This window comes from Capnocytophaga canis (assembly GCF_043187445.1).
GTDB classification, from domain to species: Bacteria; Bacteroidota; Bacteroidia; order Flavobacteriales; family Flavobacteriaceae; genus Capnocytophaga; species Capnocytophaga canis.
The window spans coordinates 2,047,569-2,160,000 of record NZ_CP171121.1; the positions used below are offsets into that span (position 1 = coordinate 2,047,569).

Here is a 112,432-nt window from a genome sequence, read left to right on the forward strand (position 1 = left end):
CTTTTCGTATTAATGTCCTACAAAATCATAAAAAATAGAGATTTATAAAAAACGAAAGAATTATCCCAAAACTTGTTTTTTGTTAATTGATATATGCTTCTTTATGGCATTGAGTACAAATAAAAATCACATTTAGAGGTTAATTTTCTAAAAAATATTTGGGTGAAATATTTTTAATTATTTTACGAATAATTTATACCTTTGCATTCTTGATTTGTAAAATACCGAAAACATATGGTAAGAGTTCGATTTGCACCCAGTCCAACGGGAGCTTTACACATAGGAGGCGTACGTACCGCATTGTTCAATTACTTATTTGCTAAAAAACATGAAGGAGATTTTCTTCTTCGTATTGAGGACACAGACCAAACTCGTTACGTAGAAGGAGCTGAGCAGTACATCATTGAGGCATTAAACTGGTGTGGCATTCCGTTTGACGAAGGCGTTGGTAAAGAAGGTAAACATGCTCCCTATCGCCAAAGTGAACGAAAAGAAATTTATAAAAAGTATGCTGATGAGCTTATTCAGAAAGGAAAAGCCTATTATGCGTTTGACTCGGCTGAAGATCTTGACAATCAGCGTAAAGAATACGAATCTGCAGGAAAAACGTTCATTTATAACTGGCAAACTCGTCTTCAACTAAAGAATTCATTATCCCTTACAGAAGAAGAAGTTAAACAACGCCTTGACCGTGGTGATGAATTTGTGATTCGTTTTAAAATGCCTGAAGAAGTGCTGAAAATGAATGATTTAATACGTGGAGAGGTAATCATCGACACCAAAACCTTGGATGATAAGGTATTATTCAAAAGTGATGGAATGCCGACATATCATTTGGCAAATATTGTAGACGACCATTTGATGGAAATTTCACACGTTATCCGTGGGGAAGAGTGGTTGCCATCCTTGCCTTTACACATGCTATTATATCGTGCTTTTGGATGGGAGGCTCCGCAGTTTGCTCATTTGCCCCTAATCTTGAAGCCCGTAGGTAACGGAAAACTCAGCAAACGTGACGGAATCAAGTTGGGATTCCCCGTTTTTCCACTAGATTGGACAGAGGGAGATGCTCCACTCAAAGGGTTCAAGGGGGAAGGCTACTTTCCTGAGGCATTAGTAAATTTCTTAGCACTTTTAGGCTGGAATCCAGGTACGGATCAGGAAATATTTTCTTTGAATGAATTGATAGAACTATTTGATTTGGAGCGAGTTCATAAGGCAGGGGCTCGTTTTGACCCTGAAAAAATCAAATGGTTTAACCACCAATATCTACAGAAGAAGTCTGACAGAGAATTGGCAGACGATTTCTCGAAAATCCTTATAGAAAAAGGGATTTCTATTGCTACGGATAAGGTCGAAAAAATCGTTCATTTGATAAAAGAACGAGCTACGTTTGTGTCCGATTTTTGGGAATTAGGAAGTTATTTTTTCCAAAAACCATCCGTTTACGAGGATAAAGCGATGAAAAAGCAATGGAAAGAAAATACAGCTCAAATTTTGACCGAAGTAGCTCAAATTATCAAAGAAACTTCCAATTTTTCATCTGTTCCGTTAGAAGAAGCTGTAAAAAATCATATTACAGAAAAAGGATATAGTTTCGGACAAGTTATGCCTCCATTACGTTTGGCGTTAGTTGGTGAAATGAAAGGTGTTCACATTTTCGACATTATGGAAGTAATCGGAAAAGAGGAGACTCTACAACGAATAGAAGCTATTAAATCAATAAATGGATAAAAAAGATGACAGCGTTAAATTTTATATGGAACTCTGATGAGATTTTCTTTTCTATCGGAGGAATTGCCATTCGTTATTACAGCCTGATGTTTTTAGTTGCATTCAGTCTCGGGTGGTACGTAATGAAAAAGATATATCTCAATGAGGGAAAAACATTACAGCAGTTAGATACCTTATTGATTTATACTGCTGTGGCTACCTTAGTAGGGGCTCGTCTCGGGGATTGTTTTTTCTATAATTGGGATTATTTTCAACATAATATTTTAGAAATTTTCCTACCGATTCGTAAAAATCCGAACGAAAGTCTTTTTGGGATTATCAAAGGATGGGAGTTTACAGGATTTGCAGGTCTGGCAAGTCATGGAGCAGCCATAGGAATTATTGTTGCAATGGTTTTTTATATACGTAAGTATAAAGATATTACCCTTTCATGGGTGCTGGATCGTATCGTAATTCCGATTACCATAGGGGGAATGTTTGTTCGTTTGGGGAATTTCTTCAATTCGGAAATTAATGGAAAAGTGGTAGATTCAAGTTATCCGTTAGGGGTAAAATTTGTACAAGGAGGCGAAATTTCATCCCGACAAGCCATGGAGCTTACAGGGCAAAGCTCTCCTAAAGAAGCCTTTCATCTCATCGCTAACGATCCGCGTTTTTCTGAGGTGTTGGCAGCTATTCCATATCAACACCCCGCACAACTTTATGAAGCGGTAGGCTACTTCCTTTTGTTCTGGGTTTTGTGGTTCACCTACTGGAAAACGGACAAAAGAAAACAACCTTTCTTCATTTTCGGGTTATTTTTGGTGTTACTCTGGGGTATTCGTTTTGCAGTGGAATTTGTCAAAGAAAGTCAAGGCGGATTTGAAAGCACCTTAGGGCTTTTGTCAACAGGACAATGGTTGAGTTTGCCTTTTATTGTAGTAGGATTTTATTTATTATTTAGAAAAAAGGTGTAGAAATGGAGTTTTTTAGAAAATATTTTGTTCCTTTAGCATTAGGAATACTTGTAATTGCAGCTTTAGCATATGTTTTACCCGCTTTTTTTTCAGGAAAGGAGCAAGAAACAATGGCTTTTTCTGAAATCAAAGAGGTTGAAATAGAATTTACTAAAGAAGCGGAAGTGTCGATTTTCAAACAAGGGGAATTGGTACGTAAAATAGATATAGAATTGGCTGATACACCTAATGAAAGAGCCTTAGGGTTGATGTATCGTAAAGGAATGGACGAAAACCAAGGAATGTTTTTTATTTTTAAAGAGGAGGAGCCTCGTTCCTTCTATATGAAAAATACAGAATTTTCGTTGGATATTATCTATTTAAATAAAGATTTGCAGATAGTTAGCATTGTAAAAAGAGCTAAACCCTATGATGAGTCGTCAATGCCTTCAGAAGCACCAGCAATGTATGTTCTGGAAATCAATGGCGGGTTGTCCGATAAATGGGGTATTGATGTAGGGGATAACATTACGTATCAACTTATAAAATAGGTAACGTTTTTTTCGAAAACTTCATTTTTTTGTAGAATTCTATTTTATTTAAATTACTGAAAATCAAAAATAAAAAGCATATCTTAAACTTACATGAGTGTAAGAAACCGATCAAATAATTAGAGGATTAACCTAATATTTTGGGAAACGACTCTTTTACGTAAGAATAAAACATAACCCCATGAAAACTATGGAAGAGCGAGTGATATTAGTTGATGAAAACGACAATCCAATCGGGTTGATGGAAAAAATAGAGGCACATCAAAAAGCTTTGCTTCACAGGGCTTTCTCGGTGTTTGTGATGAACGCAAAAGGCGAGATGATGTTGCAGCAACGTGCATTACATAAGTATCATTCACCAGGGTTGTGGACAAACACTTGTTGTAGTCATCAGCGTGAAAATGAGAGTAATATCGAAGCAGGTAAGCGACGACTACAAGAAGAAATGGGCTTTACCACCGAATTGGAAGATGTTATATCGTTTATATATAAGGCGCCTTTTGATAACGGACTTACAGAGCATGAATTTGACCACGTATTGCTTGGTTTTTACGACCACGCACCTCAAATCAATTCTCAAGAAGTTGCCGATTGGAAATGGGAAACCCCTGAAAAGGTGAAAATTGATATTGATGCAAATCCTCAAAAATACACCGAGTGGTTTAAAATCATCTTTGATAGGTTTTATGATTACTTAATTGTTAATAAGTAATTTAAGATTCTGCGGGTTCTAAGACATAAATATATAAATCTTAGATTCTTGCAATGTAGGTTTTAATTGAAAATACGAATCTTTATTTTTAAAATAGATTATAAAAAATAAAATTGATATACTTATGAAAGCATATATTTTTCCAGGACAAGGAGCTCAATTTGTTGGTATGGGACTTGATTTATATGAGAAGTCAACCGTAGCCAAGGAACTTTTTAAACAAGCCGATGACATTTTAGGTTTTTCAATCACAGAAGTAATGTTTAACGGGACAGAGGAGGATTTGAAACAGACGAAAGTGACACAACCTGCCATTTTTCTACATTCCGTAGTGTTGAGTAAGGTTTTAGGGGAATCATTCCGTCCTCAAATGGTTGCAGGGCATTCATTAGGAGAATTTTCGGCACTGGTAGCTAACAAAACTCTGTCATTTGAAGACGGACTGCAACTCGTTTCCAAACGAGCTTTGGCGATGCAAAAAGCATGTGAATTACAACCAGGAACAATGGCTGCCGTATTAGGTTTGGATGATGCCGTAGTAGAAAAGGTTTGTGAATCCATCGAAGGTATTGTAACTCCTGCAAATTACAACTGTCCTGGGCAATTGGTGATCTCGGGTGAATTGAGTGCTATAGAAAAAGCCTGTGAAGCCATGAAAACCGCAGGAGCTAAACGAGCATTAGTGCTACCTGTAGGAGGGGCTTTCCATTCAGTATTGATGAAACCCGCCGAGGAAGAATTAGCAAAGGCTATTGAGAATACGCACTTTAGTAAACCTATATGTCCTGTGTATCAAAATGTAACAACAACAGCCGTCAGTGATGAAAACCAGATTAAAAAGAATCTTATCCAGCAACTAACTGCCCCTGTGAAATGGACACAGAGCATACAGCAAATGATTCAAGATGGGGCTTCTGAATTTATTGAAGTGGGGCCGGGCAAAGTGTTGCAAGGGTTGGTTAAAAAAATTAATAAAGACGCTGTAGTAAGTTCAGCTGAGTAGTTTTACAAAAATGTATTTATTACCGTAATAAAAACAAATGGGATTTAGCAGAAATTCATAAATCCCATTTTTTTGATAAAAACAATTGTTTAACGAATAGTAGAAATCTTAAAAATTAGATTTCAATTACTTATTTTCCTATTTTTCAATATAATTCCATATATTTGTTCCTTGTTTGATTTCATGTATTTTTGCATATCCAAATAGGAACGCATCTGTAAAAAAAATATACAAAAGTGTCGATTGCTTATATCTTTAAAACCGCTTGGGAAGTTTTCCGCACCTCTATCTTAGTAAACGCTTTAGGGATGTTGGTTTTGTTTCTGGTCATAACTGGATTATATATTGTTATTTTCCCGATGCTGTTAGGCATTCCTTTGGAAGAGATTTCTCGTTTTACTATACAAACACCTGAACAACTTCAAAGTATTCTTATTTCACCTGACTTTCAAATTAAATTCACAGTATTTATGTTGCTCATCAACTGCATAATAGCTCCTATGACTGCTGGGTTTTATAGCATTTTTGGGTCTGTGCAAAAAAATGAGCTTCCAACGATGAAACAATTATTTTCATTTTACAACTCTCCTTATACGGCTCGAATTTTAGGTTCTGTTTTGGTGATCACAGCCATAAAAACGATTATTTCCATACTTTTGAACTTTCTGGGTTTAGAAGTAGCAAACGTTTCTATTTCCATATTAATTTCATTGTTGGTAACACTAACAATCCCTATAATAATATTTGAAAATCTATCACTGGTTGATGCTATGAGACAAAGCTCAGCACGTATTGCACCATTCATGTTCACGGTTTTGTTAGCATTAGCTTTTGGAATCATTATGGGGTTTTCTGGAATCTTAGTTTTTGTTGTTGGAATATGTTTTACTCTACCATTCTTCTATGCCATAAATTACGCTTTGTATGCAATAACTAAAAGATAGAAATCAGCTTTATGGTTTAGCAAAGTGTTTATAAAATAATAGAATAATATAAAATTGAATAGTATGAAAAAAATCGCTTTACCTCTGCTCTTTGTAGCATCGTTTACATTGAATAGTTGTGCTGAATTGCAGCAAGTTATCAATTCAACATCTTCAACCACAGGTTTTAATATTACTGATGGATTGAAACAGGCTTTAGAAATTGGTGTTTCTAACGGGGTAGACTTACTTAGTAAAGATGGAGGCTATTTCCAAGATCAAGCCGTAAAAATTTTACTTCCTGCCGAGTTGCAAAAAGTGGATGCTACACTCCGAAAAATCGGTTTAGGAGCCTTAGCTGATGAAGGACTAAAGGTATTAAATAAAGCTGCTGAAAATGCCGTAACTGAGGCTAAACCCATTTTTGTTTCCGCCATCAAAAATATGACCATTAACGATGCTATGGGTATTTTGAAAGGAGATAATAATGCAGCAACTACTTACTTGAAAAACAATACATTTAGCTCTTTAGAAGCTGCTTTTGCACCTAAAATACAGAATTCTTTAAGCCAAGTGGGAGCTGACAAAATTTGGAGTAACTTGATAAATCGTTACAATCAATTGCCTTTAACAACTCCTGTTGAAGCCGATTTAACAACTTATGTTACCAAACAAGCTATCAACGGACTTTTTACAAAAGTAGCCGACAAAGAGAAAGAAATCCGAACCAACGTGGCAGCACGTACCACTCCATTATTGAAATCAGTTTTTGCCTTGCAAGACTAATAAAACTATTATGTTCATGAAAAAAAAGATAATAACTTTATGCACTATCGCTTCATTCGGTAGTTTACAAGCTCAACAATCTATGAGAGAACCCATCTTTACAACATCGTACGAATCGGCACCTTTTAGCGCGTTTAAGGCAGAAGATTTTAAACCTGCTATCGAAAAAGCCATCGCCGAAAGTCTAAAACAAATTGATGCGATTGCCAATTCAAAAGAAAAACCAACATTCCAAAACACTATCGAAGCGTTGGCTTACAATGGTGAAAAATTGGAGAGAATCACAGCTATTTTCTTCAATTTAAACAGTGCCGAAACTAATAAAGATTTACAAAAAGTTGCTCAAAATATTTCTCCCCTGTTGAGTGATTATTCCAATGATATTCGATTAAATGCAAATTTATTTCAGCGAGTTAAAAAGGTTTATGACGGACGTAAAAAATTAAAACTATCGCCCGAAGAAACCACTTTATTAGAAAAAACATACAAAGGCTTTACTCGCAATGGAGCCAATCTATCAGAAAAAGACAAAGAGCGTTTGCGTGAACTTGATAAAGAAACGTCGCGTTTACGTCTGCTCTTCGGGGAGAATGTATTAGCTGAAACACAGGCTTTTGAATTGCACATTACCGATAAAAATGACCTTAAAGGATTGCCTAACTTTGCTGTTGAAGCTGCAGCTCAAATTGCTACTGACCGCAAAAAACAAGGCTGGGTATTTACGTTAGATTTTCCAAGCTACAGTGCTTTTATAAAATATGCCGAAAACAGAGAGCTTCGCAAAAAAATGTTTATCGCTTTTGGAAGTCGTGGTTTCCAAAATAACAATAACGACAACCAAAAAATAGCTTTAGAAATTGCTAAACTACGTCATGAACGTGCCAATTTATTAGGTTACAAAACTCATGCTGATTTCGTTTTGGAAGAAACCATGGCTGAAAATCCAACTATAGTAAATGATTTTTTGAACAATTTGTTAGAAAAAGCGAAACCTGCAGCTCAACGTGAATTGGAAGAACTTAAAACTTTTGCTTTGGAAAGAGATGGTATTCGAGATTTCCAAAAATGGGATTTTACGTTTTACAGCGAAAAGTTAAAGCAGAAACGTTTCAATGTTGATGATGAAAAGCTAAAACCTTACCTCAGCCTTGACAATGCTGTTAGTGGAATGTTCCAAGTAGCTAACAAACTTTACGGGCTGAATTTCGAGAAAATAAATACTATTGAGAAATATCACGAAGAAGTTGAAACCTACAAAGTTACCGATGAAAAAGGGAACTATGTAGCACTGTTCTACACGGACTTCTTCCCAAGACCAGGAAAAAGAGCCGGTGCTTGGATGTCCTCTTTCAAAAATCAGTATATTAAAGATGGAGTAAATTCTCGCCCCCACGTGATTATCGTTTGTAACTTTACACGTCCCACTCAAACCCAACCTTCATTGCTTAGTTTCTACGAATTGCGTACGCTTTTCCACGAATTTGGACATGCTTTGCACGGAATTCTTGCCAATACCAAATATCCTAATCTGAGTGGAACCAGCGTTTCGCGTGATTTCGTTGAGCTCCCAAGCCAAGTATTGGAGAACTGGTGTTCGGAGGAAGAAACCTTAGCATTGTTCGCAAGACACTATGAAACTAATGAGCTGATTCCCATGGAACTTGTTCATAAGATTAAAGAATCATCTGCTTTTATGGAAGGATTACAAACCATGCGTCAGTTAGGTTTTGGCGTTTTGGATATGGCGTGGCACAATTCAAATCCGAATACAATTAAAAACATTAAATCATTCGAGGATAAGGCTGTTGCACCAACGGAATTATACCCAAAAATTGATGACACTTGCATTTCGACCGCCTTTTCACATATTTTCCAAGGAGGATACGCCGCTGGATATTACAGCTACAAATGGTCAGAAGTATTGGATGCAGATGCTTTTCAAGTGTTCAAAGAAAAAGGAATTTTCAATCGAGAAGTAGGAAATAGTTTTAAAGAACATATCCTCAGCAAAGGAGGCAGTGAAAAATCAATGGAACTTTACAAACGCTTCCGCGGAAAAGAGCCTTCTCCCGACGCTCTGATGAAACGTGCCGGACTTGTAAAATAAAACATAATACATTCATAATCAAAATCCAACTTTGTCGAAATCTAAAAACTTCGACAAAGTTTTTTTAAATTATTTACACTCTAAAAATATATTATCGGTTAATTTATTAAAAAAATGAAACAATTTTTATCTTTAATCATATGTTTTTGTATATCAACAGTTTGCGGACAAAACAAAATCTTGAAAGGACAAATCGTAGGAGAAAAAGGAGAGTCGGTTGAATATGCGAATATTGGTGTTGTTGGAACATATAAAGGAGTAATTTCCGATGAAAAAGGATATTTTAGCATTGATATTTCAACTCAAAAACCGATAGATAGTATCTATTTTTCCCATTTGAGTTATCATAGAAAAGCAATAGCAATTAAAGACATCCCTTCAGATTCCAAAATAATCTTGAAAGAAAATCACATCGAATTGACCCCCGTGGTGGTTTTTGATAAAGAGCCTAAATTGCGAACCATCAAAGGTAGAGGCACTCGTTTCCCTGGTGCAACAATAAGTTTTGGGAAATATTCGGAAAATGACAAAGAAAATAGCTCCTCCCACGAGAAAAGTAATACTACTTATAAAGCAACACAAATTAGTGTCGGTGATTTTGTAACCCTAAGCCAAGAGTATGTTGCACGAGAATTTCATATTACATGCTTGAAAAATATCTCTGGTAAAACGCTGTTTCGTTTGAACTTCTACAAGGTTGAAGCTGATGAATCACTCGTCCCTCTGACCGAAAAACCCATATATATTGATTTTCCACAAGTCACAGAAAAGACTGATTTTGCAGAAAAGATCTATGTGAATTTACCCAAAGGAAAAATTTGGATAGAATTATCATTAGTTGATATTCAAGGGGATAATTACAATATTCTCTTCCCGATAGCATTCTCAGGAGGATGGGTTAGATATGACGGCAAGTTCCAAAAAATTCCTTTAGGACTCGGAGTGTCTTTTGCAATCAAAGGTCATAAAACAAAGATTTAAGTAAAAAGCATGATTCATGGTAGATTTGGTTAAAAAAGTAATGAATACACTCAAAAGTCTACCCAGACTCGCAAAGCTATAAAAAACATTTTTAAAAGTCAATATTAATTTTAGAAATGTTTTTTATAATTTTGGGGAAAATCAAAAAACATTTTTTATTGAACAGAAAACGCAATTAAAAGGACTTATATTCTATTGAATTTCAATAAAATAATAACTAAGCTACGAGTTATATCCTTGTACGAAGCCAGTGCAAAAAAATAAAATTTTATAACTAAATTGATTGATTATGAACAAATTTCTTTTCGGTATAGGCGTTATATTAACTTCAATAATTTCCTATTTTACTTTTCTTTGGTTTCATATTTTTAATCATTCCAATAGCAGAGAGGAAGCTATCGAATCTTTCGATAAAAATATTCCAGATCTTATAAACAACACTATCGGTATTACCGCTTTTTGTATCCTATTAGGATTTATTTCAATTTTTTGTTTTTACTTGTCTGCAACAAAAAGTAATGGTATTTTTAAGAAAATTAACTTTCTTTTCTTATCCTTAAGCCTTTTTATATCTCTTTGGTATATTTGGACCTTATTGTAAATTTAACTTTTTGTGATTGTTCGTTTTAGAATTATATACTATAAAACCTCTCTAAAAATAACACACAGATAAAATGCTGAAAATAAACCACATAGGCACATAGTTTTTCTATGCTTCTATGTGGTTTTCCTTTAGCCTTTCCCTCAATTGCAAAATAGTAATTAACATATGTTCCTCTTTCGTCTAATCAAATTACAAAAAAGAGACCGCCCTTTTGGGGACAGCCTCTTTTAATTAATAATTGAAATATCTCGATTTTTTAGAAACTCCTATCTTAGGTTTGTGAAAATCACAAAAAACTTGCTCAAGCTCCTTAAAATGTAAAGAAAGCAGTGTGGTAGATAAAGCAATAACAGAGATTCGCGAGACATTTTTTTATATCCTTAGAAATCAATATAACTTCACAAAGGATTAGTCAACGAAAGCGTGTCTGTATTTTTTAACTTTGTTCCAAGCTCCACGCGTAAAATCAGGGATTTCAACTGGTGCACTTCCGTTCTCTAATGACAATTTAGAAAGAGGCACCAAGCAAGACCATTCTGCTAAATCATACACATCCATATCCAAAGGAAGTCCATTTCTTAGACAGTACACCAAACGATAGTCCATGATGAAATCCATACCTCCGTGTCCACCCACCTTTTTAGCTTGTTCTTCCAATTCAATATGGATTCTGTGTTTGTATTTTTGCATCAATGCTTTTTTCACATCTTCAGGGACAAATCCATGAGAATTCAAATTTTCGTGATTAGGCACATCATCTTTTGAAATATTCTCAGGTTCAATAGTATATCCTTGTGTAGGATATTTGTTAGCAAATCCTTGTGTTCCAGTTAGTTGATACATACGTGAATACGGACGAGGAGTCATTACATTGTGCTGAATTTGCATTGTTTTTCCTTTTTCCGTTTTAATCATTGTCATAGTATGATCTCCGTTTTGGAAATTATCTCCATTTTTACCTGTCAATTGCTCATATAATTTCTTCCCTTTGAAAGGTTTGGTGTCAAAAGAAACCAAATAATTCATTTTATCACCTCGGTGAATGTCAAGAGCTTGACAAGCAGGTCCCATTCCATGTGTAGGATATACATCGCCACGGTGTTTTGCATTGTAATCTAAACGCCAATTATTCCAATAAGCTTTCCAGAAATCATCCAAACTATGGATGTAAGACCCCTCAGCATGGATTACTTCACCGAATAGCCCTTGCTGAGCCATATTAAGTGAAGTCAATTCGAAATAGTCGTACACGCAATTTTCAAGCATCATGCAATGCAGACGTTTTTTTTCAGCCATATTAATCAAGGCCCAAATATCCTCCATAGTCATTGCTCCTGGTACTTCAATGGCTACATGTTTTCCTTGCTCCATAGCATATAAAGCCATAGGGACATGCGTTTCCCAGTCAGTTACAATGTAAACAAGATCTACATCCTCTCTTTCGCAAAGAGCCTTCCAAGCGTCCTGTGAACCGCTATAACCTGGAACCCTTGCTAAACCAGCTTTTTCTAAGATTTGCTGAGATTTTTCTACTCGTTCAGGACGTATGTCAGCAAGAGCTGCTATTTTTGCTCCAGGAATGTGTGTAAAACGTTGCACCGCACTAGGTCCTCGCATTCCCAATCCTATAAAACCTACGCGAACAGTTTCCAGCTTCGGAGTTACCAAATTTACCACGTCCGTTTGACCTGCAGGACGTTTTGGAGTTTCAACCTTGATAGGCTGATACACTATTTTGTCCATTGAGGTGGCTCCCACTTGTTTAGTTTTACAAGCCACAAGGCTTAGGCAGAGCATACCGCCTAAAAGCATTCGATTGATTTTTTTGAACATCTTATTATATCTAAAAGGTTAATAACAAATTTTAGCAAAGGTACTGATTTTAAAGAAAAATACAAAATTTTTAAAACACTTCATAACAACCTTATTCAGGTAATTAACAAGTGTTCTTATTCTTCCGCTAAATATATTGAATGTCAAGATAAAAGGAAAATATATTATTTTGTTCAGATACAATTTATGCTTGTAACGGCACCAAATTTCTTAGTTACATGAATTTGTTGTTAAAAAAAACATGCTTCGTTAGGGAATTATATTCTTATGTTTTATGTGGAAAAAAAGCATAAATTTATCTTTCGTAATGCAGATAAATATATAAAGTATTTTTTGTCGTTATAAAAAAAAGGAAGTATCTTTGCGTTTATAAAATCGACGACCTATGTTAGACACAAACAAACTATCCATTGGAATTCTTTTGCCGATTGAGTCCTATGAGGGGGCTATCCCAAAAATGGAAAATCAAATCCGACTTATTCAACAAGCCGAGGCTTATGGTTTCGAGTCTATCTGGGTACGAGATATTCCGCTTAATAATCCTGAATTTAAAGAAGTTGGACAAATCTACGACCCTTGGATTTATCTATCACATGTGGCTACATTAACTCGATCAATCAAATTCGGAATCGCTAGTGTGATTTTACCTTTGCGACATCCGTTGCATGTTGCTAAAGCTAGTGCAAGTTTAGATGTGTTATTTCCGAATCGCTTTCATATGGGAGTTGCTTCGGGTGATCGCCCCGTGGAATATCCTGCATTCAACAAGCCCTTTGAATTAAGGAGCGCTCAGGTTTCTGAACACATGCGGTTACTCAAGGACCTATGGTCAAGGGATTTCCCTGTTTACAATAACGACTATGGAACACTGATGGAAAATGTAGGAGATGTTGTACCTAAGCCCATCAAAAAAAGTATTCCTATGTATGTCACTGGACATGTGGGAGGTGTGAATTTGGAATGGATTGCGAAGAACTCAGATGGATGGATTTACTATCCCCGAGAGTTTACTTTTACAGGAAAAATCGTAAAGGATTGGCAGGATACGTTGGATAAAGAAGGTCAACCCCGAAAACCTTATATCCAACCCGTATACATCGACCTGATGGAAGACCCCGATTTTGAACCTCAAAAAATGGACTTAGGATTCCGCTTGGGTCGAAATTATTTAGTGGATATGTTCCTTACGTTGCAGAAAATAGGTGTAAATCACGCTATGTTGGTGCTAAAATATAGTTCTCGCCCAGTAGATGTTATTTTGGACGAAATTGGACGAGAAATTTTGACGCAATTACGTTAATTTAAAGTGTATTTTGTAGTTTTTTATTTGAATACAAATATTTCCACACTAAGTATAAATAAATACTAAGAAGAAATTTATTAAAGTAAATCCTAAATCTATGACAATCACTCAATTTCAATATGTGTTAGCTGTTGCTAAACATCAGAATTTTTCGACTGCTGCTGAAAATAGTTTCGTTACACAACCTACATTGAGTATGCAAATTCAAAAGTTGGAAGAGGAATTGGGGGTTATCATTTTCGATAGAACAAAAAAACCTCTGCAACCCACAGATATAGGTAAACAAATTATCAAACAGGCTCAAATCATTGTGAATGAATCAGAACGAATGAGCGACATTGTTGCACAGCAAAAGGGAGTTATCGGCGGTGAATTCAATGTGGGAATCATACCAACTGTATCGCCTACTTTGTTACCTATGTTCTTAACAAATTTCATCAATAAGTATCCTAAAGTGTCTCTAAAAATTGAAGAACACAGTACCAAAACCTTGATAAACTACGTAGAAGATGGAACCTTAGACGCAGCCATATTGGCAACTCCTCTGCATCGACCTAACATTGTTGAAAAACCCTTGTTTTATGAACCTTTTATGGCATATATTCCTAACAATCATAAACTTCAGAACTCAAAAACTATTACCTCTGACGATTTAGATATCAACGACATATTAATGTTAGAGGATGGTCATTGCTTCAAAGATACTGTATTGAATATCTGCAATCAGGACATCGTCGATTCTAAAAAACGATTTGAACTCAAAAGTGGTAGCTTCGAAACTCTAATACGATTGGCAAATGAAGGCTTAGGAATGACTCTTTTACCATACTTACATACACTTGAGCTGAAAGAAGAAGAGAAAAAAAATATCCACCACTTTGCGACTCCATATCCTGCAAGAGAAATCAGTTTAGTACATCACAAGAATGAGTTGAAAGCCCAAAATATCAAAGCCTTGCATGAAGTGATATCGGGTGTGGTTCGAGGTGCTATCGCTTTTCACGATGTCAAAATAATTAGTCCTACACGAAAATCACTCGCTTAAAAAGAGATAAAACAAAAGATTTTACTATCAATAAAAACAACTCTAAAATACAAGATGTTAATTTTTTTATAATTAACACTTTTCATTCCCTTTGAAACATAAACATTGTTATTAACTATTTTTAACTAATATATCTCTGTACTAAGGTTAATCGGAACAAATTAATGGATAATTTCATTTTAAACATTAACAATTCAACTTTGTTAAAATTAAAACAATTCTTGAATAGAAGAGGCTTCATAGACTTTATATATTGTCTAAAATAAAAAAAAGAAATAAATTTGCACCTAGTAAAGAGATGATATATTATGCCGTTATTTGAAACTATTAATGTAAATGAGAAAACTCAGCTCTATATCTGGAAAGTTTCCGAAACATTAGAAGACCTAACTGAGGGAGTTGTTCTCAATGGAGAACATCAATCTAAGTTTGACTCATTGAAAGTTGAATCCGCAAAAAAGAATTTTATTGCCGTTCGCCGAATTCTAAAAGATTTAGGGTATTCTTCTGATGATTTGTTTTATAACCATGAAGGGAAACCATACCTAAGAGATGGGAAAACAATTTCCATAAGTCATTCGTTTGACATGGTGTGCTTGATTGTTGGAGAAAAGCCCGTGGGTGTGGACATCGAAAAAAAGCGACGAAAAATCATTGATATTTCCGAAAAATTCACACAATGGGATTATCGAAGTACTTCTTTCTCGCAGAAAAATGTTTTACAAAAACTCACGATGATTTGGTCTGCAAAAGAGGCAGGATATAAAGCCCACGGGAAGTCTGGAATTACAGCAGAACATATTTTGGTGAAAGATTTTTTCCCGAATGATTCTGAAACCAAAATCAAAATTGAAAAAACGTTCTATGATGTTTCTTTCATAAATGTTGAAGATTATGTTCTGGCATACTGCCTGTAAACAATCAATTAGAAATAAAAATCACGAATTGTAAATTGTTAACAATTCGTGATTTTTCTATTTATCAGGCAGAAATAATGTCTTTTTTCATAGCACTTTTAAATTCCCCAATCGGCTTTATATTTTTGATAATTTTCGGGATTTATTGAGCGTATACCATTGTCCAACAAACGCACTTTGTAACCCAATGAAAGTGCATCATTCACGCTATATGCCACACAAAAATCACCTGCCAACCCACAGAACGTTAGCTCCGTAATGTTTTTATCTTTCAAAAAACCGTGAAGCCCTGTATTATTACGTTTATTGTTATCAAAGAAAGCACTGTAACTATCCACCTCAGGATTCATTCCCTTACGGAAAATAGCGGCTATGCGATGTGTGTCCAAATCCTGATGTAAACTGGCTCCAAAAGTATCCTGTACGCAATGGTCTGTCCAAAGTACTTGATCAATTCCATGTAAGTTAATCACTTCAAAAGGTTTTCTACCTTCATGATTGGAAGCAAAACTTTGATGGTTTTGCGGATGCCAATCTTGAGTGGCTACCACTAAATCATAATCTTTATACATTTCTTGATTTATGAACGGAACGATTTGATCTCCCTCTGCAACAGGCAACGTTCCTGAGGGCATAAAATCATTTTGTACATCAATGATAATAAGAGCTTTCATCTGTATAAAAAATTATCAATTAGAAAAACGAAAAATTTAATCAATGCTTATTTCGTCAACAAACAAAAATGCTAATTTACCTTTTGCTTGTTGGTGCCATTCAGGAATACTTCGTTCCGAAGTGATTTTTACTTTCACATAGCGTGTTTTTAAAGGTTCAAAACCTAAACTGTGCGTACGTATTTCTTGAATGTGTTTCGATTCTTGTGAATATTGTTCTGATGCAATTTCTTTAAAATTAACACCATCATCAGAGACTGCTACCGAACAGCTACGTGCATCATATATCCAATCGCCTGTAATGACATTCGTATTGAACGATACTTTGGAAATTTCCTTAGCTTCACCCAAATCAATTACTGCCTCTAAATCATCACCTGAAAAACCTATCCAGCGTCCTGTTCGGAAGTTATTTGTTCCTACGTTACCATCGACCAATACGGAAGCTCCTTTGTATTTGTAGGATGGATAGATGTTTGTCAACATTTTGATGGGACGTGCCGTTGCTTTATTGAATTTGAAATCCTCGGAGAAAACACGGGTTTTTCCATTTTTACGAATTCCTACCGCGCGTACTTTAGCATCTTGATTGATTTTAATAGGTTCAGTGTACTTTGTTGATTTCTCAGAAGGTTCGGAACCGTCCAAAGTATAGTAAACCGTCGCATTATCTAAAGTTGTAAAAGCTACTTGTATCGTTCCTTCACTTTCTAAAGTTGTTATATCTACCTTCAAATCAAAAATATGTGTCGCATAGTTATAGCCTTGTGCATCATAAATTTTGATAATAGAAGGTATGCGTTGTAGAAAATCGTCATAATTTTTCTTTTCAGGTTGTGTCCATTGTACTTCTGCAAGTGCTGCAAAACGTGGCAAGGTCATGTACTGAACGTGTTTAAACGTTTTTATATACTCTGTCCAGGTATTAGCCTGTACTCCAAGTATTCTCTTTTGTTGCTCAGGAGTAAGTCCCTCTGGAATTGGCTCAAAACTATATACTCTTTCCACTGGCACATAACCTCCTATAGCAAGTGGTTCTTGATCAATATCTTGTGATTGATAGTAATCAAAATACATAAACGACATTGGACTCATAATTGCATCATGTCCTGTTTTCGCTGCAAATGTACCACCTTCGATACCTCTCCATGACATTACCGTAGCGTTCGGAGCAATTCCTCCTTCCAAAATCTCATCCCAACCGATAATTTTTCTACCCTTACTGGCTAAAACTCTTTCAGCAAAGGAAATTACATGACTTTGCAGATATTCCTCAGCTGTATGCTTATCATCGCCTTTTATTCCTAATTCTTTGATTTTTAACTGACAATCTTTATTCGTTTTCCACTGTACTTTTGGACATTCATCACCACCAATGTGGATATACTCCGAAGGAAAAATCTCTGTAACTTCCTCTAAAATAGTTTGGATAAATTCATATGTTTCTGGCTTCCCTACATTCAAAACATCGTCTGAAACTCCCCATTGCCCCCATACACTGTAAGGGCCTTCGTGGCAACCCAATTCTGGATATGAAGCTATCGCAGCCAACATGTGTCCTGGTAAATCAATTTCAGGAATAATAGTAATATGACGATCTTGGGCATATGCTACCAATTCTTTCAATTCATCTTGAGTATAAAATCCTCCGTGTGGAATACCATCATATTTACCTGAATTTCTACCAATTACAGTTTGTGAACGTGTAGAACCTACAACCGTAAGATTTGGATATTTTTTTGATTCTACACGCCATCCTTGGTCATCGGTTAAATGCCAATGGAACGTATTGATATTGTGCAATGCAAGCATATCAATAAAAATTCGAATAGAATCGGTTGTAAAAAAATGACGTGCCGAATCCAAGTGAGCTCCACGATACGCAAATCGAGGTGCATCGCTGATTTCGACTGCATTAAAAACCACTTTTTGTGTTTTCTCTAATGGAATTGACTTACGAAGTGTTTGCACCCCGTAGAAAATACCCGCTGAAGAAGCTCCTTGAATGGTAATTGATTTCTGATTTACGGTGAGTTGATATGCCTCTTTATTATCAGAAGCTAAGCCTTTTGACAGTTTTATTACGTTGTCAATTTCTGCAGTTTCTTCTACTACAGAGAGAGACATTCCTGTCTGTTCCTTAACATACTCTGCTAAAAAATCGGCATTTCTCTTTAAGGCTTCATCTCCCTTAGGATAGGTGATTTTTGTTGAAGAATTGAGCAAAAAAGGTTGCTCATTAGTAGTCTTTTGAATCGAATTTGGCAGAGGAACCACATGATAGTCCGCTGAAACGCTTGATTCTTTCCCCGTATCACAGGATGCAAACATCACCGTGAACGCTAAACTTGCAAGTATACTTTTTAATTTCATTTTGGTTATAACTTTTTATATTGTTATTCCGTTAAAATATTTATTGGTTTCACAAAAATTTGAGTCAAGACAGCAACATAAATTCTTGATTCCAGGGAAACCTGTTTTTATAACATAAATCCAAAACTTTGTCAAAGTCTTTTTGATTTTGACAAAGTTTGATATGTTGATCTATTTCACGCCGTGCATCCAACGGGTAATGAATGGACCCATTAGGAAGAGCACTATACCACAACCAATGGCAATAAAGCCTAACATTGTGAATACAGAAAGTCCTTTATTAAGTGACTCGCTTTTAATAACGTTAGTTACTGAAATACTCGCCGACTTTTCAAATAGTTTTTCATAATCAGCCAAAGTTGCTACCTCTGTATTTACTTCGCTTCCTTTGAAGGATAAAAACTCTTGTGAGGCAGATTTAATCATTTTCTGTCTTTTCATTCCACTGTAGTTTTCAGCATCTTGCAATACTTCTTTTACAACTACGATCGATTTTGCATATTGTTTCTGCGGATTAACCTCATTCATCCGTGCAATGAAATCATTTGAAACTAATAGTTTTTCAATAGGAATAGCGTGTGTTTTCTTTTCCTCATTGTCAGCTAATCTATCTTTGAATTCATTCTCAGACAAAACAGCCTTAATATCCTTATCAATATCAGAATTTTGGAAAGCACTACTTTCAACTATTGTTTTTTCGTTTACTGTAGTAAGTTTAGAGATGTGTTTTCCTCCTTGATGTGCAATGGATGAAGACAAAAACCAAATTCCCATCATAAAAGCCACCATATGCTTAGGTGAAAGTTTCGTTACTAATGACAAACCTACTGGTGAAAGTGTTAGTTCCCCAAGTGTATGTAATAAGTATAAGAAAACCATAAATATAGCAGGTACCATTCCTAATTTAGCGTAGCTACCACCGAATTTAAGCACTAAGAAACCAAGCCCAAGCAATAGCAATCCTGTTCCAAATTTGTATGGAGCTGCTGGCTCTTTATTCAAATTAGATAGTTTTATCCATATCCAAGAGAAAACGGGAGCAAAAAGCATTATAAACAATGGATTGAATGATTGGAAGAAAGTTGTTTTAATTTCTATACCCAAAATTTCTTTATGTACGTTACGTGCTGTAAATAAGTTAAGTGCTGAACCCGCCAACTCGAAGAATGTCCAAAATATAGTTGTAAACAAAAGTAATAACACCACAACCCAAATACGTTGTTTGGCAACCACTTCCATTTTACTTGCTTGATATAACAAATACCCGATGATAATAGCAGCTAAACTCGCTAATAAAACATCTACAACATCGTTATATTGAATTAAAATCCACGAAATTATAATTAGAACTACAATAGTAGCATAAGGAAGCACACTATTGGGGACGAAACTTACAACATTTTTAGTTGGTTTTTCATCAGGAGCTAATCCTACTTGCTGGAAAACACTCGTTCTACTGGCGAAGAAGAATATAATGTATCCCAATAACATTCCGATACCGGCTGTTAAGAATCCATATTGCCAACCTTCATTCTCCCCAATAGCACCACAAGTTAAAGGAGCTAAGAATGCACCCATATTGATTCCCATATAAAATAAAGTGAAGGCTCCGTCACGTCTTTTATCTCCGTCAGCATAAAAACGACCAATCATTGAAGAGATATTCGGTTTGAAGAAACCATTTCCTACCACAAGTAAAGCTAACCCGATGAAGAAAGTAGTTTGATTATTCATAAACAAAGTAAATTGTCCCGCTGCCATTAACAAAGCTCCGATAACAATTGCTTTGCGAAAACCAATAAGTTTATCAGCGAAGTATCCACCAAGTATTGGCGTGAGGTAAACTAATGCCCCATAAGCTCCGTAAATTCCGAAAGCTTTTGCATCATCAAACTGGAACCCGCCATCAATTAAGTTCGCAGTCATATAAAGGATAAGGAGTGCCCGCATACCATAGTAGCTGAAGCGTTCCCATAGTTCCACCATAAAAAGGGTAAAAAGGGCTTTAGGGTGAATTTTCCGGTTGGAGAAAATAACAAACCCTACCCATAGCGCGACTCCAAGCCACGCTATTAACATCAATTGATAATCTGGATTTAACATAGTATATTTATTATTTATTATATTAATTTATTCTACCATCAAGTTCTTCTTTTGTTGCAATATTTTTTTTATTTCGGAGGTTTTGAGCACTACTATTTTGTCATCTCGCATTACTACAAGTTCTCCTTTATTTTTTATTTTCTCTTTTAACAAGCGTACATAAGAGCGTTTCAATCCCTCTTGAATTTTAATTTTCATATCCTGAAAATATGTTTCCTGTTTATTCATCGCTATACAGTTTTAAGTTGTTAAATTTAGGATAGTCTATTATTTTTAACTGTTTTTCATTACTCTCTGCAATAAGGTGAGGCTCATCATCTGAATTATCAAAAATTAATGCACTGTTTACTATAGGTAAGTAAATCTTAAAGAGATTTTGTATTCCTTTTGTGTATCTTCTTTCAATTACATGACTATCAATATAATGTCCTCCTTCCTTTACACGAGATAGTACCCTTTTCTTTGCCATAGTTACATCTTTTAACCAAAAGAAGAGCAAAGTCACGTGATAATTTTTCTTTTGAGCTGATAAAACGGTATTTCTATATGAACGAGTCGCTAATGTAGTCTCGAAAGCAAAGTTGATACCTTCATTTAGTAATTCCTTGATACGATTTAGCATTAATCTACCCGCTTGAACAGCTACTTTTTCGGGCTGAAAGGGAGAAAGACCTTTAGCTATTTCATCAGCATTTACAAACTCTTTACAATTTAGTATCTCGGGCAAAATAGTAAATGAAGCTGTTGTTTTCCCAGCTCCATTACATCCTGCTATGATATAAATTTGTTTAAGCATCAGTTATTTATCAACTTTTGTACAGTTCAAAACAAAAAAATCCATATTTTTCAATTATCAGATACCCTTGTAAAACACAGTCCTCTTTGCTTTTACAGCGTGACTGAACTTGATTCTACAAAGATTCCTTCTAATTAACTCCTTTTTCTTTCAAAACTCGATTGAGAGACTTCAATATAGAAAGACCTATCAGTGTAGCTATTAATAATAAACCGAAGTTTACCCAAAAGAATGTAGATTTGTGTTCGTATCCGTACCACATTCCGGCAAGTACGCCCGAAAGTTTATTTCCAATGGCTGTCGACAAGAAAAATCCTCCCATCATAAGAGCAGTAATACGAGGTGGAGAAAGTTTTGACACTAATGAAAGCCCCATAGGTGAGAGGCAAAGTTCTCCCAAAGTAATAACACCATAGGCAACAACTAACCATAATGCTGAAGCTTTCACCATTCCGTTGTCAGAGGCATATACGGCAGCTACCATCACAAGGCAACTCAATGCAGAAATGAACATTCCTAATACAATTTTTGCAGGAGTAGTTGGTTCGCTTCCTCTTTTACGTAAAAACATAAATAAACCTACTACCAAAGGTGTGAAAACAATTACCCAAAATGGATTAATTGATTGAAACAACTCCGGATTATATAAAAACACTTTCTGATTAGGGTTCTCAGTTAGTTTAGCTTTTTGTTCCTCTGGAATATTTCGGAAATAGATGTCTTTTCCTATTTCTTTCTTAGGCTTATCGTTTTTATCTTTCACAATTCTATATTCCGAATCGTACATAGTTATTTCCTTGTCTTGAAAATCTTTCACTTCAACAAGATAAATACTTTCCATAGGCTTCTCTATAGAGGTTGGCACACTTCGGTCAGTATAATATTTCGCCCACGTGGTAAGTACAGTTCCATTTTGTTTGAAAACCGCCCAAAACATCAAACTTACTGCAAAGATTGCTAATAATGCACCAATAGGTTTTTTATCGCTCTGACTGGCACGTGCATATAATGAGAAATAAAAGAAAATTACTGGAATACAAGCAAAAATGAAAGCATCTGTACTATCGCTTCCTAAAATGTTTCCTGGAATTACCCAACCAATCACACCCGTTATAATAGCTGGTAAAAATACCTTTACAAGAACTGAAGTAATGGTTGTATCGCCTTCCTGTACTGGTTTTAAAACGTTTGCGTGAATGATGTGTTTTCTTCCTAAGGTAAAGATAATCAATCCTAAGAACATTCCAACACCTGCAGTTATGAATGCTTCACTCCACCCAAATTTGTTACGCATAAAGGCAGCAATGATATTACAAATAAATGCACCAATATTAATTCCCATATAAAATATATTGTATCCTGCATCTTTGTTTTCTCGGTATGGCTCTTCGGAATAAAGATTTCCTAAGAGTGTAGAAATACTTGGTTTGAAGAATCCATTACCTACGATGATTAATCCCATCGAGGTATAAAACATTGCAAGGTCTTGGAAGAGTCCTAAACCTATGTATCCCAATCCCATCAAACTTCCTCCAATGTAAATAGCTTTTACATATCCTAAAATTCTATCAGCTAAAAATCCTCCTAGAAAGGGAGTAAGATACGTAAGTGCAATGAATGTTCCAAAAATATCATAGGCATTTTTATCATCTATGGCAAGACCTCCTGTATTTTTAGGGTCAATCATATATAAAACAAAAATTCCGAGCATTAAATAATACCCAAAACGTTCCCACATTTCTGTGAAAAATAAATAAAATAGTCCCTTAGGGTGTTTTCTGTTATTCGTCATAATTCGATTTATATGTTATAATTTCTCTAAGATATAATCTGTCATTTTTTTGTAAAGTTGCAAACGGGTGTATCCGCCATAAATGCCGTGGTCTTTATCAGGATAGATCAACCAATCAAAATCTTTATTAAGATGAACTAATTGGTTAATCAGTACCATTGCATTCTGCACGTGTACGTTATCATCGGCTGTTCCATGGATGAGCAAATAGTTTCCTTTTAGTTTTTGAGCGTGTGTAATAGGGGAATTTTGGTCGTACCCTGAGGGATTTTCCTGTGGCGTTTGCATGAAACGTTCGGTATAAATGGTGTCGTAAAAACGCCATGAAGTTACAGGAGCTACTGCAATGGCTGTTTTAAAAACATCAGCTCCTTGAAAAAGGCAATTACTCGACATAAATCCCCCAAAACTCCACCCCCAAATCCCGATACGAGTTTTATCGATATAAGGTTGTTCAGCAAAAAAACGAGCTACAAAAATTTGATCTTCGACTTCGTATTTTCCAAGTTCTTTATACGTACATTTCTTAAAATCAGCACCTTTGTAACCAGTCCCACGACCATCTACGCAGACAATAATATAACCCTTTTGTGCTAATAAATAATGCCAATAATCATTAGACGAATGCCAAACGTTATTTACCTGTTGGGAACCTGGCCCTGAATACTGATACATCAAAAGCGGATATTTTTTATTAGGGTCGAAATCAGCAGGTTTTATTATCCATGCATTGAGTTTATCGCCTTTTTCGTTCGTTATTTCAGTAAACTCTTTATCAGAGAAACCAAATTGCTTGATATTGTTTTTCAGAGATTTATTGTTTAGAATTTCTTTTACTTGCTTCCCTTTTTGGCTATCGTTTAGCGTGTAAATGGGTGGCTCAGTGGCACTGGAAAATTGATTGATATACAACGAAAAATCAGGGCTAAACGTAGCCTTATTCATACCTCTTTCGGCAGAAAGCGCTTTTTTGTTTTTTCCACCTAAATCAATGCTATACACGCCTCTGTTTATCGAACCGTTTTCCGTAGATTGGTAAAAAATACGTCTACTTCGTGGGTCATAACCATAGTATTCTGTAACTTCCCAATTGCCTTTGGTAATTTGTTTTTTAAGATTACCGTTTTTATCATAATGATAAATATGGTTGAAACCGTCTTTTTCCGAAGTCCAAACAAAACTATTATCATACAAAAACGTCAAATTATCAGTAATGTCGATATAAGCCTTATCTTTTTCCTCCAGAATAGTTTTTATCAATTGATTCGAAGCGTTTATAAATTGTAATTTCAGATGATTTTGATGTCTATTCATCGTCTGAACACTCAAAATATCATTCTCTTGCGTCCATTGAATGCGTGGGATGTAATAAGCGTCCAGCGGAATTTCGACTGTATTTTTTGTTTTTACGTGGTAGATGTGTAGAGAAACTTTTGAATTATTTTCTCCTGCTTTGGGATACTTAAATACCTGTTGCTGAGGATATAATTCATTTCCATAAACATCCATTGAAAATTCAGGTACTTCCCTTTCATCAAAACGAATATACGCCAAATAATCCCCATTTTTACTCACATCGAAAGCTCGTACAAAAGAAAACTCTTCCTCATAAACCCAATCGGTAATTCCATTGATGATTTTATTTTTTGCTCCATCCAAAGTTATAGCTGTTTCACTTTTGGACTGTAAATCAAAATGATATATGTTATTTTCAGCTACAAAGAACACCGATTTTCCATCTGGAGAAAAAACAGGTTCTTGGATTTTTTTATCACTTACTCTCTGAAGAGTTTGATTTTTAATATCATACACATAAAAGTCAGCTATGAACGAGTGTCGGTAAATGCTTTGAGTATTGGTTGCTATGAGTATTTTTGATTCATTCTTATCAAACGAATAATCGCTGATAGACTTTATCTCCAGCTGAAAATTTTTCGTATCGAAAATCGTTTTTACTTTTTTAAGAGTCGCAAAATCATACAAATCAATCTGTTGGGAGTTTGATTGACGGTCGTAATTAAGTACCGTGTATTGATTCGTATTCTTCATCGCCGAAAGGTGAGCCATTCGCTGTGGATAAAGTACACCTTTTGCCCAAATGTCCTCCAAAGTAATGGAAGTTTGAGCGAACAGCCCAGCAAAAGATATTCCTAAAATAAATGAGGTAAGAAGAGTTTTGAGTTTCATTTACTTACGTTTTACTAAATTTGAATGGTCAATAATACTACTTTTTTTTCGTCTATTATAATTTTTTTAGTGATATTTGTAACATATAATCATTTATATTGATACAAAACATTGATTTTAAAGAATATATCTTTGTTAATAAAAAGTAAATCTTTTCACGTTTTTCGTCTATCATTAGTTTTGTTTGGAAAATATTCTCTGTTTTTCTCATAGGATTAACCTATGAAGTAGATACTCCACATCGGAAAATAATTATAAAATGGGCATACAGCTATCATATCATAGAGAACTATGCTTTCTATCAAACACCAAAGATCCAAGATTTCTACAACCTAACTTTGACCACCACAGGAAAATGATCAGATGGATACAACCCCTCCAAACGAGTTTCTAATATCTTAAAGTCAATGAGTTTCACCTTTTGTAAAAACACATAATCAATATTTTGCACTACAGGTGTTGATAAATTAAAATCATTGTAAGTCCCCAGCATAGGTGTCATATTTTTTTCAGAAGTTTGGGTATTGTATAGTTTTTGTGAGATTTTAGCAATGGCTGGATTGTCAGGGGTCATATTGAAATCTCCCATCAATATCACTTTATTTTTTCCTGCTATCTCGCTGATTTTATGCAGTATGAGTTTGGCACTTTCTTGCTGAGCAACTTTTCCTTCATGATCAAAATGAGTGTTGAATACAAAGAATATTTTATTTTTATACTGCAATTTTACCCATGTACAAATTCTATTACAACAAGTAGCATCCCAACCTTTTGAGGGTATCATAGGCGTTTGAGAGAGCCAAAAATGACCTGTATCCAAAAGCTTGTACAGATCTTTCCTAAAAAATATAGCTGCATACTCTCCCGCTCTGTCGCCATCATCACGCCCTACACCTACTCGATGATAATCCGTGAAATGCGATTCGATAAATTCTAATTGATGATGCAATACTTCTTGCAATCCAAAAACATCAGGTTGTTGTTCTTGAATCATTTTTAATACCTTTTCCTTCCTATTTCCGTCTGTCCATGAATTAATACCATCGTGGGAATTATCATAACGAATGTTGTAGGTCATGACTTTGATTTCTTGTGCTGATGCCAACAGGGTAAAACCATAAAGCAATACTAAAAATATCTTTTTCATTGCAAAAAAACTTAAAATTTTCCCAACAAAAGTACGAGTTTTTATTCTTATATGCAAAGAAGAAATGAAGTTTTCTTGATCGGCAAATTCAATCCCAAAGTGCAACTTTTTATGCCACGAATTTATAAAATATATGAGGAACACAATAATTTTTATTGAATTTCTTTAATCTTTTCTTTGCTAATTTTCTCAAAATAAGTATCTTAGGAATATATTGTCGTATAAGTTAGTTGGTGCTTTCACTCAATCCTCGCTCCCAATAACAATACAGATTGGCAAAATAAAAATCACAACTTAAATCCTTACTAATATACTGATTTTCAGAAAATTATTCGCTGTTTTTTTTAAGTGTTCACGAATACTTCGTATTTCAAATTCATTATCACTCGTAATGGTTTTCACATAATCTTTATAAGGGAGCAAAGCGTATATCATTGCTTTGGCTAAACTTTTTGTATTCTTAGTACTTAACGTCTTCATTATTAGAAATTTTGTTTTTCTTTCTATAGTAGTTAAAATTGCTCATTTATGTTCTGCTCCCAAAATTAAATCTACCTCAAAATGTTCAAAGACCTAAAAAATAAGTAATTATTTTGTCAATTAAGAACTAATATTTATATTTGTAACTTATAACTAAAAAATAGAAATAATGGCAAAAGTAAAATACACCCGATTGCAAACAAGTCTACATCCCGAAGTGATTGAGATGCTCAACAAACAAGTGAGTATGGAAGCTGAAGCGAGTTCAATTTATTTGGCGATGGCATCTTGGTGTGAGGTAAACGGATTTCCTCGAAGTGCTGAGTTTTTCTATGGACATGCCGTGGAAGAAAGAGATCATATGATGAAAATTTTCCGTTTCTTGAACGAAAATGGAGCAAGAGCATATGCTCCCGAAGTTGGAAAAGTAAAGCAAGATTTCGCTTCATTGCAGGAAGTTTACGAGAAAACGTTGGAACATGAAATTGAAGTTACGAAAGCGATTTTTGCAATTTTCAAAAAAGCACGTCAAGAAAGTGACTATGCCAGTGAAAATTTCTTGCAATGGTTCGTAGAAGAACAATTGGAAGAAGAACGCTTGGTTCACAGTATTTTGGATTTGTTTGAGTTTACAAACGAAAAAGACAGTCCATTGGCTCTTAAACTAATTGACGAACGCATTCCTTTAGGAGAGTAATGATTTTAGTAACGGGAGGAACGGGGCTCATCGGTAGCCGATTGTTATTTCATTTAACTAAAAATGAAAAATATAAAGTACGTTCTATCTATCGTTCTGAGGACTCTCTTAAAAAAATTAAAGCGATTTTTAAAAATCTGTCCGATGAAGGGGAAAAGCAATTTTCTCGTATTGAATGGGTTAAAGCAGATATAAACAACATCCCTGAATTAGAAAAGGCTTTTCAGGGTGTTGTTTTCGTATTCCACGTTGCTGGATTTATTTCATTCAAGCCTACAGATTTCGAAAAACTTATCAAAATCAATGTAGAAGGTACCGCTAATATAGTAAATCTATGTATTGATTTTAAAATTAAGAAACTATGCCATGTGAGTTCCATTGCAACGATTACTTCGGTGGAGGGAAAAATACTTGATGAGAACAGCGAATGGAATCCAGAGGCGAGTAATAATGATTATGCCATCAGCAAACATGGTGGCGAAATGGAAGTTTGGAGAGGTTCACAAGAAGGTCTTAAAGTGTTGATTGTCAACCCTTCCGTAGTATTGGGAGCTTATTTTTGGGATTCAGGTTCTGGAACGTTATTTAAGCGTGTAGCTAATCGTTTCCCTTTTTTCCCCACTGGGGGTACGGGTTTCGTAGATGTAGATGATGTTGTTCGAGCGATGATAGCACTTCAGTTTTCAGAAGTTGAAAATCAACGTTTTATATTAAACGGAAGTAACCAAACCTACCAACATGTAATGAAAACGATTGCAACACACTTAGGAGTTCTCCCACCACATAAGAAAGTAAGTCACAACGTACTTCGATTACTTGCTAGAATTGACGGATTACTCAGTTTCCTACAACTTAAGAAAAGAACACTCACTCTTCGAAATGCCGATTCTGTGAGTTTAGTTTCTTCTTATGATGGAAGTAAAGTTTCGCAATTCATAGACTTTCATTACACTGATTTTGAAGAATCTATAAAAAACATTTGTAAACAATATCCATTAATTCATAGATAATTTCTTAAAACCCTCTGTTTCAAAGGTTTTTATCTCATTATTTTCGTTGTTATAAACCAATAAAACATGCAAATTTGTGTGTTTTTCTAAGAATTTTTTGCTTTCTTCCAAACCTAATACCATAAGCATTGTAGCATAACCATCGGCGTACATTGATGAGTCAGTTATCACTGTAGCACTCAACAAATTACTTTGTTTGGCAAGTCCTGTTTTCGGATTGATTGAATGCACAAATTTTTCCCCAGTAAGCGCATCTGTCCGAATTTTTCGATAGTTCCCTGAGGTTGCCAAACCTTGATTCGAAAATTGCACTGTAGCAATCAATTGATTTTCATCCACTAAGGTAGGATTCTCAATTCCTATCGTCCATTTTTTATTTTCTACAGTGTTTTGTCCACTTAAAAACAGTTCACCGCCCACCTCAACTATGAAATTTTCAATTCCCTTTGATTTTAAAAAATCAGCAATGACATCTACCGTATAACCTTGTGCTATGGCATTAAAATCAAAAAAAATGGCAGAATGTTGCTTTTCGATGTATTTCCCATCCGTCAAACGTATTTTTTCAAATCCTACGAATTGTTTTAGACTATCTATTTGATTTTCAGTAAGATTTCTCGAATGTTTTTCTTTACCAAACCCCCAAGCATTTACCAACACACCCACCGTTGGATCGAAAGCTCCTTCACTTTGTTGCCAAATGATTTGTGAAGCTAAGAATACTTTTTCAAAATGTGGGTCAATAGTAATTCTCTCTCCTCTATTTATTTTTGATATGAGAGATTCAGGTCGGTATGTAGACATCGACAGATCAATGACCTCTAAGATAGAATCAATAGCAGGTTTTAGTGCTTCATCGCTGTGCGAAACATATTTAATAGCGTACGTACTGCCTTGTGCCTCACCTCGCATCAAATGTATTTTATCCTTTGGAGTACAGGAAAATAAAAGAAATACACAAATAGAAATAATACTGATAAAAGGTTTCATTTTGAAATAATTTTGTAAAGTGGATTCATGTAAAGCTTTTGAATGAATTTTGCACGAGTTGGTACCGAGTCGTTACACAATTTCCAGCAACCCCTTGAAATTGACTTGATAAGGCTGATTTTTATAAATAGGAAGTGTTGTATTTTCAACATTGATTAGTCCCACTCCTGCAAAATAGGTTTTTGCGTTATGTTTTTCGGCATGTTGTCGGACAATTTCCATAAAAACAGCATCATAGGCATCAGGGTTTTCACCGTAAAGGACTGCACGTACAATGATAAAATAACGTTGCTTGTTTTTATCAATACAAACAAACTGAGGGTCTTTTTTCAACTTGCTATTAACCAGCAAAAATTCCCATTTTAATTCATCGCGTAGAGCTGCTCCCACGATATTCATCGCTAAATTATGTAATTCTTGCTCTGTTAGCGGAGTGAACTGCATACTTAAACGTTTTTGGCTATTTGGTTCAATCCGAAATGAATCAATTTTTCAACTGCTTTTTGAGTATCTTCAACAAATGTTTGTGTAGCTCGGTTAGCAATAATAACATTCAGTGAAACGGCTTGATGCCCTAACAACTTTGACAGTCCGTAGATGGCTGATGTTTCCATTTCTAAATTAGTCATTCGATGCCCGTTGTGGTTAAAACTGTGCAATTTATCATTCAATTGAGCATCTTGTACTTGCAATCGCAACACGCGTCCTTGTGGACCATAAAACCCAGGAGCCGTTCCTGTGATACCTTCAAAAATTTCGGAAGTTAATAATTTGTTTTTCAGCTCCTGACCACAACCTACGATATATGGACGACCTTTATTTTCACTCCATTGTGTATGCTTGATAAAAGCGTTTTCCATCTCACTTTCAGCCACTTTGTCTAAATCTCGATAGCTGTGCATCATATTATCCATTCCCAACCCGTAGGAGGATAGCACAATACTTTCCACTGGGATGTCAGCCTGTAAAGAGCCCGAAGTACCAAAACGAATGAAGTTTAATTGTGTATGCTTCTCCTTGATTTGGCGTGTCTGCAAATCAATATTGAAAAGAGCGTCCAATTCATTGATCACAATGTCGATGTTGTCAGGCCCTATTCCTGTGGAAATCACGGACAAACGTTTTCCTTTATAAGTTCCTGTATGTGTACAAAATTCTCTTTTCTGTACCTTATGTTCAATGGTATCGAAATGAGCCGAAATACGTGCCACTCGGTTTTGATCACCAACCAAAATAATGGTGGTAGCAACCTGTTCAGGGGTCAAATCAATGTGATAAATACTCCCCTTCGGAGTTAAAATAAGTTCAGATTCTTTTATCATTTTTATTCCGTTTTTTTATAGGGTTTTACTTTATTGAAAGGTTTCCCAAAAAAATTAAAACTCTCCTTTTTGTTCATCAGACGAAGATACGATATTTTTTTTAGAGTATAAAATTAACTCTCAAAAAAAATTATGCGTATTGCCCAAGTTTAGGAGATGTAATAGCGAAAAAAATCTCACACCGATTTGATTTATATTCTTTAAAATCAGTGTGAGATAATTAAAAAATGTCCGAAAAACTAATATTGAGCAAAAACTTGATCTAAAATTTGTGTTATTTAGCAGATTAACAGCTATGTAACATCACTAAATATGGTTTTTCGGACAATTTTATATGTTGTTAGAATGGTAAATCGTCGTCTATAGCCTCTTGTTGATTCACATTGGTTTGTGCAGGTGGCACTTGCTGAGGTGCTTGTGCGTATGGTTGCCCTCCATAAGGCTGTTGGTAAGGCTCTTGCTGGTAAGGTTGTGCTTGTGGCGGATACTGCTGTGCCATTTCCATATTTTCAATACGCCAACCTTGCAATGAATTGAAATATTTTGCTTCTCCTTGTGGATTTATCCACTCCCGTCCACGTACATTGAAACTGATTCGCACCAACTGTCCCGGTTGAAATGCATCTAATAAGCTACATTTGTCTTGGGTAAATTCAAAAACTACATGCTGAGGGTATTGTTCTTCGGTGGTGATAACGATCTCCCTCTTTTGGAATCCATTTGTTCCAAATTGTTGTATTGGTGATATTAATTTTATACGTCCTTGCAAATCCATAGTATGATATTTTTACGTTCTTAATTTTACAAAAGTAGGGAATTTATATTACAAAAATACAAAGATGCTGAGTGTTTTTTTCTAAATCTGTATGTTTTATAGATTTAAAGGTTCAGCATATAGGTCATAATCAGCTGAATCTATGATTTTTACATCGATAAATTCACCTAATTTCACATAGAATTTTTTAGCGTCAATCAGCACTTCGTTATCCACATCGGGGGAATCGTGTTCGGTACGACCTACAAAGTAATTCCCTTCCTTCCGGTCGATAAGACAACGGAATGTTTTTCCGATTTTTTCTTGATTAAGTTCCCACGAAATTTGTGATTGTAGCTCCATTATATCGTTGGCACGTTGCAATTTAACTTCCTCAGGAACATCATCTTCCAAACTATAAGCATGAGTATTTTCTTCGTGGCTATAGGTGAAACATCCTAAACGATCGAAACGCATTTCTTTTACAAATTCTTTAAGGGTTTCGAAATCCTCTTGCGTTTCTCCAGGGTATCCTACAATCAACGTTGTGCGGATAGCCATTTCTGGAAGTTTTTGTTTAAACTCTTTTAGTAACTTGGTCGTTTTTTCTTTGGTGGTGCCTCTTCGCATACTTTTGAGGATGCTATCTGAAATGTGTTGTAGCGGAATATCCAAATAATTACAAATCTTCGGTTCTTCTTTCATCACATCAATGACATCCATCGGGAAACCTGTCGGAAAGGCATAATGCAAACGAATCCACTCAATACCCTCTACTTTAACTAAGGCACGAAGTAAATCGGCTAATTTTCGTTTCTTGTAAAGGTCTAATCCGTAATAAGTTAGGTCTTGTGCAATCAGAATCAGCTCCTTCACACCTTTGGTTGCGAGTTTTTCGGCTTCCTGAACCAAATCTTCAATGGGAGTGCTACGATGGCTTCCTCGCATTAGCGGAATAGCACAAAAACTACATGGGCGGTCGCAGCCTTCGGCTATTTTAAGGTAGGCATAATTCTTTGGTGTTGTAGTAAGTCGCTCACCGATAAGCTCGTGTTTGTAGTCTGCCCCCAGTACTTTCAACAAAGCAGGTAAGTCGCTAGTACCAAAATACTGATCAACATCAGGGATTTCTTTTTCCAAATCAGGTTTGTAACGTTCGCTTAAACATCCCATCACATAAACCTTGTCCACTAAACCTTCCTCTTTACGTTGCACATAATCTAAAATAGTGTTTACGCTCTCTTCTTTGGCATTATTGATGAATCCGCATGTATTGATAACCACAATATTACCTTCTTTTTCGTGTACAACTTCCTTTCCACCCGCTTTGAGTTGTCCCATCAAAACCTCACTGTCATAAACGTTTTTGGAACATCCTAATGTAACTACGTTTATGACATTTTTTTTTATTGATTTGGTTCTCATTTTTTTGATTTCCCTGTTTTATTTCGGGTGCAAAGGTATTTATTTTTTGTATTTCAATGAAAGGTTTTAATTTAGAAGGAATATAAATTATAAAAAGAAAAGATAATATTATAACTCCTTTAGAGAAAATATTATCAATTGATAAACCAGATATGGAATGAGGAATTCATTTTTTTCTGTGAATCTTATTTTTTAAGACTTCCCACAACCAAATATTTTTTCTACTTTTGTAATTCACTAAATCACAATAAAGGTAAAAGATGAAGATCGGAATCATAGGAGCTATGGAGCTTGAAGTGAGCACATTACGAGCTAAATTAAACAATGTAAAAACAACTAAAATTGGGCGTTTCGAATTTTATGAAGGTGAACTTTACGGACTTTCGGTAGTTGTGTTGCTTTCGGGTATTGGTAAGGTAAGTGCTGCAGTGGGAACAACTTTACTCATAGAACACTTTGAACCTCAATTGATTATAAACACAGGAACAGCAGGAGGATTGGGCGACACTGTTGTTTATGACATTATCTTAGCTGCCGAAGTTCGCCATCACGATGTAGATGTAACGGCTTTTGGTTATGAAATAGGACAACAAGCACAAATGCCTCCAGCTTTTTTACCTGACAAAAAATGGTTTGATTTGGCTAAACAGGTGGCCGAAAAACACAGCAATCAACTGCATGTGGGAATGGTCGTTAGTGGTGATTCATTCATTTCTGAACCTCAGCGACTAAAAATAATTGAAACGAATTTCCCGAAGGCAAAAGCTGTTGAAATGGAAGCTGCGGCTATTGCTCAAACCTGTTATATGATGAACATACCTTTCATTATGCTTAGAGCTATTTCGGACAAAGCGGGAGAAGGAAATGCGGTTTCCTACGAAACTTTTGTTCACGAGGCGGGAAAACTCTCGGCTGAAATCAATATTGACCTATTAAAATACTTTTCAGAGCTGCAAAATTAAATGGAAACCGTAAAAACATATACCGTTGAGGAAGCTAAGCGAAGAATGGAGGTTTTTTGTGCCTATCAGGAGCGTTATCAAGCAGAGGTAGTCGAGAAACTACGTCAGATGCGGATGATTCCATTGGCAATTGACGAAATTATGGTGTACTTGATTCAAAATAATTTTCTCAATGAAGAACGTTTTGCTAAAAGTTTTGTTCGTGGAAAATTACGTTATAAAAAATGGGGAAAGATTCGTATCAAGCGGGAATTGAAATTCAGAGGATTATCAACTTACATCATCAATTCAGCAATGGAAGAAATTGACGATGAGGAATATGAAGAAATTTTTGATTCTTTAGCCGAGAAAAAACAAGCCGAAATTAAAGAAAAAAGCGTGTACAAAGCCAAAAGAAAATTAGCTGATTATTTGCTTTATCGAGGATGGGAATCGGAATTGGTTTACAACAAGGTTCATGAACTTTATGAAGATTAAAAAGTACTTAAAAATAGGATAAACAATGGAAAGATTAGTATTTTATCGCAAAGAATCCGTGGCATTTTTTGAATCGTACGGGCTTGAAAATCATTGGGCTGTGTTTGTCCAATCCATTGCAATTTTGGTATTAATTTTCACCTTAGCTTATTTGGTTGATAGGGTTTTAACTTTTGTAATGCGTAGGGTGATTCCGAAAATTGTAGGATACACGGCTAATCAATGGGATGACATTTTTATGGAAAATCGCGTATTCTCCAATTTTGCTCATTTCTTCCCAGGTATTTTAATGCAAAATTTACAAGACTTAATATCTTCATCATCAGTTCGTTGGTTTGTATCAACTTTTATTGGTGTCTATTTCATTGTGGTTACTGTTTTGTTTTTAAATGCATTGCTCAATGCCATTCAACAGCTTTTCATTCATTTAAAAGGAGTGAGTGCAATTGTCAAAATATATATCCAATTAGGAAAAGTAGTGTTATATTCTTTAGCGGGGGTTGCCATCATATCCATTTTTGCGAATAAAAATTTTATGGATATTTTAGCAGGATTGGGAGCTATGATTACCATTCTTTTAATCGTTTATAAAGATATGATTATGGGTTTTGTTGCTGGTATTCAGCTTTCGGCAAACAAGATGGTGTACGTAGGTGATTGGGTAGAACTTCCTAAAGATGGTGCAGATGGTATCGTGATAGATATAGGCTTAACTACTGTTAAAGTACAAAATTGGGATAGAACTATCACTACCATACCAACATATAAACTAACATCTGAATCCTTCACTAACTGGCGAGGAATGCAGGAATCGGATGGACGACGCATCAAACGTCATGTCAATATAGACATGGAATCTATCCATTTTCTGTCGGAAGAAGAGATAAATACTTTCCGAAAGATACGTCTTATATCTGAGTATATTGAGGATAAAATTAAAATCATCAATCAAGTAAACGCTAATGAACCAGAGCAATTTAACCAACGGCGATTGACAAATATTGGTACGTTCCGAAAGTACGTAGAGAATTATTTGCGTGAATCAGGGTATGTGAATTTAGACATGATGTTCTTAGTCAGACAGTTACAAGCTACAGAAAAGGGAGTCCCTATCGAGATTTATATGTTCTCAAAAATTAAAGAATTTATCATTTACGAAGGAATACAATCGGACATTTTTGATCATATTATAGCCATCGTGCCAACGTTTAATCTGCGATTATTTCAAGAACCAACAGGGCATAACTTCTCTGCAATAAGAGAGATTAAAAATCAAACAGCCGAATAAAATACTGCCAAATCCAAAAAAAACTTTATTTTTCTTGCATTGTGTTTAGAAAATTTTGTACCTTTATGGGGTATTTTTAACATAGGTTCTATGCTAAGTAGAATCTGAACTTAATATAAAAAAATATTCAAAATGAGTTACAACACAAATAATATTCGGAATGCGGTTCTTTTAGGACACGCCGGAAGTGGAAAAACATCATTGGTAGAAACAATGTTATTTGAATCGGGAGCTACCACCCGAATTGGAAATGTCGAGGAAGGAAATACGGTTTCGGATTTCCATGATATGGAAAAAGATAAAAAACACAGTATTTTCAGTTCACTGATGCATGTGCAATGGGGCGACGTAAAAATAAACTTGATTGACACCCCAGGGTTTGATGATTTTATTGGTGAAGCCATTTCAGGATTAAAAGTTGCTGACACTGCCGTAGTAGTCATCAATGCTAAAGAAGGAATTGAAGTACAAAACGAACTTCATAAAGACTATATTGATGAATTCGGAACGCCTACTCTATTTGTTATCAATCAATTAGATCATGAAAAGGCGAATTTCGACAAATCGCTTCAAGATATCAAAACTACTTTTGGTGATAAAGTCATTGAGATTCAGTTTCCTTACAATATAGATAAAGGCTTTCATAAAATAGTCGATGCCCTACGAATGGTAATGTACACTTTCGATGCCAACGGAGGAAAACCTAAAAAAGAGTCCATCCCTGCTGACGTACTCGACCGAGCAAAAGAACTTCATAATAAATTGGTTGAAGTTGCTGCCGAAGAAGAAGAAGGTCTGATGGAAAAATATTTTGATCAAGGAACTCTCAGCGAAGAAGATCTTACCAAAGGATTACAATTAGCTATGGGTAAACAAAACTTCTTCCCCGTCTTTTGTGTTTCATCTAAAGAAAATAAGGGAACAGGACGCGTGATGGGGTTCATTCGAGATATTTGTCCGTCACCTCTGCAACGTCCAGCCAGAATACTACAAAATGGCGATACTCTTGCCCCAAAAGCTGATTTACCGACTTCTATTTTCATCTACAAAACACTGAACGAAGCCCAAATCGGAGAATTGAGCTACTTTAAAGTGTACAGTGGAACACTTAAAACAGGTGACACACTCACAAACCAAATGAATGGCGAAGATGAGCGTATCAATAAAATTTTCGTCGTAAATGGAAAAAACCGCGAAGCTGTCGAGGAATTGGTTGCGGGAGATTTGGGAGTTACCATAAAACTAAAAAATTCACATACTAATAATACACTCAATTCCCAAGGACATGAAGGAGTACAAATCCGAAAAATTAAATTCCCTCAGATGAAAATACGTATGGCTGTGGTACCGCCATCAAAATCTGATTTTGAAAAACTGACCAATGCGTTACATGTTATTCAGGAGGAAGACCCTACCTTTACATTGCAATATTCACCTGAATTGAAACAAACCATCATTCACGGACAAGGGCAAATGCATTTTGATGTGGTGAAACAACGTATAAAATCATTGTACAATATTGACATGGAGCTAATTAGACCAAAAATTCCATATCGTGAAACTATTTCAAAAACAGCAGAAGCTCAATATCGACACAAAAAACAATCAGGAGGAGCTGGACAATTCGCTGAAGTCCATTTACGTATAGAACCTTACGAAGCAGACCGACCGCTCCCTACCGATTTGAATATCAGAAAAGAAGAACTTATCGAATTGCCATGGGGCGGACACCTGCATTTTCTATGGTGCATCGTTGGAGGAAGTATAGACACTCGCTTCATTGGTGCCATCAAAAAAGGAATCATGGCAAAAATGGAAGAAGGGCCTCTCACAGGCTCATATTGCCAAAACATTCGGGTAAGCATTTTCGATGGAAAAATGCACCCAGTGGATTCCAATGACATCGCATTCCAATTGGCAGCATCAGCAGGATTTGCTGAAGCGTTCAAAAATGCTTCACCAAAAATTATGGAGCCTATTTACGAACTCGAAGTACTTTGTGACACCGTAGCTATGGGCGATGTGATGACCGATTTACAAAGTCGCAGAGCTGTAATCACAGGGATTGATAGCGTACGGCAGTATCAGCAAATCAAAGCCTTAGTACCCATTGCCGAAATGTATGGCTACTCCACTTCGCTACGTTCCATCACTCAAGGAAAATCGAAATTCAACCGACATCTATGGGGGTATCAAGTGATGAGCCACGAAGTGCAGGAGAAATTGCTGTTATCAGGAATTAAGGAATAATTATAAAGGATTGATAAAGTAAAGTGTTTTTCGCAGGAAATAAGAGAATTACATTTACTTTTTATCTAAACTTTGTCGTACATTTGTATTCATTGAAAAAGAATATGAACATACGACAAAGTTTTTAACTTTTATGTTTTACATTGTTATTCATTTTTTATAACAAAATATTTTGTAATAATCTGAATTGAATATGAAAAAAATAATTTTAGAAATGTTGTTATTTCCTCTATGGGGAATCGCACAAGAGGTTGTTTTCACCACCCAAATAGCCGAGAAGTTAGCAAGTTTGCCTCTACATTGCATTGAAGAAGAATATCCAAACAAAACCGGACATGGCATCAATGCGGAAAAAGACGCTCGACTAACTCCCCGCGAGTTACATCCTGTTTTTTACGGTTGCTACGATTGGCATAGCTCTGTCCATGGCCATTGGATGTTGGTTAGAATTTTAGAGACAATGCCCGAAATAGCTAATCGAGAAATCATCGAAACGGTATTGGATAAATCATTTAATAAGAAAAAAATGGAAGCCGAAGCTGCTTATTTCACTACATACAAAGGAGCTACTACATTTGAACGTACCTATGGCTGGGCATGGATTCTAAAATTGGACGAGGAGTTAGCCAAAGCAAAACACCCTAAGGCAAAACAATGGCATGATAATTTGAGTCCCTTAACTCAAAAAATAAAACAACTTTGGTTAGATTTTCTTCCCAAACAAACTTATCCTAATCGTACGGGTGTACATCCTAATTCAGCATTTGCGATGGGATTTGCCATTGATTGGGCAAGAACGGTTGGCGATAAAAATTTTGAAAATCAACTTATTGAAAAGTCGAAAGCTTTTTACTTAAAAGATAAAAATATCCCTGCCTATTTAGAACCTAATGGCAGTGATTTCTTTTCACCAAGTTTGGAAACTGCCAATTTGATGCGACGTATACTACCTAAAAAAGAGTTTACAAAATGGTTAAATCAGTTTTATGACAAGCGTAGCTTAAACAACATCAAAGAATTACCAATTATCAGTGATTTGAACGATTATCAAATTGTGCATTTGGTGGGATTGTCCTTTTCGAGAGCATGGTGTATGAAAGCTATTGCTAAAGAGCTACCTCGGAATCATCGCTTGAAAAAGGAATTTGATTTATCTTCTAAAAAACTATTAAACAATGCTTTACCATTAGTTTTCCAAGGTAATTACGGAGGAAGTCATTGGTTAGCGAGTTTTGCAGTGTACGCATTGAGCGAGTTCTAAGTATAAAAAAACAGTCCCAAAAAAATTAGTAAAAACTCTTGGGACTGCTAACTCCCTTGAAAAATTACTTTTTACCTAAAAAAAGGCGTTCCAATTCATCCAACTGCTGGTCGTTCATTCCTTGTGGTTCAAAACCTGCAGCCCACGCCATCAACAGCATTTTAGCTCCTTTATTTGCAACATCCAAGTAGTCAAAGGCTCGTACCACATCTTCACCGGTAGCTAACACACCGTGTTTTTCCCAGAGAATAACATCATGGGTTTTGAGTCCTTCGATAGTAATATCGGCTAAACTCTCTGTACCAGAAAGTGCATACGGACAGCAATGTACTCCATTTGGAACGAACACCCTAATTTCAGGGCATAATTTCCACAATGAATGATTTAACTTGGCTTCATTGTAAAATAAGTCATGGTGGCTCAGTACAATAAGTTCGATAGCATGGGTATGTAACACTGTTTTATGTGTAGGTTTGTACTTTTGATTGAAACAGTGAATTTTAACATGTGAAATCAGTTCACTCGTAGGTGCAAAAGCTTCACCCTTTCCTCCCCAAATTATTGCATACGAATCAGCAGTTTCGTTAATATGCAAAATACAACCCGTTTTGTTAATATCGTGGATTAATGATCGTAGATAACGTCCTGTTCCCGTTACAAAAATGACTTTTCCCGCCGATTCTTTGGGAAGTTGCACACATGGCACATACTTTTTCGGCGTGGAATTAATCAACTCTTCGGTGAAGTGATCTGTCAAATCTATCGAAATGTTTCCTGCATTGCGCTCTGCCCACTCACGTTGCCATAGATAACTCGCTACTTCGCTTACTTTTTTAATTTCTTTTCTAACTGACTTTGGTAACTCCTTAGTTTTCATGTATTTTATGTGATTTTTAAAATATTGTTACATATAAACTTAACCCCACAAAGTTACAAAATATCTTTTGAATTAAAAATGATCAAGATCATAATTTTAAGCGTTGATATTTTAGAGTAAGAAGCAGTGTTCACTAATTTGTAATATCTCAACCGTTTCACGAATTAAGAGGAAACCATAAAATCATCGCTCTAAGACATTCTTTTTTACGTTTAATTTCTAACTATATACATGATAAAAGGTTAGTTATGTGGTTACAAGGGAGCAGCCCTATCAAAGCATTAGCAAACCAAACATTTTATCCATATACAGATATGCTTTTGCACGATATGGGTGAAGATTTAGCAGATGGTCGTCCGGACTTTTTAGCCGATGGCAATGAATGGAAAACACGTCCGCTTTGGGGTATTGGATTACAATTTCTAGTAAATGGACATACTGAATTTCTTCACGATGGACGTGCTAAAAACGTAACCGAAGCCATTTTATGGCACGGAGGAGAAGCTAAAGATACCAAAGAAAAATTCAAACAACTCTCAAAAAAAGACCGAGAAGATTTATTGGAGTTTATAAATTCAATATAAAAACTGTTTAAAGACACCTCCTACTTTATTCTCAAATACAGTATTACCTGTTAAGTTGTGTTTACTGTTTTTGGGAATGTTTATTATAAATTTTTCTCTATATATTCCTTAAATAGTGTTCACTAACTGATTTTTCGAGATGAGTATGAAATCACAAACAAGTGCAGAGTATTAAAACACTGCACTTGTTATTTTTTGTCTGAAGCTGATTGAGACCTTTGTAAGAACCATTTTCTGGGCCAATTTAATCAAAATTATTTCTGTTTTTTTTTGCTTTTTCAATTTTGAGGTTTTGTTCTAAATAGAATAAAGTTTTTTAAGATATATTTTGTGTGTAAAAAAGTCTTTTCGAGAGCATCTTTGTATGTACTAAAAAGACAAGAGCAGTAATAGGTAGGGTTGAGAATCGCGTTTCAGAACAAAATACAGAATAATTAATAATCAATCATTTATTATCTTTATTTCTTATTTTTTATCTTGTAAAGGGAGCTCATTTAGGTAATTTGTCCCCAATACTTAGTATTCCTTTTTGAATGAGTTGTAATTGTTCCTTCTGAACCAGTTTAATTGAATTGCACATAATCAAATGTTTTTATATTTTGTAAATTATATTTTGTTGTTTGATTTTTTAAATAAGTCAAGAAAGCATCTGTTCTTGATGTTTTAACATTACTTTTTTGAGTAAAACTAAGGTAGTTTAGAACAGATTTTCTTAATTCTTTTTGAATACTCTCTTTTTCATAATTCTTTTCATAAAGATGTAAAAGAAAATATATAGCCTTTTGCAGTATCTCTTCGGCTCTGTTCAAGTCCTTAACTTCTTGATAACAATTTGCCAAATTGTAACACGAAATAGTATACACTTGTACGAAAGGCACTTTCATACGAATACAGTCTTGCAAATTATTGCTGAGTACTTCGGCTCTGTACAAGGCATTGAGATAGCTATCCAAAGCCAGTTCGTACTTTTCTTGATTGAAAAAATTATTAGCCTCTTCGGTTAGTAACTTCCAATAATTTTCTATGTGATTTATACAAATATCGCTCATATTATTTCAGATTTTGGTTAGCAAAATTCCAGTTCACTAATTCCCAGAAACCTTCCACGAATTTAGGTCTTGCATTTCGGTAATCAATATAGTAAGCGTGTTCCCATACATCAATGGTGAGAATAGGCGTTTTGTTTTCCGTAAGCGGAGTATAGGCATCTTTCATTGGCAGAATTTCTAGTTTTCCTTCTTGATTTTGAGCCAGCCAAGCCCAACCTGCACCGAATAATTTTACAGCAATGGTAGAGAATTGTTCTTTAAAATTTTCAAAACTTCCGAAATCGCGGTGGATGAGTTCGGCTATTTTTCCCGTAGGATTTTTTCCGCCATCGGGCGACAGGCAATTCCAAAAAAAGGAGTGATTCCAATGTTGAGCTGCATTGTTAAAGATGGCTACATTGTTTTCGGCGTGGCTTTTTCGGATGATGTCCACGATGTCTTTTTCCTCCCATTCGGTATCTTTTACCAATCCTGCAAGGTTGTTTACATAGGCAGCGTGATGCTTCCCGTAGTGATAGTCAAAAGTTTCTTCGGTAATAATCGGGTTTAGAGCGTTTTTATCATACGGAAGCTCTGGAAGTGTGTGATTAATTTTCATTTTACTTACAATTAAATTAGTTAGTTTATTGGTTTTTAGTTTTTTAATATTATCAGTCTCTTATTTTTTTAGATTAGCAAAAATAATAATTTAGACTTATCTAAAAAATAAAAATAGTAATTTTTTTATTTATTTTCATAATATAGTTTTTAATAAATTGTAAACCAAATATATAGAATAATTTTTAGTGAATAAAACAGCTTTACTTATTAATTTGTATTAAGTTTTTTTGTTTTATTTTTAATGGCATTTCCATGCATTCGTTATTTTCTAAATCACATTCTCAATATTCCTTTTATGTTACAGCATACCCTTCATATGGTCAAAAAATATTCCTTTGAAAAACAAATATTTACTACGGAAATAACTACTTTGTGGAAAAAAAACAGAGGAATTAATCGTTTTTTTTGGGAAAAAATTAGTACTTTTACCGAAACTAATTGTTCATAAACAATATTATGTATAGTACTTATGGAAAAATATCTATTTGACCGTTTAACCTCTCCGATTTATAAATTCACAAAACAGGCAAAATCGGGAGGTATTGTTTTGGGAATCAACGTAATTCTCGCTTTATTTTTAGCAAACTCTCCATGGTCTGATTCCTATTTTCATTTTTTTGAACATCATTTCGGATTTGTTTTTGATGGTGAACCCTACTTAAATTTTACGGTTCATCATTGGATAAACGACGGATTGATGTCTTTGTTTTTCTTTGTTGTTGGTTTGGAACTGAAACGAGAAATTGTAGCAGGTGAGTTGTCAAATCCTCGTGAAGCGATGCTACCGATTGCGGCAGCTCTGGGAGGAATGATTGTACCCGCTATCATTTATTTAGCTTTAAATCCTTCAGGAGAAGCCCATAGTGGATGGGGAATCCCGATGGCAACGGATATAGCTTTCTCATTAGCAGTGCTTTATCTTTTGGGAGATAAAATTCCATTATCATTGAAGGTGTTTTTGACAGCCTTGGCTATAGTTGATGATTTGGGAGCCGTATTGGTAATTGCATTTTTCTATACATCTGAAATATCATTCGCTAACTTAGGTTTAGGTTTTGCATTGTTATTCTTACTTTATTTAGGAAAACGCATAGGCATACGTCATGTGTTGTTCTACGCTTTGATCGGAATTGTCGTTTGGATTGCTTTCTTGCTTTCAGGTGTACACGCTACCATATCGGCTGTTTTAGTTGCTTTTATGATTCCAACCGATGTGCAGATGAAGGAAAGCGAATTTGTTCATAACATTCAAAGTTATTTAAAAAGATTCAAGCGTTTAGACCCTAATAACACGCGTCCAACATTGACAGAAAAGCAACTACATCTTTTAGAAAAAGTGAGTATTGACACCCGCAGATCAATACCTCCACTACAACGACTTGAACACGCTATGCACCCATTCGTAACCTTTGTCGTGATTCCGATTTTCGCTTTGGCAAATGCAGGAGTTTCTTTGGATATTGAGTTAAGCACACTTTTTGAAACTAATGTGGCTCTTGGTGTTGCTTTGGGCTTATTTTTCGGAAAAGTGATTGGTGTTGTAAGTTTTACCTTATTGATGGTAAAATTAGGGCTGGGAACTTTCCCTCGAGGAATGAATTTACGTAATTTGTTTGGTTTGGGACTTTTAGCTGCTATTGGGTTTACTATGTCGTTATTTGTTACCACTTTGGCATTTAAGAATCCTATGCTCATTGATCAAGCTAAAATCGGAATTTTTGCAGCATCACTGTTTGGTGGTATATGTGGATACTTAGTGTTAAATAAGAAAGAAAAAGATAAGATAGAAGTTGAAGAAGTGTAGAATAAGTCCATAATTTTTCGTTTTTATCATAAAGAAAAGGCCATCTTATAATTTAGATAGCCTTTCTTGTTTTTTACTAATTTAAAAAGGATAAACTCTCGTCTACATCTATATAGACGATAAAAAAAGTCAAATGTTACAAAAAAAATGATTTTTTTTTGAATATTTTTTATGCTCTCATTCATTGATAAGGAGAGTAAAGAATTACGGAGTTCAAATTATGTAAACTTTTTACCAAAAAGTTTAAAACTCCACAAATGGAAATCGTTTTTTCAGTAGAGTTATTTTTTTATGCAGTTGTTCTTGAAAAGAGATGAAAGACTTACTGTTGCTGTTAAATGGACGGTGTTGTAATCCTTTTTGGATAGCGTCAACTTCTTTCAATATAGATAGACAATCTGGAGAGAAGTAGCTTTCAGTAAAACGTTTCCAAATGTAGTCAATAGCTACATCAGATGGGTGTAACATATCATCGGCATAAAAACGATAATCCCGAAGTTCATCCATCATAATTTCGTAGGCCGGGAAATAGGAAGTATGACTACTTTTTTTGATAACAGAATGTAGAGAGCTTATTAATAGAGATTTACTAATATTATTCTCAGTGAATCCGTCTTTTAAGTGTCGCACGGGTGAAATGGTACAGATACAATGAATTTTTGGATTTATAATATTAACTAATTGAAATATAGATTGTAAGCTATTCTCTATTTCTGAGAAAGAAAGCAATCGTTTTGAAAAATGTTGTTGTGGAACCTTGTGGCAATTAGCAACTACTTTTCCCGTTTCATGCGTGTAAACCCAAGCAGTTCCGAGCGTAATAAAAATAAAATCAGATGATTGTAAAGCCTTTTGTGAGATTATTAACTGCTGGTTGGCTCGTTCCACAGCAGAATCTAATGTTGGTTGGCTCAATTCGGAATGTAGGTCAAAGCAGAGCCATTTATCATCATGAAAAAAGAAATCTTTTTCTGTAAATAATTCATTTTTAACAGATTTACGAATAACCTTTTCAATGGCCAACGGATGAAATAAAATCCCAAACGGATTAGAAACTGTTCGCATTTTGTGATAGCCTAATTTCTTAGCCATATTTAATGAAAAGCAAGAACCAAAACTGACAATTTTAGATTCAAATTGGATTTGAGCTTTATTAGGGTGGATGGGAACGATGGTTCTGAACATTCTTTTTTTGGGCAAAGATACGTTTTTTTCAAAAATAGATGATAACGAGATAAATAAACAAAAAAAAGTACGTACTTTTGCCAACCGTTTTCAGAAAAAAATAAATATATAAGAGATGGATTTAATAGATCAATTGATGTCAGCCGTATTGATGCTGGTAACCTTTGCGATTGGTAGTTCCTTAAAATTCAAGGATTTTGAAAACATATTTACTCATGCAAAGGCTTTTACAGTAGGGTTGACTGCACAGATGGTTTTTCTACCTCTGTTAGCATTTGCAATAGCCTACTTTTCTGATTTACCTCCAGCACTAAAAGTAGGATTAATCATTGTAGCCATATGCCCTGGAGGAACTACCTCTAATTTTGTTTCCTATTTAGTTAATGCTGATACAGCTTTGGCGGTAGCTTTAACTTCAATCAACAGTTTGTTGATGTTTTTCACCATACCAACTCTTACCAACCTTGGTATTTCGATTTTTATGCACAGTTCATCTGAGTTTTCTCTATCAATGACCGAAACCTTTTGGGAAGTAAGCAAAGTCATCATCATACCCGCATTTTTAGGACTGTTGTTCAATCGCTATTATCCGAATTTAGCTCTAAAAATAAAAATCCCCTTAAAGATTATCAATACGATTTTGTTAGGATTGGTATTTATTATTAAATTTTTCGCTGATCAGGAATCAGGAGGAACAGGTATTGTGTTTGAGGAAATTCTAAGCATATTGCCCTATGCCTTAGCAATACATTTGCTTTCCATGGTGCTCAGCTACATCATATCAAAAAAGACTTTTGGTATATCGAACGTACAAGCAACTACCATAGGTATTGAGGTAGGATTACAAAACACTGTACTTGCCATATATATCGCTGGATTGGTACAAAGCGTAGAAATGGCAAAACCAGCGTTAGTTTATGCCATGTTCTCGTTTTTCACAACATTAGCCTTCGCTTTCATAGTGATGGGACGAAGATATAATCAATGATAAACAACCAGATGTGTAAGGTTGTATATTTTACGTTACTTTTTAAAGATTTATTTAACCACAGTCAATCAAAAGGAGAAAGAATAATCGTTTAAAGGTTATTTTCGTACCTCAAAGATTAACTGTAATAAACAAGAAGCAGAAAAACTGACTAAAAATTGAAAAAAGTTACAAAAACAACTTTTTTTATTTTTTTAACAAAACAACTTTTTTTAATATGCTGTTTATTAAGTTCTTATGCTTTTTTGTTTATAAACAAGTTCTGTTTTTTTATTACAGAAATAAGATGAAAGAGGGTAGGGGGTTAGATGTTGTACATAAATTAAAGTATTGATTTCTTGGTGTTTTAAAAATAAAACAATACTTTTGCACCCTCAATTAACGGGAGAATTAATTAAATTATTTTATAAATTAAATTATGCCAACAATTTCACAGTTAGTACGAAAAGGAAGAACCAGAATTACCAAGAAGAGTAAATCGGTTGCTTTGGATTCGTGTCCTCAACGTAGAGGAGTGTGTACGCGTGTTTACACCACAACACCTAAAAAACCAAACTCAGCGATGCGTAAAGTTGCTCGTGTACGTTTGACAAATGGTAATGAGGTGAACGCTTACATTCCAGGAGAAGGACATAACCTCCAAGAGCACTCGATAGTATTGGTACGAGGCGGAAGGGTTAAAGATTTGCCTGGTGTTCGATACCACATCGTTCGTGGTGCGTTAGACACAGCGGGAGTAGCAGGAAGAACGCAACGTCGTTCTAAATATGGGGCTAAACGTCCAAAACCAGGACAAGCAGCAGCAGCTCCAGCAAAAGGTAAGAAAAAGTAATTAAAAATCTTTTAACTAAGAAAAAATGAGAAAAAGACAGGCTAAGAAAAGACCTCTTTTACCAGATCCGAAATTTAATGACCAATTAGTTACGCGTTTTGTAAACAATCTAATGTGGGATGGTAAAAAGTCAGTGGCTTTTAAAGTGTTCTATGATGCTCTTGATATCGTAGATCAGAAGAAAAACAACGAAGAAAAAACAGCTTTGGAAGTGTGGAAAGACGCTCTAACGAACGTAATGCCTCACGTTGAGGTACGTTCTCGCCGTGTAGGAGGGGCAACATTCCAAATTCCTATGCAAATCAGACCTGATAGAAAAGTGTCAATGGCTATGAAATGGTTGATTGGTTATGCTCGTAAAAGAAATGAGAAATCAATGGCACAAAAATTAGCTGGAGAAATTTTGTCAGCAGCAAAAGAAGAAGGTGCGGCTGTTAAGAAAAGAATGGATACGCACAAAATGGCAGAAGCAAACAAAGCATTCTCACACTTTAGATTTTAGTATATAATATGGCAAGAGATTTACAATATACAAGAAACATTGGAATTGCGGCTCACATTGACGCAGGAAAAACTACGACAACGGAGCGTATCCTATTCTATACAGGAAAGACACATAAATTAGGAGAAGTTCACGATGGAGCTTCAACAATGGACTGGATGGAGCAAGAGGCTGAGCGTGGAATCACTATCCAATCAGCTGCAACCACTTGTACGTGGAACTTCCCAACAGAAAACGGAAAACCAACAGCAGATGCCAAAGAATATCACTTCAATATCATTGATACCCCAGGTCACGTGGATTTTACCGTTGAGGTAAACCGCTCATTGCGTGTGTTGGATGGTTTGGTGTTTTTGTTTAGTGCTGTTGATGGTGTTGAACCTCAATCAGAAACTAACTGGCGTTTGGCAGATAACTATAAAGTGCCACGTATTGGTTTCGTAAACAAAATGGACAGACAAGGAGCTAACTTCTTGAACGTTTGTAACCAAGTGAAAGAAATGTTAAAATCAAACGCTGTGCCTATTGTATTGCCTATAGGAGATGAGGTTGATTTTAAAGGAGTAGTTGACTTGGTAAAAAATCGTGCTATTGTTTGGCATGAGGACACACAGGGAGCTACATTTGATGTAGTAGAAATCCCTGAGGAGATGAAAGACGAAGTGCATCAATATCGCTCTCAATTGATTGAAGAGGTTGCTGCTTATGATGAAGGTCTTCTAGAAAAATATATGGAAGATGAAAATTCTATCACAGAAGAAGAAGTACATAAAGCGTTAAGAGCTGCTGTGATGGATATGGCAATCATCCCGATGGTGTGTGGTTCTTCTTTCAAAAATAAAGGTGTTCAGTTTATGTTGGATACGGTATGTCGTTACTTACCTTCTCCTTTAGACAAAGAAGCTATTGAGGGAACGCACCCTGATACAGGAGTTGTAGCTTTAAGAAAACCATCAGTAGAAGCACCTTTTGCGGCATTAGCATTTAAGATTGCTACAGACCCTTATGTTGGTCGTTTGGCGTTCTTCCGTGCTTATTCTGGACATTTGGATGCAGGTACCTACGTATTGAACGCTCGTTCAGGAAATAAAGAACGTATTTCTCGTATCTACCAAATGCACGCTAACAAACAAAATCCAATTGAATTTATTGAAGCTGGAGATATCGGGGCAGCGGTAGGTTTTAAAGATATCAAAACAGGAGATACTCTTTGTGATGAAAAACACCCAATCGTATTAGAGTCTATGGTATTCCCAGATCCAGTGATTGGTATTGCTATTGAGCCTAAAACAAAAGCAGATGTTGATAAAATGGGTATGGCATTAGCTAAATTAGCTGAGGAGGATCCAACATTCCAAGTAAAAACTGATCAGGCTTCTGGGCAAACTATCATCTCAGGTATGGGAGAGCTTCACTTAGATATTATCGTTGACCGTTTGAAACGTGAGTTTAAAGTTGAAGTTAACCAAGGACAACCACAAGTAGAGTACAAAGAAGCTCTTACAGCGGTAGCTAACCATCGTGAGGTTTACAAAAAACAATCAGGTGGACGTGGTAAGTTTGCAGATATTGTCTTCCGCATGGAACCAGCAGATGAAGGTAAAGTAGGCTTAGAGTTTATCAACGAAATTAAAGGAGGAAATATTCCAAAAGAGTATATCCCATCTGTTGAGAAAGGATTCAAAGAGGCTATGAAAAATGGACCTTTGGCTGGATTTGAAATGGATGCAATGAAAATTACTTTGGTGGATGGTTCGTTCCACGCAGTCGATTCAGATTCATTGTCATTCGAGTTGGCAGCTAAATTAGGTTACAAAGAAGCTGCTCGAGCTGCAAAAGCGGTGTTGATGGAGCCTATTATGAAACTAGAAGTTATCACTCCAGAAGAAAATATGGGTGATATCGTAGGAGACTTGAACCGTCGTCGTGGACAAGTAAACAACATGGATGATAGAAATGGAGCAAAAGTTATCAAAGCAAGCGTTCCATTATCAGAAATGTTTGGTTACGTAACTTCATTGCGTACATTATCATCAGGTCGTGCAACATCAACAATGGAGTTTTCTCACTACGCTGAAACTCCGTCGAATATTGCAGAAGAAGTTATTAAAAAAGCAAAAGGTAACTAATTTTTAAGGAAATGAGCAGTCAAAAAATCAGAATAAAATTGAAATCTTACGATCATAGCTTAGTTGACAAATCAGCTGAGAAGATTGTAAAAACAGTAAAAGCAACAGGAGCGGTAGTAACAGGGCCAATTCCATTACCAACGCACAAAAAAATATTTACTGTATTGCGTTCTCCCCACGTGAATAAGAAATCACGTGAGCAGTTTCAGTTGAGCTCTCACAAACGTCTTTTAGACATCTATAGCTCTTCATCAAAAACTATTGACGCTTTGATGAAATTGGAATTGCCAAGTGGAGTAGAAGTTGAAATCAAAGTTTGATAACTTCTAACAAGAGCGTAATTCGAAGTGAAATAACTTCATAACTTGTCCTGAAACAGTTTGTTAGGGAAAAACGGAAAAAATGATTCAGGGTTGAAAAGCCAAGGCATTTTTTGACCCTGAATTTTATGAATAATAGTAATTAATATTTTAAATTAAATTTATGTCTGGGTTAATTGGAAAAAAAGTAGGTATGACCAGTCTATTTGATGAGAACGGGAAAAATGTTCCTTGTACAATCATTGAGGCAGGGCCATGCGTAGTTACCCAAGTCAGAACCGTAGAGGTTGACGGGTATGAGGCTCTTCAACTTGGTTTCGATGACAAAGCAGAACATCGTGCTAACAAAGCAGAGTTAGGACATTTCAAAAAAGCAGGAGCTTCTGTTAAGAAGAAAGTTATCGAATTTCAAGGATTTGAAGGAGTGTACAAATTAGGTGACACTATCACTGTGGATCTTTTTGAAGAAGGAGAATTTGTTGACGTGACAGGTATTTCCAAAGGAAAAGGGTTCCAAGGGGTTGTTAGAAGACACGGTTTTGGAGGTGTTGGTCAATCAACACACGGTCAGCACAACCGTTTAAGAGCACCGGGTTCTATCGGAGCATCATCCTACCCGTCACGCGTTTTCAAAGGAATGCGTATGGCAGGAAGAATGGGGGCAGAAAAAGTAACAGTACAAAACTTGAAAGTGTTGAAAGTGGTTGCTGAGAAAAATCTTTTAGTTGTTAAGGGATGTATTCCAGGTCACAAAAATGCTTACGTAACTATTCACAAATAATGGAAGTAGCAGTATTAAATAGTCAAGGAAAAGAAACAGGCAGAAAAGCGGTGCTTTCTGATTCTGTATTCGGAATAGAGCCTAATAATCATGTGATTTACTTGGATGTTAAACGCTATTTGGCAAATCAACGTCAAGGTACTCATAAGGCAAAAGAAAGAAATGAAGTAGCAGGGAGTACTCGTAAAATTAAAAAACAAAAAGGTACAGGTACGGCTCGTGCAGGAAGTGTAAAATCTCCAGTGTTTGTAGGTGGAGGACGTATTTTTGGTCCAAGACCTAAAGATTACACACAAAAATTAACCAAAAATGTAAAGCGTTTGGCTCGTCGTTCAGCTCTAAGTGCAAAGGCACAAGCTCAAGCTGTTTTGGTTCTTGAAGATTTGAATTTTGATACTCCAAAAACGAAAGAATTTACTAATATTCTGAAATCTTTGGGGTTAGAGAATAAAAAATCACTTTTTGTGTTGCCAGATACAAATAATAACGTATATTTGTCATCTCGAAATTTAAAAACATCGAGCGTTGTAACAGCTTCTGAATTAAATACTTACGATGTGGTTAATGCTACAAACGTGGTGTTATTAGAAAGTTCTGTTGAAGTTTTAGAATCAATTTTAACAAAATAAGAAGAAATGAGCGTATTAATTAAGCCAGTAATTTCGGAAAAAGCAACAGCAAACAGCGAGTTAAAAAACTGTTACACTTTTGAAGTTTCCAAAGATGCGAATAAAATTCAAATTAAAGAAGCTATTGAGTCTGCTTATGGAGTTGAGGTTGCATCGGTTCGAACATTGAATTACGGTCCTAAGCGTAAAGTTCGCTACACAAAAACAGGTTTGCAAGTAGGAAAAACAAACACTGTTAAAAAAGCGGTAGTGCAAGTGGCAGAAGGAGGGACTATAGATTTTTATAGTAATATATAATAGTGTTTAATAAATAGACAAAAAATGTCAGTTAGAAAATTAAAACCGATTACCCCTGGGCAGCGTTTTAGAGTAGTAAACGAATTTGACACCATTACTACTGATAAGCCGGAGAAAAGCCTTTTGGTTCCGTTGAAAAAGTCCGGAGGTAGAAACAATCAAGGGAAAATGACCATGCGTTACATTGGTGGTGGTCACAAGAAAAAGTATCGTTTAGTCGATTTCAAACGTAACAAGTTTGATGTAGAAGCTAAAGTAGTTTCAATCGAATACGATCCAAACAGAACAGCGTTCATTGCTTTGGTTCAATACACCGATGGTGAAAAACGTTACATCATTGCACCAGCAGGTTTAAAAGTAGACCAAACCATTGTTGCAGGTATGAGTAATGTTGCTCCAGAAATTGGAAATGCAATGCCGTTATCTCAAATTCCGTTAGGAACTGTAATCTCTTGTATAGAGTTACGTCCAGGACAAGGAGCAAACATCGCACGTTCTGCGGGAACTTTTGCTCAGTTGATGGCAAAAGATGGAAGATATGCAACTGTTAAATTGCCTTCAGGTGAAACTCGTATGATTTTGTTGACTTGTTTAGCAACAATCGGAGCTGTTTCTAACTCAGATCACCAGTTGATTGTTTCTGGTAAGGCAGGTCGCTCACGTTGGTTAGGAAGAAGACCAAGAACGAGACCAGTTGTAATGAACCCAGTTGATCACCCAATGGGTGGTGGTGAAGGTAGAGCTACCGGAGGACACCCAAGATCAAGAAAAGGTATCCCAGCTAAAGGTTACAGAACTCGTTCTAAAACCAAAGCAAGTAATAAGTATATTGTAGAACGTAGAAAAAAATAAAACACTAAGAAATGGCACGTTCATTAAAGAAAGGACCTTATGTTCACTATAGTTTGGAGAAAAAAATCCAACAGAACATTGAGTCAGGAAAAAAGACTGTTATTAAAACTTGGTCAAGAGCGTCTATGATAACTCCTGATTTTGTTGGTCAAACAATAGCAGTTCACAATGGTCGTCAGTTTGTTCCAGTTTATGTAACTGAGAATATGGTAGGACATAAGTTAGGCGAATTTTCACCAACTCGTTCGTTTAGAGGACATGCTGGTGCAAAAAATAAAGGTAAAAAATAATAGAAGGCTATGGGAGTTCGTAAAAGAGAAAAAGCAATACAAATTAAAGAAGCTAAAAAGAGCTTGGCTTTTGCAAAGTTGAATAACTGCCCTACTTCCCCACGAAAAATGCGTTTAGTAGCGGATATTATTCGTGGTCAACAAGTAGATAAAGCCCTTGCTATTTTGAAATTTAACCAAAAAGAGGCTGCCTCTCGTTTAGAGAAATTGCTTTTGTCAGCGATAGCTAACTGGCAAGCTAAAAACGAGGATGCTGATTTGGAAGATGCAGGATTATTCGTTCAAGAAGTTCGTGTGGATGGTGGTACAATGCTCAAAAGATTGAGAACAGCTCCACAGGGAAGAGCAAACAGAATTAGAAAGCGCTCAAATCACGTGACTATCGTGTTAGGAGCTAAAAATTATAACACAGAAAGCTAAGATAAACTATGGGACAAAAGACAAATCCAATCGGAAATCGCCTTGGAATTATCAGAGGATGGGAGTCTAACTGGTACGGAGGTAATGACTACGGAGACAAACTTGCTGAAGATGACAAAATCAGAAAGTATGTACAGACTCGTTTATCGAAGGCTAGTGTTTCGCGTGTAATTATTGAGAGAACCTTGAAACTTGTAACCGTTACTATCACTACGGCTCGTCCAGGAATTATCATTGGAAAGGGCGGTCAAGAGGTAGACAAGTTGAAAGAAGAATTGAAAAAAATTACGGGTGGTAAAGACATTCAGATTAACATTTTTGAAATCAAAAGACCAGAATTAGACGCTAATTTGGTTGCTGCAGGTATCGCTCGTCAAATTGAAGGGCGTGTTTCATATCGTAGAGCTATTAAAATGGCGATTGCGGCTGCAATGCGTATGAATGCCGAAGGAATTAAAGTGATGATTTCAGGTCGTTTGAATGGTGCAGAGATGGCACGTTCTGAAAGTTATAAAGAAGGAAGAATTCCGTTATCGACCTTCAGAGCTGACATAGATTACGCTCTTGATGAGGCTCACACAACCTATGGACGTATGGGAATTAAAGTGTGGATCATGAAAGGTGAAGTTTATGGAAAAAGAGAGCTTTCTCCTTTAGTGGGAATGACTAAGAAAACTACAGGAGGAACTGGAAAATCTACGACAGAAAAGCCTTCAGGGGCTCCAAAAAAAGCTCGTCGTAAAAAGTAATTTTTTAAAGAAGTAAAGAAATGTTACAGCCAAAAAGAACGAAATATCGTAGAGTACAAAAAGGCAGAATGAAAGGAGTTTCACATCGTGGAACTTTACTTTCAAACGGTACGTTTGGGATTAAATCATTAGACTCAGCTTTCATCACTTCACGCCAAATTGAGTCGGCTCGTATTGCAGCAACTCGTTTTATGAAACGTGAAGGTCAGTTATGGATTAAAATTTTCCCAGATAAACCAATCACTAAGAAGCCTTTAGAGGTACGTATGGGTAAAGGTAAAGGTGCCGTAGAATACTGGGCAGCTGTTGTGAAACCGGGAAGAATTATGTTTGAAGTAGGTGGTGTGCCTTTGTCAGTAGCCAAGGAAGCCTTGCGTCTGGCTGCACAAAAATTGCCTGTAAGAACAAAATTTGTTGTAGCAAGAGATTATCAAGATTAATTAAAGAGCAATGAAACAGTCTGAAATTAAAAAATTGACAATAGCTGAGCTACAAGAGAAGCTTGGTGAATATAAAAAATCGTATGCAGATTTGAAAATGGCTCACGCCATTCAACCAATTGAGAAACCAATTCAATTACGTCAAGTAAGAAGAACCGTTGCTCGTTTAGCGTGTGAGCTTACAAAAAGAGAATTACAATAATTCTATGCTGCCTTATGGAGAAAAGAAATTTAAGAAAAGAAAGAATAGGGGTTGTTAGTAGCAACAAAATGGAGAAAACCATCGTAGTTTCCGAAGTGAAGCGAGTGAAGCACCCTATGTATGGTAAGTTCGTGTTGCGTACAAAAAAATATGTAGCACACGATGAGAAAAATGAGTGCAACATTGGTGATACAGTGAAGATCATGGAAACACGTCCACTAAGTAAAACTAAATGTTGGAGATTAGTAGAAATCATTGAAAGAGCGAAGTAATTATGGTACAGCAAGAATCGAGATTAAAAGTAGCCGACAATACAGGAGCGAAAGAAGTGTTGACTATCCGTGTTTTAGGAGGAACGAAACGTCGCTATGCTTCAGTAGGTGATAAGATTGTGGTTACCGTTAAAGAGGCAACTCCAAACGGAAACGTAAAAAAAGGGCAAGTTTCAACTGCAGTTGTGGTAAGAACTAAAAAGGAAGTACGTCGTGCTGATGGCTCTTACATACGTTTTGACGAAAATGCTTGTGTTCTTTTGAACGCAGCGGGTGAGATGAGAGGGACGCGTGTTTTCGGTCCTGTTGCGAGAGAGCTTCGTGATAAACAATTCATGAAAATTGTGTCATTAGCACCTGAAGTGCTTTAATTTTTAATAAAATAAGTGATGAAACTAAAAATTAAAACAGGAGACACAGTACGAGTAATGGCTGGTGACCATAAAGGGTCAGAAGGCAAAGTGCTACGTGTTGATCGCGAGAAAAATAAAGCGATTGTTGAGGGAGTAAATTTAGTGTCTAAACACACAAAACCGAATGCTCAAAATCCTCAAGGAGGAATCGTTAAAAAAGAGGCTTTTATTCACATTTCAAACTTGGCTCTAATTGATGCTAAAACGAAACAACCAACACGTGTTGGATTTGAGGTTAGAGACGGTAAAAAAGTGCGAATTTCTAAAAAATCTAATGAAGTAATATAGTTATGGCGTACGTACCTAGACTAAAACAAGAATATAAAGAGCGCATTATCGCGGCTCTTAAAGAAGAATTTGGCTATAAGAATGTAATGCAGGTTCCTAAACTTGAAAAAATAGTTGTGAGCCGTGGAGTTGGTTCAGCTGTTGCCGATAAAAAACAAATCGATTATGCAGTAGACGAATTGACAAAAATTACAGGTCAAAAGGCAGTTGCAACCTATTCTAAAAAGGACGTAGCTTCTTTCAAACTTCGTAAAGGAATGGCAATCGGTGCTAGAGTAACTTTAAGAGGTGAGAGAATGTATGAGTTTTTGGATAGATTAATCACAGCGGCTTTGCCACGAGTGAGAGATTTCCAAGGAATCAGTGCGACTGGATTTGATGGTAGAGGAAATTACAACTTGGGTGTTACTGAGCAAATTATTTTCCCTGAAATTGATATCGATAAGATTAATAAAATTGCAGGTATGGATATCACCTTCGTAACTTCTGCTAACACCGATAAGGAAGCAAAATCATTATTAAGCGAATTAGGATTACCTTTTAAAAAGAACTAGTATATGGCTAAAGAATCAATGAAAGCCCGTGAGGTTAAGAGACAAAAATTGGTAGCTAAATATGCAGCAAAACGTCAGGCTTTGAAAGAAGCAGGTGATTACGATGCGTTACAAAAGCTACCTAAAAACGCTTCTCCTGTACGTTTGCACAATCGTTGTAAATTAACAGGAAGACCGAAAGGTTATATGCGTACGTTTGGTATTTCGCGTGTATTGTTCCGTGAGATGGCTAATAAAGGATTAATTCCGGGCGTTAAAAAAGCAAGTTGGTAATAATTAAAAGGACAAAGAATATGTATACAGATCCTATTGCAGATTATTTAACAAGAATTAGAAATGCGAATAATGCAAGGCATAGAGTCGTTGAAATCCCTGCTTCTAATTTGAAAAAAGAGATTACCAAAATCTTATTTGATCAGGGGTATATTTTAAGTTATAAGTTTGAAGATGATACTGTTCAAGGTACTATCAAAATAGCTTTAAAATATGACAAAGTAACGAAAGAGCCTGTCATTAAGCACATTGAAAGAGCAAGTAGACCAGGATTGAGAAAATATGCTGGAGCTGATAATCTTCCTCGCGTGTTGAACGGTTTGGGAATTGCTGTTATCTCAACCTCACAAGGGGTGATGACAGGTAAAAAAGCCAAAGAACTGAACATCGGCGGAGAAGTAATTTGTTATGTTTACTAATAAATAAAAGACAAAAAAATGTCAAGAATAGGTAAAGCACCCATCAAAATTCCTGCGGGAGTTACAGTAACTATCAACGGAGCTGTTGTTACCGTAAAAGGAAAGTTAGGCGAATTGACCCAAGAGGTTAAAGACATTGCTGTTAAGCAAGAAGATGGACAATTAGTGTTAGAAAAAACAGCTGAAACTAAAGACCAAAATGCAAAACATGGTTTGTACAGAGCTTTGTTAAACAATATGGTTGTTGGTGTTTCAGAAGGGTTCACTAAAGAATTAGAATTAGTAGGGGTTGGATACCGTGCTTCAAACCAAGGTCAAAAATTGGATTTAGCATTAGGTTTTTCTCATAACATTATTTTAGAGTTACCGCAAGAGGTAAAACTTGAGACTGTGAATGAGAAAGGTAAAAATCCAATCATTAAATTAACTTCTCATGACAAACAATTGGTGGGACAAGTAGCGGCTAAAATCCGCAGTTTCCGTAAACCTGAACCTTACAAAGGAAAAGGTGTTAAGTTTGTTGGTGAAGTGTTGAGAAGAAAAGCAGGTAAATCAGCTTAATAGTTAGAACAATGGCATTATCAAAATTAGAAAGAAGACAACGTATTAAAAGCAGAATCAGAAAAGTTGTTAGTGGTACTGCAGAGCAACCTCGTTTGGCTGTTTTCAGAAGTAACAATGAAATTTATGCTCAAATAGTGGACGATACCAAAGGGACTACTTTAGTGGCTGCATCTTCAAGAGATAAAGAAATTAGTGCTGCAAAAGCAACTAAAACTGAAAAAGCAGCATTGGTTGGAAAGGCTATTGCGGAAAAAGCTTTGAAACAAGGTATTGAGAAAATCGCTTTCGACAGAGGAGGTTATCTTTACCACGGGCGAGTGAAATCATTAGCTGAAGGAGCAAGAGAAGGCGGACTTAAATTCTAAAAACTATGTATCAGAAATATAAAAATGTAGAATATGTAAAACCAAGTGGTCTTGAATTAAAAGACCATTTGGTAGGAGTTCAACGTGTTACTAAAGTAACAAAAGGAGGACGTGCATTCGGTTTCTCTGCTATCGTTGTAGTAGGTGATGAAAATGGAGTTGTTGGTCACGGATTAGGAAAATCAAAAGAAGTTGCTGAAGCAATTGCTAAAGCAGTTGAAGATGCAAAAAAGAATTTGGTTCGTATTCCTTTGAACGGAACAACATTGCCTCATGAGCAAAAAGGTAAGTACGGAGGAGCTCGTGTTTATTTGCAACCTGCAACTGAAGGTACTGGAGTAATTGCTGGGGGAGCTGTACGTGCCGTTTTGGAGGCAGTTGGAGTTCACAACGTACTTTCAAAATCACAAGGTTCATCGAACCCTCACAACGTGGTGAAGGCTACTTTTGACGCACTATTGCAGTTGCGTTCAGCAAAAACAATTGCTGCTCAACGTGGAATTTCTTTAGAAAAATTGTTTAAAGGTTAATATTGGAACAATGGCAAAAGTTATAGTAACACAAGTAAAAAGTAGTATCAAGCGTCCAAAAGACCAAAAATTAACTTTGGAGGCTCTTGGTTTAGGTAAGATAGGAAAAGCGGTTGAGCATGAAGCTACACCAAGTATCCTTGGTATGATTAATAAAGTAAAACACTTAATTTCTGTTGAAGAAGTTAAATAATATTTTTATACAAAGTTATGAACTTGAGTAATTTACAACCTGCAGAAGGTTCAATTCACAGAGAAGGGAAGCGCGTTGGTCGTGGGCAAGGTTCCGGTAAAGGAGGTACTGCTACACGTGGACACAAAGGAGCGAAATCTCGTTCAGGCTATTCTAAAAAGATTGGTTTCGAAGGAGGGCAAATGCCTTTGCAAAGACGCGTACCAAAATTCGGTTTCAAAAATATTAACCGTAAAGAGTATGTAGGAATTAACTTAGGACAATTGCAAGACTTGGTTGATTCAGGAAAAATTACTGATACAGTTAATATGGAAACCTTAGTTCAACTCCACATAGTTAAGAAATCGGATTTAGTTAAAATCTTGGGTGGAGGAGAATTAAAAGCAAAATTAAAAATATCTGTTCATAAGTTTACAGCAAGTGCCAAATCAGCAGTTGAGGCTGTTGGAGGTGAGGCTGTGACCTTGTAATGTATCGAATTATTATGAAGTTTATCGAGAACCTAACCAATATTTGGAAAATAGAAGAGTTAAAAAATCGAATTATCTTAACTCTTGGAATTTTGTTAGTTTATCGTTTCGGAGCACATATCGTTCTTCCGGGGGTTGATTCCGCTCAATTACATGAGTTGGCAACGCGTACCTCGGGAGGCGGCTTGCTTGATATCTTAAATGCGTTTACTGGGGGAGCTTTTGCTAACGCCTCAGTTTTTGCGTTAGGTATTATGCCATATATCTCGGCTTCGATTGTTGTTCAATTGATGGGGATCGCAATTCCATACCTTCAAAAACTGCAAAAGGAGGGGGAAAGTGGTAGAAGAAAGATAAACCAAATCACTCGATGGCTTACCATTGCAATATGTGTTGTTCAAGCTCCTGTTTATCTTTATGGTATTGGACAATTGGGCGTTCCTGACAGTGCTTTTATTCTAGGAAAAGGTCTTGATTTTATGATTCCAGCGGTGCTAATATTAGTAACAGGAACTGTTTTTGCGATGTGGTTAGGGGAGAAAATCACTGACAAGGGAATTGGCAACGGTATTTCGTTGCTCATCATGGTCGGGATTATTGCACGTCTTCCACAGGCATTTGCTGCTGAGTTTGATGCTCGTGTGGCCCAATCAAATGGAGGCTTGATGATGATTTTGATTGAAATCATTATTTGGTTTGTCATTATCTTGCTTTGTATTTATTTGATTAAAGCAACTCGTCAAATTCCAGTTCAATACGCAAGAAGAACTGCTGATGGAGGAACTGTAGCTGAGAAAAACATATTTGGTGCACGTCAGTATATTCCTTTGAAGTTGAATGCTTCAGGGGTAATGCCAATCATCTTTGCTCAAGCGTTGATGTTTATTCCAGCTGCTGTTGCAGGTTTGTCTAAATCAGAAACTGCATTAAGCGTTCAACAGGCATTCAGTAATATGTTTGGCTTCTGGTATAATTTGTTGTTTGCAACAATGATTATATTGTTCACCTATTTTTATACTGCCATTACGGTGCCAACCAATAAAATGGCTGATGATTTGAAACGTAGTGGAGGCTTTATTCCTGGTATTCGTCCCGGAAAAGAGACAGGAGATTATCTTGACAAAATCATGTCATTGATTACATTGCCTGGTTCCATTTTCTTAGCCTTAATAGCGATTTTCCCAGCTTTATTGAAGGTTATTGGAATGCAAGATTCTTGGGCGTTGTTTTACGGAGGTACATCGTTACTGATTTTGGTAGGGGTTGCCATTGATACGGTACAACAAGTAAATTCATATTTGTTGAATCGTCACTACGATGGTTTGATGAAAACAGGTAAAAATAGAAAGGCTTAATTTTGATATATGGCTAAACAGGCAGCAATTGAACAAGATGGAACTATTGTTGAGGCGTTGTCCAATGCAATGTTCCGAGTAGAATTAGACAACGGACACGTAGTGATTGCTCATATCTCGGGAAAGATGCGTATGCATTACATCAAATTGCTTCCAGGGGATAAGGTGAAACTTGAAATGAGTCCGTATGACCTAACAAAAGCTCGAATCACATATCGCTATTAAGAGGGATTATCTGGTAATAAATTCCATATTTTATAGAAAAATAAAAAACTTTGACAAAGTTTCAAGGCTTTGTCAAAGTTTTGTAAAGAAGTAAGGTGTTGAAAATCAAATATTAATTGGTTTTTAAGCTCTGTCTGTTTTGATTTTATAAAAATAAAAGTGGTATTTATATAAAAAAACACATATAAATTCAAAATATTTTGTAGTTTTGCAAACTCTATGATATAAACAAAAGGAAATGAAAGTTAGAGCATCAATTAAAAAAAGAAGTCCCGAGTGCATCATTGTGCGTCGTAAAGGGAGATTGTACGTAATTAACAAAAAGAATCCTAAATTTAAACAAAGACAAGGATAATTATGGCAAGAATTGCAGGTATTGATTTACCAAAAAACAAACGTGGGGTTATTGGACTAACCTATATTTTTGGTATCGGAAAAAGTAGAGCTAAAGAAATTTTAGAAAAGGCTCAAGTAAATGAAGACAAAAAAGTAAACGAATGGAATGATGATGAAATCAGTAACATTCGTGAGGTCGTAGCTTCTTATAAAATTGAAGGAGAGTTACGTTCAGAGATTCAGTTGAACATCAAACGTTTGATGGACATTGGATGCTATCGTGGAATCCGTCACAGAATAGGGTTGCCTTTGCGTGGTCAAAAAACGAAGAACAACTCTCGTACAAGAAAAGGTAAAAGAAAAACTGTTGCGAATAAGAAAAAAGCAACTAAATAATAAGTAGTTAGTATGGCAAAATCAAATGCAAAAAACGCAAAAGTTTCTAAGAAGAGAAAGGTTGTTGTAGAATCGGTTGGTGAAGCACACGTTTCCGCAACTTTCAACAATGTGATAATTTCTCTTACGAATAAAAAAGGAGACGTAATTGCTTGGTCATCAGCAGGTAAGATGGGCTTTAGAGGGTCTAAAAAGAATACACCTTACGCAGCGCAAGTGGCAGCAGAGGATGCTTCGAAAGTGGCTTTTGATGCAGGTTTGAAGAAAGTAAAGGTATATGTAAAAGGACCAGGAAACGGTAGAGAATCCGCTATCAGAACTATCCACAATGCTGGAATTGAAGTAACTGAAATTATTGATGTTACTCCATTACCTCACAATGGTTGTCGTCCACCAAAGAGACGTAGAGTTTAATTAATTTATTATTAAATAACGAAGGGTTTTTTGATTATCGAAGGAATGCCTTAATTCATAATCCCCTTTTATTAGAAATAAGAAAAAATGGCAAGATATACAGGACCAAAAACAAAAATAGCTCGTAAATTTGGTGAAGCCATCTTTGGCGATGATAAATCTTTTGAGAAAAAGAACTATCCACCAGGGCAACACGGGATTGCTCGTCGTAGAGCAAAACGCTCTGAATATGCTATTCAGTTGCAAGAAAAACAAAAAGCTAAATATACTTACGGTATTTTAGAGAAACAATTTCGTAATTTGTATGAAAAAGCAAAAAGAAGTAAGCACGTCACAGGTGAGGTGCTGTTGCAGTTGTGTGAATCACGTTTGGATAACGTAGTTTATCGTATGGGAATTGCCCCTACACGCAGTGCTGCACGTCAGTTGGTTTCGCATCGTCATATCACGGTAAACGGAGATATTGTTAATATTCCGTCTTATTCTTTAAAACCAGGTGATGTGGTTGGTGTTCGTGAGAAATCAAAATCTTTGAGCGTTATTGAAAACTCATTATCAGCAAGTAGTGCTGTTTATGAGTGGATAACTTGGAACACTGAAAAATTAGAGGGTACATTTGTTGCCGTGCCTCAACGTATTCAGATTCCTGAAAATATTAAAGAACAGTTAATCGTAGAGTTGTACTCTAAATAATAAATAAGACAGCAGTCAAATTATGGCATTATTCAACTTTCAAAAACCCGATAAAGTTATAATGATTGAATCATCTGATTTCGAAGGACGATTTGAATTTCGTCCTTTGGAACCAGGATATGGTTTAACAATAGGTAACGCATTGCGGAGAGTTATGTATTCTTCATTAGAAGGTTTCGCAATTACTTCTGTAAAATTTGATAAAGTAGGACATGAATTTTCTACGATTTCAGGTGTAGTGGAAGATGTAACCGAAATCATCTTAAATTTGAAACAGGTACGTTTCAAGAGACAAATTGAAGATATAGAAAACGAAACGGTAACTATTGCCGTTTCAGGTAAGAAACAGTTGACTGCGGGTGATTTTCAAAAATATCTTTCTGGATTTCAAGTACTAAACACGGATTTAGTAATTTGTAATATGGAGTCTTCTGTAACTTTCAATATGGAAATTACTATTGAAAAGGGTAGAGGATACGTTCCAGCTGAGGAGCATCTAAATCAGAACACAGCTGTTGGAGTTATCATGACCGATGCTATTTTTACTCCAATCAAAAATGTGAAATATTCGGTTGAAAACTATCGTGTAGAGCAAAAAACTGACTACGAAAAGTTGGTTTTCGAAATCAAAACAGATGGGTCGATTCATCCTAAACAAGCCTTGACGGAAGCTGCTAAAACGTTGATTCACCACTTCATGTTATTCTCTGATGAGAGAATTACTTTGGAGTCAGATGAAATAGCTCAAACAGAATCATACGATGAGGAGTCATTGCATATGCGTCAGTTATTGAAAACCAAATTGGTTGATATGGACTTGTCGGTACGTGCGTTGAATTGTTTGAAAGCGGCAGAAGTTGAAACTTTGGGTGATTTGGTTTCATTCAACAAAGTTGATTTGATGAAATTTAGAAACTTTGGTAAAAAATCACTTACAGAACTTGATGAATTAGTTGCCAATAAGAATTTAACTTTCGGTATGGATTTGTCAAAATATAAATTAGATAAAGATTAACCCGCTTTTGCGTATTTAATTAAGGAAAAATGAGACACGGAAATAAAATTAATCATTTAGGAAGAAAAACTGCTCATAGAGAGGCTATGTTGGCAAATATGGCTTGTTCGTTGATTGAGCATAAGAGAATAAACACTACTTTGGCAAAGGCAAAAGCTTTGAAATTATTTGTTGAGCCATTAGTTACAAAATCAAAAGAAGATACAACGCATAATCGTCGTATTGCTTTTAGTAGATTGAGAAATAAATATGCTGTTACTGAGTTATTTAAAGAGGTTTCAGTAAAGGTGGGCGATAGACCAGGAGGATATACTCGTATTATCAAGTTGGGAAATCGTTTGGGAGATAATGCTGAAATGGCATTGATTGAGTTCGTTGATTATAACACTACGTACAACGTAGAAAAATCAGCAGCTAAAAAGAAATCTACGCGTCGTAGTAGAAAAAAAGCTGAGACAACTTCAGCTTCTGAGACTGAAACTACTGCAACTGAAGAGTAGTTAAAAGTGTAAAGAAAAAACAAGCCATCTAATTTTTTAGATGGCTTGTTTCGTATTTGAATGTTTTAAGCGTTTTGGATTATGATAAGATACAGGGCTTAAATTCGTTCTTTTACTTTGTAGCGTTTTTCTTTGCGTTTGTTACGTAGGATAATTTCGCCTAAAAATCCTGCAACAAAGAATTGGGTTCCAATAATCATTGTTGTTAATGCCATGTAAAATTCAGGTCTGTTAGCAATGAGTCGGTTGCTAGGGTTTATGAACAGTTTGTCTACTCCTAGGTAGAAAGCAAATAAAAAACCAATAAAGAACATTAAAACTCCTAAAGCGCCAAAAAAGTGCATTGGTCTCTTACCAAAGTGGGAAATAAAACTGATAGTAATTAAATCCAGAAATCCGTTGATGAATCGGTTCATTCCGAATTTTGTTTGCCCGTATTTTCTTGCTTGATGGATAACAACTTTTTCAGTTATTTTTTTGAATCCAGCATTTTTTGCTAGCACAGGAATATAGCGGTGCATTTCGCCGTTTACATCAATATTCTTAACTACTTCATTTCGGTAGGCTTTCAGTCCGCAATTGAAATCGTGGAGCTTTAGCCCTGATGTTTTTCGTGCTGCCCAATTGAATAATTTAGAAGGTAGATTTTTAGTTAATTTTGAGTCATATCGTTTTTTCTTCCAACCTGAAACTAAATCAAATCCATCGACTTTAATCATTTGATATAATTCGGGAATTTCATCGGGGCTGTCTTGTAAGTCAGCATCCATTGTTATGACTACATCGCCTTTTGCTTTTTTGAATCCGATGTTCAAAGCCTGTGATTTTCCGTAATTTTTGAGGAAACGAATACCAACAACACAAGGGTCTTGAGATTTTATTTCTTTGATGATCTGCCACGAGTGGTCGGTACTCCCATCATCTATAAAAAGAATTTCGTAAGAAAATTCGTAAGAAATCATTGTCCGACGAATCCATTGATGTAATTCAGGCAATGATTCTTGTTCATTTAAGAGGGGAATAACAATTGATATGTTTGGAGTTTGATTCATACAGACACAGATTACTTAAACACGAATTCCTACGGAAAGCATTCCTTGATATTCTTTGTTTTTTCTGAAAAAGGAAACCGCTTTTGAGCAAGTTGGAACTACTTTTAATCGGCGTTCGGCTATGTTTTCGAGTACTTTTTTCATGAAGTCATCAAAAAAAGTGGCTTCAGCATTTTCAGGAATATATATTCTTGTTAAAAAAATCTTGATGTCTTGCACCGAGTATTCAATGAAGGCGGTTTCATTGTTAACTTTTGTTTGAAACTGGCGAGAAAATTCGCTGTCAATAATTTCAATCATATTTATTTTAATTCGTATGATTAGTGATTAATGAAGTGTCAATGTTGTTTTTGATTTTGGTAAAAAAAATAGTATTTTTACGTCCTGAAAAAAAACAAAAAGCCAACTTCGGCACAAAGTTACAAAATAAAATTTAATTTAGAATGGAAAAAAACAAAAAGCATATTTATCTAATGCCAGGAATGGCAGCAAGTCCTAAAATTTTTGAATTTCTTGAATTTCCATCGAATTATGAAACTCATTTATTGGACTGGATTTTACCGATTGAGGAGGAATCTCTTTCGGAATATGCTTTTCGTTTGGCTCAGCAAATTACACATCCGAAACCTACTTTATTGGGGGTTTCGTTCGGAGGAATTATTGTACAGGAAATCGCTAAAATTATTGATTATGAAAAAATTATCGTAGTTTCAAGTGTAAAAACTAAATATGAACTGCCTAAAAAAATGCTATTGGCACGTTATACAAATTTGCATAAATTGTTGCCCGTTGGTTTAGTTAATTCATTGGAATATTGGAAGCAATTTTCTTTTATTGATTCCATTACAAAGCGTATAGAACTTTATGAAAAGTACATTGGGATGCGATCAATCTCTTATTTGGACTGGAGCATTGATAAAATTGTAAATTGGGAGCAAACAGAGCCTTTACCGAACACAATTCATATCCACGGAGATAAAGATGCAGTTTTTCCAATGAAATATATTTCTGATGCTATTGTAGTAAAAAATGGCACACATATTATGGTTATTAATCGTTACAAATGGTTTAATGAGAATTTTTCGAATCTGTTGTAATAATTTCCGTATACCATTTCTACTTCAATTTTGCTGAGATAAAAGGAATAGTAAACGCTTTGTTTTAGGATGTTTATTATTATGGAAGAATGTTTTTTGTAGGGAAGTTTTGTATATTTTGTTTCATAGTATCAACGGTATTTTACAGTTGTTTTGTGTTTAGAAATATTCTATTATTCTGCTGTAGTTTTAAAAATATGTGAAAATAACCCTTTTTTTCTTGCAAATCTTCAAAAAAAATAGTAAACTTGCACAATGTTTCGAGATTAGAAAAACTCGAATTTAATTCATTAATCAAAAAACTTCTTATATTTTGAATGAACTTGTTTTAGAACTAACCGATATTCATCCACAGCAGTTCTTCGGCGAAGATGAGGTAAATATTAAAAAGATAAAATCTTGTTTTCCGAAATTGAAGATTGTAGCCAGAGGTAATAAAATTTTAGCTTTTGGAGAGGAAAACTTGTTAAAAGATTTTGCCAAAAAAATAGAATTATTGCAGGCGTATTTCAGTAAATACAACCGATTGGATGAACGTAGCATTGATAGTATTTGCAATGCTGATGATACTGAGCCTATAGAAACAATAAATCAGAAGGAAACCGATGTGATTGTCCATGGAGTGGGGGGGAAGGTTATTCGTCCGCAGACCAAAAATCAATTCAAGTTGGTAGAGTTGATGAAAAAGAATGATATGGTTTTCGCTGTAGGCCCCGCAGGAACAGGAAAGACCTATGTAGGTGTAGCACTTGCAGTTAAAGCACTGAAAGAAAAGCAAGTAAAACGAATTATTCTTACCCGACCTGCAGTGGAAGCAGGGGAAAATTTAGGGTTTCTTCCAGGGGATTTGAAAGAGAAGCTAGATCCGTATATGCAACCTCTTTATGATGCTTTGCGTGATATGATTCCTTATGAAAAACTTAGTGGTTTTATTGAATCAGGGGTAATAGAAATTGCTCCCTTGGCGTTTATGCGTGGGCGTACGCTTGATAACGCTTTTGTGATTTTGGATGAGGCTCAGAATACTACCCATGCTCAAATGAAAATGTTCCTCACACGTATGGGGCGTAATGCTAAGTTTATGATTACGGGTGACCCGGGTCAAATTGATCTACCTCGAAAGGTATCTTCAGGGCTGAAAGAGGCTTTGTTGATTCTGAAAAATGTCAAGGGGATTGGTATGTTACATTTGGATGATAAAGACGTGGTTCGACATCCGTTAGTACGAAATATTATTGAGGCGTACAAAAGTATTGAGAATATAGAATAAACGTAAGTGCGATTCAGTAAATGACATCAGAACATTTAGATATTAAAATTCAGAATGTTATTTCACAACGTGTAACATAAATTTTTCTGCACCTTAAGAGCTAAATAATTGAAAAATAATATAAAACATAAATATATTACATAAAAATATGAATACAACATTAGTAATTTTAGCGGCAGGTTTGGGGAGTCGCTTTGGTTCCGACAAACAATTAGAGGAAATTCATAACGGAAATGCTTTGTTTGATTATGGGATTTATGATGCGATTGAAGCGGGGTTTTCGGACGTAGTTTTGATTATTAGAACCCAGATTGAAGAGCTTACTAAAAAACATTTAGAAAATCGTTTCAAAGGGTTGCCTGTTTCCTTCGTATATCAAGATTTACAAAATCCAGAAGGCATTGTGCGTCAAAAACCTTGGGGTACAGGACATGCAATGCTCTGCGTAAAAGACGTGGTTAAGAATCCGTTTTTGATTATGAATGCTGATGATTATTACGGAAAAGATGCGTTTTCATACATGGTAAAAGCCTTAAAATCAGGTAAAGAAAAAACTTTTTATTCAGCAGGTTATTTATTGAAAAACACATTGAGCGAAAATGGGACAGTTTCAAGAGGAGTTTGTAATGTGAATGAAAATAATCATCTGCAATCGATAGTTGAGGCTACAAAACTCAGAAAAATTGACGAAAATATGGCTATTGATGAAGAAACAGGCGAAAAATATCCTTTAGGAACGTTCGTTTCAATGAATTTTTGGGGATTCACACCAGAAATTTTTCCAATGGCACAGAAATTATTTGCTGAATTTGTAGAAGCTAATAAAGAAAATCCAAAAGCAGAGTTTTTCATTCCGTTAGTGGTACAACATGCTATTGAAAAAGAAGGGTATACTTTGGAAGTGTTACCTAATAACGATGCTTGGTTTGGAATGACCTACCGCGAAGATTTATTGAAAGTACGAGAAGAAATTAAAAATTTGACTGTAGCAGGAGGATATCCGGAGAATTTCTAATTAAGGAATCAAATTTCTTACTTGCTCAACTGTGAAGGTTTCACGAGATTTTGACTTATTGAGATAAGGAGTTTATTCCATTTTGCTAAAATTAGAGATTTTTTTTAACTCTCAACTAGTGTTACAATCTCTGAATGTCGAATTTACATAGATTTTGTTATACGCAAAAATCTTCATATACATTTGATTTACCAATTAAAAATATAAAATAAAATGAAAAATACAGCTGAAAGAATTGCTCCTTTGTTTGATTTTAAAGGAGATATCGTTTCCGTTGAGCCTTTTGGAAATGGGCACATCAATTATACTTTTTTAGTGAAAACTACTGAACAAGAGTATGTGCTTCAGGGAATTAATACCAATGTGTTCAAAAAACCACATGCAATCATTAAAAATATTGAATTGCTTTGGGAAACTGTTGCTGATAACACTATTATTCTGAATATGTTACCAGTCAAAACGGGAGGTTTTTCGGTAGAAGCAGACAATGCTTTGTGGCGTGCGGTTCCGTTTGCGAAGAATTATGTGGCATACGAATTTGTTAAAGAAGCATGGCAGGCTGAGAAAGCTGCATCGGCTTATGCAACGTTTATCAAAACATTTGAAAAGATAGATACTTCAAGATTGGAGGATACTATTCCTGATTTTCATAACGGGATGAAGCGTTTTCAACAATTAGAAGATGCTTTTGCACAGGCGAAGTCCGAACGCATCGAAAAGGCACAACATCTCTATGATTTTGCAAAGTCGCACAAGGTAATATTTGATGAAGTACAGAAAGCTGTGGATGAAAAACGCATCCCTATTCGTGTTACTCATAACGATACAAAAATAAATAATGTATTGATTCACAAGGATAATCCGAACGATTTCAAAGTTATTGACTTGGATACAGTGATGCAAGGAATTTTATTGTATGACTTTGGAGATATGGTGCGTACCTCTGTGAGTCCTACTAATGAAAATGAACCTGATGATTCAAAAATTGTGTTCAATGAAACTTTCTTTGAAGCCATTTGTAAAGGATTTTCAGTGATGAAAGACGTAATGACAGAGACCGAAAAACGGATGGTTTTGGATGGTGCTAAATATATGATTTTTATTATCGGAGTACGTTTCCTTACGGATTATTTTAATAATGACATTTATTTCAAAACTTCATTCCCCGAAGAAAATTTTGTTAGAGCAAGAAACCAATTTGTTCTATTACAACGTTTAGAAGATAAAGAACCTGCATTGAGAGCAGTTGTTGATAAATGGTTTAAATAAAATAAACAATAAAAGGTAAAAACTGTCTGAAAAAAAGTGTACATTTGCAACTTGGTTCAGACAGTTTTTTTTATGATAAGAAATATTTTTGTACTCCTATTAACCATTCTTCCCATTTATATTTATTCCCAAACTCAAGTTTCAGGTAAAGTTATTGATGATCAAGGAAAACCACTTCCCTTTGCGAATATCATTTTTGTGAATTCTACGAAAGGAGTAGTGTCGGATGCTTCAGGAAAATTCTCCTTATACTCAGAGAAAAACCATAATTATATTGAAGTTTCTTCCTTAGGGTTCACATCTAAAAAAATACGATTACAACATAAAATCACAAAAAATCTTATTGTAGAACTTACTGAAGGAGAAGAGCTTGAAGAGGTTGTTGTAGTAGGAAAACCAACCAAGTCACTTTCGAAAAAAGAAAACCCAGCCTACACAGTTCTACAAGGTATTTGGAAAAATAAGAGTAAAAAAGGACTTAAAAATTCACAGGCATATGAGTATAAGAAACATAGTGTCTCAGAGTTGGGTATCAATCAATTAGATACGATTTTCCTAAAAAAGGTTTTAGGAAATGATTATGCTGAGTTTGAACAAACTCTTATGGAACGAAAAAACAGGGGCTTTTTTTCAATGCCGATTTATATTAAAGAAAACGTACAAAAGGTCTACGGTAACAACCAAATCAATAAACAACGAGTTGATACAGAGGCAGAACGCTCACAAGGAGTAGCTCAAAATGGTTATGGTTTAGAGCGAATCACCAAGGCATTTGATGAATTTGATATCTACGAAAATTCATATTTGATTTTAAATCGCCCATTTGTAAGCCCTCTCTCGGAATATGGCTACGGGACGTATCACTATGTTTTAAAAGATACTTTAGTAGAAGAGAATCGAAATTTCTATCGCATTTATTTTTTTCCAAAAATAGATGCTGATTTGGCTTTGGAAGGAAATTTTATTGTGGATACTAAAACTTTTATTATCAAAAGTATAGAGATGAAAACTACTCCCAAAACCAATTTGAATATGGTGCGGGGATTGTTTTTCGAAAAGCATTTTACCATTGAAAATGATAGTATTTATTATCTTCAAAAAGAAATTCAAGAAGCTGATTTTACGATTCTTTCTAAGGACATAGAAGAGAAAGGCTTGTACATTCGTAATACCATAGGATACTCTGATGTGGTCCTGAATCAACCAAAAGCGACTCTTTTTTATGAACAAAAAATAGTTCAAAAATATAGGGATCAATTTGTTAAAGGGGATACATATTGGCAACAAGCAACCGTGAAGTCGGCAAATATTTCTAAAACAACTCGGTTGATTAAGGAAGTGGCTGATAATCCGAAAGTTAAATTAATTACTACACTTGCAGATATTATAGGTACAGGGTATGTATCGTTAAATTCAATCCCTTTGGGTAAAGGACTGCAATTCGGTACATATTGGCAGGTGTACGAATCAAACGATGTTGAAAAGCATCGATTTAGATTAGGTTTCAGAACATTTAATTCAATTGAAGATCGTTTTCGCTCTTATTTTTACGGAGCTTATGGCATTGGAGATAAGCGGTTTAAGTATGGATTAAGTGCTAAATATTTACTTTCGGAGGAACCTCGAGTGACGTTTGGAGGTGCTTATCAGGATGACTATTTGCAATTAGGAAACTATTTGATTCACGATGATGGTAATTTCACATTCCGAAGAGGAAGTAACGCCATTATTAATCGAGGAGAAAACTATTTTTTGACCAGAAATCAAAAGACATCAGCGGCTATAACGTATGTGCCGTTAAAAAACATTGAAGTTAGTGTTTTTGGAGTATATCAGCACTCACAATCTGCCGATCCTGAACATTTTTTCATAGCCTTTCGCGATTTGAAGAATAATCAAACATATACCAATTATACCGATTTCAACACAGGATTGAATATCAAATTTACCCCAGGAAGAAACGTCTTTGGCTATGGGGTGGAGCAACGTTATGGAGAGAAAATACATGATACTTACGTGTTTAAATATACTAAAGGAGCATCAGGAGCTTTAGGAAGCCAATTTGACTATGATAAAGTACAGGTTTTAATCAAAAAACCTATTACTGTTTGGAATTTAGGAATGCTGAACACAACTTTTGAGGCAGGGAAAATTTTTGGTACCGTACCGTTGACTATTTTGACACCAACGCCTGCCAATCAAGCCTATTCGATTATACCTCAGTCGTTTGCGTTGTTAGATTATTATGATTTTATAAATGATACCTATCTTAATGGTTATTTTGAGCATCATTTTAACGGGTTTATTTTGAATAAAATTCCACTTGTCGACAAAACAAAATTACGAAGTTTATTATTTGCTCGTTTTGCTTATGGTACTATAAGTCAGCAAAATAGAGATGCTCACCAAACGAATCTAATATACAATACGCCTGAAAAATTGTATTGGGAATACGGTTTTGGTATTGAAAATATAGGTTTTGGAAATATTCGCCCGTTTCGTTTAGATTTTATATGGCGTGGTGATTTTAATGATGTTAACGGTACTCGGAATCCCAAGTTTGGCATTCGTTTTAGTGTCATGCCTAATTTTTAATGTCAGCAGTACAAAAATTATTTTTCGACTAAAATACTCACAGCATTTCCTCCAAAACCAACAGCGTTAATGAGTATTTTTTCTATTTTTTCAGGTTTCTTTTGTTTTTCAACATAAGGAACGCTATAAACTTCCTGTTTTTGGAGCATACATATTGCCATTTCAAGACTCAAAGCACCACTTGCACCAAATGTATGTCCTATTTTCCATTTATTATTAGTCATAAAAGGAACAGATTCTTTGAAAACTTCTCGGATAGCTGTGATTTCTGCTAAATCTCCTTTAATAGTACCTGGAGTGTGGGTGATAATAACGTCTATATCACAAACGTCTGTATTTCGTAAAGCCATCATCATAGATTTTTGTAAGCATTCGCCATTGGCCGAAAGAGATACATTGTGAGTTAATTTCTCAGAAGCAAATCCGAATCCTGTTATTCCTGCTAATCGATTGTCTTTCAATCCATTTTCTAAGCAAAAAACAGAAGCTCCCTCGCCTAAAACCATTGTATTTTGTTTTTTGTGTACGTCCATTGCTCGACAAGGGAAATGATCCGTGAGACTGCTGTAAATTTTTAAAGCTTTGGCTTGAGCTATAGTAAAGGGAGTTAACGGAGCTTCGCTTCCACCGACTAAAAATCGCTGTTCCATACCACTTTGAAGCCATGCAATACCATTAACGACAGCGTGTAAAGATGTTGAACAGGTGATGGAATGAGACATTTCAAAACCTATACTCCCTAAATCTTGACCAACCCACGAAGCAATATTTCCTAACGTAGTAGTTGGAGAAGCTAAAGTTTCACATGCTTTATTTTCAATGAAATAGGAGTGATGTTTTTCAAAAAGAGTTGTCGCTCCGCGAGAAGAACCGATGTTTACACCAAAATTACCATCACACCAATTAGCCTGTTTGACTGCTTGTCGGGCTGATATAATTGCAAATAAAACTGTATCGTCCAAGTTGGTATATGCCGGTGATGATAGTCGTAAGTTGTTTACAGCAGTCAGACCGCTTTCAGAGAGTTTTCCCATAGGAACCTCACCATAAGGCTTTAATAAAGATATTGGATTTTGATATGACAGGCAGACTTCTGTAAAAGAATTTCCTAAAGCAGAAATCGATCCCATTCCTACGATTGATATGTTCACAGTTTAAAAGTTTTATATGCAAAAGTAAGGAATTTTTATTATTTAGGATTTGAAAAGTGTTTTTTTAAAAAAAATATGTTTTTATCTTGCTGATAATCATTGGATTATTATTGTTGTTTATTTTTTATAAGATTTAAACAAAAGAATAATAGTATCTTAATTTTGTAGTCTTGTTTTCTTTTGTTATCTTTGTGCCATTAATCCTCATAAGTAGAGTAAAGTTGATACTATTTTCTTTTGTTTGTTGTAAATTTGCTTTCTTATTCATTTAATTGCTTAAATAAACAATTTGATTTTGTAAAAACACTCTACTACGAGGATTGGTAAAAAAAATAGACCTTTTGATGCCCCACATCAAAAGGTCTTATGAAACTAATTATTAATCATAAAATGTAGATTTATGAATGAGAAAAAACAATTAGTTTGTTTTCGTAAGTTTAAACACTGGCGAAGCAAAAAGATAGTTTATCTATCTAAGCCGTTCTGCTTTTTGTGTAAAAAGCACAAAAAGTAAATTCTGATAACCAAGATTACTTACCTTATAATTAGGTAACTAGTCTTGGTTTTTTCTTTAAAAAAGCCCCGCAGATAGGCGAGGCGCTAGATGTTTTCACAACGGAATAATCCTTATTGTAAATTGCTTTCTGCCACAAAGGTAGAAAAAATAATTGAATATCAAAAATATTTAACTTTTTATTTGTATTTTTATACCCATTAATTTTTAAACTATTAATTATGAAACATATACTCGGTCTTGATTTGGGGACAAATTCCATTGGTTGGGCAGTTGTAAAAGAAGCTGAAAATAATTCAGAAAAATCGGAAATTGTGGATGTTGGTGTTCGGGTTAATCCGCTAACAACCGATGAAAAAACAAATTTCGAGAAGGGGAAGCCCATTTCTACCAATGCCGACAGAACCTTGAAACGAAGTGCCAGACGCAACCTGCAACGCTATAAGCTCCGTAGAAAGGAACTCATCGAACTTTTGAAAGAACATCAATTGATTTCTGATGATACAATTTTGACAGAAAACGGTAAAGGAACCACCTTCCAAACATTAGAATTACGAGCAAAATCGGCTAAAGAAAAAATATCTTTGGAAGAATTGGCTCGTATTTTTTTAACAATTAATAAAAAAAGAGGTTATAAAAGCAGTCGCAAGGCAAAAAACGAAGACGAAGGGCAACTGATTGACGGAATGGAAATTGCCAAAAGACTTTATGAAGAAAACCTTACTACGGGACAATTATCTCTACAACTTTTAAAAGAAGGTAAAAAATCATTGCCTGACTATTATCGTTCTGATTTACAGTTTGAATTGGATAAAGTTTGGAACTTTCAAAAGCAGTTTCATTCGGATATTTTGACCGATGAATTTTACGCTCAACTTAAAGGTAAAGGACAAAGGGCAACCAGTGCTTTGTTTTTGGCAAAATACCAAATCTATACCGCTGAAAATAAAGGAAGTAGAGAAGATAAAAAATTACAAGCCTATCAATGGCGAGTAGATGCTCTCTCAAAGGAATTGACAAGGGAAGAATTGGCTTTTGTCATTACCGAAATCAATAATAATTTAAATAATTCCAGTGGTTATTTGGGGGCAATTTCAGACCGAAGCAAGGAACTTTACTTCAATAATGAAACCGTAGGCGAGTATCTTTGGAAACAAATTGCAGCAAATCCGCATACTTCGTTGAAAAATCAGGTGTTTTATCGCCAAGATTATTTAGATGAATTTGAACAAATTTGGAATACCCAAGCTCAATTTTATCCACAGATTTTGACCGACGAACTAAAAAAAGAACTTCGAGATGTAGTAATTTTCTACCAAAGAAAACTGAAATCGCAAAAATCATTGGTGAGTTTCTGTGAATTTGAAAATAAGGAAATAGAGATTAAAAAAGAAGATGGAACGAGTACCAAAAAAGTAATCGGTCTTAAAGTAGCTCCAAAATCATCGCCTCTGTTTCAAGAGTTTAAAATTTGGCAGAATTTAAACAATGTCTTGATTCGTAAAAAAGAAAGTAAAACGAAAAAAGTAGCTAAAAATCAACAAGCAGTTCTTTTTGAAGAAGAGAAAACAATTTCCGAATTGGATTTGGAGGCAAAACAAGTATTATTTAATGAGTTAAATCTCAAAGGAAATCTCAAAGCGGATTATTGTTTGGAAATTTTAGGGTATTCTCCCAAAGAATGGGAGATGAATTATCCTGAATTAGAGGGTAGTAGAACAAATAAAGCATTATACGAAGCATATTTGAAAATTACTGATTTAGAGGGATATGATGCAAAAAATCACCTCAAAGTAAAATTGAATAAAGATGAGGTGGAGCTTGATGATTTGAAAGTTCCTGCATCGGAAATCAAGGATATGGTTCAAGCGATTTTTAAAGAGGCAGGTATCAACACGGATATTCTGCATTTCAATGCTGAATTAGACGGTAAAGATTTTGAAAATCAAGCAAGTTATCAGCTTTGGCATTTGCTGTATTCTTATGAAGGCGATGATTCTAAAAGTGGTAATGAATTGCTTTATAAATTGTTAGAAACAAAATTCGGTTTTAAAAAAGAGTATGCTCAAATTTTAGCGAATGTTTCTCTGTCAGATGATTATGGTAATCTTTCTACCAAAGCGATGCGGAAAATTTATCCATATATTAAGGAAAATAAATTCAGTACTGCCTGTGAATTAGCAGGTTACCGCCATTCTAAACATTCATTGACCAAAGAAGAAAATGAAAAGCGTGTGCTGAAAGATAGTTTGGAAGTGTTGAAAAAGAATAGTTTGCGTCAGCCGGTAGTAGAAAAGATTCTAAATCAGATGATTAATTTAGTAAACAGTCTGATAGAAAAGTATAGCGAAAAAGATGCAAATGGAAAGATTGTCAAATACTTCAAATTTGACGAAATCCGTATAGAATTGGCTCGTGAACTGAAAAAAAATGCGGAAGAAAGAGCCAATATGACGGCAAACATCAATAAAGCGAAAACCGAACACGAAAAAATCATTAAAATTTTGAAGAATGAGTTTGGTTTACCAAATCCAACAAGAAATGATATTATCCGTTATCGTCTGTACGAAGAATTAAAAGCGAATGGATATAAGGATTTATATACTAATATAAAAATTCCACAAGAAAAATTATTTACTAAAGAAATTGATATTGAGCATATTATACCAAAATCAAGAGTATTTGATGATAGTTTTTCAAACAAAACGCTTTCTTTCAGAAAAACCAATTTAGATAAAGGGGAACGGACGGCATTTGATTATATGGAAAGTAAATTTGGAGCGGATAAATTGGAAGAATATGTGGCTCGTGTGGAAGATTTATACAAAAACAACATTATTTCCAAAGCGAAGTACCAAAAATTATTGAAAAAAGAAAGTGCAATCGGAGATGGTTTTGTGGAAAGAGATTTGCGTGAAACACAATACATTGCTAAAAAAGCCAAAGAAATACTTTTGCAAATTACTCCAAATGTGCTTTCTACATCGGGAGGTATTACAGATAGATTGAGGGAAGATTGGGATTTGGTCAATGTGATGAAAGAACTCAACTTGCCGAAATACAGAGCCTTGGGGCTTACCAAAATGGAAGATCGTAAGTATGGTCAGCAAGTGGAAGTTATCATTGATTGGACAAAACGAAATGACCATCGCCATCACGCAATGGATGCTCTTACGGTGGCTTTTACCAAACACAATCATATTCAATATCTTAATTATCTGAATGCTCGTAAAAATGAAAAACATAAGGAGCATAGCAATATTATGGGTATTCAGCAATTGGAAACCATAAAAGTAACCGATAAAAATGGTAATGAAAAAAGAGTTTTTAAAGCACCAATGCCCAATTTCCGTCAGGTAACCAAAGCCTTTTTGGAAAATATTTTAATTTCTCATAAGGCTAAAAATAAGGTAGTTACCAAAAACAAGAATAAAGTTGCGGGAAGTAACAAAGTTCAGGAAGTTTTAACTCCTCGTGGACAATTGCATAAAGAAACAGTTTATGGAAAATACCAGTATTATGTACAAAAAGAGGAAAAAATCGGAGGTAAATTTGATTTGGAGACTATAGAAAAAGTAGCCAATCCACTGTATCAATCCTTGTTGAAAAAGAGATTAGAAGAAAATGGCGGCGATCCGAAAAAGGCTTTTACAGGTAAAAATTCATTGGCGAAAAATCCTATTTATTTAGATGATACCCAAGCAGAACAACTGCCTGAAAAAGTGAAATTGGTATGGTTAGAAAATAGTTTTTCCATCCGAAAAGACATTACTCCTGAAAACTTTAAAGATGAAAAGTTAATCGACAAAATATTAGACGAAGGGGTAAAAAGAATTTTGAAAGAACGACTACAATCTTTTGGAAACGATGCTAAAAAAGCCTTTTCAGATTTAGACAAAAATCCGATATGGCTCAATAAAGAAAAGGGAATTGCGATAAAGCGTGTAACCATAAGCGGTGTAGCAAATGCCGAGCCTTTGCATACGAAAAAAGACCATTTAGGAAAAGAAATTTTGGATAAAGAAGGTAAGCCTATTCCTGTGGACTTTATCAGTACAGGGAACAATCATCATGTAGCGGTTTACTCTGATGATAAAGGGAATTTACAAGAAAAAGTAGTATCAGTTTTTGAAGCTGTCGTAAGAGCCAATCAAGGATTACCTATTATAGACAAAACATACAATCAGCATTTGGGTTGGGAATTTTTGTTCACAATGAAACAGAATGAAATGTTTGTTTTTCCGAATGAATCAACAGGATTTAATCCTAATGATATTGATTTATTAGACCCTAAAAACAAGAGAATAATAAGCCCTAATTTGTTTAGGGTGCAGAAATTTTCGAAATTACAATATGGTAATAGCTTTGTGCGAGAGTTTGTTTTCAGACATCATTTAGAAACAACAGTAGAAGACAGAAAAGAATTGCAAGGCATTACTTACAAACAGATGAAAAATTCGACTTTTTTTAATGATATTATAAAAGTCCGCATCAATCATTTAGGGGACATTGTTAGTATAGGAGAATATTAATTTAAAACGATGAAATTATGCTCTACCGCTCCATTTACATTGGCAATCCAGCATATTTGAAGTTGAAAGACCAACAGATGAAAATCGTTTGTCCTGAAACCAAAGCAGAGAAAGGGAGCGTTCCGGTAGAAGATTTGGGTTTGTTGATGCTCGACCACTTTCAGATTACCATTTCCCATCAGCTCATACAGTGGCTGATGGGAAACAATGTGGTGATTATCAGTTGCGATGCTCATCATCTCCCACACGGACAAATGCTACCGCTGCACGGAAATGCGATTCATTCCCAACGCATAAAAGACCAGATAGAAGCCAGCGAACCGCTCAAAAAACAGCTGTGGAAACAAACTATAGAATGCAAAATAGCCAATCAAGCCGCTGTTTTGGAACGACTTGGAACTTACGCCAGTCCGATGTATGAGTATCTCAACCAAGTGAAATCGGGCGATACCAGTAATATGGAAGGCATCGCTGCACAGCACTATTGGAAATACCTCATTCACCCCGATTTTTTACGCGAACGCTACGGCGATTCGCCCAATCAGTTTTTCAATTTTGGTTATTCCGTATTGAGAAGTATCGTGGCAAGAGCCATTGTAGAAACAGGCTTACTGCCCGTTTTGGGGATTTTTCACAAAAACAAATACAATGCCTACTGTTTGGCAGATGACCTAATGGAACCTTACCGTCCTTTTGTGGATTTATTGGTCATCCGATGGTTGGAAAAGAATCCTGAAGCCGAAGAACTGACCAAAGAAGCGAAAGCTTATTTTTTGCAAATCGCTACCAAAGATGTGAAAATAGACGAACAGGTGCGTCCGCTATTGGTTGCGGTAAAATCTACCGTTTCCTCTCTGTACAAATGCTATACGGGCGAAAAAAGACAAATTTCTTATCCTAAAATGTTATGAATTCCGAACGATTTAACGCTTATAGAATTATGTGGGTAATGGTTTTATACGATTTGCCAACCGAGACCAAGGCAATGCAAAAAGCAGCCAATCTCTTCCGAAAACGCTTGGAAGATGATGGATTTTCTTTATTTCAGTTTTCTATCTATTTGAGGCACTGTCCGAGTAGAGAAAATGCAGAAGTGCATAAAAAACGAGTAAAAATGATGCTTCCCAAATACGGGAAAGTAGCCGTAATGACGATTACAGATAAGCAGTTTGGTGATATGGAAATATTTCATTCTAAAGTACGCGAAGATCCGCCACCTACTTACCAGCAGCTCGAGTTATTTTAGAAATAGAATGAAAAAAATGGATTTACTCAGCCCGATTTATTCTTTTTTTGCTCAATTTTTTATTTCTAAAAACAAAAATAATCCTCTGACAGACAGAGGATTATTTTTTGAGGTTGTAACTAATCACAAAGTTACGGAAAATTGAAAGCAATTTGCAACAGAAGAAAATAAAGTTTCTCAAAAGCAAAAGTTGTAACTAATCACAAAGTTACGGAAAATTGAAAGCAATTTGCAACTGAGGCATTGGGGGTTTCAGCGTAATTTTTGTTGTAACTAATCACAAAGTTACGGAAAATTGAAAGCAATTTGCAACTTAGGAGTTTGCGAGGTGGCTCCATTGTCGGTTGTAACTAATCACAAAGTTACGGAAAATTGAAAGCAATTTGCAACAGAAGGAAGATATTATTAAAAAGAGATATTGTTGTAACTAATCACAAAGTTACGGAAAATTGAAAGCAATTTGCAACCACTCAGCATAGGTCTTGCCGTTGCAACATGTTGTAACTAATCACAAAGTTACGGAAAATTGAAAGCAATTTGCAACAGATGATGTAGTAAATACTATGTCATATAAGTTGTAACTAATCACAAAGTTACGGAAAATTGAAAGCAATTTGCAACTTCATCGAAACTTAAAACTGCATCGTTAGAGTTGTAACTAATCACAAAGTTACGGAAAATTGAAAGCAATTTGCAACGGTCGACATGATTATGGTGAAAATAATCATGTTGTAACTAATCACAAAGTTACGGAAAATTGAAAGCAATTTGCAACTAAGGAGCAAAATGTATCTGACTTCGATTGGTTGTAACTAATCACAAAGTTACGGAAAATTGAAAGCAATTTGCAACGGAACAAATAAAAAAAGAAAACGAAAAAAAGTTGTAACTAATCACAAAGTTACGGAAAATTGAAAGCAATTTGCAACTAAAAATTAAAACACTGCATATAGCAATTAGTTGTAACTAATCACAAAGTTACGGAAAATTGAAAGCAATTTGCAACAAACGTTTCTCTGTGATTACTAATTTCTTTGTTGTAACTAATCACAAAGTTACGGAAAATTGAAAGCAATTTGCAACGTGAAAAACGGAATGATGTTGTTGGAGGTGGTTGTAACTAATCACAAAGTTACGGAAAATTGAAAGCAATTTGCAACGCTACCTGCCAACGCCCACACCATTGAAAGTTGTAACTAATCACAAAGTTACGGAAAATTGAAAGCAATTTGCAACAAAATATTTAAAATGGAAACAAAATCATTTGTTGTAACTAATCACAAAGTTACGGAAAATTGAAAGCAATTTGCAACGACTAGTTAAACCACCCATAGAAAACTTATGTTGTAACTAATCACAAAGTTACGGAAAATTGAAAGCAATTTGCAACACTTCTGAATGAGTCCAAAACACTTTATTCGTTGTAACTAATCACAAAGTTACGGAAAATTGAAAGCAATTTGCAACATTTTAATTATAACGCCATCCATGTCGGAAGTTGTAACTAATCACAAAGTTACGGAAAATTGAAAGCAATTTGCAACTATAAGTTTGTAAATTAATTGTTCTCTTGCGTTGTAACTAATCACAAAGTTACGGAAAATTGAAAGCAATTTGCAACTATTCGACAAAAGTATAAACAATAGTTTATGTTGTAACTAATCACAAAGTTACGGAAAATTGAAAGCAATTTGCAACAGGGAAAAAAAACAAATGACACAAAATAGTGTTGTAACTAATCACAAAGTTACGGAAAATTGAAAGCAATTTGCAACAAACTCGCAATACGTTGCTGTACTTGTTCGGTTGTAACTAATCACAAAGTTACGGAAAATTGAAAGCAATTTGCAACAGGGAAAAAAAACAAATGACACAAAATAGTGTTGTAACTAATCACAAAGTTACGGAAAATTGAAAGCAATTTGCAACAAACTCGCAATACGTTGCTGTACTTGTTCGGTTGTAACTAATCACAAAGTTACGGAAAATTGAAAGCAAAGGAGTATCCCATAATCTGTGTAAGTTGAAAAGTTATTCTGAAATTTTTTGAGCCCTTAAAAGCTCAAAAAAAATTTCGGAAATAACTTTTTAACTATTTTTGACCCATAATTTAAACAGATATGATTAACAAGGAAGAATTGCTCAACAGCAAAGAATTTTACAAGTCATTTAAGACTGCTGAGGACTTGACAGGTTTCTTTAAAGAGCTCCACAAAAAAGCGGTGGAACATATGCTCAATGCCGAACTCGAGGTTCACTTGGACAACGAAAAACACGACAAAACTAAAGATGGAAATTATCGTAACGGACACACTTCCAAGAAGATAAAAACTTCCTTTGGCGAAGAACAAATCCAAGTTCCTAGGGATAGAGACGGTAGTTTTAACCCAATGTTAGTCCCTAAACGCAAGAACGTTATCGATGGTTTGGAAAACATCATCGTATCGTTCTATGCCAAAGGAATGAGCGTGAGCGACATCGAAGAACAAATCCAAGAAATGTACGGCTTTGAAGTATCAACTTCCACAATATCAAGGATTACCAATGCGGTTACCAATGAAATGGTCGCTTGGCAGAACCGCCCGTTGGACGAGCTGTATCTGATTGTTTGGATGGACGGCATCGTTTTTAAAGTTCGTGAGAACTCAAAAGTTGTCAACAAAACCATTTACCTTGCTGTGGGCTTGAATCGAGAGGGAAAAAAGGAAGTTTTAGGAATGTGGCTCGGAAAGAATGAAAGTTCCGCCTTTTGGATGAGCGTTCTCACTGATTTAAAGGCTCGTGGAGTGGAAGATATTCTCATTACTGCCACCGATAATTTAAACGGATTTACGCAAACCATTCGCACGGTTTTTCCCCAATCACAAACGCAAATATGTGTGGTTCATCAGATTAGGAATGCTTGTAAGTATGTGGTTTACAAAGACAGAAAAGAATTTACAGCCGATATGAAACACATTTATACTGCCCCTAACAAGGAAGCTGCCAAGGTTGCTTTGGAGGATTTTGCCCAAAAATGGGAGTCAAAATACGGCTATGCTATCAAATCTTGGTATGACAATTGGGACGAATTGACCGTATTTTTCGATTTTCCGTTAGAGATAAGAAAAATTATTTACACAACCAATCTTATTGAGAATCTGAATGGTAAGATTCGGAAATACACCAAAAACAAGCTGTCTTTCCCAACAGACGAAGCTGTGCAAAAGTCCGTTTTCTTGGCTTTGAGAGAAGCTACCAAAAAGTGGAGTATGCCTATCCAAAATTGGGGGATTGTCTTAAACCAATTTATGCTTATATTTGCACAAAGACTCAAACTATAAAAACTTAACCCCAACTTTTTAACTTACACACTTAGAGGGATAGTGTCGAAAGCAATTTGCAACCAGTATGTTAACGCTCTTCAAAACCACATTGTTGTAACTAATCACAAAGTTACGGAAAATTGAAAGCAATTTGCAACCAGGTATTTATCAATCAGTTGAAGATTTAGGTTGTAACTAATCACAAAGTTACGGAAAATTGAAAGCAATTTGCAACTTAAAGCCTTTGTAGGTTCCATCCGTAATTGTTGTAACTAATCACAAAGTTACGGAAAATTGAAAGCAATTTGCAACAAAGTATCTCAAGCAACAGCCTATCGGGATGTTGTAACTAATCACAAAGTTACGGAAAATTGAAAGCAATTTGCAACTAAAAGTAGCAAGCTCAATAACATCTTTTTGTTGTAACTAATCACAAAGTTACGGAAAATTGAAAGCAATTTGCAACATCAACCATCGGCATATATACAACACTGCGGTTGTAACTAATCACAAAGTTACGGAAAATTGAAAGCAATTTGCAACTAAACCATCAACAGGTCTATTCTTTTCAACGTTGTAACTAATCACAAAGTTACGGAAAATTGAAAGCAATTTGCAACCCGTTGCTTGTGCCATCGGGCGATGTCTTTGTTGTAACTAATCACAAAGTTACGGAAAATTGAAAGCAATTTGCAACTTACTATCTGTTATTAACACTCTATTTCTTGTTGTAACTAATCACAAAGTTACGGAAAATTGAAAGCAATTTGCAACATAATGTTATTTTAATCGGTTCTCCAGGTTGTTGTAACTAATCACAAAGTTACGGAAAATTGAAAGCAATTTGCAACACACTGCAAATGTATGAAACATTTTTGTTTGTTGTAACTAATCACAAAGTTACGGAAAATTGAAAGCAATTTGCAACCCCCGAACTGTCAATCAATTGCGGATATTTGTTGTAACTAATCACAAAGTTACGGAAAATTGAAAGCAATTTGCAACTCACAAGCTCTTTTAGACAAATACGACACGGTTGTAACTAATCACAAAGTTACGGAAAATTGAAAGCAATTTGCAACGGATACGTTTTCTTCCAACCTTGGGGCATAGTTGTAACTAATCACAAAGTTACGGAAAATTGAAAGCAATTTGCAACGGATACGTTTTCTTCCAACCTTGGGGCATAGTTGTAACTAATCACAAAGTTACGGAAAATTGAAAGCAATTTGCAACAAAGCGTTTAGACAATGGAAAAACAGATATGTTGTAACTAATCACAAAGTTACGGAAAATTGAAAGCAATTTGCAACATCGAATTGGAGCGAAAGAAAGAAACGGTAGTTGTAACTAATCACAAAGTTACGGAAAATTGAAAGCAATTTGCAACCAATGTACAAATTGTAACTATCTTCATCGTGTTGTAACTAATCACAAAGTTACGGAAAATTGAAAGCAATTTGCAACCGTTTTCTTTTTTTAAGTCTTGTACATTTTGTTGTAACTAATCACAAAGTTACGGAAAATTGAAAGCAATTTGCAACCGCTGAGCCTTTAACAATTCTTTTTGGGCTGTTGTAACTAATCGCAAAGTTACGGAAAATTGAAAGCAATTTGCAACGACAACGTAATTGTACCCGATTTCTTTAAAGTTGTAACTAATCACAAAGTTACGGAAAATTGAAAGCAATTTGCAACATCTATGTTATACTGCTTAATTTTTTTCTGGTTGTAACTAATCACAAAGTTACGGAAAATTGAAAGCAATTTGCAACCGCTGTACAAAACGGCGGTCGGCTTTGTTGAGTTGTAACTAATCATAAAGTTACGGAAAATTGAAAGCAATTTGCAACCGCAAGTCCCACCATGATGATTTCTGCATTGTTGTAACTAATCACAAAGTTACGGAAAATTGAAAGCAATTTGCAACCGAATGCCTGTGCCGTATTTGGAAAAAAACGTTGTAACTAATCACAAAGTTACGGAAAATTGAAAGCAATTTGCAACACGCAGAAAATGCAACACGGCTACTGCTGTGTTGTAACTAATCACAAAGTTACGGAAAATTGAAAGCAATTTGCAACTAGGCAGTAAGCTATACGCCTAATGCCAATGTTGTAACTAATCACAAAGTTACGGAAAATTGAAAGCAATTTGCAACGAAAGAGAAAGTTTAATAGAGATGTGTGATGTTGTAACTAATCACAAAGTTACGGAAAATTGAAAGCAATTTACAACAAATACAAACAGAAAAAACGAAATAGAAGAGTTGTAACCAATCACAAAGTTACGGAAAATTGAAAGCAATTTACAACCACATCGCTATCTACGGCAATTTTCTCGGGGTTGTAACTAATCACAAAGTTACGGAAAATTGAAAGCAATTTACAACGGGCGGTGTAGCTCAACGTAGCGTTAGGCAGTTGTAACTAATCACAAAGTTACGGAAAATTGAAAGCAATTTACAACTCATTACAACTAATCGCATCGTACGAGGCTGTTGTAACTAATCACAAAGTTACGGAAAATTGAAAGCAATTTACAACTGAGCGAAAGCGAGGAAGTGGTGGGGAGAGGTTGTAACTAATCACAAAGTTACGGAAAATTGAAAGCAATTTACAACATCGTGGATTAAGTTAAAGCCTTTTTCTTGTTGTAACCAATCACAAAGTTACGGAAAATTGAAAGCAATTTGCAACGATTTCTCGCATGTTATCCATGTTGATATTGTTGTAACTAATCACAAAGTTACAGACGATTTAATATGCCCGCTCTTTGTACGACTTCAAATAATGAAGGTTTAAAGTATCCATTACAAAAGATTTCAAGCAGTAAATTATGTCCTCGTCCTTTTTCTGACGTAAGATGTCGAGAAAGATGATAAAAACCATCCTCTTGCTTTTCGTATTTGATTTTTTTTAGCCAAAATCCTGAACGTGTTATGTATAGCCAATCTTGAAATTGGAAAGGTGCATAGCGACAGTCCCAATCAGGAGGATAACCTTGAAGTAATGTTCTGTACTCTATGCTGGAAAGACGAAAGTCGATGCATTCTTCTGCTTCCCAATGCACACTATCGGGATTTGGGTATTCGACTCCGTAGATGATTATATTATCTTGCTTATTCATTTTATAAAGAATTAAGGTTTTTATTTTCAACGTGTTAACTTTCGTGTTTTGGAATTTAGAACTAAGGTTTTGTTCGTTTGCTATTGAACTTTAGAGAACTTGTTTGTGTAAATTTAGTTGAGCATCAAATGTTTTTATAGAAAGGAATTTACATAAACTTAGAGATTATTAATATAAGATATTAGTTCAATAGGTTTACGACTCACATTAAGTTTACAATTCCAAAAAAATCGCTGCGAATAACGGAAACTCCAGTATCTTTGACTAATTGGAATTGAATTTATTTTTGTTATCAAGGAAGGCTTATCAATCCATGCTACAAAAAAGGTTGTGTTTAAATATTGATCTGCCTGGAATTTATTATAGAGATATTCAGAATCATTATGTAGGTTGATGTCTTGGGTTTTTAGCCAGTTGTCGCGTTCTTTTGTTTTATGGGAAAAATAAATTTGCATATGAATATCACCTCGTAGTTGCTCTATGCTATCATTCCCTCTTTTAATAAGCTTTATGTCTCTTTTGGAAATGGTAGTAGCGAGGTTTTTGTCTGCGTCGGGGATAAGAGACGTTTTCAACTCTATATTTTTACCCTTTACCAAAAAATCAATATCTATATTTTCCCCATCTTCCAAATAATTCGTGGAGCTTAAAGTGATATCATTATTTGCAAACCATTTTGCAATCGCTAATTCTCCAATATATCCACGCAATTTGCAATCAAACTGAACATTTTTATGTCTGTATCTGAGATTGTTAATAAACTCGTGCTTTTTTGTTTTTTCAATACACAATATAACATCCTCTTTTGATATTTCTAACTTGATTATGTCTTCTATTGTGACCATATTCATTTTATTGGTATAAAATTCATTATTTTTGTCTTAAATTTCATGTAAATTGCAAATCTAAATGTACAAGAAAAGAAAAAGTACATTTTTTTTGAAAGTTACGCTCCACGTTAGCAAAGATATGCAAAAAATAAAGAACATAATCAAAAAATCCTTTTTGTTTGGTGCTTTCATTTTAAGTAATGCTACTGAGATGAAAACCTAATTAACTCGTTAATAATTTTTTAGCTTTTCCGTATTTTAAATACACTTTTATTTCATACCTTTGCTCCGAAGTTAAATGTTTATATTTCATCGTCTTAAGTAATTATTCGATAAAGGAACTACAACCAAGAGACACATTTCAAAATTATGTTAGATTTAAAAATTCCTCCTATCGTTGTTCTTTCTATTTTTTCGGGAGTAATTATCTCCATTCCTTTTGTTTTTCCTTTTTATGAAGTGAAATCCATTTGGTTATCTACTATTTTTATTATTTCGGGAATAGTAGTTGCACTGATGGGAGTTTCGGAATTTAGAAGATTAAAAACAACGGTTAATCCTACAACGCCTGAAAAAAGTAGTCGAATGGTTAGTACAGGAATTTATAGATTTAGTCGAAATCCGATGTACTTAGGAATGGCATTTGGATTGATAGGATTGGTTTTTTATTTTGGAAATTGTCTTTCATGGTTTGGAGTTGCAGGGTTTGTAGCATACATTACCTATTTTCAGATTATTCCTGAGGAAGTGGTTTTAAAAAGAATCTTTGGCAAATCATATGAGGATTATTGTCAAAAAACAAGGCGTTGGTTGTGAAAAGAATAGATGAAATACCATAAAAAATATAGATTATCAAGAAATGGAATTAGCAAAAGAACTTGAATTTATACTAACCTTAGATAAACTCAAAAACGTACAGCGTCGCAATTATAATTTAGACGATACACGTAGAGAAAACTCGGCAGAACATTCATGGCAAGTGATGGTTTTGGCTCAAATAATGTATCCGTATGCCAAGAATAAGGAGCAAATCGACTTGTTTCGTGTTATGAAAATGCTTTCTATTCACGACATAGTAGAAATTGATGCTGGAGACACCTTTGTCTACGATGAAAAGGCGATGGTTGGAAAGTACGAACGTGAATTGGCATCAGCAAAGCGTATTTTTGGGATATTGGGAGAGCCTTTGAGTGCCGAATTTTTAGCTTTGTGGGAAGAATTCGAGTCAGGAGAATCTGCTGATGCAATTTTTGCTTCGGCAGTGGATAGAATTATACCTTTTATACTGAATGCCCACACTTCAGGTAAAAGTTGGAGGGAGGCCAAAGTGAGTGCCGAAAAGGTACGAAATATTGTAGGGGCAGCGGTGGAAAAAGGTTCCGAAGAGCTAACCGAATTATTTGAAATTCTATTACAACGAAGTATTGATACAGGAAAAATCGTACATATAAATAACGATTAGACTTAGTGAGATTCAAGTAAAACATTCAAAAAAAGATATATTATGAAAGTAACTTATTTAGGACATGCTTGTGTCAATATTGAGATTAACGGCAAGTTCTTCTTGGTTGACCCTTTTATTTCGGCCAATCCTTTAGCTAAACATATTGATATTTCCGATGTTAAAGCAGATTATATTCTACTTACACACGCACATCAGGATCATATTTTGGATGCCGAATTTATTGCTAAAAGAACGGGAGCAAAACTGATTACCAATCCAGAGATACTGGCTCACTACAGATCTTTAGGTTTGGACGGACACGAAATGAATATTGGAGGTTCATACCGATTTGAGAATGGAACTGTGAAAATAAAAATGACAAAAGCTGTACATTCGTCTTCGTTTTCTGACGGTAAGTATGGAGGAAATCCCGCAGGTTTTTTGATTAACTATGAAGGCTTAACAGTCTATATTTCAGGAGATACAGCACTACATTTGGATATGACCATTATTCCAAGCCAATATAAAGTAAATTTAGCGGTTCTTCCAATAGGGAATAATTATACAATGGGAGTCCGAGATGCTTTAACAGCGGCCAAATTCGTAGATGCTATCCATACCCTTGGAGTGCATTATGATACTTTTGATGTTATCAAAATCGATCGTCAAGCGTCAATAGATAAATTTGCAGCAGAAAATAGGAAATTACATTTGTTAAATATTGGGGAAAGCTTTGATGTAAAGGATTTTAGGTAATCTCTATGGATTAAAGTTTATGTACTTAAACACAAATTGTCTAACTATTGGAAGCAAAATATCTTTTGGTTCTGAAAATAACTTTTTTAGTTAAAAGTTTCATTTTTCAGACATAAACTTGTTTAGCTTCTGTAAAATATGTAAGAAACATTTTGAATACGAAAATTAGTAATTTAGCTTTAGTATTATCATTGATTATTAGTCAAATGGCTATATCGCAAGAGGTGAATCATCAACATCGTTTGGATACGATACTGCCTATTATTGAAAAGATTGAATACAACCGATATGGGAGTGCGTTATCGAAAATGTTTGAAATTGACGATAAAGACCAACAAGGTATTTTTAGACCATCGGAATATCGACCAATTTATTTGATACCTTTTCGTTGGACAGATAGAATGAATCGGCAACCACAAAATACCAATCCACTTAGGGGAAATCCGCCATATCGGGATTTTCAGGATGTAGAAACGAAATTTCAAGTAAGTTTGAAAACCAAAGTTTGGCAGGATTTTTTAGGTTCCAAAGGAGATATTTGGGTAGCTTTCACACAACAGGCATATTGGCAGGTTTATAATGGAGAATTGTCCCGTCCGTTTCGGGAATTAAATTACGAACCCGAGGTCATGTATTTAATTCCTTTGAACTTATCCGCGGGAGGCTTTAAATGGCGTTTGACGGGACTTTCTTTAAATCACCAGTCTAATGGAAAGGAACATCTCTATTCCCGAAGTTGGAATCGAATTATTTTAATGAATGCTTTCGAGTGGGGAGATTTTATGTTTATAACCCGATTTTGGCGACGTATGAGTGAAAAGAAAAATGATAATGATAATCCAGATATAATTGATTATGTAGGAAGAGCTGAATTAAATGTGTTTTACATGGCTAAAAGACATCAAATTCTATTTTTAACACGTAACAATCTGAACTTCAAAAACAATAGAGGATTTGGCGAGTTGACCTATGTACATTCTGTTGGTAAAGGAGGATTACGACTTTTTGCTCAGGTATCCACAGGCTATGGAGATTCGCTCATCGAATATAACCACAAACAAAATACAATTGGGGTAGGTATCATGCTCTCCAGCTTTTAATAAAAAGTTCGGGTGAGATAAAATTATAAGAAAATGAAGCTATTCGATACTTTTCGAACAGCTTCATTTAGCTTTATTTTTTATTTCTTAACTTTTTTAGTGCTGATAGAGCTTAAGTAAAGAAATTTAATAGAAGAATTAGTCTCTAATTTTTATTTTGTATTGAGAATCTGTAAAATAGGGTAGTATCTTTTTTTAAAATCGTTATAAATTAGGTTTTGTAATGTTTTTTAGTTGTAGATTAACTGTTAAATACGTAAATTTGTATTCAATTTTAAAAAACTATAAACAAATAATTAACAGTTAATAATGGCAGCACTATTTAAAACATCTATTGCTCGAAAGGTGGCGATGGCTCTATCGGCACTTTTCCTGATTGTCTTTTTGGTGATACACTTGGCGGTGAACTTTACTTCGGTTTTTAGTGCCAGTTTGTTCAACGATTTATCACATTTTATGGGAACCAATCCCTTGGTTCAAGGCGTGATGCAACCCATTCTGATGTTGGGAGTTATTTTCCACTTCGTGATGGGTTTTGTTTTGGAAATCCAAAATCGCAAAGCCCGTGGAGCTAACGCTTATGCCCGTTACAACGGAGCGGCAAACTCCACTTGGATGTCACGTAATATGATTATCAGTGGTGCGTGTATCCTCCTATTTTTGTTATTTCACTTGAAAGATTTTTGGGTACACGAAATGACCGTGAAGTATGTAAACGGAGATATGTCAGGCTTGTCAGCCGACGGAGGTTTCCGCTACTATACTGACCTTATCGTAGCTATGAGTAATCCTATTCGCGTGGCGGTGTACGTGTTAAGTTTTGTTTTCTTGTACCTACACTTGATTCACGGATTCCAATCATCATTCCAATCAATGGGTTGGAAAGATGATAAACGCAAAAAAATCATCAGCAAATTAGGTAGCATCTATTCTTTGGTGATTTGTGGCGGATTTGTTTTCGTTGCTTTGTTCCATTATTTTAATCATTTATTAGGGAAATAACTATGAAGAAATTAGATTCAAAAATTCCAGAAGGTCCTATCGCGGAGAAGTGGACAAAACATAAAAATAAAATCAATTTGGTAAACCCTGCAAATAAACGTAATATTGATATTATTGTTGTAGGAACGGGGCTTGCAGGAGGTTCTGCTGCAGCTACATTGGCTGAATTAGGTTATAATGTTAAGGCGTTTGCTTATCAAGATTCGCCACGTCGTGCTCACTCTATCGCTGCACAAGGAGGTATCAACGCTGCGAAAAACTATATGGGTGACGGAGACTCTAACTACCGACTTTTTTATGATACGGTAAAAGGGGGGGACTTCCGTGCTCGCGAAGCTAACGTATACCGTTTGGCTGAGGTTTCAGGAAATATCATCGACCAATGTGTGGCTCAAGGAGTTCCGTTGGCTCGTGATTACGGCGGATTGTTGGACAACCGTTCGTTTGGAGGGACGCAAGTTTCCCGTACTTTCTATGCAAAGGGACAGACAGGACAACAGCTTTTGCTTGGAGCATATTCAGCAATGAACCGACAAATAGCTCGTGGAAAAATTGATATGTACAATCGCCATGAAATGTTGGATGTTGTGGTAGTTGACGGCAAGGCTCGTGGAATTATTGCTCGTGATTTGGTTACAGGTGAAGTAGAACGCCATTCAGCTCATGCAGTGGTAATTGCAACGGGAGGTTACGGAAACGTATATTTCCTTTCTACCAACGCCATGGGCTGTAACGGAACGGCAGCTTGGAAGACTCACAAAAGAGGAGCATTCTTCGCGAATCCTTGTTTTACGCAAATCCACCCAACTTGTATTCCACGTTCGGGAGATTATCAATCAAAATTGACATTGATGTCTGAATCGCTTCGTAACGACGGACGTATTTGGGTGCCTAAAAATATGGATGATGTGTATGCTATCCGTGAAGGACGTAAAAAACCAACTGAAATTGCAGAGCAAGACCGTGATTATTACTTGGAAAGACGTTATCCTGCTTTCGGAAACTTGGCTCCGCGTGATATCGCTTCACGTGCTGCTAAAGAGCGTTGCGATGCAGGTTACGGAGTGAATGCAACAGGCGAGGCTGTGTATTTGGACTTCTCTTCTGCTATTGAGCGTTACGGAAAGGAACAATGTAAAATCCACGGAATTGAAAATCCTTCCAAAGAAGAAATTATAAAACGGGGAGAAAAAATTATTGAGGCAAAATACGGAAACCTTTTCCAAATGTATGAAAAAATCGTTGATGAAAATCCGTATAAAACGCCAATGATGATTTACCCTGCAACGCACTACACAATGGGCGGAATTTGGGTAGATTATAACTTAATGACTACAATACCAGGATGTTACTGTATCGGTGAGGCGAACTTCTCTGACCACGGAGCAAACCGATTAGGGGCTTCTGCTTTAATGCAAGGTTTGGCAGACGGATATTTCGTTCTTCCTTATACTATCGGAGATTATTTGGCGGCTGACATTCGTACAGGAAAAATCTCAACAGATTTGCCTGAATTCGTTGAAGCAGAGCGTGTTGTAAAAGAGCGTTTGGCATTCTTCATCAATAATAAAGGAACGAATTCGGTAGATTATTACCACAAAAAACTTGGAAAAGTGATGTGGGATAAAGTAGGAATGGCACGTAACGCACAAGGATTGAGAGAAGCTATTCAGGAAATTCGTGAAATTCGTGAAGACTTCTGGAAAAACGTTAAAGTTACTGGAGAACTTACAGGAATGAATACCGAGCTTGAAAAAGCAGGTCGTGTAGCTGATTTCTTGGAGCTTGGAGAGCTTTTTGCCAAAGATGCTTTGGAGCGAAACGAATCGTGCGGAGGACACTTCCGTGAAGAGTATCAAACTCCTGACGGTGAAGCACTTCGCGATGACGAAAATTATGCTTATGTAGCGGCTTGGGAATACACAGGGAACCCTAATGAGGTGAAATGTACCTACAATCCAAGCGAGGAAATTATGCATAAAGAAGAATTAGAGTTTAAAGATATAAAATTAGCACAACGTAGTTATAAATAGGAGAAAGAAGGAATAGAAAAATAGAAAGATTAGAAGAATAGAAAGATTATAAGGAGATAGGTTTGTAACAATGTTAAATAAAGTTACGTCATATAAAGAATTAGTCGTTTGGCAAAAATCAATGGATTTAGTCAAGAGAGTATATGAAGTAACTCGCTTATTTCCTGAGGAAGAAAAATTTGGGTTAACAAGCCAAATTCGCCGAAGTGCAGTGTCGATACCATCCAATATAGCAGAAGGTTGGGGACGAGCCTCTTTGAGAAGTTGCTTAAACTTTTTAAGAATAGCACAAGGCTCTCTTTTTGAATTGGAAACTCAAATATATATAGCAAAAGGATTGGGTTTTTCATCGGACAGTCATATAGAAGAACTCATTTCTGAAATAGGAAAAATGATAGGTTCGATGATTTTCAAAATGAAATCCAGAGATAATATCCAAAGCGACCCAAAAAACTGAAAATTCTATATATCTAATCATTCTTACTTCCTAATCTCCCTAAACCCTAAGTACAATGAATTTAACATTAAAAATTTGGAGACAGAAGAACGCCAACGAAAAAGGTCGTATGGTAGAATATAAAGTAACCGATATTTCCGAGCATATGTCGTTCTTGGAAATGATGGATATACTTAATGAAAGTTTGGTAGCCAAAGGTGAAGAGCCTGTGGCGTTTGACCACGATTGTCGTGAGGGAATCTGTGGTATGTGTTCGCTTTTCATCAATGGGGAAGCTCACGGGCCTGACCGCGGAATTACTACATGTCAGTTGCATATGCGTATGTTCAATGATGGTGATACCATCACTATTGAGCCTTGGAGAGCAACCGCTTTCCCTGTAATTAAAGACTTGATTGTGGACAGAACTGCTTTCGAGCGTATCCAACAAGCAGGAGGATATATTTCAGTAAATACTTCGGGAAATACGCAAGATGCTAATGCGATTCCAATCCCGAAATTCGATGCTGACCGCTCAATGGATGCTGCTTCTTGTATTGGCTGTGGAGCTTGTGTGGCGACGTGTAAAAACTCATCAGCGATGTTGTTTGTAGCGGCAAAAGTGTCACAATTTGCATTGCTTCCACAGGGACGTGTAGAGGCTGCTGATCGTGTGATGAACATGGTACACCAAATGGATTTGGAAGGTTTCGGAAACTGTACCAACACAGGAGCTTGTGAGGTAGAATGTCCGAAAGGTATTTCTTTAGAAAATATCGCGCGTATGAACCGTGAGTATTTGAAAGCAAGTTGCCGATAGATAACCATTAGAATAAATCGGATGGGTAGAGAGCATAAAATATTCCCTATTACATATCAGGGGGATGTTTTATGCTTTTTTTTGGATTGCTGTGAGAAATACTTAACATTCACTTAATATATGATTTCGTGAAAAGATGCATTTTTGTCGCATCAAACTAACTTTAATATTTAACACAAACAAAATGAAAAATTGGTTTTTAAATTTAGCCTTAATTTTATGTGCTACAATGACTTATGCTCAGGGAATAGTTACCGGTAAGGTCATTGATGGCGAGTTTAACGCACCGCTCTTGGGAGCTAATGTACTCATTCAAGGAACTACCAAAGGAGTATTTACCGATGCTGATGGAAAATTTTCATTGCAAGTGGACAGTGACAGTGGAGTTTTGGAAATCTCTTATTTAGGATTTGTTACAAGACAAGTACCTTTCAAATTGACAAGCGGTAAGGCTAATATCAATGTAACCTTACAATCCGACGCTGAGAGTTTGGGAGAGGTTGTTGTTACGGGAGGTACTATTATTGACGTAGTTAAGGATCGTCAAACACCAATTGCTGTTTCAACCATTCCAGCAGTAGTAATTCAGGAAAAGGTAGGAAATCAAGAATTTCCTGAAATTATGAAACATACACCTTCTGTACAAGTTGCTGGACAGGCTGGAGGTTATGGAGATGCTCGTGTGAACGTACGTGGCTTTACCCAAGATAATACAGCATACCTTCTTAATGGTCAGCCAATTAATGGTATGGAAGATGGCAAGGTATACTGGAGTAACTGGTCAGGGCTTTCTGATATAGCTAATGCTGTTCAAATTCAACGTGGATTGGGGTCTTCAAAATTAGCAATTTCTTCAGTAGGAGGTACCGTTAATATTGTAACTAAAGCCACAGATAAGAAAGAAGGTGGTTTAATAAGGGGTACCATTGCAAATGGAAATTATGTGAAGTCAACTGTGGGATATAGTACTGGTTTAACAGAAAAAGGATTTGGAGCGAGTATTTTGTTTTCTCATTGGCAGGGAGATGGTTACAATCACGGAACAAAGGGGCAAGGACAGACTTATTTTATTTCTTTAGGTTGGAAGATTAATGATAATCATTCGCTAAATCTTTTGGCAACGGGAGCTCCTCAATGGCACGACCAAAATTACACAAAAGCTATTTCAAGTTATCTTAAGTATGGACTTAAATACAATAATAATTGGGGATACAGAGATGGTCAATACTATTCAACTCGAAGAAATTTCTATCACAAACCTGTATTTAACTTGAATTGGGATTGGAATATTTCTGACAGAAGTTCATTATCAACTGTTTTGTATGCTTCGATAGGGCGAGGAGGAGGAACAGGACCTCTTGGAAGTACTTTAACAAATTCTGATACTGGACTTATTGATTTTGCAGAAATACAAAAACGTGATGCGGGAAAAGAAACTGCTACTTATGGAAATAAGGGGTTGGCAATGCGAGCTTCCTATAATAACCATTTTTGGTATGGAGGTGTAGCTAATTTTCAACATAATCTCTCTGATAAATTTACTTTGAATCTCGGGACAGATATCCGTAGATATGAAGGAGATCACTTTAGAGCAGTGACAGACCTTTTTGGGTTCACAAATTATGAAGATTCTACAAGAGGTCGTTTTTATGGAAAAAATGTTGTAAATAAGGCACATACAACAAATCCTTGGAAGGCAATGACACAAAAAGTGGAAGAAAGTCAGAGAATCGCTTGGGATTATTCTGAAACAATTACATACGGAGGACTTTTTGGACAAGCTGAATACAAAACGGAGCATATTTCAGCATATGTTCAGGGTTCTATATCAAGACAGCAGCATACAAGAACGGATAGATATCAATATGCTTCGGGTAATCAGGAGGCTTCAAAAGTGTATAACAACGGATTCAATGTTAAAGGAGGGGTAAACTGGAAAATAAATTTACAACATAACGTGTTTGCTAATGTTGGTTATTATTCTCGTCAGCCTTACCACGATAACGTCTACTTGAATTATAAAAACGATGTTAATCCGTTAGCTCAAAATGAAAAGATATTTGGGATAGAAGCTGGATATCAGTTCAATAGTGATATTTTTGATGCAAATCTTAACTTATATCGTACTTCTTGGAAAGATAGAGTTACTGCTAAGTCAACAACTGATGCTACTACAAACCTAACAACGTATACAACTAATTCAGGTTTAGGACAATTGCACCAAGGAGCAGAACTTGATTTTAGAATAAAACCATCCCAATTAATTCAGTTTAATGGTTTTGTTTCATATGGGAATTGGGAGTATCAAGATAACTCATTGACCAAAACGTATGATGATGATCTACAATTGATTAATGAAAAAGTAGAAGATGTTAAAGGAGGAAAAGTAGGTGACTCTCCTCAGTTTCAGGTAGGTATGGGATTTGTTTTAAATCCTATAGATAGATTGAAGTTTGATGTTGATTGGAAGTATAACGATAATCTATATGCGGATATTGTTTTGAAAGATAATTTAAAATTACCTTCTTATAATCTATTTGATGCGGGAATTTCGTATAGATTACCTTTGGTAAAAGATCAAAGTATTGCTTTCCGATTTAACGTAAATAACTTATTTGATACCACTTACATAGCTGAGGTAAGTTCAGACAGAGGTAAAATATATAGGGTAGATGGTAAAACCAAAGAGACCTATCAAGGATTGGATGTTCGGAATTTAGTTCGTTTCGGTTTCGGAAGAACTTGGAACTTTGGTATAACTTACAGATTTTAATTGTCAAATATAAATTAGTAAATAGGCTATCCGAAAGGTCGATTTTAAATAAAAGTGTGTTTTTAATATATTTATTATCAATAACTTATTTTTTAAAATCATTAAAATTAGACTTTTCGGGTGGTCTATTTGTGTAAATAGAATATTTATGAAAAAAATATACTTTCAAAGATTTATTTTTTTATTAATTTCATTACTTTTCATTGGATGTAACCCATCTAAGACAGGTGTCAGTAAGGTCGAGGAGAACTATGTGCTGTTTGTGTCTTTCGACGGTTTCCGACACGATTATGCAGAAAAGTATAATCTTCCTAACTTCAAGAAATTAGCAAAAGAAGGAGCTACAACTCCAATGCTATTATCTTCATTTCCAAGTAAAACTTTTCCAAACCATTATTCTCTTATCACAGGTATGTATCCTGGTAATCATGGTATAGTAGATAACAAATTTTATGATCGTGGTCGTGATGCAGTTTATGCCATCGGTGATAGAGCTAAGGTACAAGATGCTCATTACTATCAAGGATATCCACTTTGGCAATGGTTACAGTCCAAAGGAATGAAAACAGCATCTTATTTTTGGGTTGGTTCAGAGGCTCCTATTCGAGGAGAATATCCAACCTATTACTATGATTATGACGGAAAAGTATCCAATGAAGCTCGGATTGATGAAGTAGCTCGTTGGTTTCAATTACCTAAAAATGAACGTCCTCGATTCGTCACACTTTACTTTTCATTGGTAGATACGGAAGGTCATAATTCTGGGCCAAACTCTCCAAAAATGCGAGAAACTGTACAGGAAGCTGATCGATTGTTAGGACTTATTATGCAAAAAGTTAAAGACATCAATCTGCCTATTTACACCATTGTGGTGTCTGACCACGGGATGATTGAAATGGATTCCTCCCAAGATATTTTTATAAATTTGGAAGAAGTCATCAAAGCAACTAAAGACAAGGCGAATATTATTAGCAACGGAATGCACGCTCAGGTTTATGTCAACAACCCTGCTGATAAAGCTGAGGTTTACAATCTTTTGAAAGCTGAGTTACCTGCAAAGGTCAAGATATACTACAGAGAACAAACTCCTGCTCACTGGCATTATTCAAAAAGTTCACAGATTGGAGATATTATTTTAGTGGTTGATGCTCCTAATTATATGATTCACAGAGCAAATCATCCGCTAACACGATTGAAAAATAAATGGGGAACACACGGTTATGACCCTTATGTAACGCCTGATATGGGCGGTATATTCTATGCTATAGGGCCTAAAATCAAGAAAGGTTACAAAGTTCATACTTTCGAAAATGTCAATGTATATCCATTAATAACCAGAATTTTAGGAGTAGATAATCCTGAAAATATTGATGGGAAACCAGAAGTTTTGGCTCCCATATTGAAGTAAGAATATTTTTTGTACCTTTGCCTTGCTCCTGACTTTGATGGGGTGAAACGAAGGTCGGAATTACATTTTTTTTGTAGCCTCGACTTATGTACTGTTTCTGTTGATTATTCTTCAACAGTTTACATAGGTCGAGGCTATTTATAATAATTACATAATAATCTTTTAAAAACAAAATCTATGAAAATAGTAAAAAAACTTTTGAAAATCACAGTTATTTTTGTTGTGCTACTTGTGTTGGCTATGGTAGCTATTCCATTTTTCTTCAAGGATAAGATAAAGGAAAAAGCCATTAGCTTGGTTAATGAAAATATCAATGCAACAGCCTCATTAGAGGATGTTTCTCTCAGTTTATTCCGTAGCTTTCCAAAGGCTGATGTTACCCTCACCAACTTTAGTATAGTCAACAAAGAACCGTTCGTAGGGGATACTTTATTTACAGCACAGAAAATAGCTGTTAAAGTAAGTGTGACCGATTTGTTGTCAGGTAATTACAACATATTAGGCTTCGATTTGAAAGATGCGTCAGTTTTCATTCATATGAATAAAGAAGGGCAGGGAAATTTTGATATAGCTTTGCCTTCAGAAACAACACAAAAGGAAAGTCAGTCCACCCCATTCAAGTTAGGGATACAGTCTTATAATATTGAAAACATGAAGTTTACATTCAAGAATGACGATGGTGATATGCATTTGCTTTTGGATGAACTGAACCATACTGGAAAAGGAAATTTTGAAAACGAAGTATTAGATTTGAATACGAAGACCGATCTGAAAATATCATTTTCGATGGACAAAAGCAATTTTATGAATAGAATTCCCGTTTCGTTGGATGCTATTTTAGGAATTGATTTGAATCAGCAAAAGTATACGTTTAAGGAAAACAAAGCAATTATTAATCGTTTGGAGCTCGTTTTCGATGGATTTGTAAAATTATTAGAAAACGGACAGCATTATGACCTAACTTTTAATGCTCCGTCAAACAGTTTTCAAAGTTTCTTAGCGTTAATTCCAGAGGCGTATTCCAAAGAAATTGAAAAAGTGAAAACTACTGGCGATTTTACACTAAAAGGAAATGTCAAAGGGGACATGGTAGGGGATAAAATACCAACATTTGCTATGGAAATGACCTCTCAAAAAGCTTCATTAAAGTATCCTGATCTACCCAAAAGTATACAAAATATCAACATTGATTTGAAAGTAAAAAATACAACGGGAATTATGAATGATACTCAAGTCAATTTGGATAAATTTACAATGACTATTGATCAAGATCATTTTACAGCTAAAGCCCATGTGTACAACGTAGTTGACAATCCGAAAGTAAATGCTGCATTGAAGGGAACGGTAAATTTAGCAAATCTTTCACAAGCCTATCCTATATCTTTAGACAAACAATTGAAAGGAATTTTTAAAGCCGATATAACCACCGAATTAGATATGAATTCGGTTGAAAAACAGAAGTTTGAAAATATTAAAAGTCAAGGAGTTGCATCTTTACAGCAGTTCGTTTATGAAGGTGAAGAATTCGTGAAACCTTTCCATATTGACGAAGCAAACTTAGATTTTTCAACGGCTCACATTCAATTGAGTAAATTTATTTCACATGTCGGAGATTCTGATTTAAAACTTAACGGGCGTCTGGATAATTTATTTGGATTTCTATTCAAAAATGATGTTTTGAAAGGGAATTTTGCTTTGAATTCTAATAAATTAGTAATTGCAGATTTTATGCAACCTGCAACCAATCCAATAGAAAATCCAACAGAAAGTCAATCTAAAGAAGTAACAACAGCTTCATCAACAACGACAACATTAAAAATTCCATCATTTTTAGATTGCACGTTCGTAGCAAATGTTGAAACGGTAATTTATGACAATTTAGAATTAAAAAACACCTCTGGGAAACTGATTATCAAAGAGGAAAAAGTGCATTTGGAGAATTTAAGAACTGATATCTTAGGAGGAAATGTGGCTATTAGTGGTAATGTATCAACTAAAGATGCTATTCCAACTTTTGCTATGGGCTTGGATATGTCAAAATTAAATATTGTAGAGGCATTTACAAAAATAGAAATGCTATCAAAAATAGCTCCTATTTCTAAAGTTTTGCAAGGAAAAATAAATACTGTAATTAATGTTACAGGGAATTTGAAGAATGATATGACCCCCGATTTGAGTACTCTTTCTGGAGATATTTCCGCAGCTTTGGTCGATTCGAAAGTTAAGAGCGAAGAGTCTAAACTATTGACTTCCTTAGCTTCAAATTTTCAAAGTTTGGATTTCTCAAAATTGAGTTTGAAAGATTTGAAAGTAACAGGGAAATTCAAAGATGGTAAGGTAAATGTAGAACCGTTTAAAGTGAAATATAAAGATATGTCGATTGATGTAGCTGGAACGCATGGTTTTGACCAAGTGATGGACTACAATGTGGTGTTTAACCTGCCACCACAAATGTTGGGAAGTGAAGCAAGTGCAACATTAACCAAACTCACAGGAAATCAAGCAAAGGTAGATAACATTGCCATAACTGCCTTACTTGGAGGGACATTCGACAACCCTAAAATTTCAACCGATATGAAACAGTCAGTGGCCAATTTAGCTTCTCAAATAGCTAAAAATCAAATTAATAATCTTAAAGATAAAGGAACAGATGCCCTCAAAGGATTGATTTCATCTAAAACAGATTCAACTACTGCAGGAAAAGCTAATCAACTTATTGAGGGATTGACAACAAAAAGAGACAGTACTATAAACAAGGTCAAAGACGATGTCAAAGAGAAAGCTAAAGAGGAAGTTAAAAATCAAGCAAAAGGACTTTTAAAAGGTATTTTTGGAGATAAAAAAGAGGAGAAATAGGGTTGTTTTAAGAATGAAAAGCCTGTATAAACCTAAATGTTTTCAGAAAAGTTTATATAGGCTTTGTCGTTTTTTTACATAGAATGTAAGTCTGTTATTTATTGCTGTAAGGTGTTCGTGGTTGTACAACATCCTTAAAACTTTAGTTTCTATATATTTACACATCATACATATATTTCACTTGCAAAAAAAAATAAAAAAAGTTGTATAAAATTGTAAAAAGATGTACCTTTACACTCGAATTTTAAATTAATCAAACAGCTTATGAAATTAAAAATTTTAACATTGTTCGCGTTTGTGTTCAGTTGGTGTTTGACACTTTCTGCACAGACGGTGTCAGTAAAAGGAACGGTTACTGACGAGAGTAAAGTGCCACTACCAGGCGTAAGTGTGTTGATCAAAAACACCACTCGTGGGGTCGCTACCGATTTTGATGGGAAGTACGAAATCAAAGCGAATCGAGGCGAGGTTCTTGTTTTCAGTTACTTAGGTTTTGTAACACAAGAAAAAGTAGTGGGGGGGGTAATAACCTGACTATCAACGTTTTACTTGTTGAAGAGGCTCAACAATTGGAAGATGTAGTAGTTGTTGGGTATGGAACTCAGAAAAAAGAAAACTTAACGGGAGCGGTAGCAACCGTTGATGCGAAGATATTGGATAGCCGTCCTGTAAGTAGCATCACACAGGCTTTGCAAGGAGCTGTTCCAGGGCTTAACTTTTCAGTAGGAAACGGAGGAGGTGAGCTTAATAACTCTCTTAGTATCAACATTCGGGGAGCTGGAACTATCGGGGATACCACCTCGTCTCCGTTGGTGCTAATCGATGGTATGGAAGGTAACTTGAATACGCTCAACCCACAAGATGTAGAAAGTATTTCAGTACTGAAAGACGCTGCTTCAAGTTCTATCTACGGTTCGAGAGCTGCTTTTGGGGTTATTTTGGTAAAAACAAAATCAGGTAAGGAAGGGCGAATTTCCGTAAATTACAATCAGAACTTCAGAATGAGTTCAGCTTTGCTACAGCCCAGAATGCTGGATTCTGAAAGTTTTGCCTACTATTGGAATGAAGCTGCTCAAAATGCAGGTACAAATCTTCCTTTTTCAGACGAAATTATTCAAAAGATAATTAAATACAAAAATGGAGAGCTTAAAGATGCTACTGATTGGAACGAAAAACAAAGAAATTGGAATGCATACACTCAAAGTTGGGCAAATGTAGACTGGTTTAAACAATTCTACAGAAATAATGCACCTGCACAAGAACACAATTTAAGTGTCAGTGGAGGTACTGAAAAAGTTAATTTCTTCTTCTCTGCAAACATATTAGACCAAGAGGGTTTATTGCGATACAACACTGATAAGAGACAACGTAAAAGTGTCGTAGGTAAATTCACAGCAAAACTTCACGATAAAATTAAGTTAGATTACAAGACCCAATTTATTAGAATTGATGACAATAAACCTATTTGGGGTGGACCTCTTTTCTACCACAACGTAGCTCGTCGTTGGCCGACTCTACCCGTGTATGATCCTAATGGTTTTTACAAAGAAGGTAATGAAATTGCTCAGTTAGAGGGAGGTACGTCTTTCGGTCAAGAAGATGAATTTATACAGCAATTGTCTTTTGTTATTACTCCCATCAAAAATTGGAATATCCACGTAGAAGGAAATTATAAAACTAAAAACATATTTAATAACTCATATGCTCTTCCTATTTACTATTATGACAATAACAAAAAGCCTGTTGTATTTCCGTTTGGAGGCATTGGATTAAATAAAGCAGGACAAACTTACGTGTCTGAGTATGGTTACAAATCAGAGTTTTATAGTCCTAATATCTACTCAAATTATAGTTTTTCCATAAATGATATACATAACTTTAAGCTAGTTGCTGGTTTCCAAGCAGAACTTAATAAATACAGAAGTTTATCGGCAAGTAGAGATGGGTTATATACCCCTGATGTTATCACAATCAATACTACATATGGTGATAATGACAACGTAGGCGGAGAGAAGCAACACTGGGCAACCGCAGGTTTCTTCGGTAGAATAAACTATGATTTAGCAGGTCGTTACCTATTTGAGTTCAATACACGTTATGACGGTACCAGCCGTTATTTACGTGACCAACGTTGGAACTTGTTTCTTTCAGGTTCGTTTGGTTGGAACGTAGCTCGTGAAGACTTCTGGAAGTCACTGGGAGGTTTTACTGAACATATAAGCACTTTAAAACCAAGGGTTTCTTACGGTAAATTAGGTAACCAAAATATCAAGAATTGGTATCCTTTCTTCCAGTCAATGCCATTGGGAGCTTCCAATGGATATTGGTTGATAAACAATCAACGTACAAATACCGCTTCTGCTCCTGGTTTGGTAAGTAGTTTGCTTACTTGGGAAAGAGTATCGACTGCTAACTTTGGGCTTGACATTAATATGTTCAAGAACCGCTTAGGAGTCGTATTTGACTACTTCGTCAGAAAAACAGAAGGAATGGTGGGGCCTGCTCCTGAATTACCTTCTGTATTAGGAACAGGAGTACCTCGTTATAACAATACAGATATGGAATCCAAAGGATTTGAGCTTGAGTTAAGTTGGAATGACCGATTAGAAAACGGTCTTGGATATTCTGCAAAATTCACTTTGACTGATAGTAGACAGTTTGTAACCAATTATCCTAACGAGAAAAAATTACTTAATCAACCATGGTATAGTGGCAAAGAGGATAAAGAAATATGGGGATATATTACCAAAGGAATTGCCAAAACAGATGCTGAGATGACGGAACATCTTGCTAAAAACACACCTTCTTGGGGAAGTAATTGGGCTGCAGGAGACATTATGTACGAAGACTTGAACGGTGACGGCAAGGTTAACAATGGAGATAACACAGTGGATAATCCTGGAGATTTAAGAATTATTGGTAACGCTACTCCCCGCTATAATTTTGGGCTTAGCTTAGGTGCAGATTGGAAAGGGATTGATGTTAGCCTATTCTTCCAAGGAACGGCTAAGCGAGATCTTGACCTGAGAGATGTTTATTTCCGAGGTGCTAATGGAAATAGATGGCAAAATGCAGGGTATGTTGAACACTTGGATTACTTCCGTCCCGAAGGCACTAAGAGTCCTTTTGGACCTAATGTAGATTCATACTATCCTCGTCCTATTGAAAATAGTGGATGGAAAAACTTTGAACCTCAAACTCGATGGTTGCAAAATGGAGCATATATTCGTTTGAAAAATGTTCAGGTGGGTTACACAGTGCCTGCTGATATTACTAAATCAATTGGGGTAACGAAACTACGTTTTTACATTTCAGCTGAAAATATTTGGACGTACACCAAGCTAACAAAAATATATGACCCAGAAACTTTTGGAGGAGCTTGGGGAGAAGGGAAGATTTATCCTTTATCAAAAGTGGTCTCTACTGGACTTAGTTTAACTTTCTAAAAGAATAACGAAGATGAAAAATAAAATTAAAAAAACGTTTTTATTACTTGTTGCAACAAGTTTAGGAGTGGCATCTTGTAATGATTTTTTGGATAGAGAACCTCTATCAAATGTTACGCCCAAGGATTTTCTTAAATCAGAGTTAGATTTGGCTACCTATACCGTTACAAGATATGGGTTATTCCCCACACATTCGGGGTGGAATGCGGGTACTTTTATTCATGACAATGGTACCGACAATCAAGCAGGCCCTGGAGCTAGTAATATTTGGCTTCCAGGAGAGGTGCGTGTACCCTCATCAGGAGGATCTTGGGACTTTTCGACGATTCGTCAAATTAACTACTTTTTTGAACAGGTTTTACCTCGTTATGAAAAGGGAGAAATAGTAGGAGATAAAGGTAATATTGAGCATTACATAGGGGAGGCTTATTTTTTGAGAGCCTACGAATATTTCAACAAATTAACTTCATTAGGAGATTTTCCAATAATAACGAAAGTTTTGCCCGAGGATAAGGGAGAACTAATAGCAGCCTCTAAACGTGCTCCCAGAAATGAAGTAGCTCGATTTATTCTTTCAGATTTGGATAAGGCTATAGGGTTGTTGAAATCAGCTCCTTTTTCTAATAAAAACAGAATTAACAAGGAGGTAGCTTTATTGTTTAAATCAAGAGTAGCATTGTATGAAGGAACTTGGTTAAAGTATCACGCTGGTACGGCACGCGTTCCAGGTGGTCCTAACTGGCCTGGTGCTAAATCTCATACAGGATTTTCTTTAGATGTAACAGCTGAGAGTAATTATTTTTTAGATCAAGCAATGAATGCTGCTGAACAGGTAGCGGATGCCGTCAAGTTAGTAGAAAGTAATCATCAAACTCAGCAAACCAAAGCTTTGGAAAATCCATATTTCAAAATGTTTGCAGATCTTTCTATGACAAGTTATAGCGAAGTGTTAATGTGGAGACAGTATAATGCAGAATTCTCAGGACATCACACTATGCACTATTTGAATGGAGGAGCTTCATCAGGGTATACAAGAAATTTTGTAGAAACATTTCTTATGAAAAATGGCTTACCTATATATGCACCTGGTTCTGGTTATAAAGGTGATACAGAGATAGTTGATGTTCGTGCTGATCGTGATGAAAGATTGCAACTATTCATGGTCCAACCTAAAGACACCTTGGTTTATGAAGGAGTGAGCAAGCCTTTAGTAGCACCTTATCCTGAGTTATTGGATAATAATGAGCGTAAAGCCGTTACTGGGTACAATGTTAAAAAAGGAGTTTACGGAAAAGGAGGTAAATACTTGGTAGGTGCTAATCCAACCGAAACTGGTTGTATTGTGTTCAGAGCTACAGAAGCTTATTTGAACTATATAGAGGCTTCTTACGAGAGAACAGGAAGTTTGAACGGTAAAGCTACCTCATACTGGCAAAAATTACGCTCAAGAGCGGGACTTCCAGAGGATCCTAACGTTACTATCGCTGCAACCGATTTGTCACAAGAAAGGGATTGGGGTAAATACTCAGCAGGTAACGTAATTGACGCTACCCTCTACAATATCCGCAGAGAGAGACGATGCGAATTCATAGCAGAAGGAATGAGATGGAACGATTTGAAACGTTGGAGATCATTAGATCAGGTAAAAAATTATGTGATAGAAGGTTTTAATTTGTGGGATTCTATGTACACAAATTATAAAAATAAAGAAGGAGAAACTGTTCTAAAGGCTTTACCAGAGTCTAATCCTAACGTTTCTGCGAAATCTCAGAGCAAGTATTTACGACCATATCAAATAGTGAAAAACAATAACAAATTTTTTGATGGATACAATTGGACACCTGCTCACTATTTGTCTCCAATTGCTTATGAGCATTTTGTCATAGCCAGTCCAGATGGAACAGAAGAGAGTTCAGTGATTTATCAAAATCCTAACTGGCCGACAAAATCTGGAGGAACTCCATTGGATTAAGTAAAATTTCAAGAACTCTATCTTGGCAAAATTTGACAATGAGGTAAAAAAACTCATTGTATTGATACGGTTATAAGAGTTATAGTGAAATCACTTTCATTATAACTCTTATTTTTATAGATATGTGCTAAGAAAAGATTGTTTTGTGATTTGTTTAATATCCGTCAAACCAAGAGTTAGGAAAAACGGTTAATAGCTTAATGGATAAAAATTAAGCTAAAAACTCTGGAAGTCTTATTTTTACTGTCTTTGTAAAGGTTTAAAATTTGGTCGTGTTATAAAAAGTATGATGGTAGTTCTGCTTCGCCTGAGAAATGCCATAATTGAAAAAAAATGGGAGTTTTTCAAATATACGAAATTCTCAGGCAACTTATTTAGAAAATTTTGGTCTAAAAAATAGTCTAATTTTTATTCATTATCCTAATATTTACAACACCCTTTTTTTCAATCTCAAACTATTTCCTACTACACTTACGGAGCTCAGTGCCATAGCGGCTCCTGCAAGCATCGGGTTGAGTAGAAATCCGTTGATGGGATAGAGAACCCCTGCCGCAATGGGAATACCGATGAGGTTGTAGATAAAGGCCCAAAATAAATTTTGACGAACGGCTGCTACCGTATGTTTTGATAAGCGAATAGCTTGTGGAATTTTGGTTAAATCTGACGAAATGAGCGTCATTTTGGCAACATCCATTGCGATATCAGAGCCTTTTCCCATCGCGATGCTCACATCTGCCGTGGCAAGTGCCGTACTATCGTTGATGCCATCGCCTACCATGGCTACTACTTTTCCTTGAGATTGCAGTTTTTTTACAAAGTCTGCTTTGTCTTGTGGCAAAACTTCTGCTTGATAATGTTCGATGCCCGTTTGTTGGGCAATAGCTTTTGCTGTAGCCTCGTTATCGCCCGTGAGCATATACAGTTCAATCCCCATTTGCTGCAATTCTTGGATAGCTTGGACGGAATTTTCCTTAATTTTATCCGAAATTGCCAAAACGCTCAATGCTTTTTCACTATCGGCAAACCAAATTACGGTTTGGGCTTGGTGTGTCCATTCGTTGGCTTTTTCAAGTAGCTTTGCATCAATATTGATATGATTTTCGAGCAGCAATTTTTGGTTGCCTACGAAATACATTTTATCATTAAATATCGCTTTGGCACCTTTGCCTGTGATGCTTTGGAAATTCGATATTTCAACAGTGGTTACCGAGTGGAGTTTAAGTGCAACCGCCTCTGCCAATGGGTGTTCGGATTGTTTTTCAATGCTTAGAAGAATACTTTCAGCAGAGTTATCGTTATTTAGCCAAAGGACATCAGTAACTTCAGGTTTTCCTTGGGTAATGGTACCCGTTTTATCAAGGATAACGGCATTAATTTTATTAGCAGTCTCCAAACTTTCAGCATCTTTAATTAAAATACCGTTTTCGGCACCTTTGCCCACACCTACCATTATTGCGGTGGGTGTAGCCAATCCCAAGGCACAAGGGCAAGCGATAATCAATACCGTAACGGCGGAAATCAAACCTTGTACCCATTGATTTTCAGCACCTAAAACTACCCAAAGTACAAATGTGAGTACCGCAATGGATAAAACAGCGGGAACAAAAACAGCAGCGATTTTGTCTGCTAATTTTTGTACAGGGGCTTTACTTCCTTGGGCATCTTGTACCGTTTTGATGATGTGAGCAAGGAGCGTTTCTTTGCCTACTTTCACTGCCTGAAACTGAAAACTTCCCTTTTGGTTGATGGTTCCTGCATAGACTTTTTCGCCTTCTTTTTTCTGTACCGGTACAGGTTCGCCACTCAGCATACTCTCATCTACAAATGAGTTTCCCTGTGTTACGATGCCGTCCACTGCAATTTTTTCACCGGGTTTCACGAGGATAATATCCCCTGTATTTACCGCTTCTATCGGTGTGATTTTTTCGGTATTTTCATGGAGTACTACCACGGTTTTGGGTTGCAATCCCATTAGTTTTTTGATAGCGGTAGAGGTATTTCCTTTGGCTTTTTCTTCCAAATACCTTCCTAATAAGATAAAGGCGATAATCACCAATGCTGCTTCAAAATACACATGAGGATGGATACCTATTTTGTGCAGATGCTCGGCAAAAATCATCATTACTACGCTAAAAAGATAAGCGATTCCTGTGCTGAGTGCCACGAGTGTATCCATATTGGCGGTGCGATGCTGGGCTTGTTTCCACGCATTCACAAAGAAATCTTTACCCAACCAAAATAGGACAGGGGTAGCAAACAACCACGAAATTTCGTTGCCATAGGGCATATCCATAAAAAACATCCCGATAATCACCACAGGAAGGGACAGAATAATCGCCCAAAACGATTTGAATTTTAGTTTTTTGAGTTTCTCTTCGTGAATATTTTCAAGGGTTTCTTGTTGTTTTTCTTCATTTTCAATGAGTAGGTCGTACCCGCCTTTTTGTACGGCTTTTTTTATTTCGGCAATGCTTGTTGCACTCGGAAAATATTCCACCGTGAGATTACCCGTGGCAAAATTTACCGAAGCCGATACGATGCCCTGGGTTTGCTTTACAATGTTTTCTGCCCCGCTGGCACAAGCCGCACAGCTCATGCCAAGGATGGGGTATGTTGCTTGAGTAATGGGTACTTTATAGCCTAATTTTTTTATTTTTTGTACTGCCAAAGCTACTGATTCTAGGTTTTTGGTATCTAGTACCACCCGCTGATTGTTGATTTCTACTTTAGCACTTACAACGCCTTCTATTTGTAAAAGTTCCTTTTCGAGGAAAGAAGTTGGGTCGGCGAGGAGGTTTGGAATAGGGATTTGTATTGTCATTTTCTGCTTATTGTTAACTTATTATACGTCTACTCAGTTTTTTTCGTTAGAGTTTTTACGAGTTAAATTCTGCTTCAAACTCTAATTTTTGAGCAAATATCGGAATAATATTTCAAAAATGACTATTTTAGATTTTCTAAGAATTATAAACTTACCAAGGTTTATATGACACATGTTAGGGAAATACAGGTAAATTTTGAGAGATTTGTAGATAAGTATATACTTATTCCTTTATATTATTACTCATATATAAGATAAGCTGTCATCATTAAATATACAATGATAGTTGTTTATCTTTTGAAAACTCAATAACTAAATAACACCCAATCCCGTATTGAAAAGTTTTTGACCCAAGAATAAGTTATTTTACGGTATTAATAAGTATTTTAAAGAGTAACATTCTAATTTTTCATTTACAAGTTTTTGATAATAAGTATGATAAGATAATATATGAGAAATATTTCAAAAAAACTTTACAAAACTTTTGGTGTTTTATAAAAAAGTATTACTTTTGCACCCGCTTTGGAAGGCAGTTAGCTATTAGCTTATGTCGTATAGCTTACAGCGCGAAGCAAAACGCTCAAAAAATATTTTGAAAAAAAACTTTGCAAAACTTTTGGTGGTTTAGAAAAAAGTATTACTTTTGCACCCGCTTTCGAAAAGCAGTTAGCTATTAGCTTATGGCGTATAGCTTACAGCACAAAGCAAAACGCTCAAAAAAAATATTTTGAAAAAAAAGTTTTCAAAAGTTTTGGTAGTTTAGAAAAAAGTATTACTTTTGCACCCGCTTTCGAAAAGTAGTTGGCTATTAGCTTATGGTATATAGCTTACAGCGCGAAGTGAAAAGTTCAAAAAAAAATATTTTGAAAAAAGTTTGGAAGTAAAGGTAAAAAGTTATTATCTTTGCACCCGCTTTGAGAGCTAATAGCTGTTAGCTAGTAGCTAAAAGCGAAGAGTAATAAAGTTCATTGAAAAAATTGTTGACAGCACAAGAATAAGATTTAAAGAATTATCCTAAGAGTCGATTACTTATTTGTTAAAGGTTACGATATTAAAGATTTTTAACGATGAAGAGTTTGATCCTGGCTCAGGATGAACGCTAGCGGCAGGCCTAACACATGCAAGTCGAGGGGTAAGGAGAGCTTGCTCTCCCTAGACCGGCGTACGGGTGCGTAACACGTGTACAATCTACCTTTTACTAAGGGATAGCCCGAAGAAATTTGGATTAATACCTTATAGTATTATTTTATGGCATCATTAAATAATTAAAGCTACGGTGGTAAAAGATGAGTACGCGTCCCATTAGCTAGTTGGAGTGGTAACGGCACACCAAGGCTACGATGGGTAGGGGTTCTGAGAGGGATGTCCCCCACACTGGTACTGAGACACGGACCAGACTCCTACGGGAGGCAGCAGTGAGGAATATTGGACAATGGTCGGAAGACTGATCCAGCCATGCCGCGTGCAGGATGACGGCCTTATGGGTTGTAAACTGCTTTTATACAGGAAGAATAAGGTCTACGAGTAGATTGATGACGGTACTGTATGAATAAGCATCGGCTAACTCCGTGCCAGCAGCCGCGGTAATACGGAGGATGCGAGCGTTATCCGGAATCATTGGGTTTAAAGGGTCCGTAGGCGGGCGTATAAGTCAGAGGTGAAAGCACTGAGCTCAACTGAGTAACTGCCTTTGAAACTGTATGTCTTGAATAGTTGTGAAGTAGCTGGAATGTGTAGTGTAGCGGTGAAATGCATAGATATTACACAGAACACCGATTGCGAAGGCATGTTACTAACGACCGATTGACGCTGATGGACGAAAGCGTGGGGAGCGAACAGGATTAGATACCCTGGTAGTCCACGCTGTAAACGATGGATACTAGCTGTTTGGTTTTCGGACTGAGTGGCTAAGCGAAAGTGATAAGTATCCCACCTGGGGAGTACGCACGCAAGTGTGAAACTCAAAGGAATTGACGGGGGCCCGCACAAGCGGTGGAGCATGTGGTTTAATTCGATGATACGCGAGGAACCTTACCAAGGTTTAAATGGGAAACGACGTACCTAGAGATAGGTATTTCTTCGGACGTTTTTCAAGGTGCTGCATGGTTGTCGTCAGCTCGTGCCGTGAGGTGTCAGGTTAAGTCCTATAACGAGCGCAACCCCTGCTGTTAGTTGCTAGCGAGTTAAGTCGAGCACTCTAACGGGACTGCCGGTGCAAACCGTGAGGAAGGTGGGGATGACGTCAAATCATCACGGCCCTTACATCTTGGGCTACACACGTGCTACAATGGCCGGTACAGCGAGCAGCCACTGCGTGAGCAGGAGCGAATCTA

At 35.8% G+C, this 112,432-nt stretch carries 102 protein-coding genes, 1 rRNA gene, 1 pseudogene and 2 CRISPR repeat arrays (2 of these 106 only partly in view); of the genes and pseudogenes, 79 read left to right on the forward strand and 25 right to left on the reverse strand.

Annotated elements, in window-relative coordinates; genetic code table 11:
• From ACF3OB_RS08710 to ACF3OB_RS08755, 10 genes are all read left to right on the forward strand, one after another.
• Positions 1-48 carry the end of an ABC transporter permease gene (locus ACF3OB_RS08710; protein ID WP_095911857.1) on the forward strand. It extends 774 nt beyond the left edge of the window, so only the last 48 of its 822 coding nucleotides appear in the window; the start codon falls outside the window, past its left edge; it ends in the stop codon at positions 46-48.
• A gap of 186 nt (positions 49-234) precedes the next feature.
• The gene (gene gltX / locus ACF3OB_RS08715) at positions 235-1,734 is read left to right on the forward strand and encodes a glutamate--tRNA ligase (RefSeq protein WP_095911856.1); all 1,500 of its coding nucleotides are present in this window, start codon (positions 235-237) and stop codon (positions 1,732-1,734) included.
• Between the two features lie 5 nt (positions 1,735-1,739).
• Entirely contained in the window at positions 1,740-2,690 is a 951-nt protein-coding gene (gene lgt, locus ACF3OB_RS08720) for a prolipoprotein diacylglyceryl transferase (protein WP_042345102.1), read from the forward strand.
• A 2-nt stretch (positions 2,691-2,692) separates the two neighbouring features.
• Positions 2,693-3,220 (forward strand): DUF192 domain-containing protein, encoded by a 528-nt coding sequence (locus ACF3OB_RS08725; RefSeq protein ID WP_392447483.1) that lies wholly within the window; start codon positions 2,693-2,695, stop codon positions 3,218-3,220.
• Between the two features lie 190 nt (positions 3,221-3,410).
• A complete protein-coding gene (gene idi / locus ACF3OB_RS08730) occupies positions 3,411-3,932 on the forward strand; it encodes an isopentenyl-diphosphate Delta-isomerase (RefSeq protein WP_042005935.1) in 522 nt (173 codons plus the stop codon).
• 124 nt (positions 3,933-4,056) lie between these two features.
• A complete protein-coding gene (gene fabD / locus ACF3OB_RS08735; RefSeq protein WP_392447485.1) occupies positions 4,057-4,935 on the forward strand; it encodes an ACP S-malonyltransferase in 879 nt (292 codons plus the stop codon).
• 236 nt (positions 4,936-5,171) lie between these two features.
• Positions 5,172-5,879 carry a beta-carotene 15,15'-monooxygenase gene (locus ACF3OB_RS08740; protein ID WP_157909095.1) on the forward strand — a complete coding sequence of 236 codons (708 nt, stop codon included), beginning with the start codon at positions 5,172-5,174 and terminating at the stop codon, positions 5,877-5,879.
• 63 nt (positions 5,880-5,942) lie between these two features.
• On the forward strand, positions 5,943-6,644 hold the full coding sequence (locus ACF3OB_RS08745) for a DUF4197 domain-containing protein (protein WP_042009060.1): 702 nt from the start codon (positions 5,943-5,945) through the stop codon (positions 6,642-6,644).
• A gap of 82 nt (positions 6,645-6,726) precedes the next feature.
• Positions 6,727-8,751, forward strand: coding sequence for a M3 family metallopeptidase (locus ACF3OB_RS08750; protein ID WP_392448779.1), 2,025 nt, complete (start codon positions 6,727-6,729; stop codon positions 8,749-8,751).
• 114 nt (positions 8,752-8,865) lie between these two features.
• Positions 8,866-9,732: a carboxypeptidase-like regulatory domain-containing protein gene (locus ACF3OB_RS08755; RefSeq protein ID WP_392447487.1), complete on the forward strand. Its 867-nt coding sequence runs from the start codon at positions 8,866-8,868 to the stop codon at positions 9,730-9,732.
• A 1,012-nt stretch (positions 9,733-10,744) separates the two neighbouring features.
• Here ACF3OB_RS08755 and ACF3OB_RS08760 read toward each other — a convergent pair.
• Complete coding sequence (locus ACF3OB_RS08760; RefSeq protein ID WP_042346683.1) at positions 10,745-12,169, reverse strand: Gfo/Idh/MocA family protein; 1,425 nt, start codon at positions 12,167-12,169, stop codon at positions 10,745-10,747.
• Positions 12,170-12,554: 385 nt separating this feature from the next.
• Here ACF3OB_RS08760 and ACF3OB_RS08765 point away from each other — a divergent pair, with 385 nt between their 5' ends.
• The 3 genes from ACF3OB_RS08765 to ACF3OB_RS08775 all read left to right on the forward strand — a co-directional run bounded on the left by ACF3OB_RS08765 (position 12,555) and on the right by ACF3OB_RS08775 (position 15,434).
• A complete protein-coding gene (locus ACF3OB_RS08765; RefSeq protein ID WP_172919400.1) occupies positions 12,555-13,469 on the forward strand; it encodes a TIGR03571 family LLM class oxidoreductase in 915 nt (304 codons plus the stop codon).
• Positions 13,470-13,569: 100 nt separating this feature from the next.
• A complete protein-coding gene (locus ACF3OB_RS08770; RefSeq protein WP_095893426.1) occupies positions 13,570-14,517 on the forward strand; it encodes a hydrogen peroxide-inducible genes activator in 948 nt (315 codons plus the stop codon).
• 308 nt (positions 14,518-14,825) lie between these two features.
• On the forward strand, positions 14,826-15,434 hold the full coding sequence (locus ACF3OB_RS08775) for a 4'-phosphopantetheinyl transferase superfamily protein (RefSeq protein ID WP_042009387.1): 609 nt from the start codon (positions 14,826-14,828) through the stop codon (positions 15,432-15,434).
• A gap of 98 nt (positions 15,435-15,532) precedes the next feature.
• Here the strand turns inward: ACF3OB_RS08775 and pncA are convergent, their stop codons facing one another.
• From pncA to ACF3OB_RS08820, 9 genes are all read right to left on the reverse strand, one after another.
• Positions 15,533-16,108 carry a bifunctional nicotinamidase/pyrazinamidase gene (pncA, locus tag ACF3OB_RS08780; protein WP_172918126.1) on the reverse strand — a complete coding sequence of 192 codons (576 nt, stop codon included), beginning with the start codon at positions 16,106-16,108 and terminating at the stop codon, positions 15,533-15,535.
• 36 nt (positions 16,109-16,144) lie between these two features.
• The gene (locus tag ACF3OB_RS08785) at positions 16,145-18,481 is read right to left on the reverse strand and encodes a family 20 glycosylhydrolase (protein ID WP_392447489.1); all 2,337 of its coding nucleotides are present in this window, start codon (positions 18,479-18,481) and stop codon (positions 16,145-16,147) included.
• A gap of 171 nt (positions 18,482-18,652) precedes the next feature.
• Positions 18,653-20,584 (reverse strand): peptide MFS transporter, encoded by a 1,932-nt coding sequence (locus ACF3OB_RS08790; RefSeq protein ID WP_095893423.1) that lies wholly within the window; start codon positions 20,582-20,584, stop codon positions 18,653-18,655.
• Positions 20,585-20,611: 27 nt separating this feature from the next.
• Positions 20,612-20,812: a hypothetical protein gene (locus tag ACF3OB_RS08795; protein WP_042009383.1), complete on the reverse strand. Its 201-nt coding sequence runs from the start codon at positions 20,810-20,812 to the stop codon at positions 20,612-20,614.
• Entirely contained in the window at positions 20,805-21,380 is a 576-nt protein-coding gene (locus ACF3OB_RS08800) for a zeta toxin family protein (protein WP_042009382.1), read from the reverse strand. Before ACF3OB_RS08800 ends, ACF3OB_RS08795 begins: the two co-directional genes overlap by 8 nt.
• A gap of 130 nt (positions 21,381-21,510) precedes the next feature.
• Positions 21,511-23,172 carry a peptide MFS transporter gene (locus ACF3OB_RS08805; protein WP_392447493.1) on the reverse strand — a complete coding sequence of 554 codons (1,662 nt, stop codon included), beginning with the start codon at positions 23,170-23,172 and terminating at the stop codon, positions 21,511-21,513.
• 15 nt (positions 23,173-23,187) lie between these two features.
• A complete protein-coding gene (locus ACF3OB_RS08810; RefSeq protein WP_172919404.1) occupies positions 23,188-25,359 on the reverse strand; it encodes a S9 family peptidase in 2,172 nt (723 codons plus the stop codon).
• Between the two features lie 325 nt (positions 25,360-25,684).
• The gene (locus ACF3OB_RS08815) at positions 25,685-26,506 is read right to left on the reverse strand and encodes an endonuclease/exonuclease/phosphatase family protein (protein WP_392447494.1); all 822 of its coding nucleotides are present in this window, start codon (positions 26,504-26,506) and stop codon (positions 25,685-25,687) included.
• A gap of 294 nt (positions 26,507-26,800) precedes the next feature.
• Positions 26,801-26,986, reverse strand: a complete 186-nt coding sequence (locus ACF3OB_RS08820) for a hypothetical protein (protein WP_392420104.1) — start codon at positions 26,984-26,986, stop codon at positions 26,801-26,803.
• A 169-nt stretch (positions 26,987-27,155) separates the two neighbouring features.
• On the opposite strand from ACF3OB_RS08820, the gene ACF3OB_RS08825 reads away from it, so the two are divergent.
• Positions 27,156-27,683 carry a ferritin gene (locus ACF3OB_RS08825; protein WP_042009378.1) on the forward strand — a complete coding sequence of 176 codons (528 nt, stop codon included), beginning with the start codon at positions 27,156-27,158 and terminating at the stop codon, positions 27,681-27,683.
• The gene (locus tag ACF3OB_RS08830; RefSeq protein WP_392447496.1) at positions 27,683-28,693 is read left to right on the forward strand and encodes an NAD-dependent epimerase/dehydratase family protein; all 1,011 of its coding nucleotides are present in this window, start codon (positions 27,683-27,685) and stop codon (positions 28,691-28,693) included. Before ACF3OB_RS08825 ends, ACF3OB_RS08830 begins: the two co-directional genes overlap by 1 nt.
• Here the strand turns inward: ACF3OB_RS08830 and ACF3OB_RS08835 are convergent.
• The 5 genes from ACF3OB_RS08835 to rimO form a co-directional block, all read right to left on the reverse strand.
• On the reverse strand, positions 28,679-29,683 hold the full coding sequence (locus ACF3OB_RS08835; RefSeq protein WP_172919407.1) for an FAD:protein FMN transferase: 1,005 nt from the start codon (positions 29,681-29,683) through the stop codon (positions 28,679-28,681). The two genes, ACF3OB_RS08830 and ACF3OB_RS08835, sit on opposite strands and share 15 nt — an antisense overlap.
• Before the next feature lie 72 nt (positions 29,684-29,755).
• Complete coding sequence (locus ACF3OB_RS08840) at positions 29,756-30,127, reverse strand: hypothetical protein (protein WP_042346699.1); 372 nt, start codon at positions 30,125-30,127, stop codon at positions 29,756-29,758.
• Between the two features lie 2 nt (positions 30,128-30,129).
• Positions 30,130-31,005, reverse strand: coding sequence for a nucleoside phosphorylase (locus ACF3OB_RS08845; protein WP_042009374.1), 876 nt, complete (start codon positions 31,003-31,005; stop codon positions 30,130-30,132).
• A 340-nt stretch (positions 31,006-31,345) separates the two neighbouring features.
• The gene (locus ACF3OB_RS08850) at positions 31,346-31,780 is read right to left on the reverse strand and encodes a DUF3127 domain-containing protein (protein WP_212895168.1); all 435 of its coding nucleotides are present in this window, start codon (positions 31,778-31,780) and stop codon (positions 31,346-31,348) included.
• Positions 31,781-31,876: 96 nt separating this feature from the next.
• On the reverse strand, positions 31,877-33,184 hold the full coding sequence (gene rimO / locus ACF3OB_RS08855; RefSeq protein WP_392420106.1) for a 30S ribosomal protein S12 methylthiotransferase RimO: 1,308 nt from the start codon (positions 33,182-33,184) through the stop codon (positions 31,877-31,879).
• 260 nt (positions 33,185-33,444) lie between these two features.
• Here rimO and ACF3OB_RS08860 point away from each other — a divergent pair, with 260 nt between their 5' ends.
• From ACF3OB_RS08860 to ACF3OB_RS08880, 5 genes are all read left to right on the forward strand, one after another.
• Positions 33,445-34,146, forward strand: coding sequence for a 5'-methylthioadenosine/adenosylhomocysteine nucleosidase (locus tag ACF3OB_RS08860; RefSeq protein WP_392447498.1), 702 nt, complete (start codon positions 33,445-33,447; stop codon positions 34,144-34,146).
• Positions 34,147-34,623, forward strand: coding sequence for a regulatory protein RecX (locus ACF3OB_RS08865; RefSeq protein ID WP_042009370.1), 477 nt, complete (start codon positions 34,147-34,149; stop codon positions 34,621-34,623).
• Positions 34,624-34,648: 25 nt separating this feature from the next.
• On the forward strand, positions 34,649-35,911 hold the full coding sequence (locus tag ACF3OB_RS08870; RefSeq protein ID WP_172916638.1) for a mechanosensitive ion channel family protein: 1,263 nt from the start codon (positions 34,649-34,651) through the stop codon (positions 35,909-35,911).
• A 132-nt stretch (positions 35,912-36,043) separates the two neighbouring features.
• Positions 36,044-38,161 (forward strand): elongation factor G, encoded by a 2,118-nt coding sequence (locus ACF3OB_RS08875; protein WP_095911844.1) that lies wholly within the window; start codon positions 36,044-36,046, stop codon positions 38,159-38,161.
• Positions 38,162-38,354: 193 nt separating this feature from the next.
• Positions 38,355-39,422, forward strand: a complete 1,068-nt coding sequence (locus ACF3OB_RS08880) for a DUF2891 domain-containing protein (protein WP_392447501.1) — start codon at positions 38,355-38,357, stop codon at positions 39,420-39,422.
• Positions 39,423-39,486: 64 nt separating this feature from the next.
• On the opposite strand, the gene rhaD is transcribed toward ACF3OB_RS08880, so the two are convergent.
• Entirely contained in the window at positions 39,487-40,299 is an 813-nt protein-coding gene (gene rhaD / locus ACF3OB_RS08885) for a rhamnulose-1-phosphate aldolase (protein WP_212895173.1), read from the reverse strand.
• A gap of 260 nt (positions 40,300-40,559) precedes the next feature.
• Here rhaD and ACF3OB_RS08890 point away from each other — a divergent pair.
• Positions 40,560-40,883, forward strand: a pseudogene (locus tag ACF3OB_RS08890) (di-heme oxidoredictase family protein); the annotation flags it as partial.
• Between the two features lie 563 nt (positions 40,884-41,446).
• On the opposite strand, the gene ACF3OB_RS08895 reads toward ACF3OB_RS08890, so the two are convergent.
• On the reverse strand, positions 41,447-41,932 hold the full coding sequence (locus ACF3OB_RS08895; RefSeq protein ID WP_042009362.1) for a tetratricopeptide repeat protein: 486 nt from the start codon (positions 41,930-41,932) through the stop codon (positions 41,447-41,449).
• A 1-nt stretch (position 41,933) separates the two neighbouring features.
• Positions 41,934-42,530: a superoxide dismutase gene (locus tag ACF3OB_RS08900; RefSeq protein ID WP_042009361.1), complete on the reverse strand. Its 597-nt coding sequence runs from the start codon at positions 42,528-42,530 to the stop codon at positions 41,934-41,936.
• A 471-nt stretch (positions 42,531-43,001) separates the two neighbouring features.
• Here ACF3OB_RS08900 and nhaA point away from each other — a divergent pair, with 471 nt between their 5' ends.
• Entirely contained in the window at positions 43,002-44,336 is a 1,335-nt protein-coding gene (gene nhaA / locus ACF3OB_RS08905) for a Na+/H+ antiporter NhaA (RefSeq protein WP_042009358.1), read from the forward strand.
• A gap of 243 nt (positions 44,337-44,579) precedes the next feature.
• Here nhaA and ACF3OB_RS08910 read toward each other — a convergent pair whose 3' ends face one another.
• Entirely contained in the window at positions 44,580-45,521 is a 942-nt protein-coding gene (locus ACF3OB_RS08910) for a GSCFA domain-containing protein (RefSeq protein WP_095912672.1), read from the reverse strand.
• Between the two features lie 115 nt (positions 45,522-45,636).
• Here ACF3OB_RS08910 and ACF3OB_RS08915 point away from each other — a divergent pair, with 115 nt between their 5' ends.
• From ACF3OB_RS08915 to rplQ, 33 genes are all read left to right on the forward strand, one after another.
• Positions 45,637-46,509, forward strand: coding sequence for a bile acid:sodium symporter family protein (locus ACF3OB_RS08915; protein ID WP_095911842.1), 873 nt, complete (start codon positions 45,637-45,639; stop codon positions 46,507-46,509).
• Between the two features lie 418 nt (positions 46,510-46,927).
• Entirely contained in the window at positions 46,928-47,341 is a 414-nt protein-coding gene (gene rpsL, locus ACF3OB_RS08920; protein WP_002679283.1) for a 30S ribosomal protein S12, read from the forward strand.
• A 25-nt stretch (positions 47,342-47,366) separates the two neighbouring features.
• Complete coding sequence (rpsG, locus tag ACF3OB_RS08925; RefSeq protein ID WP_042009352.1) at positions 47,367-47,843, forward strand: 30S ribosomal protein S7; 477 nt, start codon at positions 47,367-47,369, stop codon at positions 47,841-47,843.
• An 8-nt stretch (positions 47,844-47,851) separates the two neighbouring features.
• Complete coding sequence (gene fusA, locus ACF3OB_RS08930) at positions 47,852-49,972, forward strand: elongation factor G (protein WP_042009350.1); 2,121 nt, start codon at positions 47,852-47,854, stop codon at positions 49,970-49,972.
• Between the two features lie 11 nt (positions 49,973-49,983).
• On the forward strand, positions 49,984-50,292 hold the full coding sequence (rpsJ, locus tag ACF3OB_RS08935; RefSeq protein ID WP_042009348.1) for a 30S ribosomal protein S10: 309 nt from the start codon (positions 49,984-49,986) through the stop codon (positions 50,290-50,292).
• 163 nt (positions 50,293-50,455) lie between these two features.
• Positions 50,456-51,073 carry a 50S ribosomal protein L3 gene (gene rplC, locus ACF3OB_RS08940; RefSeq protein WP_042009346.1) on the forward strand — a complete coding sequence of 206 codons (618 nt, stop codon included), beginning with the start codon at positions 50,456-50,458 and terminating at the stop codon, positions 51,071-51,073.
• Positions 51,073-51,702, forward strand: coding sequence for a 50S ribosomal protein L4 (rplD, locus tag ACF3OB_RS08945; RefSeq protein WP_042009343.1), 630 nt, complete (start codon positions 51,073-51,075; stop codon positions 51,700-51,702). The genes rplC and rplD overlap by 1 nt, the downstream gene beginning before the upstream one ends.
• 6 nt (positions 51,703-51,708) lie before the next feature.
• The gene (gene rplW / locus ACF3OB_RS08950) at positions 51,709-51,999 is read left to right on the forward strand and encodes a 50S ribosomal protein L23 (protein WP_042009341.1); all 291 of its coding nucleotides are present in this window, start codon (positions 51,709-51,711) and stop codon (positions 51,997-51,999) included.
• Between the two features lie 24 nt (positions 52,000-52,023).
• Entirely contained in the window at positions 52,024-52,851 is an 828-nt protein-coding gene (gene rplB, locus ACF3OB_RS08955) for a 50S ribosomal protein L2 (protein ID WP_042009339.1), read from the forward strand.
• An 11-nt stretch (positions 52,852-52,862) separates the two neighbouring features.
• A complete protein-coding gene (rpsS, locus tag ACF3OB_RS08960) occupies positions 52,863-53,141 on the forward strand; it encodes a 30S ribosomal protein S19 (RefSeq protein WP_042009337.1) in 279 nt (92 codons plus the stop codon).
• A 9-nt stretch (positions 53,142-53,150) separates the two neighbouring features.
• Positions 53,151-53,561 carry a 50S ribosomal protein L22 gene (gene rplV, locus ACF3OB_RS08965; RefSeq protein WP_042009335.1) on the forward strand — a complete coding sequence of 137 codons (411 nt, stop codon included), beginning with the start codon at positions 53,151-53,153 and terminating at the stop codon, positions 53,559-53,561.
• A gap of 8 nt (positions 53,562-53,569) precedes the next feature.
• Entirely contained in the window at positions 53,570-54,310 is a 741-nt protein-coding gene (rpsC, locus tag ACF3OB_RS08970) for a 30S ribosomal protein S3 (protein ID WP_042009332.1), read from the forward strand.
• Between the two features lie 20 nt (positions 54,311-54,330).
• A complete protein-coding gene (rplP, locus tag ACF3OB_RS08975; RefSeq protein ID WP_042009330.1) occupies positions 54,331-54,750 on the forward strand; it encodes a 50S ribosomal protein L16 in 420 nt (139 codons plus the stop codon).
• 10 nt (positions 54,751-54,760) lie between these two features.
• Positions 54,761-54,952: a 50S ribosomal protein L29 gene (gene rpmC, locus ACF3OB_RS08980; protein WP_042009328.1), complete on the forward strand. Its 192-nt coding sequence runs from the start codon at positions 54,761-54,763 to the stop codon at positions 54,950-54,952.
• 14 nt (positions 54,953-54,966) lie between these two features.
• Positions 54,967-55,224, forward strand: a complete 258-nt coding sequence (gene rpsQ, locus ACF3OB_RS08985; RefSeq protein WP_042009326.1) for a 30S ribosomal protein S17 — start codon at positions 54,967-54,969, stop codon at positions 55,222-55,224.
• Between the two features lie 2 nt (positions 55,225-55,226).
• A complete protein-coding gene (gene rplN / locus ACF3OB_RS08990) occupies positions 55,227-55,595 on the forward strand; it encodes a 50S ribosomal protein L14 (RefSeq protein ID WP_002675043.1) in 369 nt (122 codons plus the stop codon).
• Positions 55,596-55,613: 18 nt separating this feature from the next.
• Complete coding sequence (gene rplX / locus ACF3OB_RS08995) at positions 55,614-55,925, forward strand: 50S ribosomal protein L24 (RefSeq protein WP_042009325.1); 312 nt, start codon at positions 55,614-55,616, stop codon at positions 55,923-55,925.
• A gap of 2 nt (positions 55,926-55,927) precedes the next feature.
• Positions 55,928-56,479, forward strand: coding sequence for a 50S ribosomal protein L5 (gene rplE / locus ACF3OB_RS09000; protein WP_042009323.1), 552 nt, complete (start codon positions 55,928-55,930; stop codon positions 56,477-56,479).
• Positions 56,480-56,482: 3 nt separating this feature from the next.
• Positions 56,483-56,752 carry a 30S ribosomal protein S14 gene (gene rpsN, locus ACF3OB_RS09005; RefSeq protein WP_042009322.1) on the forward strand — a complete coding sequence of 90 codons (270 nt, stop codon included), beginning with the start codon at positions 56,483-56,485 and terminating at the stop codon, positions 56,750-56,752.
• Between the two features lie 20 nt (positions 56,753-56,772).
• Positions 56,773-57,171 (forward strand): 30S ribosomal protein S8, encoded by a 399-nt coding sequence (gene rpsH, locus ACF3OB_RS09010; RefSeq protein ID WP_042009321.1) that lies wholly within the window; start codon positions 56,773-56,775, stop codon positions 57,169-57,171.
• A gap of 18 nt (positions 57,172-57,189) precedes the next feature.
• Positions 57,190-57,732, forward strand: a complete 543-nt coding sequence (rplF, locus tag ACF3OB_RS09015; protein ID WP_042009320.1) for a 50S ribosomal protein L6 — start codon at positions 57,190-57,192, stop codon at positions 57,730-57,732.
• An 11-nt stretch (positions 57,733-57,743) separates the two neighbouring features.
• Complete coding sequence (gene rplR, locus ACF3OB_RS09020; protein WP_042009319.1) at positions 57,744-58,100, forward strand: 50S ribosomal protein L18; 357 nt, start codon at positions 57,744-57,746, stop codon at positions 58,098-58,100.
• Between the two features lie 5 nt (positions 58,101-58,105).
• Positions 58,106-58,630 carry a 30S ribosomal protein S5 gene (gene rpsE, locus ACF3OB_RS09025; RefSeq protein WP_042344528.1) on the forward strand — a complete coding sequence of 175 codons (525 nt, stop codon included), beginning with the start codon at positions 58,106-58,108 and terminating at the stop codon, positions 58,628-58,630.
• A 10-nt stretch (positions 58,631-58,640) separates the two neighbouring features.
• A complete protein-coding gene (gene rpmD / locus ACF3OB_RS09030; protein ID WP_042009314.1) occupies positions 58,641-58,823 on the forward strand; it encodes a 50S ribosomal protein L30 in 183 nt (60 codons plus the stop codon).
• 17 nt (positions 58,824-58,840) lie between these two features.
• Positions 58,841-59,293 carry a 50S ribosomal protein L15 gene (rplO, locus tag ACF3OB_RS09035; protein ID WP_042009312.1) on the forward strand — a complete coding sequence of 151 codons (453 nt, stop codon included), beginning with the start codon at positions 58,841-58,843 and terminating at the stop codon, positions 59,291-59,293.
• Between the two features lie 11 nt (positions 59,294-59,304).
• Positions 59,305-60,648: a preprotein translocase subunit SecY gene (gene secY, locus ACF3OB_RS09040; RefSeq protein ID WP_082021483.1), complete on the forward strand. Its 1,344-nt coding sequence runs from the start codon at positions 59,305-59,307 to the stop codon at positions 60,646-60,648.
• A gap of 9 nt (positions 60,649-60,657) precedes the next feature.
• The gene (gene infA / locus ACF3OB_RS09045; protein ID WP_041987579.1) at positions 60,658-60,873 is read left to right on the forward strand and encodes a translation initiation factor IF-1; all 216 of its coding nucleotides are present in this window, start codon (positions 60,658-60,660) and stop codon (positions 60,871-60,873) included.
• Between the two features lie 238 nt (positions 60,874-61,111).
• Positions 61,112-61,228 (forward strand): type B 50S ribosomal protein L36, encoded by a 117-nt coding sequence (gene ykgO / locus ACF3OB_RS09050; RefSeq protein WP_041913510.1) that lies wholly within the window; start codon positions 61,112-61,114, stop codon positions 61,226-61,228.
• Between the two features lie 2 nt (positions 61,229-61,230).
• Positions 61,231-61,605, forward strand: a complete 375-nt coding sequence (gene rpsM, locus ACF3OB_RS09055; RefSeq protein ID WP_042009307.1) for a 30S ribosomal protein S13 — start codon at positions 61,231-61,233, stop codon at positions 61,603-61,605.
• A gap of 12 nt (positions 61,606-61,617) precedes the next feature.
• Entirely contained in the window at positions 61,618-62,019 is a 402-nt protein-coding gene (gene rpsK / locus ACF3OB_RS09060; protein WP_042009305.1) for a 30S ribosomal protein S11, read from the forward strand.
• A gap of 87 nt (positions 62,020-62,106) precedes the next feature.
• Entirely contained in the window at positions 62,107-62,712 is a 606-nt protein-coding gene (rpsD, locus tag ACF3OB_RS09065) for a 30S ribosomal protein S4 (RefSeq protein WP_042344531.1), read from the forward strand.
• A gap of 22 nt (positions 62,713-62,734) precedes the next feature.
• On the forward strand, positions 62,735-63,727 hold the full coding sequence (locus ACF3OB_RS09070) for a DNA-directed RNA polymerase subunit alpha (RefSeq protein WP_042009301.1): 993 nt from the start codon (positions 62,735-62,737) through the stop codon (positions 63,725-63,727).
• A 29-nt stretch (positions 63,728-63,756) separates the two neighbouring features.
• Positions 63,757-64,227 carry a 50S ribosomal protein L17 gene (gene rplQ / locus ACF3OB_RS09075; RefSeq protein ID WP_042009299.1) on the forward strand — a complete coding sequence of 157 codons (471 nt, stop codon included), beginning with the start codon at positions 63,757-63,759 and terminating at the stop codon, positions 64,225-64,227.
• A 98-nt stretch (positions 64,228-64,325) separates the two neighbouring features.
• On the opposite strand, the gene ACF3OB_RS09080 is transcribed toward rplQ, so the two are convergent.
• Positions 64,326-65,279 (reverse strand): glycosyltransferase family 2 protein, encoded by a 954-nt coding sequence (locus ACF3OB_RS09080; RefSeq protein WP_042346723.1) that lies wholly within the window; start codon positions 65,277-65,279, stop codon positions 64,326-64,328.
• 15 nt (positions 65,280-65,294) lie between these two features.
• Positions 65,295-65,579, reverse strand: a complete 285-nt coding sequence (locus ACF3OB_RS09085) for a GNAT family N-acetyltransferase (RefSeq protein ID WP_052458372.1) — start codon at positions 65,577-65,579, stop codon at positions 65,295-65,297.
• A gap of 143 nt (positions 65,580-65,722) precedes the next feature.
• Between ACF3OB_RS09085 and ACF3OB_RS09090 the strand changes: the two genes are divergently transcribed.
• The 5 genes from ACF3OB_RS09090 (at position 65,723) to ACF3OB_RS09110 (ending at position 72,525) form a co-directional block, all read left to right on the forward strand.
• Complete coding sequence (locus ACF3OB_RS09090; RefSeq protein WP_095911836.1) at positions 65,723-66,376, forward strand: alpha/beta hydrolase; 654 nt, start codon at positions 65,723-65,725, stop codon at positions 66,374-66,376.
• Between the two features lie 313 nt (positions 66,377-66,689).
• Complete coding sequence (locus ACF3OB_RS09095; RefSeq protein WP_042009394.1) at positions 66,690-67,646, forward strand: PhoH family protein; 957 nt, start codon at positions 66,690-66,692, stop codon at positions 67,644-67,646.
• Between the two features lie 148 nt (positions 67,647-67,794).
• Complete coding sequence (locus ACF3OB_RS09100) at positions 67,795-68,661, forward strand: sugar phosphate nucleotidyltransferase (protein ID WP_042009295.1); 867 nt, start codon at positions 67,795-67,797, stop codon at positions 68,659-68,661.
• Positions 68,662-68,874: 213 nt separating this feature from the next.
• Complete coding sequence (locus ACF3OB_RS09105) at positions 68,875-69,930, forward strand: aminoglycoside phosphotransferase family protein (protein ID WP_042344534.1); 1,056 nt, start codon at positions 68,875-68,877, stop codon at positions 69,928-69,930.
• Between the two features lie 72 nt (positions 69,931-70,002).
• Positions 70,003-72,525 (forward strand): DUF5686 family protein, encoded by a 2,523-nt coding sequence (locus tag ACF3OB_RS09110; protein WP_392447503.1) that lies wholly within the window; start codon positions 70,003-70,005, stop codon positions 72,523-72,525.
• Between the two features lie 17 nt (positions 72,526-72,542).
• Here ACF3OB_RS09110 and ACF3OB_RS09115 read toward each other — a convergent pair whose 3' ends face one another.
• A complete protein-coding gene (locus tag ACF3OB_RS09115) occupies positions 72,543-73,676 on the reverse strand; it encodes a beta-ketoacyl synthase N-terminal-like domain-containing protein (RefSeq protein WP_392447504.1) in 1,134 nt (377 codons plus the stop codon).
• A gap of 735 nt (positions 73,677-74,411) precedes the next feature.
• On the opposite strand from ACF3OB_RS09115, the gene cas9 reads away from it, so the two are divergent.
• The 4 genes from cas9 to ACF3OB_RS09135 all read left to right on the forward strand — a co-directional run bounded on the left by cas9 (position 74,412) and on the right by ACF3OB_RS09135 (position 83,291).
• On the forward strand, positions 74,412-78,722 hold the full coding sequence (cas9, locus tag ACF3OB_RS09120; protein ID WP_392447505.1) for a type II CRISPR RNA-guided endonuclease Cas9: 4,311 nt from the start codon (positions 74,412-74,414) through the stop codon (positions 78,720-78,722).
• 17 nt (positions 78,723-78,739) lie between these two features.
• On the forward strand, positions 78,740-79,633 hold the full coding sequence (gene cas1 / locus ACF3OB_RS09125) for a type II CRISPR-associated endonuclease Cas1 (protein ID WP_392447507.1): 894 nt from the start codon (positions 78,740-78,742) through the stop codon (positions 79,631-79,633).
• Positions 79,630-79,968, forward strand: a complete 339-nt coding sequence (gene cas2 / locus ACF3OB_RS09130; protein WP_002663340.1) for a CRISPR-associated endonuclease Cas2 — start codon at positions 79,630-79,632, stop codon at positions 79,966-79,968. Before cas1 ends, cas2 begins: the two co-directional genes overlap by 4 nt.
• Positions 79,969-80,080: 112 nt before the next feature.
• A CRISPR array of direct repeats spans positions 80,081-81,974; the repeat unit is 47 nt; unit sequence GTTGTAACTAATCACAAAGTTACGGAAAATTGAAAGCAATTTGCAAC.
• Positions 81,975-82,088: 114 nt separating this feature from the next.
• On the forward strand, positions 82,089-83,291 hold the full coding sequence (locus tag ACF3OB_RS09135; protein ID WP_095893403.1) for an IS256 family transposase: 1,203 nt from the start codon (positions 82,089-82,091) through the stop codon (positions 83,289-83,291).
• A 93-nt stretch (positions 83,292-83,384) separates the two neighbouring features.
• Positions 83,385-85,972: a CRISPR direct-repeat array (repeat unit 47 nt; unit sequence GTTGTAACTAATCACAAAGTTACGGAAAATTGAAAGCAATTTGCAAC).
• 49 nt (positions 85,973-86,021) lie between these two features.
• Here the strand turns inward: ACF3OB_RS09135 and ACF3OB_RS09140 are convergent.
• Positions 86,022-86,402, reverse strand: a complete 381-nt coding sequence (locus tag ACF3OB_RS09140) for a hypothetical protein (protein WP_392447509.1) — start codon at positions 86,400-86,402, stop codon at positions 86,022-86,024.
• Positions 86,403-86,560: 158 nt separating this feature from the next.
• Positions 86,561-87,253, reverse strand: coding sequence for a hypothetical protein (locus ACF3OB_RS09145; RefSeq protein WP_042009176.1), 693 nt, complete (start codon positions 87,251-87,253; stop codon positions 86,561-86,563).
• Positions 87,254-87,601: 348 nt separating this feature from the next.
• On the opposite strand from ACF3OB_RS09145, the gene ACF3OB_RS09150 reads away from it, so the two are divergent.
• The 14 genes from ACF3OB_RS09150 to ACF3OB_RS09215 all read left to right on the forward strand — a co-directional run bounded on the left by ACF3OB_RS09150 (position 87,602) and on the right by ACF3OB_RS09215 (position 107,278).
• On the forward strand, positions 87,602-88,048 hold the full coding sequence (locus ACF3OB_RS09150) for a methyltransferase family protein (RefSeq protein ID WP_119652944.1): 447 nt from the start codon (positions 87,602-87,604) through the stop codon (positions 88,046-88,048).
• A 43-nt stretch (positions 88,049-88,091) separates the two neighbouring features.
• Positions 88,092-88,694 (forward strand): HD family hydrolase, encoded by a 603-nt coding sequence (locus tag ACF3OB_RS09155; protein ID WP_042345088.1) that lies wholly within the window; start codon positions 88,092-88,094, stop codon positions 88,692-88,694.
• Positions 88,695-88,736: 42 nt separating this feature from the next.
• The gene (locus ACF3OB_RS09160) at positions 88,737-89,432 is read left to right on the forward strand and encodes a metal-dependent hydrolase (RefSeq protein WP_095894431.1); all 696 of its coding nucleotides are present in this window, start codon (positions 88,737-88,739) and stop codon (positions 89,430-89,432) included.
• 206 nt (positions 89,433-89,638) lie between these two features.
• Positions 89,639-90,532, forward strand: a complete 894-nt coding sequence (locus ACF3OB_RS09165) for a phospholipase A (protein WP_119652946.1) — start codon at positions 89,639-89,641, stop codon at positions 90,530-90,532.
• A 309-nt stretch (positions 90,533-90,841) separates the two neighbouring features.
• On the forward strand, positions 90,842-91,534 hold the full coding sequence (locus ACF3OB_RS09170; protein WP_392447512.1) for a succinate dehydrogenase cytochrome b subunit: 693 nt from the start codon (positions 90,842-90,844) through the stop codon (positions 91,532-91,534).
• Between the two features lie 2 nt (positions 91,535-91,536).
• Positions 91,537-93,567, forward strand: coding sequence for a fumarate reductase/succinate dehydrogenase flavoprotein subunit (locus ACF3OB_RS09175; RefSeq protein WP_392420150.1), 2,031 nt, complete (start codon positions 91,537-91,539; stop codon positions 93,565-93,567).
• Positions 93,568-93,637: 70 nt separating this feature from the next.
• Complete coding sequence (locus ACF3OB_RS09180; RefSeq protein ID WP_018279739.1) at positions 93,638-94,024, forward strand: four helix bundle protein; 387 nt, start codon at positions 93,638-93,640, stop codon at positions 94,022-94,024.
• A 55-nt stretch (positions 94,025-94,079) separates the two neighbouring features.
• On the forward strand, positions 94,080-94,823 hold the full coding sequence (locus ACF3OB_RS09185; RefSeq protein WP_042009162.1) for a succinate dehydrogenase/fumarate reductase iron-sulfur subunit: 744 nt from the start codon (positions 94,080-94,082) through the stop codon (positions 94,821-94,823).
• Between the two features lie 184 nt (positions 94,824-95,007).
• The gene (locus ACF3OB_RS09190; protein WP_392447514.1) at positions 95,008-97,596 is read left to right on the forward strand and encodes a TonB-dependent receptor; all 2,589 of its coding nucleotides are present in this window, start codon (positions 95,008-95,010) and stop codon (positions 97,594-97,596) included.
• A 148-nt stretch (positions 97,597-97,744) separates the two neighbouring features.
• On the forward strand, positions 97,745-99,004 hold the full coding sequence (locus tag ACF3OB_RS09195) for an ectonucleotide pyrophosphatase/phosphodiesterase (RefSeq protein ID WP_095911820.1): 1,260 nt from the start codon (positions 97,745-97,747) through the stop codon (positions 99,002-99,004).
• Between the two features lie 177 nt (positions 99,005-99,181).
• A complete protein-coding gene (locus tag ACF3OB_RS09200; protein ID WP_392447516.1) occupies positions 99,182-101,860 on the forward strand; it encodes an AsmA-like C-terminal region-containing protein in 2,679 nt (892 codons plus the stop codon).
• A gap of 264 nt (positions 101,861-102,124) precedes the next feature.
• Positions 102,125-102,394: a carboxypeptidase-like regulatory domain-containing protein gene (locus tag ACF3OB_RS09205; protein ID WP_392447518.1), complete on the forward strand. Its 270-nt coding sequence runs from the start codon at positions 102,125-102,127 to the stop codon at positions 102,392-102,394.
• 35 nt (positions 102,395-102,429) lie between these two features.
• Positions 102,430-105,306, forward strand: a complete 2,877-nt coding sequence (locus tag ACF3OB_RS09210; RefSeq protein ID WP_241693970.1) for a SusC/RagA family TonB-linked outer membrane protein — start codon at positions 102,430-102,432, stop codon at positions 105,304-105,306.
• Positions 105,307-105,319: 13 nt separating this feature from the next.
• Positions 105,320-107,278 (forward strand): RagB/SusD family nutrient uptake outer membrane protein, encoded by a 1,959-nt coding sequence (locus tag ACF3OB_RS09215; protein ID WP_392447520.1) that lies wholly within the window; start codon positions 105,320-105,322, stop codon positions 107,276-107,278.
• A 427-nt stretch (positions 107,279-107,705) separates the two neighbouring features.
• On the opposite strand, the gene ACF3OB_RS09220 is transcribed toward ACF3OB_RS09215, so the two are convergent.
• Positions 107,706-110,099, reverse strand: coding sequence for a heavy metal translocating P-type ATPase (locus tag ACF3OB_RS09220; RefSeq protein ID WP_392447522.1), 2,394 nt, complete (start codon positions 110,097-110,099; stop codon positions 107,706-107,708).
• A 1,064-nt stretch (positions 110,100-111,163) separates the two neighbouring features.
• Here ACF3OB_RS09220 and ACF3OB_RS09225 point away from each other — a divergent pair.
• Positions 111,164-112,432: ribosomal RNA gene (locus ACF3OB_RS09225) — 16S ribosomal RNA — on the forward strand (it continues 249 nt past the right edge of the window).

Excerpts from the sequence above, each read along its gene's own strand:
- gltX (WP_095911856.1), top strand. The coding sequence starts at position 235 with ATGGTAAGAGTTCGATTTGCACCCAGTCCAACGGGAGCTTTACACATA.
- lgt (WP_042345102.1), top strand. The coding sequence starts at position 1,740 with ATGACAGCGTTAAATTTTATATGGAACTCTGATGAGATTTTCTTTTCT.
- ACF3OB_RS08725 (WP_392447483.1), top strand. The coding sequence starts at position 2,693 with ATGGAGTTTTTTAGAAAATATTTTGTTCCTTTAGCATTAGGAATACTT.
- idi (WP_042005935.1), top strand. The coding sequence starts at position 3,411 with ATGGAAGAGCGAGTGATATTAGTTGATGAAAACGACAATCCAATCGGG.
- fabD (WP_392447485.1), top strand. The coding sequence starts at position 4,057 with ATGAAAGCATATATTTTTCCAGGACAAGGAGCTCAATTTGTTGGTATG.
- ACF3OB_RS08745 (WP_042009060.1), top strand. The coding sequence starts at position 5,943 with ATGAAAAAAATCGCTTTACCTCTGCTCTTTGTAGCATCGTTTACATTG.
- ACF3OB_RS08750 (WP_392448779.1), top strand. The coding sequence starts at position 6,727 with ATGAGAGAACCCATCTTTACAACATCGTACGAATCGGCACCTTTTAGC.
- ACF3OB_RS08755 (WP_392447487.1), top strand. The coding sequence starts at position 8,866 with ATGAAACAATTTTTATCTTTAATCATATGTTTTTGTATATCAACAGTT.
- ACF3OB_RS08760 (WP_042346683.1), bottom strand. The coding sequence starts at position 12,169 with ATGTTCAAAAAAATCAATCGAATGCTTTTAGGCGGTATGCTCTGCCTA.
- ACF3OB_RS08765 (WP_172919400.1), top strand. The coding sequence starts at position 12,555 with ATGTTAGACACAAACAAACTATCCATTGGAATTCTTTTGCCGATTGAG.
- ACF3OB_RS08770 (WP_095893426.1), top strand. The coding sequence starts at position 13,570 with ATGACAATCACTCAATTTCAATATGTGTTAGCTGTTGCTAAACATCAG.
- ACF3OB_RS08775 (WP_042009387.1), top strand. The coding sequence starts at position 14,826 with ATGCCGTTATTTGAAACTATTAATGTAAATGAGAAAACTCAGCTCTAT.
- pncA (WP_172918126.1), bottom strand. The coding sequence starts at position 16,108 with ATGAAAGCTCTTATTATCATTGATGTACAAAATGATTTTATGCCCTCA.
- ACF3OB_RS08785 (WP_392447489.1), bottom strand. The coding sequence starts at position 18,481 with ATGAAATTAAAAAGTATACTTGCAAGTTTAGCGTTCACGGTGATGTTT.
- ACF3OB_RS08790 (WP_095893423.1), bottom strand. The coding sequence starts at position 20,584 with ATGTTAAATCCAGATTATCAATTGATGTTAATAGCGTGGCTTGGAGTC.
- ACF3OB_RS08795 (WP_042009383.1), bottom strand. The coding sequence starts at position 20,812 with ATGAATAAACAGGAAACATATTTTCAGGATATGAAAATTAAAATTCAA.
- ACF3OB_RS08800 (WP_042009382.1), bottom strand. The coding sequence starts at position 21,380 with ATGCTTAAACAAATTTATATCATAGCAGGATGTAATGGAGCTGGGAAA.
- ACF3OB_RS08805 (WP_392447493.1), bottom strand. The coding sequence starts at position 23,172 with ATGACGAATAACAGAAAACACCCTAAGGGACTATTTTATTTATTTTTC.
- ACF3OB_RS08810 (WP_172919404.1), bottom strand. The coding sequence starts at position 25,359 with ATGAAACTCAAAACTCTTCTTACCTCATTTATTTTAGGAATATCTTTT.
- ACF3OB_RS08815 (WP_392447494.1), bottom strand. The coding sequence starts at position 26,506 with ATGAAAAAGATATTTTTAGTATTGCTTTATGGTTTTACCCTGTTGGCA.
- ACF3OB_RS08820 (WP_392420104.1), bottom strand. The coding sequence starts at position 26,986 with ATGAAGACGTTAAGTACTAAGAATACAAAAAGTTTAGCCAAAGCAATG.
- ACF3OB_RS08825 (WP_042009378.1), top strand. The coding sequence starts at position 27,156 with ATGGCAAAAGTAAAATACACCCGATTGCAAACAAGTCTACATCCCGAA.
- ACF3OB_RS08830 (WP_392447496.1), top strand. The coding sequence starts at position 27,683 with ATGATTTTAGTAACGGGAGGAACGGGGCTCATCGGTAGCCGATTGTTA.
- ACF3OB_RS08835 (WP_172919407.1), bottom strand. The coding sequence starts at position 29,683 with ATGAAACCTTTTATCAGTATTATTTCTATTTGTGTATTTCTTTTATTT.
- ACF3OB_RS08840 (WP_042346699.1), bottom strand. The coding sequence starts at position 30,127 with ATGCAGTTCACTCCGCTAACAGAGCAAGAATTACATAATTTAGCGATG.
- ACF3OB_RS08845 (WP_042009374.1), bottom strand. The coding sequence starts at position 31,005 with ATGATAAAAGAATCTGAACTTATTTTAACTCCGAAGGGGAGTATTTAT.
- ACF3OB_RS08850 (WP_212895168.1), bottom strand. The coding sequence starts at position 31,780 with ATGGATTTGCAAGGACGTATAAAATTAATATCACCAATACAACAATTT.
- rimO (WP_392420106.1), bottom strand. The coding sequence starts at position 33,184 with ATGAGAACCAAATCAATAAAAAAAAATGTCATAAACGTAGTTACATTA.
- ACF3OB_RS08860 (WP_392447498.1), top strand. The coding sequence starts at position 33,445 with ATGAAGATCGGAATCATAGGAGCTATGGAGCTTGAAGTGAGCACATTA.
- ACF3OB_RS08865 (WP_042009370.1), top strand. The coding sequence starts at position 34,147 with ATGGAAACCGTAAAAACATATACCGTTGAGGAAGCTAAGCGAAGAATG.
- ACF3OB_RS08870 (WP_172916638.1), top strand. The coding sequence starts at position 34,649 with ATGGAAAGATTAGTATTTTATCGCAAAGAATCCGTGGCATTTTTTGAA.
- ACF3OB_RS08875 (WP_095911844.1), top strand. The coding sequence starts at position 36,044 with ATGAGTTACAACACAAATAATATTCGGAATGCGGTTCTTTTAGGACAC.
- ACF3OB_RS08880 (WP_392447501.1), top strand. The coding sequence starts at position 38,355 with ATGAAAAAAATAATTTTAGAAATGTTGTTATTTCCTCTATGGGGAATC.
- rhaD (WP_212895173.1), bottom strand. The coding sequence starts at position 40,299 with ATGAAAACTAAGGAGTTACCAAAGTCAGTTAGAAAAGAAATTAAAAAA.
- ACF3OB_RS08895 (WP_042009362.1), bottom strand. The coding sequence starts at position 41,932 with ATGAGCGATATTTGTATAAATCACATAGAAAATTATTGGAAGTTACTA.
- ACF3OB_RS08900 (WP_042009361.1), bottom strand. The coding sequence starts at position 42,530 with ATGAAAATTAATCACACACTTCCAGAGCTTCCGTATGATAAAAACGCT.
- nhaA (WP_042009358.1), top strand. The coding sequence starts at position 43,002 with ATGGAAAAATATCTATTTGACCGTTTAACCTCTCCGATTTATAAATTC.
- ACF3OB_RS08910 (WP_095912672.1), bottom strand. The coding sequence starts at position 45,521 with ATGTTCAGAACCATCGTTCCCATCCACCCTAATAAAGCTCAAATCCAA.
- ACF3OB_RS08915 (WP_095911842.1), top strand. The coding sequence starts at position 45,637 with ATGGATTTAATAGATCAATTGATGTCAGCCGTATTGATGCTGGTAACC.
- rpsL (WP_002679283.1), top strand. The coding sequence starts at position 46,928 with ATGCCAACAATTTCACAGTTAGTACGAAAAGGAAGAACCAGAATTACC.
- rpsG (WP_042009352.1), top strand. The coding sequence starts at position 47,367 with ATGAGAAAAAGACAGGCTAAGAAAAGACCTCTTTTACCAGATCCGAAA.
- fusA (WP_042009350.1), top strand. The coding sequence starts at position 47,852 with ATGGCAAGAGATTTACAATATACAAGAAACATTGGAATTGCGGCTCAC.
- rpsJ (WP_042009348.1), top strand. The coding sequence starts at position 49,984 with ATGAGCAGTCAAAAAATCAGAATAAAATTGAAATCTTACGATCATAGC.
- rplC (WP_042009346.1), top strand. The coding sequence starts at position 50,456 with ATGTCTGGGTTAATTGGAAAAAAAGTAGGTATGACCAGTCTATTTGAT.
- rplD (WP_042009343.1), top strand. The coding sequence starts at position 51,073 with ATGGAAGTAGCAGTATTAAATAGTCAAGGAAAAGAAACAGGCAGAAAA.
- rplW (WP_042009341.1), top strand. The coding sequence starts at position 51,709 with ATGAGCGTATTAATTAAGCCAGTAATTTCGGAAAAAGCAACAGCAAAC.
- rplB (WP_042009339.1), top strand. The coding sequence starts at position 52,024 with ATGTCAGTTAGAAAATTAAAACCGATTACCCCTGGGCAGCGTTTTAGA.
- rpsS (WP_042009337.1), top strand. The coding sequence starts at position 52,863 with ATGGCACGTTCATTAAAGAAAGGACCTTATGTTCACTATAGTTTGGAG.
- rplV (WP_042009335.1), top strand. The coding sequence starts at position 53,151 with ATGGGAGTTCGTAAAAGAGAAAAAGCAATACAAATTAAAGAAGCTAAA.
- rpsC (WP_042009332.1), top strand. The coding sequence starts at position 53,570 with ATGGGACAAAAGACAAATCCAATCGGAAATCGCCTTGGAATTATCAGA.
- rplP (WP_042009330.1), top strand. The coding sequence starts at position 54,331 with ATGTTACAGCCAAAAAGAACGAAATATCGTAGAGTACAAAAAGGCAGA.
- rpmC (WP_042009328.1), top strand. The coding sequence starts at position 54,761 with ATGAAACAGTCTGAAATTAAAAAATTGACAATAGCTGAGCTACAAGAG.
- rpsQ (WP_042009326.1), top strand. The coding sequence starts at position 54,967 with ATGGAGAAAAGAAATTTAAGAAAAGAAAGAATAGGGGTTGTTAGTAGC.
- rplN (WP_002675043.1), top strand. The coding sequence starts at position 55,227 with ATGGTACAGCAAGAATCGAGATTAAAAGTAGCCGACAATACAGGAGCG.
- rplX (WP_042009325.1), top strand. The coding sequence starts at position 55,614 with ATGAAACTAAAAATTAAAACAGGAGACACAGTACGAGTAATGGCTGGT.
- rplE (WP_042009323.1), top strand. The coding sequence starts at position 55,928 with ATGGCGTACGTACCTAGACTAAAACAAGAATATAAAGAGCGCATTATC.
- rpsN (WP_042009322.1), top strand. The coding sequence starts at position 56,483 with ATGGCTAAAGAATCAATGAAAGCCCGTGAGGTTAAGAGACAAAAATTG.
- rpsH (WP_042009321.1), top strand. The coding sequence starts at position 56,773 with ATGTATACAGATCCTATTGCAGATTATTTAACAAGAATTAGAAATGCG.
- rplF (WP_042009320.1), top strand. The coding sequence starts at position 57,190 with ATGTCAAGAATAGGTAAAGCACCCATCAAAATTCCTGCGGGAGTTACA.
- rplR (WP_042009319.1), top strand. The coding sequence starts at position 57,744 with ATGGCATTATCAAAATTAGAAAGAAGACAACGTATTAAAAGCAGAATC.
- rpsE (WP_042344528.1), top strand. The coding sequence starts at position 58,106 with ATGTATCAGAAATATAAAAATGTAGAATATGTAAAACCAAGTGGTCTT.
- rpmD (WP_042009314.1), top strand. The coding sequence starts at position 58,641 with ATGGCAAAAGTTATAGTAACACAAGTAAAAAGTAGTATCAAGCGTCCA.
- rplO (WP_042009312.1), top strand. The coding sequence starts at position 58,841 with ATGAACTTGAGTAATTTACAACCTGCAGAAGGTTCAATTCACAGAGAA.
- infA (WP_041987579.1), top strand. The coding sequence starts at position 60,658 with ATGGCTAAACAGGCAGCAATTGAACAAGATGGAACTATTGTTGAGGCG.
- ykgO (WP_041913510.1), top strand. The coding sequence starts at position 61,112 with ATGAAAGTTAGAGCATCAATTAAAAAAAGAAGTCCCGAGTGCATCATT.
- rpsM (WP_042009307.1), top strand. The coding sequence starts at position 61,231 with ATGGCAAGAATTGCAGGTATTGATTTACCAAAAAACAAACGTGGGGTT.
- rpsK (WP_042009305.1), top strand. The coding sequence starts at position 61,618 with ATGGCAAAATCAAATGCAAAAAACGCAAAAGTTTCTAAGAAGAGAAAG.
- rpsD (WP_042344531.1), top strand. The coding sequence starts at position 62,107 with ATGGCAAGATATACAGGACCAAAAACAAAAATAGCTCGTAAATTTGGT.
- ACF3OB_RS09070 (WP_042009301.1), top strand. The coding sequence starts at position 62,735 with ATGGCATTATTCAACTTTCAAAAACCCGATAAAGTTATAATGATTGAA.
- rplQ (WP_042009299.1), top strand. The coding sequence starts at position 63,757 with ATGAGACACGGAAATAAAATTAATCATTTAGGAAGAAAAACTGCTCAT.
- ACF3OB_RS09080 (WP_042346723.1), bottom strand. The coding sequence starts at position 65,279 with ATGAATCAAACTCCAAACATATCAATTGTTATTCCCCTCTTAAATGAA.
- ACF3OB_RS09085 (WP_052458372.1), bottom strand. The coding sequence starts at position 65,579 with ATGATTGAAATTATTGACAGCGAATTTTCTCGCCAGTTTCAAACAAAA.
- ACF3OB_RS09090 (WP_095911836.1), top strand. The coding sequence starts at position 65,723 with ATGGAAAAAAACAAAAAGCATATTTATCTAATGCCAGGAATGGCAGCA.
- ACF3OB_RS09100 (WP_042009295.1), top strand. The coding sequence starts at position 67,795 with ATGAATACAACATTAGTAATTTTAGCGGCAGGTTTGGGGAGTCGCTTT.
- ACF3OB_RS09105 (WP_042344534.1), top strand. The coding sequence starts at position 68,875 with ATGAAAAATACAGCTGAAAGAATTGCTCCTTTGTTTGATTTTAAAGGA.
- ACF3OB_RS09110 (WP_392447503.1), top strand. The coding sequence starts at position 70,003 with ATGATAAGAAATATTTTTGTACTCCTATTAACCATTCTTCCCATTTAT.
- cas9 (WP_392447505.1), top strand. The coding sequence starts at position 74,412 with ATGAAACATATACTCGGTCTTGATTTGGGGACAAATTCCATTGGTTGG.
- cas1 (WP_392447507.1), top strand. The coding sequence starts at position 78,740 with ATGCTCTACCGCTCCATTTACATTGGCAATCCAGCATATTTGAAGTTG.
- cas2 (WP_002663340.1), top strand. The coding sequence starts at position 79,630 with ATGAATTCCGAACGATTTAACGCTTATAGAATTATGTGGGTAATGGTT.
- ACF3OB_RS09135 (WP_095893403.1), top strand. The coding sequence starts at position 82,089 with ATGATTAACAAGGAAGAATTGCTCAACAGCAAAGAATTTTACAAGTCA.
- ACF3OB_RS09140 (WP_392447509.1), bottom strand. The coding sequence starts at position 86,402 with ATGAATAAGCAAGATAATATAATCATCTACGGAGTCGAATACCCAAAT.
- ACF3OB_RS09145 (WP_042009176.1), bottom strand. The coding sequence starts at position 87,253 with ATGAATATGGTCACAATAGAAGACATAATCAAGTTAGAAATATCAAAA.
- ACF3OB_RS09150 (WP_119652944.1), top strand. The coding sequence starts at position 87,602 with ATGTTAGATTTAAAAATTCCTCCTATCGTTGTTCTTTCTATTTTTTCG.
- ACF3OB_RS09155 (WP_042345088.1), top strand. The coding sequence starts at position 88,092 with ATGGAATTAGCAAAAGAACTTGAATTTATACTAACCTTAGATAAACTC.
- ACF3OB_RS09160 (WP_095894431.1), top strand. The coding sequence starts at position 88,737 with ATGAAAGTAACTTATTTAGGACATGCTTGTGTCAATATTGAGATTAAC.
- ACF3OB_RS09165 (WP_119652946.1), top strand. The coding sequence starts at position 89,639 with ATGGCTATATCGCAAGAGGTGAATCATCAACATCGTTTGGATACGATA.
- ACF3OB_RS09170 (WP_392447512.1), top strand. The coding sequence starts at position 90,842 with ATGGCAGCACTATTTAAAACATCTATTGCTCGAAAGGTGGCGATGGCT.
- ACF3OB_RS09175 (WP_392420150.1), top strand. The coding sequence starts at position 91,537 with ATGAAGAAATTAGATTCAAAAATTCCAGAAGGTCCTATCGCGGAGAAG.
- ACF3OB_RS09180 (WP_018279739.1), top strand. The coding sequence starts at position 93,638 with ATGTTAAATAAAGTTACGTCATATAAAGAATTAGTCGTTTGGCAAAAA.
- ACF3OB_RS09185 (WP_042009162.1), top strand. The coding sequence starts at position 94,080 with ATGAATTTAACATTAAAAATTTGGAGACAGAAGAACGCCAACGAAAAA.
- ACF3OB_RS09190 (WP_392447514.1), top strand. The coding sequence starts at position 95,008 with ATGAAAAATTGGTTTTTAAATTTAGCCTTAATTTTATGTGCTACAATG.
- ACF3OB_RS09195 (WP_095911820.1), top strand. The coding sequence starts at position 97,745 with ATGAAAAAAATATACTTTCAAAGATTTATTTTTTTATTAATTTCATTA.
- ACF3OB_RS09200 (WP_392447516.1), top strand. The coding sequence starts at position 99,182 with ATGAAAATAGTAAAAAAACTTTTGAAAATCACAGTTATTTTTGTTGTG.
- ACF3OB_RS09205 (WP_392447518.1), top strand. The coding sequence starts at position 102,125 with ATGAAATTAAAAATTTTAACATTGTTCGCGTTTGTGTTCAGTTGGTGT.
- ACF3OB_RS09215 (WP_392447520.1), top strand. The coding sequence starts at position 105,320 with ATGAAAAATAAAATTAAAAAAACGTTTTTATTACTTGTTGCAACAAGT.
- ACF3OB_RS09220 (WP_392447522.1), bottom strand. The coding sequence starts at position 110,099 with ATGACAATACAAATCCCTATTCCAAACCTCCTCGCCGACCCAACTTCT.